The following is a 112332-nucleotide window of genomic DNA, read 5'->3' as shown; positions in this document are numbered from 1 at the left end:
ACCCAGTACGACGAGGACGGCGACGGCGAGAAGGACACCGACGTAACCGCGCTCGCGCCCACGCATTGGAGTACGACCGGCGCGACCAACGGTAGCATCTCGGTGTCGAGCGCGGACCTCGACGTGTCCCCGGCGCTGGAAGTCTCGACCTCCTCGGTCGCCGACGGCGAGACGGTGAACGCGACGTTCGACCTCACGGCGTTCGGCGCGGCGATTACCGACTCGGCGGCCAAGCGGTTCGCCCAGCTCGTGGTCAACACGGTGTCGCTCGACTCGGGCGCGCTGGTCGAGTTCGTGTTCCGGGACTCCGACGGCGACGAGAAGGTCCTGAAAATCGGGTCGTCGCTCGACGCCACGCAGTCGAACGTCGTGGCGACCGCGACGGGCTACGGTCAGACGGCCCAACAGCGGTTCGGCGACCTCTCGACCGTGGCGAACGGCGACGGGTCGTTCGACGGCCTCGCCGAGGTCGAAATTCGCGTTTCGGACGCCAACGCGACCGTTCAAATTCCGGCCTTGAACGCCGAGAAGATGGGTCGCTGGACCTTCGGGACCTACCTCCAGAACGAGGGCACGGACGACGAGGAGCGAACCAAGCGGTACGAACCGAGCGGCGAGGTGACGGCGACCTCGCTCGACACCTTCAGCGAGGCGTTCACCGAGGAGGGAACGACGTTCTACGACCTCTCGTACCCGGTCCGAGTCACGATGGCGGACGCGGACCTCGACTACGAGTACCGGTTCCGAGACGTGACCGACCGCGTGGGGTACGACTCGATACTCGAAACCCGAGGGAAGGTCGTGCTAACCCAAGCGTACGACCTGAACTGGCAGAGTCCGGCGTTTAAGCAGGACGTGACGGTGCCCACCGAACGCTACGAGTCGGTCGAACTGGCGACCGGCATCGAGGACGTGGCGTTCGCGGACGTGGACGACTCCAGTTGGACGGCGTACACCTCCAACTTCGACAGCGAGGGCGCGACGGTCACGATGAAGGACCCCGCGGCCTCGGGCGTCGTCTACGGTGTCCGCGAGTTCCTGCTCCTCCGAGAGTCCGACCGCAAGGAGGTCGAGGACTCGGGCGGCGGCGGGAAGGTGCCCGACGCTCAGTCGTCCGGCGGGTCTCCTCTCGCCGCTATCGCGGCGGTCGCTACGGGCGTGATTGGTTTCCTCACGGCGTGGGCGAAGGGTCTGGTCTAAGTGGAGGGCCGCGACATGACAGAAAGACAAAACTGGGTGAAACACCTGTTCGTCGGCTTGTTCACGACGGTCGTCGTGAGTCTGGCGGTGAAGTTGCTGTTCGGCGACGTGCCGGTTTGGATGCCGGTGATGTCGTTCACCCTCGCCGTGGCTACCGCTCACGTCTCGGACCCGGACACACAGTCGCTACGCCGTCGTCTCGGGGACCAGCGAGCGGAAACCGACGCCGGTCGGACGATGAAAACGGCGGCTGGAATCGTCTCGACGGCGGGCCTCGCTGGTCTCGTCAAAGAGTACGGTATCGGCGGCGTTCTCTACCAGTTGTTCGAGTCGTTCATCGGCGCGATAGACTCGGCCGGGCTGGTGTTTCTCGCGCCCTTCCGAGCGTTCGGGAAAGGACTCGGCGAACTGGTAGACGCGGTGGTCACGTCGCCGATTCAGATAATCGCGGAGTCGGCAGACTACACCGCGTTTAGCATCACTGGCGGCCGATACGGGTTCTTCGGACCGGCGACGTTCGCCGTCGGCGTGCTGGCAGTGATTGCTGGCCTCTGGGTGTTCACCGAGGCAATCAGACGCATGGAACTCTCGCCGCTCCGACTGTTCCGAGGACTCAGGTAACGACCATGCGAGGCTACCCGCAGACGTTCGTAGAGGGGCGACGCATCAAATGGGGCACGCTCGCCAGCGTCGTAGTCGGCGGGCCGGTGTACGCGTGGTACCGCGGATACATCGGGTCGCTGGGCGGGTTCGGGGACTGGATTCAGACGGGCCTCGACGGGATTCGGACGTTCGCGGTCGGACTCCTCGACGGGTTGTTCGCCAGCGGCGCGACGGCGATTTCCCGAGCGTGGTGGTCGTACTGGGCGGCGGCGCGCTCGACGTTCGGACCGTTCTCGTGGATCGTGACGGTCGCGGTGGTCCTCCTCGTCATGTGGCTGTTCGTCGTGGGGGTGCGTCGCCTTGGCTGAGTGCGTTCCACCGGGCGTTCCCGGCTGGGTACCGGACTGGGTGTTCTGTCCGTCGGACCGAATCATCAAGGTCGTCGCGCGCTGGCTGGTCGGCGGGATTCTCGACCTCGGCGAGGAGGTCGTCGGCATCGTCCTCGAGCAGTGGTCGATTGTCCGGTCGGCGTTCGGCGCGGCGGGCGGCGACGTGCTGGGCGCGGGCGCGGCGGCTGGCCAAGCGGTCGAGGACGTGTTCGAGACGCTGAACAGCGGCCTCCTCGACCTCGCAGCGTCGGCGGGACTGGCCGGGCCGCTGGTCTCGGCGCTGTTGTTCGTGGTCTACGCCGCACTGGCGGCGGCACTGGCGCGCGGGACCGTCGCGCTCGCAAGGAGGGTCCGGATATGGGTCGTCTGAAACCGCTCGCGGCGCTGGGCGGGGTCGGGTCGCTGGTCGGCCACTACCTGTTCAACGGCGCGGGCGTGTTCGCGCTCGCGGACTGGGTGATGGTCAACATCGACCTCCTCCTGCCGCTGGCGACGACGCTCCAGCACCGAATCGCGCCGAAGGTCGGCTGGTTGGACCAGTCGCTCCTCAATCAGGTGATTCTGGCGCTGTCGGTCGTGTTCATCCTCGTGACAGTGACGCGACTCGCCCGACGAACGTTCAACTAATCGAACGATTCGATTTTTCAACTATGCTCAAACCAAACGAATCAGAACCGAACGCGGACGACGAGAGGAATCGAGGAGAGGAAACGACTGCTGGCGACGGTCTCGACGGACCGGGCGAAATCGGCCGGGTAGACGAGCCGTCTACCGCGCCTCGTCGAGTCGCGGGGGTCGCGCCATTCACGCTCCTCGCGCTCGGGGAGAATTTCGACCTCATGGTAATCGAGATTCCGTGGTGGTTCACATGGGTCGTTCTCCCGATACTGCTCCTCGCGGGCCTGTGGTGGGCTATCCGCGAGCGGTCAGTGTCGGGCGCGGCCGACCGCGGCGAGCGGAACGTCCGGCGGGCGGTCACGGGTGCCGGGTTCGTCGGCGCGGGCGTCCTCGGGGCGTTCCTCGGGACCGCAGAAGGAATCGAGTCGGTCGGCGTGATGTTCGGGAACGTGCTGTTCTCGCACCACGAGATTCTGGCGAAACTCGGAGCGGTCGCGGGGTCGTGGGCGGTCCTCGACCGCGTAACCGCGCTGGGTCCGAGCGAAATTCTGCTCGTGGTCGGCGTCCTGAGCCTCCTCATCCTCACGTGGAACGACAGATGATGGGGGCACAACGCCGACGCGCCGCGCTCGTGGTGGTCGTTCTCCTCTCGCTCGCGGTGCCAGTCGTCGGGCCGGGCGTGGCGCTCGCCCAAGACGACACCGAAGCGGGCGACCAGTCGGACGCGACCGAGAACGAGACGTGGACCTACGGCGAACTCGCGGACTACGGCACGGTCAAGAGCAACGCACCGAGCAAGGCGATTCGACCGTTCGGCGACGCCGGGTCGTTCTGGATTCGCCACGTTCCGGTCCGGTTCATGGCGTCGCCGGAGGACCGCGAGTACGTCGAGCCGCGCACGGTCGTTCAGCGCGATTCCATCTACGTCGGGTCGTTCCGCGGCTGGGACTCTGAGGAGTTGGACGCGACGTTTCACGTCGTGCTGTGGGAGTTCGAGACGGTCGAGCGAACGACCGAGGACAACGAGACCGTGACCGAGCGCGTCGTGACGAACGCGACGCACACGACGGTTTCGGCGACGCTCGCGGGCGGCGACTACGGGTACGCGGAACTCGACCTCCCGGCGCACTACGGCGACCCGATGCTGGTGACGGTGTGGCTGGAGGGCCACCGCGAGGACGTGAGTTGGCGGTTCCGCTACAGCGTCTCGGAGGCGGCCCAGTCGGTGCCGATGCAGACGGCGGGCGGCATCGCGGGCTACGCCGCGCTGTGGATGTTCGCGCCATGTATGCTCACCTCGGTCGGCGTGGTCGCGCTCGACCGGCGGTTCCTCGACAAGGTGGGCAACGGACCGATGGTCTCGGTGCTGGAGGTCGTGTTCGCGCTCGCCGTGGCGACGTTCCTCGCGGTGTTCGTGTGGTACAACGGACTCTTGGAACTGCTGGCAACCGCGCCGTGGTCGGTCGGTATCGCTGGCGGGGCGCTCCTCGGGGTCGCGGTGCTGTTCGCGTTCAGCGAGGACCCCGAGGAGGTCCTGTTCTTCCAGTTGACCAGCGGCGAGGACAGCGCCAGCATCAACGACGACGGGACTGGTCGGTGGCACGTCCGGACGCGCGCCTACGACGTGGTAGAGACCGCGGACGGCCGGAAGATTCGACGCGAGGGCTGGATTCCGTGGCTGGTCGCGGTGTGGCCCTTCCACGACGCCGCGCCGACGGTGGACGTAGACGAGGCGGCGCTGGGCACGCGACTGGTCGGTCCCGAGGAGGACGACGAGTACGACGAGGTGTTCCTCTCGGACCCGACGGCGGACGCGCCTATCGACTACGAGGGGGCGAGTCTCACGTTCTCGACGCCGGACCTCCTCGACTGGCCGGAGTCGGAGGACGAACTGGTCGCGGGGCGCTGGCCGGTGCCCTCGGTCGCGTGGGGGCCGCTGGTCGGCGCGTTCCTGCTGGTCGGGCTGGCGTGGCACGTCGGCGGCCTGCTGTTCAACGAGGGGTTCGGTATCGCGTTCGGCGTCCTCGCGGCGCTGGCGACCGTGGTCAGACCGACGGTCGGGAAATCCGAACTGAACCTCGCGCCCGCGCAGTACGGCGCGCTGGTCGAGAACCTAATCACGCACGCACGGGAGTTCGAGGACGTTGCGGACCGCGAGTACTGGAAGGGCGAGGCGCTGACCGAGAAAGCGGACAAGCGCGCCGAGCGCGTGCGCCAACAGGAGGAACGCGACCGGACGACCTTCGAGAAGATTACGGACGAACTCGCGCCGCCGGAGTCCGAACGCCAGCCGCGCAACTCGGAGGTGGTCGCGGGTGACGACTGACGCGACTCGACGAGGAGTGGTAGACGACTCGTCTACCGACGCCGTCGACGGCGACGACTCGGGCGACTGGAGAACCGAGATAGACGAACCGTCTACGTCGGCGGGCTCGCAAGCGTCGCGCGCCGAGGAGGGCGACGTGCTGGCGGACCTCGGGTTCGGCGAGGGCGAGGTGCGCGATCTCCTCGACGGCCTTCCCGAGACGCCCCAGCTGCGGCCCGCGCTCCAGAAGTTGACCGGCGACCAGTTGGGCCTCTTGCGCCGGTTCATCGACGGCTTCGAGAACCGGCGGACGTTCCTGCTGTGGTGCCAAGACGCCGCGATTCACACGCTCGGGCGTCTCGACGGCGACTGGATGGTCGAGCGGGCGTTCTCGCGTCTCGACCTCTCGGTCCTCCTCGTGTCCCGGCGTCGGTTTGCGTGGGCGGACACAGACGACGATGGGAACCCGAAAATCCTCGACGCCGAGTCGGCGGCGACCGCGCGTCGCGGGGTCGCGGCCGTGGACCTCCTCCCGGCGTTCGTGGCGTCCCACCGCGGGTTCCGCTGGTCCGCGACCGAGTACGTCGAGGACGACCGGACCGAGACCGACGAGGGGCCGCCGGACCCCGAGGAGCAAGACGCGCCGGGCATGCGGCCCGCGCTGGCGGAACTCGACCAACGCCAAGACTGGGCGCTCCGGCAGGTCCTCGACGGATTCGAGTCGGAGGACCAGATGCTGGCGTGGGTTCAGCAAGTCACCGAGGCGAGCTACGCGGAAGTGCCCGACGACCTCGCCACGCGCTTGTACACGGAGAGTCACACCCGCGAGATGCTTCTGGACCGCGAGGGCGAGCGCGCCCGCTCGTGGTTCTTCCGGGAGTCCTTCGCGGCGAAAGAGATTCTGCCAGCGTTCGCGGTCGCGGCCCGCGAGGTCGCCGACCGCTCGGGCGAGCTGGCGGAACGCGAGAACTCGGAGCTACCTGTTCGGAACCTATGACGTGGAACACAGTAGAGACGCTGACGGACCTCGACCCGCGAGAGAACACCGGGACTTACCTCGGTACCTCGCGGCACACGGACGCACAGTCTATCAGACGCAAGTTCGGCATACCCGAACTCGACGTGGACCAGTTCGACTACCCGTCGGTGATTCCGGGGTGTCTGTGCAAGGCGGCGGACAACAGCGCCTACTCGCCCGGCGGCGGCACGGACGCCCTCATCGAGGGGCCGATGGGCGCGGGGAAATCGACGTTCCTGAAGGCTATCGGCGCGCACCTCATGGACTCGGTTGGACCGTACCCGTCCGAGGCGGTCGTCTGGCGGGCCAGCGAGTCCCGGAGCGAGTGGATTAGCTTCGCGCCGTGGGCAAAGGTCTGTCTTCCGGCGAGTTGCGAGGTCGAGGCGATGGTCGTCTCGACTACCGAGGGCGACGCCTACCGACGAGAAGTTCCGCTGGAGGACGTGGTACGCGAGGTCGTCTACTACGACGACCCGATGGACCTCTGCCAGAACCATCTGGAGTCCGGGAAGTTCCACGTGGTCTACCCGGACCCGCAGATGACCGGGTGTCAGGAACTCTACGAACGCTCGCCGAAGCGCAAGGATGGGTTGGAGTTCACTCCGAACGACCCGGTGAACCACTGGTGGGTCGGGTTCCTCCTCGCGCGCGTCGAACACGGCCCGTACATCTGGACCTCGCTTCTCTCCGACGAGATCGGCGACGTGATTCCCCAGTCGGCGAGCAAGGACAAGTTCGCCAGCTACCAGAAGGTCGAACTCTACCGCGACCTGTTCATCGACTCGCGGAAGTACAAGCTCAGCGTCTACCACGCGGGCCAGAACGCGGAGGACGCCCACGAGAAGGTGAAGCGAAAGCACCGCTGGCGGGTGACGCTGAACGGTCGAGCGAACCCGACGCGCGCCTCGCAGGTTGTCGGCGTCAACCGCGTGCCGATGTACAAGGACCTCACCAGCGACATGCCGACGGGCCGCGGTCTCTTTTGGACCGAGACGAACTTCGCGGCGTTCGCGTGGCCGAACATCCCGAAACCGACCGAGGAGGAACTGCGCGTTCATCTGACGCCGAAAGTGCCCTCGGACCCAGCGGATGCCGGGGAGTCTGCCGACTCGGAGGGGGTGGTCTCGCTATGAGCCGCGCCCGGTCGCGCGAAATTGTCGCGCGAGTGAACGGATACGCACGCGCGTACTTAGAGTCCTATAGGAGCAAACCCCCGAGGGGGTCCATTCGCGGCGTGACTCGACGACTCTCGGTAGACGAATCGTCTACTGCTGGTCGCGGCACGACGCTGGCGCTGGTCGCGCTTCTGCTGGCGTCGGCGGTCGCGCCGTCACTCCTCGCGGGGACCGCGGCGGCGTCGGTCTCCTCGACGCCGGAGATGCCGCCGGGCTTCGTGTCGATACCGGACCAGAACGTCGAACAGGGAACGCCCGCGAGCGAGTCCTTCCCGTACCGCGCGGCGAACATGACCGACGGCGACGTGCTGGCGTCCGCGCACGCGTCTACGACCGAGGTCGTACTGACGACGCCGGAGGACGCCGAGCAGACGCTCGGACCGAACACGACGGTCGCAGACGGTCTCGGGAATCTGGCTATCGTGATTCGTGACGACTCGGTACACGAGGGACGACGAATCGCAATCCGCGCCTCGGAGGTGCGTGACGCGCTCGGTTACTTGCCGAACAGAATCGCGGGCGTTCACGAGGGCGGGTCGCGCTGGAGTGAGCGCGTCACGACGACTTCCGGGTACATCGTGGCCGAGTTGCCGCATTTCTCGGACAACGTGATTACGTTTACTGGCGAAGTCGAGATTCAGGGGAACCCAGCGACCGACGGCACATCCTACCAGTACGATATTAGCGATATGGATTCGGCGCGCGCGCCGAATCTAACACTGACGGGCGCGGAATCGTCCGAATGGGATAACGTTTCGGCGACAGGTCTCGGCGATGGCGAATCACTGGAGGTCTGGCCTGCGGGCCATCGCATCGAGGGTCCGAACGGGTCGGAACCCGAGGTCGTTCTGACGGGCGACCGAAAAACGACTTGGCGAACGCCATCCGGGTCGGTCTCGCCGGGCGGGTCGGCGTCCATCTCGGTTGACGGGAATCTTGCCCCGGCAAGCCCGGAGTTGATAGTTACGGGTCGCGGAACGACGCACACGAACCCGCTTTACGGTAGCGATGACCACTATCTCGGCGTCGCGGGCCAATCGGTCGGAGAGGAGATTTCGGCGGAGGTGCGCTTTGATAACGTCCCGGACCTCGTGAGTGGGATTAAGAGTTATTGGCGTGCAAACGGCGGAACCCATACCTTCGACGTTTACATCGTGGAAGAAACACCGGACCATAACTATGGCGAGGGGACAAAAGTCGCGTCGGACGTGACGATCTCGTCAACCGGAACGCAAACAATCGACATTCAGGACTACGAACCGTCGAATCCGGGCGGGGATGTGACAGTTGAGTTCGTCACAACCAGCACGTCCGGCGACAAGTTGGAACTCAGATACGACGATAGTCCGTCAAAAACGTCTAGCAGTGTGTCGATTTATCAAGGAACCGGAACGAAGGGCGTGGAAATGTCGCTGGTAGAATCGCCGTCAAACGTGACGGTTACCGACGATACCGGTGCGTCGGCGTCGGTCGGCGAACTCCTCCCCGGCGAGATGAAAAGCAAGTCGTTGGATTTGACGACCGACTCCTCGACGCTCGACTTCTCATCGTTCAAGTCGGGGTCGGTGGATTGGCGATTAGAGTTCAGCGAGCTTGCTGAAACGGAGTCTCCCGCGCTCGACCTCGACGGCGACGGGGTGGACGAAGTGTCTCACTCGGGCAAACTCGCGGACGGCGAGACGGTAACATATCAAGCGCCGGGGCTGTCGGTGGACGATGATTTAATGACAGTCTCGACCGCGAGCGGTTCGACGGTGGACGTGTCGGTGAAATTGAAAGAAGTATCAGAGTCGCGGAATATCGGCTTTGAGCTAAACGGGAATTGGCAGAACCAAAGTGCGCTGGCAGACGGCGAGACGGTGAATTACGCGATTCCAGAGTCGTGGCTGGCGAACGGGACAAATCGGATTAACGTCTCAGTCGCGCCGGGTCTTTCAGCGGACGCGCCAGCGCCCAACGTCGGAATCGAGTTCCGCCATTCGGCCCGCGACGACCAGTCAGTCGAGTTTGCTGGCGAATCGTGGTCCGAACGCTACAACGTGACGCGGACGTGGGCGGACGTGAACCAGAACGCGACGCTTGAAATTCCGTTCGCTGGGAATGTCGTTCAGACCCGAAACCTCCGAGTCTACCTGAATGGGACCGAAACCGCGCCTACATGGTCGCGGTTCGACAACACGACGCTGGAGGTCGGTCTCGGCGACCTCGCGCCCGGCACGGAGGCGCGGGTCGTGGCGAACGGAAGCAAGGTCCGGGTCCGAGACGGCGCGGTCCGAGTAACGAACCCGACGACCGAAGGAAACCGTCTGAACACGACGTTCGAAGTGGTCTCGCGCGGGCCGGAGTTCAGAATCGACGTGTCGGGTACGGCGTCGAGCGAGTGGGTCCACTACGTCGCGGACCCGTCGTACACGAACGCGAGCGCGAGCGCCCGAATCGCGGACGGGGGCGCGTCTCAATACGTGCGCTTGCCGAACGCGCCCGAGGGCGGACGCGCGACCGTGCGGACGCTCGACCTACGGGCGAACCCGCAGAACGACGTGGTGGTCTCGGTCGCGGACCCGGACGAACCGAAGTTCCGGATTCGTCCGGGCGAGGTCGCGGGTGACTCGGTGGAACTGGCCTACCACGGCGGGGAGTCCGGCGTCGCCTACGACCTCGTGTCCGAATCGAGCGACCGCGTAGAGGAACCCGGCGTGACGGGTTCGCCGGTCGTGTTCTCGCTCGACTCGGACAAGTCGAACCTTCTCAGAATCTCGGTGTCGGACTCCGGCGGGGCCTCCTCGGGCGGTGGCGGGTCCGACGGCGGTGGCGGAATCCCACCGCTGGCGAGTACGGCGCGCTCCGTGGCCGACGACCCGCTGGCGAACCCGCTCCTCGTGCTGGGCGCGGGCGCGGCCGTGATTCTGGGCGTGGGCGTCCTCGCGCGTCGGCGCGGGGTGCCGATGTGGGCGAGCGGCGGCGTCCTCGGGCTGGTGTTCGTCGTGGCGCTCGAAAGCCTCGCACCGGGCTACCTCTCCGGTGCGCTCGCTCGCGTGGTCGAGGAGTTGGCCGCGGGACTCGGCGGCGTCTCACAGTTCCTGTGGCTGGCGGGCGGTCTCGTCGGACTGTGGGCGCTGTTCCGACTCGTCCAGAAGTTCACCTCACCGGACCGAACGATTCTGAACATCCGAGGAGGGAAGTGAGATGGTCGGGACGGAACTCGGCGTCGGCCTCGACGTTCTCGACCCGGTGGTCCGACTGGTCGAGACGCGGTTCCTCGAAGCGTCGGCGTGGCTGGCGCTGATTCTGGCGGGGCGCTGGCTTCGCCGGACCGAGGCGGTCGCGTCGCTCCTCGGAACGCTGGGTCTGTTCGTCATGCTCCTCGGACTTCTCGCCGCGGTCGGCGCGTTCGACCCGACGGAACTCCTCGACCTCGGGCGCGAGGCGCTGGCGGTCGTGAACCGAGGTGGGCTACCGTGACCTACTCCGACGGCGACCTCGCCGACTGGCTGAACGAGGTGGGCGAGGAGGACGACCGGAGCGACTCGGTAGACGGTGCGTCTACCTCGCCTCGTCGAGTCGAGCGCACGGACGCGCCCGACCTCGCGGACCCGGACGCGCTCGCGGACGAACTGGCAACCGCGGACTCGCGGGCGAACGCGCTCGCGGACGAACTCGCGCTCGCCGAGACGGGCGTGCGAGACGGCGCGAACGCGTCCGAGGACGCGCACGGCGAAGCGGCGGGCGCTGGCGGGCGGGTACGGGCGGCGGGCGTACTCGACCGCGTGCGCGCCGCTGTAGGCGCACAGACGGACGCGGCCGCAGACGGGGGCGCTGGCACGGACGCCCGCGCCGAGGCGAGCGCGGACCCGCTGGCGGACTCGGACGCGGACGCGGACGCACGGACGGACTGGCGCGAGCGCGCCGACGCGCATTATGCGGCGGCCCGCGGGTACGCCCGGACGTGCTGGAGCGCGTGGGTCCGGGCGTGGGCGTTCGTCTGTATGGTCGCGTGGGCGCTCGACCCGCGGACGCGCTTCCCTGCGCCGCCGGACGCGGACCCACCCGACTGGGCGTTCGCGCTCGCGCCCTACGTCCGCGGGTTCGCGGCGTGGGCGCGGGCGGAACTCCGGCCCGAGGCGCTGTTCGCTCGCTGGCTGGGCTGGGTCGAGGACCGCCAGAACCGACTCCTCGCCGCGTCGGGCTTCGCCGGGACCGTCGTCTCGTTGGTCCTCGCGGCGGTCGGACAGTGGCCGCTCGGCGGACTCCTCGGGGCGTTGGTCCTGTGGGTTCTCGTGGTCCTCTACGTGCCCGCGGGCGTCGCGCTCGCGCTCAAGCAGTACCGCGGGGAGTTCGACCGTGGTTGGTTCGACCTTCCCGACCACTCACGGTCGGACCGCTGAACGACCCTCGTAAGCGAATCTGGCAAAGCCCGTTGGCGGGTTCTCACCTTCTGCTACTCCCCCGTGCATTTGATTGTCCGTCCGTGACGCGCCGGTTCGACCAGCGGTCGCGGTGCGGTAGGCGGCGCGCGCTCTGCGCGCCGCCGTAACCCTTCTCTACCCCCTTAGGGGCACTACCCTAAGGCGGTGCGGCAATGTCAGTGCGCTCCCGAAGCGCCCTCGACGGCGTTCTCGGACGCCCACGCGCCGCGTATCGACCGGTTCGACCCCGGCGACGACCCTCCCAGTTCTCGGAAAACTGGGTCGAATCAGACCCGCAGACGCACGATAACACCCGAGTGAAAGTAGAAGAAGGCAGAAGTGAGACACGAACGCAGTGCCCGCGACCAGAAGTAGACGAATCGTATAGCGAAACGGCCGACGCTCGATAGCGTCGCCACTACGAGAAAGAGCGAACCCGGACCGCGACCTCGCTATCGAAGGTCGGGCGGGAGTTCGTCGGCGCGAACGCGCACGTCGCGCTCGCCCAGTTCCGCGCGGTCGCGCAGGAACGCGAGGTCGTGGGCGCTCGCCTCGACGTGCGCGAGGTAGCGGAACCCGAGTTCGGCCTCACCGCTGGCGTCCGGGTCGGCGTCCTCCTCGTCCTCGCCGTCGAGGTCGTCGTCACGGCGTTCTTGGCGCTCGCGGCGTGCCTCGCGTCGGTCGTCGGCGCGGTCCGCGCGGTCCTCCGGCGTGTCGTCCGGATAGACCTCTTCCAGCACGTCGCTGGCTTCCTCGCGGGCCAGCGGCGCGCTGAACGCGACGAGTACCGGGTTCTCCTCGACCTTCACGAACACCTCGGCGTCCTCCAGCCGAGCGACGTGATAGCGAACGGTCGAGCGAGCGAGTCCGGTCTCCTCGACTAACTTGTCGTAGGTCGCGCCGCGGTGTTCCGCGACGACCTTCATCAGGTCGTAGACGGCCGTGGTGTTCGGCTTCAGCGCCTCGCGGTAGACCTCGGTGGCGACCTCCTCGTACCGCTGGCGAAGCATGTGCTTGCGCCCGGTCGGGCGCTCGAACTCGTACTCGGGCGCGAGCGCACCGTCGAAGAACTCGTCTTCCACGAGGTCCGACCGTTCCAGCCCGGCCCAACGAGCGTGCGTGGCGCACATCGTGCGCAGGTGATCCATCACCTCCTCCCACTCCGAGACATGTGGGAGTTCGCCGCGCTCGACGCCAGCGAAGAACGCCTCCAGCTTCGGGTGATACGCCGAGTTCTCCGGACTGAGCGTGTGCCAGTCCTTCCGGCGGTAGACCTTCAGCGCCGAGTTGAACGGTTGGTCGGGGAACCCGAGGAGGTCCCAGCGGTCGGACTCGACCAGCGCCTCCAGATACCCTTGGCGCTGGCGGCGCTGGTGGGCCTCGATTTCGGACTCGCCGCCGTAGGCGACGAGCTGACGCGACTGGTCGAGCGTTTCTACGACGTTGCCCATCTTCTCGTGGGCGAACCGGACGTGCGCCTCGGCCTTGGCGACGCGCCGGGAGTTGGGGTTTCGGTCGTCTACGTCGAACACGTCGCCGTAGACCGCGCGCAGGGCGTCGTAGGCGCGGGTCTCGGCATCCTCGGGCTGTTCGGCCCATGTCGTCCAAATCTCCAGTCGAGTGCCCTCGCCGTGGGGACACTCCAGCGGGTTCCCGTCCTCGTACACGAGGTCGCGGAACTGCGGTTGGACCTCGACGTGAAGCGCCAGCGGCGGCTTTTTCAACTCGTGACCGTTCTTCGTCTCGACCACGCGCCGGAGCATGAGATGGTGTTCGTAGAACTGGCTGTAGTCGTCGCCAGTGCCGTATCCGGCCTTCCATCCCGAGGACTTGAGAACGAGCGCGTAGCGGCCCTCCTCGGGGAGCCAGTCGGCGTCGAAGGGTTCGGCGGCGACGTAGGGTTCGCGTTCGTGGTCCTCGACGTTCTCGCGCCAGTAGTGAACCGCGTGGTCGTAGAGGGTGCCGCGGTCGAGACCGCGCTTCTCCCGGTCGGAGGGCGCGAGGTCGTTCAGCACGTTCTGAATGCTCGCGCCGTGGGCGCGCGGTTCGGGAAAGCGGTCGGTCTCGGCGTCGGTTACGTCCGAGACGTGCTGGTCGGGCGAGACGACGCCCGCGCTCGACGGCGTGTCGAGACTCACGCGGAACCAGCCTCCTCGGACTCGCCGCGAGCGTCGGTAGACACGTCGTCTACCTCGCCTCGACGAATCTCCTTCTCGGGCGTGGCGACGGTCCGAACGAATCCGTCGGCGAACTGTACGCGGACGCCCACCCAACCGGAGTTCACGGCCTCCTCGACCGAGAGGGACCCGACCGGCGTCGGCATAACGACCTCGTAGCCGGGGTGTCGGTCGCACACCCAGCCGTGCGTGACCAACACGTCGCCGATGGCGTCGGCGAGGTCGTCGTCCACGATCTCCGGCCGGGCGACCTCGTGACTCCCGAGGGAGTTCCCGACGGGAGTTCCGCACTCGGGGCAAATGAGGTAGCCCTCGTCGTCCTCGGTGCGTTCTCGGAGAACAGTTTGCGAGGAGACGCCGTAGCGACCGAGACCGCTCCGGTTCATCGGCTTAGCCCTCCGTCCGTGACCTTCGGTCCGCGGAGTTCGACGCCGCCGTTTCGACCGTCGTGTTTCTGCGGGTCGGGGTGGTCTACGTCCTTGCCAGCCGCGGACCCGCGCATAATGCGCGCCCACGAATCGCACTCAGGGCACCGCAGAGCGCGTCTGTCGGCGGTGCCGTAGCTACGACGGAACTCCGGGGTGACGTGGGCGTCGCAGAACTCGCAGGTGCGACAGTCGCCGTCGGCGTCGGGCAACTGGAGCGCCATCACGGACACCTCCGGCTACGGAAATCGCTACCCGGCGCGGTGGTTCATTCGCTATACGACTGAACTCCCCTGAAAAGCCCTCCTACTGGTTGGGGTGAAAACCCGGAAACGGACCGTTTGAGATGGGTACGGACCCGTTTCTCTTTCGACCAATCAACGTGAGGAAAGCGAGTGGGCCAACGCGGATTTGAACCGCGAACCTCCCGGTTATCAGCCGAGCGCTCAACCTGATTGAGCTATTGGCCCGCTGAACGCATTCAATCGTTGCGCCCTTGTATGTTTAAGCGTTTCCTTTCGATTCGGCTTCGACACGCCCTCACGGGGTTTTCCGGAGATATTAGCCGGTTGGGTTTTTCATCGCTACTTCTCCTCGTCGTCTTCGAATTCGATGTCGTAGGAATCGTCGTCCACGCGATAGGTGTCCTCGGAGTTCGACTGGCCGTGCGAGCCGCCAGCGCCACTTGCACCAGCGCCAGCATTCCCTGCACCGCCCGCGCTAGCGCCGGTTCCGCTGGCGCTCACGTCCTCGGCGTTCGGGAAGCCGAAGGTGTAGACGTTGCCGGTGGCGAACCCGCCGGTCTTCTTCTCGACGTAGGGCTTGACGACCCACTTCTGGACGGTCTCGCGGACGAGGATGCGCGAGGGAGGGAAGGCCAGCAGGAAGCCCACGGTGTCGGTGACGAGGCCGGGCGTCAGCAGGAACGCGCCCGCCGCGATGAGGAGCGCGCCGTCGGTCAACTCGTCGGTCGGGACTTCGCCCTTGCCGAGCGCTTCCTGTAACCGCCTGACGGTGTGGCGGCCTTCGGCGCGGACGAACAGCGTCCCGACCAGCGCGGTCAGGACGACGAGCGCGACTGTGAGGACCGGCCCGAGTTGCGTCGCCACGTAGACGAGGAACAGGGCGTCTACGAGGGGAATGATGAGGAGTCCGATTAGTGCGCGTTTGAGCATCGGTACTTGAGTGTGGGTTGTCGTTCACGCCGTAAAACGCTTTAGGTGAATGCGGGTGGGAAATATTGTGATTCGGGGACCCTCAATAAGTCTATTGTATTCGAGCATATATTAATTATATAAAAATAGACTAGAAATACTTAATTCATACCCTTATAATTTCATCCTATGCCTGAGCAATCAAGGCGCGAACTACTGAAAGCTGTATCGGGAATCGGAATCGGTGCTGCAACGAGCAGTGCTTTTACACGTACCGTTTCTGCTACTGAAACGTTGCCGAATGATGTCTGGACATACAACCTCGGTTGTGACCAAGATTCGAATTGTCCGGGTACAGTCACATCTGGTGAATTTGTGATCCGTGATGATAGCGAATTTACAACCGTGGGAAGTTACGGTCTTAATTGGTATGGTACCGCGTACGGCGATGTTTTAGGTTGGGCCCACGGCCTCGGGCTTGGAGGTGGATGTGAGGTAAATAACAATGATAGTTTTGATGGGACATCATCGAACCTTCGAGGTCAGCGATACAGCATCCATGTTCCAGATCCCACAAACCAAGACAGTATCTTGAAAGATACCTCTAACCATCTACACGGAGTTCATCCATCGCCAACTGATGACGACATGAACTGGTCGAAAACCATTTTAGAGGCGAGCGTCATGAGCGCAATGAGTCAGATTGACTTCGGAATTCCCATAAGTACTCTAGTAAACTCAATGGCAGAGTACGACGGGTTTGACTTTAATCAGCATGACGTAGGCTACGGATATCAGCATACTTCGGACTCGTATCCGGTAGAGTTCTGGAATGAATGTGCTCATTCTGATGCGGTGATTTACTCTAGCGGCGATAAGCTACTTGAAACAGTCACGCTAAAACACGGCTACTTAGAACATATCCATTTGACGGGAGCCACGGTCTGGGAGGAAAAAGAGTACACAGTCTCTGGATTCGAATCTAACGTAAGCTCTTCCTCAACCGATCTTACAGCTAGTAGTTCGGATGTCGAGCGACCAGATAGTAGACCGTCTAGTGGCCACCCCGAAGAGATGACACCCGAGGAACGTAGACAGTGGGGTGTGAAATCGGTGAAAGGAAAGGGTCTTACGAGAGAAGTTAACGGACAGGTAGAAGAAATCACACACATTCTAACGAAGAATCCGTTCACAGTCGTTGACGAACGGCGAACATCCGAAAAAGTCGAAATCGAAAACTGAACACCTTTTAGCTCATTCCAAATCTTTCATCAGCTACAGTCAACGTTTGTACTTTGAAGAATAGTCGGCTTGTCAGCTAATTCATATTCGAGGTATATCTCTGGGCAGACTTTCTGTGATGTATAGTCCTGCAATTCTTCACGTAGCGTGTATCCAGCGACAGAGCCATGAATCGCAACAATTTCTTCATTTTTCGGGAGTTCTAACTTAATAGTTTTTTCCGATTTTGACTTTAATTTGTGCGAGGACCACTCTTGACGCCCTTCAGTAGTTTCGAGTGCAAATTTATATGTATATGTTTTCTCTTGCCCATTCACTAGAATAATAGTTAAGCTAGCGATATCCGTTGATGAGCTGTTAAATTGGGCACATCCAGAAAGTAATGGTAACGTGCTACTGGCGAGTAGGATCTCTCGGCGACTGAATGACATAGAAATTCAAGTAGTCTTAGGAGGAATAAAACTTGTGGGAATCAACAGTTGGTAGAAAACGTTCTATTCTGCATAATCTAAGATTAGACTGTGGTTTTGTAGATAGTGTGAACACACCGAGTCGGATCAGACGAATTTCTCTTCCCTTACACATTTTACTTTATTCAATGTTAGCCGTCGCGCGACTGGAGGTGGTTCCACCGAGCGCAAGCACTTGAGCAACGGCCACAGATCGAATAACCACATATCGTTTAAAGACAATAAATAAAGTCTTAAAAATATATTATTCTATCTTAGATCGAAACCGACCTCAACAATGACCGCTGATGAGAATCAGGCTCCGACCGGCAGATAGGCATTAGTTCCCGTGACAATTGCAACCTAGCGACACCCTTCTCCATCCCCGGCACGCTTTTGCCACCCGAAGCGGTCTATCAGCCTATGCGACTGCTGTTCATCCACTCCGACCACCTCGAATTCGAGGCCACCACGGAGGCCGGCGAGGACATCGCCGAGACCGAGGAGGTCCCGATGCAGGGTCGGATGGACGACTGCGTGACCGCGTTCGTCAGCGTCGAGAGCGAGGACGAGGCCGACTTGGACGCCGTGGTCGAGAACGCGGCCGACGAACTACGCGACGTGACTGGCCAGTTGAACACGCGGAGAATCGTCCTCTATCCCTACGCGCACCTGAGCGACGACCTCGCCAACCCCGACAGCGCCAAGACCGTGATGCAGAATCTCGAAACCGCGCTCGAAGGCGAGTACGAGGTCCTGCGGGCACCCTTTGGCTGGTACAAGTCCTTCGAGGTGTCTTGCAAGGGTCACCCGCTCTCGGAACTCTCCCGGCACGTCACCCCAGAGCGCGGCGAGGAGGACGGGGCCGACGCCGCCGAACAAGCGCCGAGCGAGTGGAAACTCGCGTTTCCCGACGGCGAGACCAGAGACGCGCTGGCGGCCAAAGATTCCGACCAAGTGAGCGCCGACATGCGGGCGTTCGTCGAGGACGAAGTAGAGGGCAAAACCGCCAGCAGGGGCGAGCAACCGCCCCACGTCGAACTCATGCGGGAGAAGGAACTGGTGGGCTACGACGAGTTGAGCGACGTGGGCAACCTCCGGTGGTACCCCCGTGGCAAGTTAATCCGGGATTCGCTGATGGAGTACGTCAACGACCTCGTGGTCGAGTACGGCGGCATGCCGGTCGAGACGCCCATCATGTACGACCTCGGGGTGCGGGCGATTCGGGAACACTCCGAGGAGTTCGGCGAGCGCCAGTATCGCTTCGAGTCGGGCGACCGGAAGATGATGCTCCGGTTCGCGGCCTGCTTCGGCCAGTTCTCCATCATGCGGGACATGCACATCTCCGAATCGGACCTGCCCCTGCGAATCCACGAGATGTCCACCTACTCCTTCCGGCGCGAGCAGAAGGGCGAGGTCATGGGTCTCAAACGCCAGCGAGCGTTCACCATGCCCGACATGCACACCGCCACGAGGGACATGGAGCAGGCCAGAGACGAACTGGAGGCCCAAGCCAAACTCTCCCTGCGGACCAGCGAGGACCTCGGTCTGAACTACGAACCGGCGATTCGAGTGACCCGGAACTTCTACGACGACAACGACGAGTGGGTCGAGAATCTCGTGGACGACCTCGAGAAGCCCGCCCTGCTGGAAATACTGCCCGAGCGCCACCACTACTGGTCGGCCAAAATCGACTTCGCGGCAATCGACCGACTCGGCAGGCCCATCGAGAACCCCACGGTCCAAATCGACATCGAGAGCGCCGAGCGATTCGACATCGAGTACAGCACGGGCCAAGAGTCCCACCATCCGCCGATTCTCCACTACTCGCCCTCCGGCGGCATCGAGCGCGTGCTGGCCGCCCTGCTGGAGAAGGCCGCCACGCAGGAGACGCCCCGACTGCCGACGTGGCTCTCGCCCACGCAGGTCCGGTTCGTCCCGGTCGGCGACGAACACACCGATTACTGTGACGCCCTCGCCGACGACCTCGAATCCGCCGGAATCCGGGCCGACGTGGACGAGCGAAACGAGTCGGTCGGCAAGCGCATCGCCAGAGCCGAGACCGACTGGGTACCCTACTACGCAGTCGTCGGCGACCGGGAGGTCGAGAGCGACGAGGACCTCCTCGGGGTCAACGTCCGGGCCGACGAGACCGAGCGCGAGATGACGCCCGAGCAACTCCGCGAGGAGGTCCGCTCCGAGGTGGGCGACCTGCCGAAGAAGAAGCGCTACCTCCCGAAGCACGTCAGCAAGCATCCCCACTTCACCGGTCGGAAGTAGTCAATCTCCTGGCGATTCTCCTCGTCTCTGGGCCGAACTCTTAGCTTTCGGCAGGAATCTCCGATTCTCTGGTTTCAGTCGCTCTCTCGTCGGCTCAGTCGTGGCTACCGGTAGCAAACCGCAATTTGAATATTCTTTATGGGAATAAAAACAAGCCATTTTAATACCTCTAAGTAATACGATGGGGTGTCAATGGCTTCGCTCGACTTCGAACCGCTCACCTACGAAGAACTGTCGCCCGAGCGACGGCCGACGCTGGCCCAAGCGTTGGTGCCCGTCCTCGGCGTAATCGTCTTCCTCGGCGTCGGGTCCGGACTGTTAGGGATGAACCCCCACGCGCCGCTCCTGTGGAGCATCGTCCTGACCGGACTGGTCGGCTACTACTGGATGGGTCTCTCGTGGGACGAGTTGTACGACGGCATCGCCGATAGCCTCCTGATGGGGTTGCAGGCCATCCTCATCCTGTTCACTATCTACGCGCTCATCGCCACGTGGGTCAGTTCCGGGACGATTCCGGGCCTGATGTACTACGGCCTGTCGATTCTCACGCCCGAGGTCTTCCTGCCCGCGACGGCGATTCTGGCGGCCATCGTGGCCTTCTCCATCGGGTCGTCGTGGACCACCGCGGGGACGCTGGGCGTCGCGTTCATCGGCATCGGGTCGGGCCTCGGCATCCCCGAACCCATGACCGCCGGAGCGATTCTGAGCGGTGCCTACGCCGGCGACAAGCAGTCGCCCCTCTCGGACACGACCAACCTCGCGGCCGCAGTCACTAACACCGACCTCTACGACCACATCCGGGCGATGCGGACCGGCACCGCCATCGCGTTCGGCATCGCGCTGGTCCTCTACGCCCTGCTGGGTCTGCGCGCCGGCGGCGCGATTCCTGAGGGCCAAGTCGCCGAGATTCAGGGCGCGCTGGTCGGCACCTACGACCTCTCTGTGTTGGTCTTCCTCCCGCTGGTCGTCACCTTCGGCCTCGCGCTCTACGGCTACCCCGCGCTCCCGTCGCTCGTCGCAGGGGTCTTCGCGGGCGTCTTTACGACCATCGCGGTGCAGGGCGCTGGCTTCACCGCGGCGTGGGACGTGTTCCTCAACGGGACCGCGCCCGAGACCGGCACGACGTTGGTCAACGACCTGCTGGCCGCCGGAGGAGTCTCCGGGTCCGCGTGGACCATCTCGGTCGTGGTCGCCGCGCTCTCGCTCGGCGGCCTGCTGGAAGGGATGGGCGTCCTCGCGGTGCTGGCCCACTACCTCGCCGAGAGAGTTCGGAGCGCGACCGGACTGGTCGTGAGTTCGGGTGCCTCCGCAATCCTCGTCAACGCCTTCAGCGCCCAGCAGTACATGGCCATCGTGGTGCCGGGGATGACCCTCCGGAACCTCTACGACGAGTACGACTTGGAGAGCAGTGACCTCTCGCGCGCCGTCGAGGCCGCCGGAACGCCGACCGGGGCGCTCTTTCCGTGGCACGCCGGCGGCGTCTACATGGCCTCGGTGTTCGGTCTCCAGTCGTCGCTCCAGTACGCGCCCTTCTACTTCTTCGCGTACCTCTCGCCGCTGGTCCTGCTGGTCATGGCACTGACCGGCCGGGCCACCACTCGAAAAGAGACCGCCGACTCGCCGACTGCGGCGTCGGCCGACGACTGAACCCGGTCGATTCTGACGGTTTCTCAGTCGGCCTTCGCCGGACTGTCGTTGTCGTGTTCCACGCCGGGAATGTTACCCACAGCGAAGTCGTCGCCGCCGTCCTCTCCCGCGGCGATACCGCTGGTGATGATGGTCCGAATACCCTCCTCGACGGTCATGTCCACGTCGTAGACTCGGTTCTCGGGGATGTGGGCGAGGTAGCCGCCCATCACGGGGTTCGGCGCGAAGGGGAGGAACATCGCCACGAGGTTCTCCTCCTCGACGGCCTCGTTGATGGCCTCCGGGGCGTCTGCCGTCTCGAAGCCGATGATGTACGACTCCTCGCGGGGGTACTCCACGAGTTTCACGTCCTCGAAGTTCTCGGCCTCGCTCCCGAGCATCGCGTCGCCGACCCGGCGAAAGCTCTGGTAGACCGACCCGATTCCGGGCACGTCGGCGAGCGCCGAGTCGATGGCGACCACGAGTCGCTCGCCGTACCTGACGTGGGCCAGCGACCCGATGGCGACGATGCTGGCCAGTAGCAACACGACCGCGACGAACTCCGGGACGTACTCGAAGACGATGCTGTAGACGCCCAACTGGGCGAAGAACTGGCCGACCCAGAGGTTGCGAAAGAGCGCCACGACGCCGGTCCACTCAAGCACCGCGACGACGGGACCAAACGCCCCGGCCACGAAGTTGATAATCATCGCCAACACCCAGATAGTCACGACGAGCGGGACGATGATAGCGATACCAGTCACGACGACGCTGAGCAGTCCGTCGTAGACCGACTCGCCGGTCTCGCGGGCTGTCTCCGCAGGTGTCTCCCCTTTCCCCATCCGTACCACTACAACTCAGTAGGCGACAATAGGGATTGTGGCAGAATCGAGGAGAAGGCGGTCTTACTCGGGTCGCCCGGAAACGAAGGCGACCTTACTCGGGTCGCCCGGAAACGAAGGCGACCTTATTCGGGTCGTCCGGAAACGAAGACGACCTTATTCGGGTCGCGCGCCGGTCCCGGCCCTGTCGAGGCCCGCGAGGTCGATGTCGCCCTCGGGCATCGGGACGCCGGCGTACTCGTCCTCGGCCAGCAGGAGCGCCCCGTCCAAGTCGGCGTAGTCCAACAGGGGCGCGAGGTGGGCCGCGCCAGCGATGGCGGCGTTCGACTCTATCATGCACCCGAGCATGACTTCCAGACCGTGCGCTCTGGCCGTGTGAATCATTCGCTTGGCCTCGCGGAGGCCGCCGCACTTCATGAGTTTCAGGTTGGCGATGTCGGCCTTGTCGGCGATTCGCGGGATGTCGGCCAGCGTGACGCAGGACTCGTCGGCCGCGATTGGGAGCGCGGACCGATTCCGGACGAACTTCAGGCCCTCGGGGTCGTCGGCCGAGACGGGTTGCTCCACGAATTCGAGGTCGTACTCCGCCAAGTCCTCGATTTTCCGGACGGCCTCGCGGGGCGACCACGCCTCGTTGGCGTCCACTCGGATGGTGGCCTCGGGGGCGTGTTCTCGGACTGTCGAGATGATTTCTTCGTCGCGGTCGGTGCCGACCTTGACCTTCAGCACGTCGTAGCCGCGTTCGACCGCCGTCTCGGTCTTCTCGGCCATCTTCTCGGTCGAGTCGATGCCGATGGTGTAGGAGGACGTGACGGACTCCTCGGCGTCCAGTCCCCAGTAGCGGTAGAGGGGCAGGTCGGCGCGCTTGGCCACCACGTCGTGGAGCGCGATGCTGACCGCGCACCTCGCGGACGGGTTGCGCTCGACGGTCTCGCGCATCCGGCGCTCGATGCGGTCGAGTTGGTGGGGGTCGCCCACCGCTTCCACGACTTCGAGGAGGTCGGGCAGGACCGCTTCCACGGTGTCTGCGGTCTCGCCGTAGTGGCTGGAGGGTGCGGCCGCACCGATGCCCTCGATGCCGTCGTCGTCCTTGATACGGACCACGACGTTCTCGGCGGTCTCTTGGGTCCCGCGAGAGATTGTGAAGGCGTTTTCGAGGGGGAGCGAGACGCGCTCGAACTCGGCGTCGAGGCTCATAGAATCGCCTCCAGCACGGCGTCCATCTCGTCACCGTCACCGAACCGAACCGGGTCGGTCGCCGGGGCGTCGAGTTCCTCGCCGAAGGTCGCCACGGCGTCACGCGCTGAGGCGTCGTCGGCGACGTGCTTGGTGTTGAGCGCCCCGGCCACGATTTCGGTCTCGGCGACCGGTCGGGCGAGGTCCTCGTAGAGGTCCACGTAGTCGGGGACGGGCGGCAGGTCGAACTCCTCGTAGCCGTGGACGACCTCGCGGCCCGCCTCGTGACAGAGGACCAACTTGTCCGCCATCGACCCGTGGAGGATGCCGCAGGTGACCGCGGAGTAGGCCGGGTGGACGATGCTCCCTTGGCCCTCCACGAACAGGTAGTCGTAGTCGTCGCCGCGTTCGAGAATCATCTCCTCGACCGCTCCGGCGGTGAAGTCGCTGACCACGCGGTCGATGGGGTTGCCCCACCCTTCAATCATGATACCGGTCTGCCCGGTGGGGATGAATCCGGCGTCAACGCCGCGTTCGCGGGCTGATTCCAGCAGTTCGAGGGTGGCGGTCATCTTCCCGACCGAGCAGTCGGTGCCGACCGTGAGGACGACCTCGGCGGACACTTGGTCGGCGACTCCCTGCGCGACGGTGAGGTCCTCGGGGGGCTTTCGCACGTCCCAGATGTCCGCGTCGTTCGATTCGGCGAGGCCGGCGAACTCCTCGTCGTCCGCCAAGAAGTAGTGGAGGCCCGAAATCAGGTCGCATCCGCGTTCGAGGGCGGTGGTCACGTCCGAGCGCCACGACTCGTCGAACCCGCCGCCGATGGGCGCGATGCCGATTATCAGCGCGTCTACCTCGGGCGCGTCGGCCATCTCGGCGACGATTGGGGCGTCCTGCACGTCGGACACGTGGTCGGAGACTCGCTCGCCGGCGTGGTCTCGGTCGAGGACGGCCTCGACTTCGTAATCGGCGTAGCGGAGCAGACCGACCGCAGTCTTGGCGCGGTCGGGGAACTTCTCGTGGGCGAGTACGGCAACTCTCATGCGTGGTAGGTGGTCGGACCGGGGCTTAAAACTCGGTGTGGCGGTAAGGGTTCGGTTTCGGAATCACTTGCGCATCTTAGACGCCCATAAATGTTTTTCTAAGCTGGAAATAGGTTTCCCTAAACATCTTATTTCTGTTTGTGGCGTTCGGTGCCGTTTCGCGTTCCGAACCTGCAGGGGTCCCGGCGGTCGGCACGCCGTTCGATGTCACCGCCCACGGTCGGGGAAGCCGTCACCGCACCACGGTCACGGGAACCGGTGACCGGCGCACCACGCGCTCGGCGGTACTCCCGAGGAGTAGCCGCGAGGCCCCGGAACGGCCGTGACTTCCCATGACCACGTGGTCGATGTCGTGGTCCTCGACGTACTCCAGAATCACCCGCGCCGGACGCCCCGTCTCGACGGCGGTCGTCACGTCGCACCCCACGTCGGCCGCGATTTTCGCCGCGTCGGCGCAGGCCCGCTCGGCCGCTTCCGTGGCGCGTTCGTGCCACGTTTCGGCGTCCGCCAGACCGTGGGCCTCGGCCTCGTAGACGACGCCGATGGGGTCTACGACGTGGAGAATCGTCACTGCGGCGTCAGGGTGCTTCTCGGCGACGTACTCGACCGCGCGCTTCGAGAGGAGCGACCCGTCGAACGGGACGAGGAGGTCGTCGGTCATGACCTCAATCACGGCGTCCCGGCGAATAACTCCGACGGCGAGTTACGCTCCGCCGCGCAGAACCAACCACGCGACGAACACCGCCACGCCGCCGAGACCGGTACTCGCCACGGCCTGCGTCCGAAGTCGGTCCAACAGTTCGTGGGCGTCGTCGGTGACTTGAGCGACCTCGTAGACCTCGCCGCCCAACTCGCACTGGGGAAGGAAGTCCATGGCGACGTGGAGGAACACGCCGGCGGCGAACCCGAAGACGAGAGCGTTCACCGGGTCGCTACTCGGGAGCGTGAGGAGCGCGGACGGAATCGCCGTAATCCCGACCCCTGCGGACGGGAGGAGCAGAAACGAGACGGGTTTGTCGGCACGCCGGAGTCGGTCGGCCGCGGCGTAGCCCGCGGGTCCCTTGTGGGAGACGATGGCAAGCCCGAGGAGCAGTCCCAGATTCGGCATGTTGCCGTAGACCAGTCCGATGATGGCCCCCGCCGCCAGCGAGTGGGCCGCCAACTCGATTGCGGTGTGGTCGAACGGGAGGTCCAAGTGCATCGCTCGGTGGCCGAGCGTGTGGGCCGAGAACCCGACCAACACGCCGAACGCGATGCCGAATCCGCCGAACTTCGGATGGTGGCCGATGGCTCCGGGCACGATGAACACCGCCGCGCTGGTTATCATCGCGCCGCTGGCGAGACCGTAGCCCCAGACCAGTCGTCCGGCATTGGTCGTCGCGCCCGCCCGTTCGCCGACGAGTGCTGACCCCGCCATCGCCGCGAACGCGACCCACGAGATGCCGACGACTTTGGTCAGGTTCGCCCAGAGTGCGAACGGAGTGAGTGCCAGAAGTACCACCGGACCGACGAGACCGAGCCGAGAGACACGCATGTTGTTAAACAACTAGCCCGAGTTAATAAGCACGTCGGTCGAGCGTATTTCTGTAAATTTGGCTGACGAGTCGGCCGAGTCTCGCCGCCGGAGGAGACGCCGAGGTAGCCGAGGCGTCCGGGGCGTATTTGCCGTTCGAGGCCGTCCGTGGCGGTATGCGAGACCTCCCTGCGGTATCCCTGACGTGGCGTGACGGCCTGTTCGCCCACTGGCCGGTCGAGGCCTCGCGGGTCCAGTCCCTCGTCCCGGACGAACTCGACGTGGACACCCGACGAGGGTCGGCGTGGGTGTCGGCGCTCCCCTCGCTCGTGGCGGCGAGTCGGCCGTGGCTTCTGCCCGAACCTGCCGGCCTCGACTTTCCGCAGGTCAACCTCCGGACCTACGTCCGCCACGAGACCCGGCCCGGAGTCTACTTCCTGAGCCTCGATGCCGGGACCTCGCTGGGGGTCCGGGTCGCTCGCGCGCTCTGGGGCCTGCCCTACCACCACGCCGAAATCGACTTCGAGACCGACGGCGAGTGGCGGCGCTTCGAGAGCAACCGCCTCCACACCGACGACTCGCCCGCCAGATTCGCGGCGACGTATCGCCCCACCGGCCGACCCTCCCACGCAGAGTGCGACTCGCTGTCGGCCTTCCTCGCCGAGCGGTACCGCCTCTATCTGGTCCGGGACGGGACGGTCTGGTGTTCTCGGGTCGAACACGACCCGTGGCGACTCTGCCCGGCCGAGGCGACGGTCCACGCCGACGGTCTCCTCGAATCGGTCGGTCTCCCGGCGTCCTCGGCGGACCCGATGGTGCGGTACGCGCCGATGGCCAAGTTCACGGTTCGGACGCCCTTCCGGCCGTGACCATTGCCGACCCGGCCGCGACCACCGCCGACCGGGCAGTCCGGCCCGACGGCAGTACCGATTTACGTTTCGCCGTGGTGTGGTGTGTCGTGCCAACGATACCCGACTCTTTCCGCGACCTTTTCGACAAACCGACGTTCGCTCACATCGCCACCCTCCTGCCGGACGGGACGCCCCACTCGGTCCCGGTCTGGATAGACTACGACGCCGACGACAACCTCCTGCTGGTCAACACCGTCAGGGGGTCGCGTAAGGAGCAGAACATAGACGAGAACTGCCACGTCGCCGTCTCGATGACCGACCCCGACGACCCCTACCGGTTCCTCTCGGTCCGGGGCGAGGTGGCCGAACTCACCGAGGACGGCGCGGTCGAACACGTCAACCGACTCGCGCAACGCTACTTGGGCGTCGAGGAGTACCCTCGGGACGACGAGGGCGCGCGAGTCGTGGTCAAAATCCGCCCCAACAGCGTCACCGCCCGCGACGAGAACCCGGACCGAGACTGAAGGGCGTCTGTTACCCTCTAGAAGACTTATGGCGAACTCCCTCGCAGACTGACGTGTGCCAGTGACGACACGACGCTCGCTCCTCGCCGCGGTCGGCGTCTCCCTCGCCTCTGCGGGGTGCGTGACTGACGCCGGAAATGGAACCGGCGAGGACACGACCGACGAGTCCGGAAGCGGGGCGGAGACCGCCTACGTCTCCAAGTCGCCCGACCCGGACCACGCCATCACCCTCCGGAGCGAGGCCGGCGAGTCGGAGGTCAGGGTCCGCGTCGTCCGCGAGGCGACCGGCGAGACGGTCTTCGAGACGACTACCGAAGCCAGTACCGGCGAGAAAGCGGTCTACAACCTCCGGCAGGCCGACCCCGAAGACATCGAGGCCTTCCGAATCTGTGCCGAACTCGTCGGGTCCGGTGAGGGCGAGACCGAATCCATCGACGACAGTCCGCGACGGGACTGTCAAACCATCCGGACCAGCGAGTGCTACGCCGACGCGCACGTCACGGTCGAAGAAGACGGGTCGGTTCAAATCGTCTACGCGGTGTGTTAGTCACGCCGTCGCTCGCTTGAACTCCTTCAGACCCAGCACTTCGCCGTCGAGGTCGTCGGCCGACGCCTCGGTCGCGGCCCAGTGAATCAGGTCCGCGGCGTCCGCGGGGTCTCTGCCCTGTCCGCCGGTCAAGTCGGTAGCGACCGCGCCGGGGTCCACGACGCCGACTGGATACTCGATTTCGGTAGCGAACTGCCGGACGACCGCCTCCGCGCCGGCCTTCGAGACGGCGTAGGAACCGTACCCCGGCTTTGCGTCGCGGGCGATTTTCCCGGAGGGAACCAGCACCCGCGCGTCGTCGGCGAGGTGGGGCAGGGCCTCCTTGACCGCGGTGAAGACGCCGCGAACGTTGGTCTGGAAACTGTCGTCGAACGCCGAGTAGGCGTCGTCCGCGAGGGGCGTCTCGCCGGGACTGCCGTGGAAGACACCGGCGCAGGGAACCACGAAGTCGATGCCGCCGTCGCTCTCGCGGGCCGCGGTCTCCATGAGTCGCTCCACGTCGAACTCGTCGCGCACGTCGGCCCGCATCGCGGTGGCGCTCCCGCCGCCGTCCTCGATGTCGGCTGTCACGGCCTCGATTTCGGCCTTGTCGCGGGCACAGACGACCACGTGTGCGTCCTCGGTAGCGAACCGCCGTGCGACCTCCTCGCCGATTCCCCGACTCGCGCCGGTTACGACCGCTGTCAGTCCGTCCATACCTCCTCTGTGGGACTCCGTGCCCAAACCGGTTTCTCCCTCCCGCGAGCGAACGCCGGGCGTATTCTGTGACGATAGGTAATCGTTTTCCTTCCTTTTAGAAATGAGAACAATTGCTAAAGAAACGCAGAGACACTTCGAGCCGCGGCGGACGCTCGGTGGAACTTTCCACCAGAGCGAACGCTCGGCCGACCAACCGACGGGTGGGATGAAGGGGCCGCCCGGTCGCGTTTACGTGGTCGTCTCCGCGGCCCCTATCCGAGGCGGGCGGTGCTGAGAGCCGAGGATATGCCGCGGAGCGACCGCGACCGGGCGGGGGCTTCAAGAAACGTCCACAGCTCCGATTCCGCAGTTTACGGTCGCAACTAATCAGTATAAAGCGACCTAACCCCTTTTCGCAACAACCGATTTACCCCACGACGTCGTATCCCCGGCGTGCGACCAGCAATCCAACTCTACACGCTCCGCGACCTCGACGTACCACTGCCCGAACTCCTCGAACGAGTCGGCGACACCGCGTTCGAGGCCGTCGAGTTCGCGGGCCTCGGCGATTCCGACCCCGAGGAGATCAGCGATGCGCTCGATTCTGCCGGCCTCGACGCCGCGGCGGCCCACGTCGGTATCGAGGACCTCGAGGCCGACCTCGACTCGGTGGCCGAGACCTACCGCACCCTCGACTGCGACCGAATCGTCGTCCCGTATCTGGACGAAACCCACTTCGCCAGCCAGCAGGCCGTCGCCGACACCGGCCGCCGGTTGCAGGAACTCGACGCCCGACTGAGCGACCACGGCGTCTCGCTCGGGTATCACAATCACGACCACGAGTTCACCGGGCTCGGCGACGCGGACGCCGAATCCGCCTTCGATCAACTGGCCGACGAGACCGGCATCGACCTCGAACTCGACGTTGGGTGGGCGACAGCGGCGGGCCGCGACCCAATCGACTTGCTCGACCACCTGCGCGGTCGGGTCCCGTTGGTCCACCTCAAGGATGTGGCCGACACCACGCCGGTCGAACTCGGCGAGGGGGATTTGGACATCGAGGCCTGCGTCCGGGCCGCCGACGAGGCCGGCACCGAGTGGCTAGTCTACGAACACGACCAACCCGAGGACCCCGAGACATCGCTAAAACACGGCGCTGAGACGCTGGCAGACCTGCTATCCTGAGTCCACGTCCCCGGATTTCCGGCGTAGTCCTCCGGCCTCAGATTGCGGGCCACCAGTCGGACACGCCCCGCGGGCCGGAGGTCGCAGTGCATGTCAAAAGAAAGTAACAGTCTCTCCCTAAACAGTTCCGCTGACGACAGGTATTTCAGTCAGGCCGTTCGATTTTAAAACATCCATGGCCGCGACGCTCATGGACACATCACCATCATCACGCCCCGCCAAGGGGCAGTTCATCACTCATGGACGATACAGCGAAATACGTCATTCACGCCGATATCACCGCGGACGGGGTGGTAGAGCGGAGTGACGTCGTCGGCGCGGTCTTCGGCCAGACCGAAGGCTTGCTCGGCGACGACTTGGACCTCCGCGACCTCCAGCAGTCCTCGAAACTCGGCCGAATCGACGTCGACATAGACAGCGAAAACGGACAGTCGTTCGGTACTATCACCATCGCGTCGAGTCTCGACAAGGTAGAGACCTCTATCCTCGCCGCCGCGCTCGAAACCATCAGCAGGGTCGGTCCCTGCCGGGCCACCGTCTCCATCGCGGGCATCGAAGACGTGCGGGCCGCCAAGCGCCGGAAAGTGGTCGAACGCGCCAAGGAACTCCTCAGCGACTCGTTCGACGAGGACGTGATGACCTCCCGAGAGATTCTCGAGGAGGTCCGCCAGAGCGTCCGCGTCGAGGACATCGTGGAGTTCGAGGGCCTGCCCGCCGGGCCTCGGGTCGAGGACAGCGACGCCATCATCGTGGTCGAAGGGCGCTCGGACGTGCTGAACCTCCTGCGGTACGGCGTCAAGAACGCCATCGCGGTCGAGGGCACCAACGTCCCCGACGCGGTGGCCGACCTGACCCAGAACCGGACCGTCACGGCCTTCCTCGACGGCGACCGGGGTGGCGACCTCATCCGGAAGGAACTTGCACAGGTCGGCGACATCGACTACGTGGCGTTCTCGCCCGCCAACAAGTCGGTCGAGGACCTCGCGCGCCACGAGGTCATGTCGGCGCTCCGGAGCAAGCGCCCCTTCGAGAAGGAGATGGTCGGCGAGGGCGACCGAGAAGCCGACAGCAGTGAGACCGAGGAGACGACCGAATCCGAGTCGGAAGCAGATTCGGCACCTCCGGACGCCGACGCGAAATCGGCCCCCGCAGACGCGGAACCGACGCCCGCGGACGGCGGCACCGAACCCGGCACCGCGGCGACCGACGGGAGCGCCCGCCCGGCACCGGAATCCGACGAGACCGGACCGGACGGACCGTCTGGCGAGGCCCCGGAGACGACCGAGGGGCCGGACCTCCTCAGCGGCGACGAACCGCTGGACGGTCCCGAGACGATAGACGACCCCGAGGCCCTCGCCGGGGACGAGACCGTCGAGGCCGAAACCGACTCCGCCCAGAGCGACGGCGACGGGGCGCAAGCAGACGACCCAGACGCCGACTCGGCGGCCGTCCCGGCGACGCTCCGCGGACACATCGAGGCGGTCGTGGACGCCGAGACCGGGACCGCTCGCCTGCTGAACGAGTCCTTCGGCGTCCTCGCAGAGGTCGCCGCCGAGAACGCCTTCGACGCCGTGGAGGAGGCCGACGAAGTTCCCTACGCCGTGGTCCTCGACGGGACGTGCGACCAGCGCCTGCTGGACGTGTCGGCCCAGCGCGGGGTCGGACAGGTCGTCGCCGCCGAGACCGGCGAGTTCGTCAAGCAACCGGCTGACGTTCGAATCCGGACCGCAGAGCAGTTCTAACAACCTATTTTTCAGAGGTCGCGGGTCATCACGATAGCCTCGCGTCCGTCGTCGTAGTGGTCTTCTTCCCGACCAACGTCCGCGAAGCCAAGCGACTCGTAGAGCGTTCTGGCGGCGTCGTTGTCGGGGTGGACCGCGAGGCGGATGCGCGAGCAACCCGCGTCCCGGAGTCGGTCGAAAGCACCCCCGAGGAGCCTCCGGGCGCGACCCTCTCGGCGGTAGTCGGGAGCCACGACGAGTTCCGCGACGTAGCCAGCCTCGTCGTCGTAGAAGGCGACGAGGTAGCCGACCGGGGTGTCGTCGGGAGCGGTAGTAACGAGGGTCAGGGGCGGCCCCTCGATGGCGTAGTCCAGCAGGGGCGGATTCGGCTCTCGGAGGTGAGTCTGGACCTCTCGCAGGGTTTCTCGGTCGGCCGGTTCGGCGGGGCGAATCACGGCAGGACGACCACCGCGAGGCCAGCGCCGACGAGCGCGCCGGTGAGGGTGGCGAGGAAGTTGACGCTCTGGTTGCCGAGGCGGTCGCCCTCCAGCGTCGCGCCCAGCAGACTGTCCATCGTCATCCCGCCGGCACCCGCCAGCGCGATGACCGCCGCGCCGGTCGGGCCGACCGTCTCGAACAGGAGCGCGGCGATGCCCGCGACGACCCCAGCGCCGGCGATGCCCGCGACTTCGCCCTGCCACGTCACGCCGCCGTCGGTGCCGGGTTCGACGCGTTCGAGGGTGGTGATGAGTCGGGGCTTGTCGAAGACGCCGCCGATTTCCGACGAGAGGGTGTCGCTCATCGCGGTGGCGATGGACCCGGCGAACGCGAACAGGAAGATTTCGCCCGGAATCGGAAGCCGACCGCGGGCCGCGTAGGCCAAGACGGCCGCGAGCGCGACGGCCGCGTTCCCGAGGACGTTGCCGCTCCCTCTCGCGCCCTCGTTGTCCTCGGCGACGCCGCGGGCCTCTTTCTCCTCGTAGCGGAACTTGGTCGAGAGGCTCCCGATGCCGAAGAAGGAGATGAGGACCGCGAACCAGCCGTACCCCCCGAGGACGATGGTGAGCATCGCCAACAGCGCGCCGGTCATCATCCCCGGAATCGAGGCGGTGTCCAGCAACCACGAGACGTAGCCGAACAGCGCGGTCACGGCGATAGCGACCGCGACGGCCTCGACGGTCACGACCACGGTCAGGTCGGCGAACAGCCACAGCAGGAAGGCCACCGACAGCATCACCAGTGGGTCGTCGCGGGCGAACAGCACCGAGCGAAGCAGGCCCGCTAGCACCGCCCCGCTGGCCGCGAGGAAGACGATTTTGGGGAGCGCGGGCGAGAACGCCACGCCGTCGGCGACCAGCGCGACGACCTGCCCGACGACTCCCGCTATCAGTCCGCCGCCGACGAACGCGCCGGTCCGCAGGATGGGTTCGGCGTCGAACTGCCACGCGATTTGCTGGGCGAGGTTGCCGTAGCCCACGACGACGACGCTGGCCACGAGGACGTGGGTCGGCAGGCCAGCGAACGTCGCCAGCAGGGCGATGCCGGTCGCCGCGAAGGCGAACGCCGCGAGGCCGTGGAGTCGGCCCTCTTGGCGGTCGGCGGGCCGGGCGAACCACTCGAACAGCGGCCCGTCGGTCACGGCGAGCGCCCCGATTGCGAGGGCTCCGAACGCGGCGGCCGTCGCCCACCCCAAAACCGGGGCTGTGAGCGAGAGCGTAGAGACCGCGGCGTATGCCGCCGCGCGCCGAACTCTGGTGGTCACGTTAGTCCCCCGTTTTCCCCGACGCCTACTTAATCCTCCCGAAGCGCCCGGAAGCACGGCCGCCGTTCCGGGGTTTCCGTCAGACGAGCGTCTGACTCCGGCGGGTGAGGTCGGTGTCGGCCACGCCGTTCGGACGCGCTCGGTGGAGCAGACCACCGGGATGCGCTCGGACAACCAACCGGCAGGATGCGCTCGGACAACCAACCGACATGGGTGGGATGAAGGGGGCGGGGCTTCGAGAAGTCTTCATCACTTCGATTCTGTTGGTTGCACTCACGGTTACGCCGAGACGAAGCGAGAGGGCACAAAGAAATACACCCCCATATTTAGAAAATATATAAACTATCTAAACACATCTAATTCTGTCTCAAACATACAATTTCGGAGCCACAGCACGAGGAGCGATACTCGTCGTACTCGCGCACCAACTTACATTCGCGGTACCGGCGTCCCACCACGGTCTCACACTCGCCACACCGAAGCACGTACTTCGGGTCCGCGAACGGCGGACAGTTGACCGTCGAGGAGACCGCCTCGGCGCGCTCCCGGAACGCCGGGCCGTGGTCGGTCGCGCCGAACCGCTGGAACTGCTCGACGTGGACGAGTTCGTGGCGGAGGGTGGCGGTCCACTCGCCCACGTCGAAGGCGTCGAACGCCGCCCGCGTCAGCGAGAGCGTGCAGGTCCGGAGGTCCGCAAGCGAGGTTCCGGTGCGCTCGGCCGCCTCGCGCCAGTCGAGTGGCTCGCCCACCTCTGCGCCGGGAATCTTCGGGCGCTTGACCGCGGCGGCCCGACGCTTCGCGCGGGTCGAGACCTCCCACTCGACCGGCGACAAGTCCACGTCGAGACCGTACTCGCGGGTGGCCTCGCGGCAGTAGGCTCTGGAGCCGAGGAGGACCTCCTCGTCGGTCTCGGCGTGAGCGAGGGCGCGGACGGTCGGGGACTCCTCGGGGTCGGTGTCGGGCGAGAGGCGCGACCCGGACGCGGGGCGAGCGTCGGACGGGTTCGGGGGGTCGGACATCTCGGTCGTTGGTGGTCGGTCGGACGCCCGCCTCAAGAGTGTCCCGACTGGTCGAAAACTGGCGCGGTCGAACTGCGCCGAAGACTGGGCCGCCGAAAAAGACGTGAATCGCGGAAATCAGTTACGGACCGTTACTGCCACCGGCAATCTCGTCGTGTTCGGACATTCTCGTTCACCTCCGGCAAAGCATTGACGACATGACTAGTAATATTCTTCTGATTATTTTAAATAACAGACGAAGCAATAAATCTCGTGAGCGTCCCGTCAGTCCATCCCGACTGACGACGAACTCCCGAGACGGGTCGGTCGCGCTACGGGCCGCTCGTCGAGGAGCCGTGGTTGTCGGTCGCAGTCATCGTTTTCACCTCCGTTCTCCTCGTCCGGAGATGCGTCGAAATAACTGTCGAAGTTCCGAGGGGCCGATTCGAAGTCTACGGGCCGGTCACGACAGTCGCCGCGCCGTCAGTCTCGCGCATTCGTTCTCCTCCGGTCGAGGAGTCGGATGCCGTCCGCGAATAGCTGTCGGTTCGGCGAGCGGTTTCGCCGGAACCGACCCCGGAGTCGGTCGCTTACGGGCCGCTGGTCGAGGACGTGTTACTGTCAGTTGCTTCCATCGTTCTCACCTCCGTCGGTGAACTCGGACGCCGACCGGAAATAAGTGTCCGACTTCGGACACGCCGTTCGGCGGTCTCGACCGCTCCGCAGTTACGGACCACCGATGTCGCCGACATTGCTGTCTGTTTCTTCCATTTCTGTCACCTCCATCCCGAAATCCGGAGCGAAGTAAACATAAATTCCGGAACGGTGTTTCCGTAGAGCGTCACCGAGCGCGCTACTCGCCGATTCGCTCGCGGGCCGCCGCCGTCACCAGCGGCAGGGTAATCGTCGCGTCGGCGTACACCGAGGCGTTGCGCGCGGCCTTCTCCAACTTGCCCCACGACCGGGCCTCGTCCAGCGTCGCCCCGGAGAGACCGCCGGTCTGTGGCGGGTCCATCGTCAACTGGACCGCGTAGTCGTAGGCCTCGGGCGAGACCAGCATCGTCTGGAGGACGTAGTTCTTCGGGACGCCCCCACCGACCACCATCGCGCCGGACTTCTCGGCCTCGAAGGCTTGGTCGGTGATGGTCGTCATGTCGGCCAGCGCGTCGAGCGTGAAGTCGGCGGTCTGGGAGTACATCCACGCTTGCAGGCCCAGCACCGAGTCCTGAATCGCCGGGCAGTAGATGGGCACGTCGTTCTCGTAGGCCGCGGCCGCGACTCCCGCTCCCTCCGAAATCTCCTCGCGGTCGTTGACCTCGCTGTTGGCCTTGCCGAGCGCCGCGGTCAGTTCCTGAATACTCACTGCCCCTTCGCCTTCGACTTCGGGGAACACCTCCGAGCGCAGGTGATTTTCGAACAGCGCGAAGTGTTCCTGTGGCAGGTAGACGTTGTAAATCCTATCGACCTGCTCGTCGCGCAGTTGCTCGTCGTGGTCGCGCAGGGTCCGGTCCTCGCCGGGGTCCTCGGTGCCGTGGTGGTGCTTCCCGCCGATAGCCTCGATGGCGTCGTGGGTCAGGTTCGCGCCGGTCGTGACCAGCGCGTCGATGTGGCCGTCCCGGATGAGGTTCGCCACGATTCTGCGCATCCCGGTCGGCACCATCGCGCCCGCCAACCCGAAGAAGTTGGTCACGTCGTCGTCGCCCAACATCTCGGCGTAGATGTCCACGGCCTCGTGGATGTCGGCGGCACCGATGCCCGCGTCGCCGTAGGACTCGGCCAACTCGCCGACGGTCATCCCCGCCCGGACCTCGGCGTGGGCGATTGGGTCGTGGTGGAACTCCTCGCGGTGGGGTTCGTGGTGCCCTTCGTCGTCGTGGCCGCCGTCCTCGTGGTCGTCAGTCATGTGGGTTGCTGGTCGGTCCAGACGCTTGAACGCCGCGATTGCGAGAGCGAAAAACGGAACTCAGTCAGTCGGCCGCCGACGCCGGAGCGTCGGCCGGGTCGGACAGGGCCTCCTCGGTCCGGAGTTGGTCGAGCGCGTCCGCGCCGTTGACCGCCATGGCGACGAACCCGACCTTACTGATGAGGTCCAAGTAGGTCACGACCATGACCTCGGTCCCGGTCTGTAGCAGGCCCACGCCGAGCGGCCCGAGTACCCAGACCACCGGATAGAGCGTCCAGAGGACCACGGTCAGGTTCCGGAGTTTGGCGAACACCGCGTCAACGCGGTCCCCGTGGAGGGTCGCCTGCCGGGGCAGAACCGACAGCAACAGGTAGAGGAGTCCCCCGTAAGCGACACAGCCGACCAGATACGCGACGTAGCTGTACGGCGACGGGAGCAGTCCGGCCACCACGCCAGCGCCGATGACCAGCACGTCCACGCCGACCAGCGCGGCGTAGACCCGACGGTCCGGTTGACACAGCATCCCGAGATACAGCACCAGCAGGGGCGTCGTCACCAGCCAGTCGAGGTAGCGAGGCAGGTAGAGCGCACCACTACCGGCCTCGATTTTTCCGAGGCCGAGCGCCATCGTGAGGTACGCCACCGCCGCGAATCCGGTGACGCCCGCCAGCACCGCGTAGTAGGTCCGGTAGCGCCCCGAAGAGACGAGTCGCCAGAGCGGGACGGCCGTGCCGAGGGCCATCCCGAGCGTGCCGAGCCAGAACCAGACCGGCGTGAGGTCCATCATCGGTCGCTCACCTCCGCGGCCTCGAAGCCGGTCTCGTCCATCGGTCCGGTACCCTTCGTGACCCGGAAGTCGTCGAGCAGGGCCGAGAGTTCCGCCGCGCGCTCGGCCAGTCCCTCGGCGTCGTCGCGGACCTCCGCCAGCGTGGTCGTCTGGGCCTCGGCCGCGTCGGCGACCGACTCGGCCTGTCCGGTGGTCTCCTCGCTGATGGACGCCACTTCGTCCACCATCTCGACCACCGCGGACGACGACTCTGCTTGGTCCTCGGTGGCCTCGTTGATTTCCCGGATTCGAGCGTCGGTCTCCTCGACGTACTCCGCGATTTCCTCCAGCGCGTCGATTGCGCCCTCGACCGTCTCGACGCCGGTCGTGATGCGCTCGCTGGTCTCGTGCATCTCCGCGACCGATTCGGCCGTCTTCGACTGGACGCGCTCGATGCGGCCCTCGATTTCGGTGGCGGACTCTTTGGTCTCCTCGGCGAGGTTCTTCACCTCGTCTGCGACCACCGCGAAACCGTCGCCCTCCGCGCCGGTCCGGGCGGCCTCGATGGAGGCGTTCAGCGCGAGCATGTTGGTCTGCTCGGCTATTTCGGTGATGACCTCGACCACCTCGCCGATGGCGGCCATCTCGTCTTCGAGTTCCTCGATTTGGGCCGCGGTCCGCTCGGTTGCGGTCTCGACCGCATCCATCTCCGCGAGGGCGTCCTCGGCGGCTTCCCGGCCGTTCCGGCCCGCGGCGGCCGCCTGCTCGGAGGTCGCCGCAACTTCGTCCACCGTTGACGCCACCTGTTGGGCGCTGGCCGACAGTGCGTTCATCTCGTCGGCCACGTCGCCGAGGTTCTCGGTCTGTCTGGCCGCGCCCTCCGAAATCTCGCCGACCGACTCGCTGACCTCCTCGCCGGTCGCCATGACCTCCTCGGCGCTCGATTCCACGTCCACGACTGCGTTCGAGACGTGCGAGGAGAACCGCTTGACTTTGGCCACGGTGCGCTCGATGTCGTCTAACATCTCGTTGAGCGACTCGCCGATGGCGACCATCGCCTCGCTCCGGCTTTCGGGGTCCACCCGAACCCCGAGGTCGCCGTCTGCGGCCGCGCTCATCACGTCCTCGTAGTGGTTGGCCTTGGTTTCGAGGTGCGACGAGAGGGCTTCGGCCTCCTCGCGGGCCTCCTCGGCGCTCTCTTTGGCGTCCTCGGCTTCCCGGCGCGCGGACTCGGCGGATTCGCGGGCCTCCTCGGCCTCGCGTATCTGTTGCCGGAGCGAGTCGCGCATCCGGCCGAAGGAGTCGTACAGCGACCCGAACTCGTCGCGGCGCTCGGTCTCCAAGTCAACGTCGAGGTCCCCGCTGGCCATCTCGTCGGCCTTCGCCGAGAGTTGGCGGAGCGAGATGACCGTGTTGCTCCCGACGGTGACGCCGACCAGTGCGAGGCTAACCACCGCCAGCAGGATGAGACCGAGGATGTTCGACGTGACTGCTGACCCGAGCGCGTAGGCCTCGCTCTGTGGCGCGTGGACGACGACCACCCAGTCGGCCGACTCCATCGGCGCGTAGGCCATGAGCATCCCACTGTCCATCTGCATGAATCCGGATTCGCCAGCGACCCCGCGCTCGACTGCGGGACTGTCGTCCCCGCCGCGGTGAATCGCCAGTAGCTTGCTCGCGTTGGGGTGGGCGAGATACCGGCCCTGTCCGTCGAGGACCACCGTCGAACCGCCCTCGACGCCGCCGGTGAGCGACCGGGTTCGCTCGGCGATGTTCACCATGTAGATGACCCGCTTGTTCGGTCGGTCGGGAACCGGCGAGACGACCGCCACGACCGGGAAGTCCACGATTGGGACGCGGAAGGGCGCGGAGACGTACACGTCGTCAGCGCCGTCGTAGTTCGGCGGGTCGGTGGCGAAGGGCGCGCCCTGCTCGCCGGGACTGACTCCCGCGAGTTCGTCGCTCGAACTCGTCACGATGGTTCCCTCCTCGGCGTCGTAGTAGTGGACCGCGACCACGCCGTCGGGGACCGTCCCGTCGGTTACCAGCCCCTTCAAGTGCCCCCGGATGCGGTCGGTGTCGCCGGTCTTGAGGGCTGGATGCTGTGAGGTCAGTTTCGTCTGGGTCTCGACGCTCGACAGCCACGTGTCGAGCGTGTCGGCCCGCGAGTTCGAGAACGCAGTCAACTCGTCTTGCACGTCGGTCCGCAGTCGCTCGCCGGTCTGGACGTGTATCAGCGCCCCGACCACGACGGTCAGCGCCACGACCGACACCAGCGCGACCGCGAGCTTCGATGCGTAGCTCCGTCGTACTCTCTCCACGAATGGCCATTTGTGTCCCATCTTGGTTTTTCTCGAAAATAGATATGTAAGCGCGTGAAATAAGCTTGTATGGATGTATCAACGCTGATAACCACGTGACGACGCCGCTATTCGAAGTGAGACTCTCAAAAGCGGTAGTGCCAACTGCCACGAGGGCCCACGTGACGCCGGTCGGACGCCAGCGGCGGTTCAATTAGCCGTACCCGAAGGTCGGCTATCGGGGCCGGTTGGCCGCGGCCCGTACCCGCCGAGAACCGTCGCGTGACCGTAGCTCCGGCAACCGCGAGGGTTGTTGAAACCCGACGGACACGTGATTCAAGTTGAATTGAAGGGTTTTAATACTACCTATTTCAGAGAATGCGTCCAGCGCGACTCGGCCCTCGGTCTCGCCCGGACCGAGATACCCCACGCGTAGCGTCTGTCGCGTCCTTCTTCGACCAACTGATTGGCGATGTCGCCCCGATAGTCCCAGTTCGGCGGTGGCGGTTTCGACTCGTTCGCCGCGAAGATTAACTCCCCGCGGGCCGAAGCCCCGGCCGTGATAGAGCGTATCTGGCACGGATGGACGACGCCCGAGGAGGCCGACGAGTACGAGCGCCTCCTCCACGACGAGATTTTCCCGCGCTTCGCCGACGAGGACATCGACGGCTATCGCGGGTTTCGCGTCCTCCGGCGCGCGAACAGGGGCGACGAGGAGGTCGAATTCGTCACCGTCATGCGCTTCGACTCGCTGGACGCCGTGAAGGAGTTCGCGGGCGAGGACCACGAGCAGGCCCATATTCCGCCGGAAGCCGAGAAAGTCCTTTCGCGGTACGACGACCGGGCGCGACACTACGAGGTCAGAGCGCGGGGCGACTCCTAATCGAGGACGAGCGTCCCGCCCCGGATTTCGGCCACGGCTACGTACTCCGACTGCGGACGTACCGGTAGACCGCCACCGAGGCGACCATCCCGACGAGCGCGCCGAACGCGACGGGGAGGACGCCGCCCTGCGCGAACGCCACGGCCCCCGCGAGTCCGAGGAGAACGAGCGTGATGGCTCGCCGGACCCACGGGTTGCGAATCGTCGCGCGAAGCGAGTCGGAGTCGGCCATTCGGCTCACAGCCCGGTCGGCGCGTCGATGTAGGTCGTTTCGAGGCCCCAGTCGTCGGCGAGCGTCTGGAGTGACCGGACGCCGAAGGTTTCGGTCGCGTAGTGGCCGGCGAGGACGACGGTGAGTCCGGCCTCGCGGGCCTCGTGGTAGACCTTCTGTTTGCCTTCGCCGGTGATGAGGGCGTCAGCGCCCGCCTCGACCGCTTCGTCGAGCCAATCGACGCCGCTCCCGGTCAGGACAGCCACGTCCTCGATTTCCTCGGGGCCGAAGTCAAGGACCCGCACGCCCTGCCCGAAGTGGTCGAGTTCGGCTTCGAGGGTCTCGCGCAGGTGGTCGGTCGGGATGGGTTCGGGGGCGCGGCCCCGCTGGCCGACGTGTTCCGGTCCCACCTCGCCGAAGGGTTCGCGGTCGTCCAGTCCGAGGAGGTCGGCGATACCGGCGGCGTTGCCGAGTTCGGGGTGGGCGTCCAGCGGCAGGTGCGAGACGTAGAGCGCCACGTCGTTCTCGATGAGGGGCGCGATGCGGTCGTACTGGCGGCCGGTAACGCGGTCGATGCCGCCCCACGAGAGGCCGTGGTGGGTCACGAGGGCGTCCGCTCCTCGGTCGGCCGCTGTCTCGATGGTCTGCTCGGCGGCGTCCACCGCGAACGCGACCGATTCGACCTCGCGGTGGTCGGGGCCGACCTGCAGGCCGTTCTCGCTGGCGTCCACGTCGGCGAAGTCGTCGGTTCGGAGGCGGTCGTCGTATCGGGAGGCGAGTTCGGCGAGGTCCATGTTCTACGCTGGTGTTCTCGCGGGAGGGGCTTGTATCTGTATCTCCGCGCTCCTACTCAGTTGGTACTATTGAAGAAGATACAATAGTAGTCAGATGTCGATTGAACACTCGATACACCTCTGAACCGCCCTCCTTTCCGAACTAAAGTACTATCTCTACGGTAGTCCTCAACACATATCATACATCAATTCCGATTATGTTTTCTATGGTTAGAAAGACATAAATTATATCTATATGACTTAATTTGTGGGTGTCATCAGATAAGTACGAACTGATGGGGCGGCGTCGATTCATGAACACCCTCGCAAATTTAGGCCTTTCAGCGGCTACGATTAATACCCTCTCGCAGGAGAGTATTGCGCAGGTCACCTCCGATCCAAAAAAAGAGGTTCCATACGTGAAAGGATACGAATACAAGCATCCAGATGGGCTGAATAGTCCGCCTGAGGTTGAGACTATTCATTCGACAATTCCCCGCGGACGTTGGGTCCGAATCCAGGCCGCGTATGACGCCGCGGAGAGAGTTTCGAAAGCAATCGAAAAAATAGGTCCGTCTAACTCCATCAACACTGGTGTAAGGTATGATTCGACGTCCCCAGAACAGGTTGAACCCTACGTAGTCGTGTCCTACGACACACTAAAGAAATCTAACGGCAAGGTGATCTCTGAGCCAAGTATCACATTTGAAGAAGTAGAAAATAACACCCCCTCCTACGTGAGTGGAACCGCTGGCGGCTCAGAGAATACAGAAGTTATCGAGAAAATACCTGTTGTCTTCGAAAAGAAGGAGAAAATTCAACAGGAATACTACGATACGGCGTATCGGCCATGTCCTGGCGGTTGTAAAATTGACTTGGGTGGGACGCTCTGCTTTTCGTTCTGGGACTATAGTGTTTCACGTCGCCGGTTCTTGACAGCAGGACACGTATTACAGAACGACGATGGTTCGGTACCCGGTCAGGTTCACCAACCGGAGTGGGATAAGAACCTCGGTTACCCACTTGACAGTTCTATCAGGGTTGACGGCGGTCAAATGGATGCAGGTCTGATAGAATACAAGTACAGCGACGTCGATTATACAAACAAGCTCGCAGAGGATGGGGGAGGGTATACGGATACAGTCAACAAAGTACATGGCTGGGATTGGATTGCGAACGATGGGTACCAATACGAAATCACTCATCAAGGGAAATCTGCAGGAAGGAACTCGGGTACAATTAAGGAAACGGTAGCTAAGAATGGAAAGCGAAACTTCTGGACTACTGCTGACCAAGCTAGAGGTGACTCCGGAGGTCCACACTATCGGTTTGACTCGGGTGATGGTTACTACTGGCTCGTCGGTTTGCATTGCTGGACTAACGACGGTACTGATTCCGGAGCCATTGCGTTAGACAAGATCATGAACGACGAGTACAACCTCGCACTGTAGGTGGGAGAAGTCTTATTCTCTTTTACGGAGTACTAAAAATATGAAGAAGACGCGCCGTGGATTTGTTTCAGTAAGTGTTCTTACGCTCGTAACTGGTTGCTTGAGCGAACAGAGCAATAGTTCCGAGACAAGAGAGACCGCAATTCCGGATATGAGCAAACAAGGCCAAGCCCCAAAAGTCTCCGTCCGAAAGGAAATCCAAAAGAAGGACGTGGAGTACATCGAGGGAAATAATTCGGTGAGATATAAAAGCGGTTATAAAAAGCCTACCTCGAACACTCAAAACAAGACGAGGATGGTACCGACGTATGATGTAATCCCGTTTTCGCAGTGGGCAAAGGCACAATGTGCAGAATTAGCAACTAGTAAAATAAACAAATTGCTGCACGAACGCATTGATGAGGAACTATCAGCAATTTCGGTCGGGATTAACCATACTTCTAAAGAGAAAGAAGTATACGTAGATTATAGCACGACTCTAAATCCAGAGGGAGAAGTAATTAAAGAACCAAGTATACCCTTCGAAAAAGTAGTGGAAGCAACGCCAAAGGTGGTTATTTCAACTATCGGGCTATCTGGCAAAGAGCATAAAGAAAGCTACGAGATACATGTGAAAACTTCGAGTCGGAAACAGCAGTAACGAACCGAGTAGTAATTCACACTTCGACTTCTTACTCCGACAAATCGGCATCCGCGAAGACGAACTCCCGGAGGAGTTTCCCGCCGAGGGCCGCGGACTGGCCGTCGTCGCGGTCGTTGACCTCCACCACGTCGAAGCCCGAAACGTCGGCGGCGTCGGCGACCTCCCGCACCACGTCGCGCATCTCGCGGGGCGTCATGCCGAACGGCTCCATCGTGCCGGTGCCGGGCGCGAAACCGGGGTCCGCGCCGTCGATGTCCACGCTGAGGTAGACTGAATCTTCAGCACCGAAGTCGGGCGACCAGTCGCCGACCTCCTCGGGCGGGACGACGGTCACGTCGTCCTCGCTGGCCCGGTCCCACTCGTCCTCGCTCCCGGTGCGCGCGCCGAGGACAATCGCCTCGTCGGCCACGTCGAGGACGTGGCGGGTCACGGTCGCGTGGCTGAGTTCGTTGCCGTCGTACTCCTCGCGGAGGTCTAAATGGGCATCGAGACAGACGAAGGCGTCGGGTTCGACCGCCCGGACGCCCGCGACCGTGACGGTGTGTTCGCCCCCGAGCAGGAGGGGCAAGGCGTCGTCCCACCGAACGTCGGTCGCCACCCCTTCCAGATACTCCAGATACTCGCTAGCGTCGTCCCACGCCCGAACGTCGCCGTGGTCGTGGACCCCGAGGTCGGAGAAGTGTCGGCCCGACCGGGCGTCGTAGTCGTCGTAGGTGCGCGCGAATCGCCGGATGCGCTCCGGGCCGAATCGCGCGCCGGGTTGAAACGTCGTCGAAACGTCGAGGGGCGCGCCGACGACCACGTAATCGGCCTCGTCGCGGTCGGCGGACGCGCCGGGGAACATCTATTCGAGAATCTTCCGCTGGTCGTCCATTTCGAGGTATTCGAGTTCGTCGTCGGGCGACAGCGAGACATCACCGGGCGTCTTGATGGTGATGGTCTCGTAGGTTTCGAGGTCCATGACCTGCGCCACGTCGTCGCTCTCGACGGAGACGACCTGACCCTGTTTGCGGTTGATGATGGGGACCCAAATCTTGGCGTCCACAGGCTGAGAGAGACTGCGCTTCTTGCCGTCGAAGACGCCTTCGGCCTCGATGCGGGCCTTCGCGCTACCGTGCTTGCCCGGTTTTGCCGTGCTGTAGGAGTTGATTTCACATGCGGCGTCGTCGATCATCACGTAGTTGCCTTCCTGCAGGTCCCGTACTTCCTTCTGCTCTTTTGCCATACGCCGGGATAGCGTCCGGGGTAGTATAAACGGTTTGGAATGGGTTTCCGTCGGTTTGGACGACAGATGGGCGAGAAGCGGGGGAGAGAAGGGAGGGTGGCAGAGAGGGGAACGCGGCAAAGAAGGGCGTGAGCAAAGCGGAGAGTGCGTCGGGAGGACACCGGGAACGTCAGCGGGAATCAGTCGTTGCGGTAGCCGTGTCCGGCGACCAGCGCGACGGCGTGGACTGCCAGCAAGAGGCCGAAGGCGGCGCGTTGCTCGGGGACGCCGCCGCCGACCAGCACGGGCACGTAGAGCGCCGGCAGGACGACTGCCGACCAGAACCCGGCGAACTCGAAGGGTTTGGACGCGGTGTCGAGGGCGGACCGCACAGCGTCCAGCGCGTCGGCGAGTTCGTCGGGCCGTTCGTCGGGGAGGGGCGTATCGAGCGTGGAGGGGGCATTCGACATCGGGGGTCACCTATCTCTCCGTACAACCCCCACCATCATATAAAGGGGCGAGCGTTAGCTGAAATTCGCGCGTTTTAGCCCCGGCGAGTTAGTTTCCCGTCTTTTCACCCCGTCGAACTAACGTTTTACAATACGCTGAGAAGGCTCTAGAAATTTTAAAACTGAATCTGAGCAAGTATCCCCAAATCAGAGAGTCGTGGTAACTTCCACCGCGAGTATCGTCCCCGAGTCCCACGGGATTCGGCGTCGGAATCGGCTCTCAGGCGCGGCGCTCGATGCAGTCGGCCACCCGCGAGAGGCCCTCCTCCAACTCGTCGGTCGGCAGGCCGAACCCGATGCGGAAGTAGTCGTCGTAGCCGAACAACTCGCCCGGTGCGAGGACCACGCCCTCCTCCTCCACGACTTCTCGGCAGAAGTCCACGCTCCCCGAGAATCCCTCCGGGACCGACAGGAAGCCGTTGACGCCCACCGGGTCGTACCACGAGAGGTCGTACTCGGCGACGAACTCCCGGACTCGCTCGCGGTTGTGGGCGGCCAACTCGCGGTTCTCCGCCAGAATGGCGTCCTCGCGCTCGCCGAGGGCCTGCCGGGCGATGTGCTGACCGAAGATGGACGGCGAGATGGTGGTGTAGTCCTTCCATTTCCACGCCTCCTCGATTACCTCCTCGGGGCCGGCAATCCAGCCGAACCGCAGGCCGGCGAGGCCGTAGGCTTTGGTCAGACTGGTCGTGCTGATGCCGTGGTCGCCCATGCTCGCCACGGTCGGCAGGGGGTCGTCGGCGAGGAGCCTGTACACTTCGTCGCAGAGCAGGTAGGCGTCTTCGTCCTCGGCGAGGTCGTAGAGTGCTTGGACCGTCTCCTCGGGGTGGTAGCGCCCGGTCGGGTTGTTCGGGTTGTTGAGGACGACCACCTCGGTTTCGGGCCGAATCGCGTCGGCCACGGCGTCCACGTCGAGTTCCCACTCCGGGGGTTCGAGCGAGACCCTGCTCACGTCGCCGATGGACTCGGGGACAGCGTGGAGCGCCTGATACGTTGGGGTGACAACGACGGCATGACTATCTTCGTCCATCAGCGAGAGGAACGCGAGGAGGTTCGCTTCTTGGGTCCCGCAGGTGAACAGCAGTTCGTCTGCTCCGCGGTCGTACCGACTTCCGACCTCGGCCCTGAGTTCGGGGTCGCCGTTGGTCGGGATGACGTAGCCCAACTTGCCGGGGTTCAGGTCGAACCGGTCGGCCCGGAGGCTCCGAATCCCGCTCTCGGCCAGCATGATGTCGGCCTCGTGTTCGTACTCGGCGAACCAGCGTTCGAGTTCGAAGGGTGCGATGTCCATGCAGGCCCTACGACGCCAGCGAGGTAAAGCCGAGGGAAGCCGGAAAAACGCACCTCAGACGTACATCAGCGGAATCATCGCGCCGACGCCCACCGCGAGGCCCGCCAGCAGTTCCCGGTGGCCCTCGCCCGGCAGTTCCGCGCCGGTCTCCAGCGCCTCGGGGATGAACTCGGTGGCGACTAAATAAATCATCGCGCCCGCGGCGAACCCGAACCCGAAGGGGAGGAAGGCCTCGGCCCACCGGACGAACGCGAAGGCGATGACCGCGCCGATGGGTTGGGGCAGACTCGAAAAGACTGCCGCGCCGACCATCCGCCACTTGCTCACGTCCATCGCTCGCATCGGGATGGAGATGGCCAATCCCTCGGGGACGTTGTGGATTGAGATGGCGACGGTCATGAACACCGCCAGCAGGGGCACCGTGAACCCGAGAATCGGGATGCCGCCCTCGAAGCCCAACTCGGCGAACGAGACCCCGACCGCGACGCCCTCGGGGAAACTGTGGACCGTCAGGATGCCGAGGATGAGGACGAGTTTCCGCAGGTCGCCCTCCGCGAACGCCTCGGCCTCCATCGCGTGTTCGCCGTGGTCGTGACCGCCGCCGCCGTCGGCGTGGACCTCCTCGTCTTCGGAACGAACGCCTTCGTTTTCATGATTGATTTGATTGTCTTCGGAATGCTTCTCGTTGCTTTCGCCGCCCTCGATGTCGATGGCGTCGAGCGCCCAGTCGGCGACTTCCACCAACACGACGCCCGCCAGCAGGCCCCCAATCATCAACACCGGGAGGCCACCCGACGAGTACGCCAGTCCCTCGTTGACCAGTCCGAACAGCGAGGCGGACACCATGATGCCCGACGCGAGGCCCCAGAGCGCGACGTTCCACCGGTCGCTGAAGTCCTCGACCACGAAGAACGGGAGCGCGCCGAGACCCGTCGCTAGCGCGGTCACGAGGCCCGCGACGAACACCAGCACGAGGTTCTGGGCGAAGCTCATACCCCCATCTACTCACTACTGGTCAAAAAGAGTTTCCAAAACACTAACTCGTTTTTGGCTATCCTAAAACAGCGTTCCCTCGGGACGGGACTCGGAGCGCGTGCCCGGTCAAGGTTACTCCCCGCCCCGACGCTGGCGCATCTCGTGGCGAGTGAATTGCGGGGTGACTCGCGTACCCTTCTTGCTCCGGAAGGTCCGGTAGAGGAGGCCCGCGACCCCGACCGAGAAAGCTCCCGCCACCGCCGCCGACTGCACGTCGGCCAGCGCGTAGAGGAAGGCGGTCGAGAACGCGCCCGAGGCCAGCAACATGCCGTAGACGAGTCGCTTGGCCAAGTTCTCGAACACGTCGTTGCCGTCCTCCACGTCGGCCCGGACGTAGAAGTCGTCGCGCTCGATTCGGTCGAGCGTGCTTTCGAGTTTCGGCGGGACGCGGACCGACGACTGAATCGACCGCTGAATCTGGTCGCCGGTCTCGCTGGCGAACTGCTTGATGGACTCCTCTCGATACCCCTGCTCGGTCAGGTAGTCGGTGGCGACCGAGATGAAGTCGAAATCCGGGTCGAGGGTGACGCAGACGCCCTCGACCACCGTGGCGACCCGCAGGACCAGCGCGAGGTTCGGGGGCAGGCGGAGGGGGAAATCGTAGATGGTGTCCTCGACCTGTTCCACGATTTGCTGGACCCGGTAGGTCTCGATGTCCTCGCCGCGGGCGTCCTCGATGGCGAGTTCCATCACCTTCCCCATCGTCGCCCGGTCGGCCTCGGGGCTGAGGGTGCCCATCTCGACCAGCGCGTCCAGAATTCCGTCGATGTCTTGGTTGGCGACGGCGATGTAGAAGTCGATGATTTTGTTCTGGATGAACTCGTCCACCCGGCCCGACATCCCGAAGTCGTAGAAGACGATGGTACCGTCGTCGCACACCGCGAGGTTGCCGGGATGGGGGTCGGCGTGGAACACCCCGTCTTCGAGCAACATCTGGAGGTAGGCCCGCTGGAGGTTGACCGCGAGTTCGTGGCGGTCCACGCCCATCGCGTCGAGTTCCTCCACGTCGTTGATTTTGGTGCCGGTGATGTACTCCATCGTCAGGACGCGCGGCCCGGAATGGGAGTCGATGACCGCCGGAATCGCCACGTCGTCGTTGCCCTCGAAGTTCGAGCGAATCTCCTCAAGCATGGCGGCCTCCCGGTCGTAGTCCATCTCTTGGCGAATCGTGCGAGCGAACTCGTCGGCCAGATTCTCCAGCGAGAAGGCTCTGGCCTGCCCGAGGAACCGCAAGAGGATGGGCAACGACCACCGAATGACGCGCAGGTCGGCGTTGACTAACTCCTCGATGTTGGGTCGCCGAATCTTCACCGCGACCTCCTTCCCGTCGATTTCGGCGGTGTAGACCTGTCCGAGACTCGCCCCGGAGATGGCGTCGGTGTCGAACTCGTCGAATCGCTCCTCGATTGGACCCACCTCGTCTTCGAGGACCGACCGGGCCTCGGCCCACGGCGCTGGCGGCACCTCGTCCTGCAGTTTCGAGAGGACATCGACGTACTCGGGCGGCAGGATGTCGGGGCGAGTCGAGAGGAGTTGCCCGAGTTTGATGAACGTCGGCCCGAGCGTCAGAAGCGACTCCAGCAGGGTGTTGGCGCGTTCGACGCGTGTCTGGCTATCGACACGCCGGGAACTGCCGAACAGCAGGAACCGGCGTCGGTCGCGGGCGTAACTCAGCAGGAGCGGCAGGAAGTGGTACGCGACGACGAAGAACCGCCGGTACGCACGGAGGTTAGCCAGTGTGACCACCCCGCAGGGTCACCGGCTCTCGACGTGGATTTCCTGTTCCGGGGTGGCCTCGCGCTTGGGGAGGCGAAGCTCCAGCACGCCCCGGTCGATGGTCGCCTCGGCGTCGGCCCCGGTGGCGTCCGGCGGCAGGGGCAGGTCGGCGTCGAGGAACAGCGAGCGCTCCTCTTGGAGGTACGAGAAGTCCATCGGCACGTCTTTCTCTCGGCGCGCCTCGATTTCGAGTTTCCCGTCGGAGACGCCGACGTCCACCGTCTTCTCGTTGGCACCCGGCAGGTCGATGACCAGCAGGTAGGCGTCGTCGCTCTCCAGCAAGTCGGCGAACACCGCGTCCGGCAACTCCCGCATGGCCTCACGAAGCGCTGACATACCTGCGTCTTAGGACGGCGGGGCGAAAAAGGGTGTGGTCCCGTCTGCGGGGCTTTCCCACACGTTTTTGCCCGCGGACGGCCGATTTCGACCCATGAGCGAAGACCAACCGGACCGAAAGCAGTCCGGGTTCAAGGACAAGACCCGCGTCGGCGAGGCCCGCGAGCGCCTCCTCGACGCGGTGGTCTCTCACGACCGGACCGAGGAGGTCCCGCTCTCGTCGGCAGACGGCAGACTCCTCGCCGAGGAGGTCGTCGCAGAGCGAAACGTCCCCCACTACCCGCGGGCCGCGATGGACGGCTACGCGGTCCGGGCCGAGGACACCTTCGGCGCGAGCGACCGGTCGCCCGAGGTGCTTCGACAGAGCGAGCAACTGACTCCCGACTCGGCGGTCCGGGTCCACACCGGGAGCGAACTCCCCGACCGGGCGAACGCGGTGGTGATGATAGAGCAGGTAGACGAGTTCGGCGACGAGGTAGAGATTTTCGACGCCGTGGCGGAGGGCGAGAACGTCGCGCCGGTCGGCGAGGACGTAGCGGAGGGCCAGCACCTCTACGACCCCGGCCACCGTCTCCGGCCCTCGGATTTGGGTCTGCTCAAGTCGGTCGGCGTCGAAACGGTGGCGGTCCGCGAGCGCCCCGCGGTCGGGGTGATTCCGACCGGCGAGGAGTTGGTTCAGTCGAATCCCGGTCCCGGCGAGGTGGTCGAGACCAACGGGCTGACGATTTCGCGCTACGTCGAGCGGTGGGGCGGCGACGCGACCTACCGCGACGTGGTGACCGACGACCCCGAGGCCCTCCGGACAGCCATCCAGCGCGACCTGACGAAAGACGTGGTGGTCACGACCGGCGGCTCCTCGGTCGGCGAGCGCGACCTGCTCCCCGAAGTCGTGGCCGACCTCGGGGAAATCCTGTTCCACGGCGTCGCCCTCAAGCCCGGCCATCCCGTCGCGGTGGGCGTCGTGGAGGAGACCCCGGTCGTGATGCTCCCCGGCTACCCCGTCGCCTGCATCATCAACGCGGTCCAGTTCCTCCGGCCCGCGCTGAAGCGAGTCGGTGGGCTTCCCGAGAGCGACTTTCCGACGACCGAGGCCCTCCTCGACCGCAAGATTCGGAGCGAACCCGGTATCCGGACCTTCGCTCGGGTGCAATTGGGAGAAAACGACGAGGGCGCGACGACCGCAACGCCGACCAGAGCGAGTGGGTCGGGCGTCCTCTCCAGCGTGGCGCTCGCCGACGGATGGGTCGAAGTGCCCGAGGGACGCGAGGGAATTCCGGAGGGAGAGACCGTCTCCGTGCAGGACTGGGAGTGGTCGGCGTGAAGCGGGACGAAAATCACGCCCGACGTTCAGACACGCACTTTCAAATGTCTAGAAAATCCACATATTGTCTAAGGAAACAAAAACAATTGTCTGCGGTCGGCGCGCGCTGGCGCGGCGCTCTCGTGCGCCGCGCCCCTTCCGCGCGAGGGATGAGCATCGCAGGCCGGAGCGTAGCGGAGGCCGAGAAGCGCAGTCGGTTGGGGAGGCCCGTGGCCCGCGGTTGCGGTGCGGTCCGGGTGGATGAAGGGGCCGCCCGGTCGCGGGCTTCAGAGGCGTTCATCTCCGAATCTTCTGCTGTCGCCTCTGACCTGTTTCTCCCGCATAGAACCCCGAAGACAGCGACCAACCACCAACAGTTGCACGGAGCTGATACCCAATGACTGACCGAAAAGAGTTCAGAGACCTCTCAGACCCCGAAGACGCCCGCGAAGCAATCGCCAGCCTCGACCTGACCCCCGACCCCGAACAGGTCCCTCTCGAAGACGCCCGAGGCCGAACCCTCGCCGAGCGAATCGACGCTGGCCTCGACGTGCCGGGGTTCGACCGGGCGAGCATGGACGGCTACGCGGTCCGGGCGCGCGACACCTTCGGCGCGGACGAATCCGACCCGGCTACCCTCGAACTCGTCGGAACTGTCCACGCAGGAACGAAACCCGACGTAGAAATCGCCGAGGACCAAGCGGCCGAAATCTCGACCGGCGCGGTGATGCCCGAGGGCGCGGACGCCGTGGTGATGGTCGAGCGAACCGACGAGACCGAGGAGGGCGAGGCGGTCGAAATCCGAACTGCGGTCGCGCCGGGCGACCACGTGATGCTCGCCGGGGCCGACGTGGCGGCGGGCGAGCGAGCCTTGGGTCCCGGAACGCGGCTTACCGCCCGCGAAATCGGTCTCCTGTCGGCGCTCGGCGTCGAGGAGGTCCCGGTCCGGGGCAAACCCACGGTCGGCATCGTCTCGACCGGCGACGAGTTGGTCCGGCCCGGCGACGAGGTAGACAGCGCGGCGGGGCAAATCTACGACGTGAACAGCTACACCATCGCCGCCGCAGTCGCCGAAGCGGGCGGCGAGCCAGAACTCTACCCCCACGCTGGCGACGACTACGACGAGATGGAGCGCATCCTCCGGGAGGCCGCCGACGAGTGCGACCTCGTGCTGTCGTCTGGGTCCACGAGCGCCAGCGCGGTGGACGTAATCTATCAGGTCATCGAGGAGCGCGGCGAACTCCTGCTACACGGCGTGGCGGTCAAGCCCGGCAAGCCGATGCTCGTGGGCCGAGTTGCAGACTCGGCTTACGTCGGTCTCCCCGGCTATCCCGTCTCGGCGCTGACCATCTTCCGAACCTTCGTCGCGCCCGCAATCCGGAACGCCGCCGGGGTCCCGGAACCCGCCACCGCGACGGTCGAGGCCCGGATGGCGACCGAAGAACGCTACTCCGAGGGCCGGATGCGGATGATGCCCGTGGGCCTGACCGAGACGGGCGAGGCGCGAAGCGCCTCGAAAAATGCGAGCGGTGGAACCGCGAGCGACGACCTGCTGGCCTACGTCGTGGACAAGGGGAGCGGCGCGACCACCAGCCTCGTGGAGGCCGACGGCGTGGTCGAGGTCCCCGCCGACACCGCCTACGTCGCCGAGGACGAGACGGTCGCGGTCCAACTGTTCTCGCCGGACGTGCGCCCGCCGACCGTCCTCGGCGTGGGCGAGGACGACCCCGCGCTGGCGAGGCTCCTCGATAGCCTCGAACGCCCGCGCTACCTCTCGGTCGGGTCCCGCGAGGGTCTGCGCCGACTTCGGGACGGCGTGCCGGACTTCGCGGTCACGTCCGCTGGCACCGCCGAGGACCGCGGCGTCGAGGCCACCGAACTGGCCGCCTACCGGCGCGAGTGGGGGCTGGTCGTGCCCGCCGGGAACCCCGAGGAAATCGGGAGTCTCGCGGACCTCGTGGACCGGGACCTGCGGTTCGTCAACCGGGGGAGCGACTCGGGGCTTCGGACCAGCCTCGGCAGGGCAATCGCCGACCTCGCCGACGAACGTGGCTCCTCGCGCCACGACCTCGTGGCGTCCATCGACGGCTTCGAGTTGGCCGCGAAGGCCCACGAGAGTCCCGCCAGAAAGGTGGCCAGCGGACAGGCAGACGCCGGACTCGGACTGCGGGCGACCGCCGAGAAACTCGGCCTCGGCTTCGTGAGTGTCGGGACCGAGGAGGTCCACGTACTGGCGAACCCCGAGCGCGCCGAGAAATCGGGCGTCCGGGAACTCGCCGACGCGCTGGACGACGAACTGGACGAGATACTGGCGGGGCTTTCCGGGTTCGGTCAGTAGAAGCCCACGGCGGGAAGCGTCCTCAGCGCGGGGTCAGCCCGTAAATCAGCGAGCGCCCGAACACCAGAATCGGGATGATTTCGAGTCTGCCGACCCACATGTTGAGGAGGAACATCGCTTCCGCGAGGGGGTTCATGCCCGGTCCGGTGATGCCGGTCGAGAGGCCGACGTTGCCCTGCGCGCTGGCGACTTCGAACAGCGCGTCGGCGTAGCCGAAGTCCGGTCCGGCGACGTTCACCAGCACGATGGAACTGGCGACCAGCAGGACGACCCAGAGCAGACTGACGATGGCGGCCTCGCTGAACTCCCGTTCCATCCCGTTTCTGCCGAGTTTCCGGCCGTTTATCTTGGCGGTGACGACCGCGCTCTCGGGCAGGAACACTCTGGAGAACTGCCAGACGATGCCTCGGCCGATGGTGTAGGCCCGGATGATTTTGATGCCGCCGACGGTCGAACCCGCGGCCCCGCCGATGACCATCCCGACCGAAATCAGGAGCTTTCCGCCCGCTTTCCAGTCGCCGATGCCCGACGACTGGAACCCGGTACACGAGAGGGCGCTCACCCACTGGAACACCGAGTCCCGGACCGCGGTGGTCTGGGCCGCCGAGAGACCGACCGTCTGCAAGCCTGCGTAGTTGGCGGCGTCGAACGCTGAGGTGACGGCGGCCGCGTTCTGAAGCGAGAGGACCACGACGCCGGCCCCGAACAGAACGAACAGCCACCGGGTCTGGAGGTCCTCCCAGAGGGGTTCGGCGTCACGGTTCGAGAGGATGCCGTAGTGAATCGGGAAGGCGATGGCCCCGAGCGCCATGATGGGCAGAAGCACCGTCTCGATGAGCGGCGAGTCGTAGGTGGCGATGGAGTTGTCCGTGACCGAGAATCCGCCCGTCGAGAGACCGGTCATGGCGTGATTGAGCGCCTGCCAGAACACCTGCCACGTCGGCAGTCGAGAGCCGTAGTCCGACAGCGAGATGGCGACGAACATCGCCACGATTGCGAGTGCGGTGTAGAGGACGAAAATCTTCCAGACGGTCCGGACCGTCGAGATGATACTCGGGTGAATCTTCTCCTCGCGGGCCTCGCTCCGGTAGAGAGCGTAGCTCCCGCTTCCGGGCCGGGCCAGAATCGCGGTCGTGAGGACGATGACGCCCACGCCGCCGACCCACTGGATGAACGACCGCCACCACTGGATGGCGCGGGGCAGGGTGGGTTCGTGGACTGCCATCGTCAGTCCCGACCCGGTCCATCCGCTCATGCTCTCGAAGAAGGCGTGGAGCGGGTCTCGGAAGTAGACCAGACTCGACCGGGACTCGACACCCAGCATCGTCACCGCCTCGTAGGTTCCGGCGGGGGCCGACTCGACGTAGGTGGCCATGACCTCGGGCGGGGTCAGGTACGCAGTCAGGAAGAAGGGAATCGCGCCGAACAGCGCGACGCAGAACCATCCCGCGGCGGCGATAATCATCCCGTGTTTCATCCGCGGTTCGGGGGCGTCGGCGAAGTACTGCTTCGCGCCGAGACCGATGCTGGCGGTGAGACCGCCAGCGAGCAGGAAGGCGAGCGCGGGATACCACTCGGCGAAGACCAGCGCAACCCCGACCGTGATGGTCATCAGTCCGGCCTCCATGGCGAGGAGCGACCCCACGTCTCGCGCGATGATGGCGAGGTCCGCCGGAATCCGGCAGACCGTCCGATTTCGGGCCACGTCAGACCTCGCTCGCGTGGTCCTCGAAGTGACCGAACACGTCAGTCACCTCGGGCGTCGCGCCGCGCTCCGAGTAGACAGTCACCACGTCACCGACTCGGATTTCGGTGTTCCCGCGGGGCGTGATGGGTTGGTCGGCCCCGTCGCGTTCGATGGCGACGACGAGCATGTCCTTGGGGAGGAGACCCTCGGTAGCCGCCCGCTGAATCGTCTGCCCGGCGATGTTGGCGTCGGCGTTGACCGTAATCTCGAAGACCTCGGCCTCGTCGCCGACGCGCATGTAGTCGATGATGGAGGGGCGCTTGACCGCCCGGTAGAGGTACTCGGCGATGAGTCGCTGGGGGTTCTGCATCGTGTTCACGCCGATGCGCCGAAACAGGTCCATGTGTTCGGCGTCGTGGACGACCGAGACGATGTTGGGGACTTCGAGTTCCTTTGCGAGTAGACTGACCATGATGTTGGTCGCGTCTTGGTCAGTCGTGGAGATGAGCGCGTCAGCGCGGTCGATGCCCGCGTCCCGGAGCGTGTCTTTGGTGGTCGCGTCGTCGTTGAGGACGAGACAATCGTAGGTCGAGGCCACGTGTTCGGCCTTCTCCTCGTCTTTTTCGATGACGACAACCTCGTTCCCGCCCGCGGTCGCAATCTCGATGAGCGGACTGCCGATATTGCCAGCGCCGACGATAACGATGTACATCTTTCCAGACAGTAGCCTCACACGAGCGTAAAAGCGTAGCGGTATGCGGCCGGCATCAGAAATATATACAATTGCTAAAGAAATTTCTATACGTGTAAAACATAGGGGTGTACAGCCGAAGAAACGAGATATTTGGGACGAGAGCGGCTGAGGGTCTTCTCAATCCGCGTCGGCGGTCACCAGCAGTTCGTCGAAGGTCTCGACTCGGTAGTCGCCCAAGACGCATTGCTCTCTGCGGCTGTGGCCGTGGCGCTCGACGTGAATCGCGTCGAGGCCCGCGTTCCACGCCGCGCCGACGTCGCTCGCGCCGTCGCCCGCGTAAACGCCGTCGTGACTGTTCTGATGTACGCCGATTTGCTCGCGGGCGTGGTGGAGCGGTTCTGGGTCGGGCTTCCACCCTAAGTCCTCGTCACAGCAGATGATGGTGTCAAACCAGTCGCGGATTTCGAGTTCGTCCAGCACGGGATTGGCGAGGAACGGCTGGCAGTGGGTCACCAGCCCGACCGGGCAGTCGAGGTCGCCCACGAACTCGGCATCCTCGTAGAGGTAGGTCTCCTCTGCCCGGCGCTGTGGGTCCTCGATGTCGTGGAACGCAGGCCAGAACTCCTCGGGGTCGATACCCCACTCGCGAAGTTGGTCATTGCGATTGCCGCCGAGACCGTGCCAGAGGATTTCGGCCTCGCGGTCGGTGAACTGCCGACCGAGGCGGTCGCCAACCCTGTCGAACACCGACCGGGGATACGACCAGTCCACGTCGATGAGTGTGCCGTCTAAGTCGAGCAACCAGTAATCGTACTCGCGGGCGACCATAGGGACAATGCTGTAAGCACTCGGGCAATTTAAACGTTTTCCGGTCGCGTGACGCCTGACCACCGGGGATGCGCTCGGTGGAACTCTCCACGAGGATGCACCCGGCCCCAGAAACAGCGGTCTGGGTGGACTGAAAGGGGCCGCCCGGTCGCGGGCCGCAGGCCCGTGGTCGCTTGCTCGGCCACTATCTGCGCCGGGCGGTGCTGAGAGGCGCAGATATGCCGAGCAAGCGACCGCGACCGGGCGGGGGCTTTCTAAACCTTCTTTCCGGTATTCTCAGTGTCTGCTGTCGAGACCGTGAAACGGAATCCAACTTCTCAGTCTTCTTCCTTCTCAACCTCTAGCGAACTCCCGAGATACTTGTTCAGCACCTCCGAGACCGAATCGGCGTTGAACGTCTCCAAGTCCGCCCGAATCTCGTCTTTCAGGGCGTCTAGATACTCCTCGTCGGTCTCCAGCGCGCGATACTCGACCGAGAGGACCGTCTCGCCCAGCGCCTCCTCGGTGAGTCGCCGAAAGTGGCGCTCGTCGTTGATGTCGCCGCGCCAGAGGTTGTCCCGGAAGAACAGCCAACCCTCCTCGCCCGGCGGGTCGGCCTCCCGATAGAGGCGCGTCTCGAACTCGTTCGGTTCGACCGAGACCCCGCCCGCGCTGGGTTCGAGCCGAAACCGGACCGCGAAGACGTATCTGGCCTCCATGGAGTCAGCGCAGGTCGTTGGTCAGTTCCGCCATGTCTATGTCCTCGTCCGTGATGCCGCCCTCCTCGTGGCTGGTGAACCGAATTTCGACCTCCTTGTAACCGATTTCGATGGTCGGGTGGTGGAATTCCTCCTCGGCGAGTTCGCCGACCTCGCTGGCGAACGCGACGCCTTCGAGGTAGTCATCGAACTCGTAGCTTCGGACGATTTCGTCACCTTTGCGCTCCCAACCGTCAGGGAGTTGGGACTCGATTTCGTCGTCGGAAAGTAGCTCTGCCATACCGGGACTTCGGTACTATTGTAAATAAATTCCTGTGACGGGAGCGTGTCCGAACCTTGGAGTGTAACGCTTCAATCGAAATTTACATATCGAAACGAAAAGATATATTTATCCAGAATAGTCTCATACGACTACAAGGTTTGCAGGCTCTGTATGGTTGGTGAAAAGTCGTTTCAAGAATACGATTGGAAGATTATTTTTGGAGTCGGTACGCTGGTCGGTACCCTTTTAACGGTACTCAGTATCTTGCTAATCTCGCCGCAAGGAGTCGGGAATGTACCCGCAGATATCTCCGGTTCGGACCCCGCATACGCACTCCGTCTGATTCAAGCCATCGGAATTCTGCTCCCGCTTTTCACTGGGCTATTGCGACTTACGACGAGTGAATATGCGGAAGTTGGACAGGACATCAACAAGTACCTCTTTATCGGTATTCTTCTTCTCGTGGTCGGTGGAAGCATCGCTGTCGCCGGAGGACTGACGGCAGATATGGCTGGAGTCTTACGGACTGCATTGGTTTTCGTCCTGCTCACGTTCGTCATGATTGCCATCGTTGCAGGACTGATGTTCAGGAAGATGCCTACCGAAGAAGGGTCTCCCGAAGAAACAAGCGGAGAAACGGGCAACGATGAAAACTGCCAGACGCCGGATAATAACGGAACACAGAACGAATCTAAGGGACAAACGCCAGAGAAGGATGGAACCGAACCGGCGCAAGCAGAGACAAAAGCCGAAGATGCAGCAACCGATTCAGAACAGGCCGATGATACGGATAGCGAGCAGTTAGGAGACGGAAGTGAACAGTTATGAGGAGGGAAATCAAACTTCGAAAAGAGCGCAAGCGGAGACAGGACCAGAACAATGGCAACTAAACAGGAACTCAACGAGATCGTTGATTACATCCTGAAGTCGCTCGGGGTGTTCGCCACACTCACTGTTACGTGGGTCGTCTTAGATTCGCTTGCAACTATCACCGACGCCGGATTCATCGGTTTTCTGGCTGCGCTTGTCTTTACCTCGGCGTTAGGTGCGATGATGGCCGTTGTCGCCTTCGCTGGCTATCTCTTGATCAAATAGCTGTTGCAACCGCCGATTTCGAGTCAGTAGCGTGTGTTCAGACACGGTTCGCCTGCCACAATAGCTGTGAATTACGAGAGTCTGAAAACGGCAAAAACCGATACGGCTTCAGTCGTCGTCGCCGACGGCCGCCACAATCTCGTCGGGTATCTGATCGGCCATCTCGTCCGGGATTTTGTCGGGCATCTCGCTGCCTTGCTCGCGGACGAACTCCGGGGGCGCGCCCTCCTCGCCGAAATCCGGGTCGAAGAGTTGGAGTGCGGTGTTGATGGTCCCCCAGTCGTCCTCTGCCGCGGCGTCCCGCAGGCTCTTGGTCGGCGGCGCGAGGAGTTGCGAGACGAGCGCGTCGGCCATCGAGGACACGATGTCGCGCTGGTCGTCGGACAGGTCGCCGTGGGCCTCCAACTTCGAGAGAGCCTCGGAGAGTTCTCGCTCCTTGACGCGCTCGGCGCTCTCGTACATCGCCGAGATAACCTCGTCGGCGCGCTTGCGTTTGTAGCCCTCCAGCAGGTGGTCGAACTCCCGGTCAATCATGGCCGAGACCGACTCGGCGGCCCGCTGGCGTCTGCGCTCGGTCTCGTCGGTGACCGACTCCAGCGCCTCCATGCCGTAGAGCGTGACGCCCTCTACCGCGTCGGCGGCGGGCGAGACGTCCCGAGGACGGGCGATGTCCACGGCCAGCACCTCGCCGGCGTCGTGGAAGTCGCCCGCGTCGAGAACGTGGTCGTCGCTTCCGGTCGCCGTGACCACTACGTCTGCTGTGTCGAGCGCCGACGAGAGACCGTCGAGCGTAGTGGTGTGAGTCTCGTCGTGGGCGACGTCCTCGGCGAGTTCGGTCGCGCTGTCGAGCGAGCGGTTGGCGACGTACAGCGACTCGACGCCGGCGTCGGCCAGCGCGTGGGCCGCGATGGTGCCCATCTCGCCCGCGCCGACGACCAATCCGGTGGCGTCGCCGAGGTCGGTGTGTTCGGCCAACAGCGTCACCGCCGCGCTCCCGACCGAGACTGCGCCGTCGTTGATAGCGGTCTCGGTCCGGGCGCGCTCCCCGACGTGGATGGCCTTCGTCACCGCGTCGTCGAGCATCGGGCCGATAGCGCCGACCTCGCGGGCCGACTCGTAGGCGTCCCGCACCTGCCCGAGAATCTGGTCCTCGCCCAAGACGAGCGATTCGAGTCCGGCCGCGACTCGCAGGAGGTGGCGAAGGCTCTCCTCGTGGCCCATCTCCACGACCGAGTGGCCGCCCACATCGGGCGAAAAGTCAGACAGCACTGCTCGGCCGGTCGCCGCCGAATCGGTGACGACGTAGGCCTCGAAGCGGTTGCAGGTCTGCATGACGAACGCTTCGTCGACGCCCGGCACGTCGAGCAGTCGCTCCAGTACCATCTGCTCGTCGGCGTGACAGGCCGCCTCAACGTCGTCTAAACTCGCCTTGTCGTGGCTGACCCGAACGCCGGAGACGACACCCGTCGCCACCGTCACGGGTACCGCCTCCCGACTCGCGTGCCAGCGGGAGAGGTTCTGAAAGTCATGGATATACCCTTCGAGAGCTTGCCGAACCGTCTTATCGGGAGCTTAGTCCGGACCCTACGTAAACCCTTCCAAACGCGACACATCGTGGCACGTTCCCACAATCGACACGCCCGAAACCGGCCAATCCCCAATCGGTTCGGTCGCCGAATCGCTACTCTCCTTCGACCCCGGTCACGTCGAAGCCGAGGTCCCGAACGTCTTCGAGGATGGCGTCTTGGTCGGCGCTGGCCTCGTAGTAGAACACCACGTCGAAGGTGCCCTCGCGCAGAAGCTGTTGGCACTCCCAGACGAACGACTCGTCGTCCAGCGTCAGGCCCTGATGCTGGTTCGACGCGAAGTCGGTGTCGTCGGTGCCCGAGTAGACGAAGGTGTCCTTCGGGTCGAAACCGGCGTGTTCGGCGATGATTTCGCCCACGTCCACGGTGGCTTGGTGCATCTCGGTCTCGTCGTCGCTCCCGAGGTCGGTGTGGACGACGGCCCCGTTGAGTTGGATTTCGCCGGGTTCGAGCAGTTGCTTGGTCCTTCGATAGAGGTCCTCGTCGAGTGCGTCTTCCATGTCCGAAAGAAGCCGACCGGCCGTTAAACGCCCTACGGTTCCGAGGAGACCGGCCGCTATCCGGGCGAATCGTCGGCGTTCGATTGCGCAGTCGCTATCCGATCTGCGTCAATAAAAACTCAGTTCGACTGTTACGCGTTACAGACGTTCGAGGTTCTTCGCGCGCGGACCCTTGTCCGCCTGCTCTATCTCGAACTCGACTTCCTGCCCCTCTTCGAGGTCGGGACCGCCGATGTCTTCCATGTGGAAGAACACGTCTTCGTCAGCGTCCTCAGTGTCGATGAAACCGTAACCGCCAGTGTCGTTGAAGAAATCAACCGTACCTTTCGCCATTGCATTCTGTCTCAAGTCGCTCCACGCTTAAAAAGGTATGCAACTAGCTGGAGCTATTCGGCCGACAGGTCGGTCGGTGGAGAGTTCGGGGTCAAAAGGCTAATTGCGCTCGGAAGTGTCGGTGCCACCAACGGATGTTCCAGTGGGCACAGCGGCGAGTTCAGGCCGCCTACGAGAGACTCCTGCGACGCGAAATATCGGGCGCACCGGCCCACGTCGCCGTCATTCAGGACGGGAACCGACGCTACGCCAGCAAGCAGGGCGGGGAGGCCCCGGACGGCCACCGGGCGGGGGCACAGACCACCGAGCGCGTGATGAACTGGTGTCAGGACATGGGGGTCGAGGAGCTAACGCTGTACGCCTTCTCGACCGAGAACTTCGACCGGCCCGACCACGAGCGCGAGGCCCTATTCGACCTGCTGGAGGAGAAACTCTACCAGTTCGGCGACGACGAGCGGGTCCACGACGGGGAGGTCTGCATCCGCGCTATCGGCGAGGTTGACCAGCTCCCCGAGCGCGTCCGAGAGGCCGTCGCGTACGCCGAGGGTCGGACCGAGCAGTACGACTCGTTCACCCTCAACGTCGCGCTGGCCTACGGCGGTCGCAACGAACTCCTCGGGGCGGCCCGCGAGGTTGCCGGGGCCGTCGAGGACGGCGAACTCGACCCCGAGGACATCGACGTGGCCGAAATCGAGAATCGCATCTACGACCGGCCGGTTCGGGACGTGGACCTCATCATCCGGACCGGGGGCGACGAGCGGACCTCGAACTTCCTGCCGTGGCACGCTAACGGCAACGAGGCCGCCGTGTTCTTCTGTACCCCCTACTGGCCCGAGTTCTCCAAGGTCGATTTCCTCCGGGGCATCCGGACCTACGAGTCCCGCGAGGAGTCGTGGCGGCGCGCGAAGGCCAAGCGGGCGCTGGCGCTGGTCCGGGAACTCGGCGGCGTCGAGTTGGCCGAGGCCCGCAGAATCGTGAGTCGATTCCGCGGAAACCTGCCCGACGAGTCGGCGGTCGAGGAGTTGGGCGTCGAGGAGTTAGAACTCGAGAGCGAGTCGTCGTCGGTGGACTGACCCTGCCCGATTCGTCAGACTTCCGCTGTCTCGGAGTCTTCGGCGCTATCCTCTCCGAGCGGTAACTCGACGTTGATTTCGTCGTACCAGACTCGGGGGCGCTTCGCTTGGTCGGTCTCATCGAAGTCGAGCAGTCCCAGTCCTTCGAGTTCCTCCAGATTCCGGTGGACTTGCCGCACGTCTCGTCCGACCAATCGGGCGGTTTCGCGGATGCTGGCGGGACGCTCCCGGACGATAGTTCGGAGCAGTTCCAGATTCTTGGGCCGCGTGATTCGGTGGAGTTCGTCGGGGTCGTGATAGACGCGCTCGACGTAGGGGTCGGGCGTCTCGCCCCTGTCGAGTGCGTCGAGGGTCTCCTCGATGCGCTCCGAGTCGCCCGCTCGGAAGTGGATGTGTAGCACTCGGTCGTCGTCCGGTCGTTCGTCGTCGGGTGTGTCAGGGCCAGTTTTCGCCATGATTGCTGTGGTGGTTCGGAGTGCCGGGGTGGTCGGGGAAGTTGTCGTAGCGGACGATGGCGTGACAGGGTTCGGTTGTGGTCGGCCTCAGAGATACCCGTGGACCGCCCGCAGGAGGTAGCCGAGGACGACGCCGGTCATCAACACGAAGGGTCCCTCGGAAATCTCGCCCCGGTAGACGAGATACCCCATGCCGACGAACAGGAGCGCGACGAGTAGGGTCGCCAGAACCAACACCGTCGTTCGCCACGCCGTCGCGCCCGCTTTCCGGAGCCTGTCGGAACGTGATGTTTCGTCCATACCGGACTTCTGCGTAGAAATCAGTTAAACGTGGGTGATAGCGCCGTATTCGGAGCCGCCAGTGGATAATATATTCTAAAGCAATAAGAATGATTTTCTAAGCATCAAAATTGTTTCTTTGGCTACCGACCGAACCGCCGCTGGCGGTTCTTGTAATCGAGGAGCGCCCGCAGGTACTCCCGCTTGCGGAAGTCCCGCCAGTTCACGTCGGTGAAGTAGAGTTCGGAGTAGACCGACTGCCAAATCATGAAGTCCGAGAGCCGTTCCGCGCCGGTCTTGAGGACCAAATCGGGGTTCGCGGGGAAGACCAGATGCTCCTCGACCTCGCTTTCGTCTACCTCCTCGGCAGATAACTCGCCGCTTTGTACGTCCTCGGCGATTTTTTCGACGACGCCGGCGAACTCGTGTTTGCCGCCCAGTCCGATGGAGACCTGAATCGGCGCGTCGGCGCGCTGGGTGTCGTCCGGGCCGCGGACTGCAAGCGGTTCGGGTGCCGACACTTGGTCGAGTTCGCGCCGCAACGTCGGGGCGGCCTCGGGGTCGAGGACGCTGACGTAGACGGTCACGCGCTCGGCGTCGTACTCGAAGGCCCACTCGAAGAAGGCCTCCAGCGTCCCGTAGGCCCCCTGTTCGAGGAGGTCACGCTCGGTGATGATGACGGCGACGTGGCTGGGCGGGTCTGCGCCGTGTCTCCGGAGGCGGGCGGCGAGATAGCGGTCGTAGACTCCCACGGCCGGGGGTTCGCCGGGCACTGCCCTAAACGTCACGGAGTCGGCCATCCGGAAGGCAAAGGTCTTTTCGACGGAGTGAGTACCACCGCGTGGCCGATGACGAAGCACGCGCTCCGAACTGGTCTCGGCAACCAGTCGTGACGAGCCCTATGAGTGCCGAGGCCGTTTTGCACCCTCACTAGACGCTTCTGCAGAACGACGGATGCCGTCGAAGTTTCGAACGTGTCACCAACGACCACACCGAACCGCCGAGTCGCGCGCCGACGTGTTTTCCCGCAGGAGAATGAGTCACAAAGTAACGCATGAGACGCTGATTCGCCGTCTTATCTTAAATGACCGCTCTGTTTTGCATTGTTTTCACCTAGTTTTTCTCTGTTATAGTAAGTAGTAAAATAATACGACGGAAATGGAATTTGCGGCGTTATTGACGGTTCTACTGAACGTTTAAACCGTTGAAAGTATCGGGACGGCAACCAGCCTTGATATATCACCCAGAAACCAGAGTCGACTGCGCTATGAGCGAACGCAACGCGACACGACGACGGTTCCTGAAGTTGAGTGGCACAACTGTTGCGGCCTCCACGCTCGGCGCGGGGTCGGTTTCCGCGGAGTCTGCTTCGTGGCAGTTGGTCACGAGTCCGGTGGGCGTGACGCTCTACGACGTCGAACAGACCGCGCGCAACAACTTCGCGGTCGGCGGCTCTGGCGTCGTCCTCGAACGGACCGACAAAGGGTGGAAAGCGGTCGTACAGGACGGCCCGACCAGCAACGGGAACAGCCTCTACGGTGCAGACGTGACCGACGACGGCAAGCGCCTCTGGTTCGTGGGGTCGTCGGGTGCTATCGGCGAGTACGACGTCGAAACTGGCGACCTCGTGGACCACTCCGCGCCCAACGACGCGACGAACAACTTCAAGGACGTTGCCGTGACGGGCAAGGAAGGCGAGGCCAACGTCTACGTCGCAGGCGCATCCGGCAACGTCTTCTACTCGTTCCAGAACGGAGCGAGCGGTTCGTGGAACTACGTTTCGCCCGGTCAGGGCGCGGCCATCAAGTCCATCGACTTCTACGACACGAAGAAGGGCCACCTCCTCAACGGCAACGGCAAGGTGTTCCACACTATCGACGGCACGACGTGGAACAAAACCGGTATCGCCGACACCGACATATCGCTTCACGGAATCGACTCGGACGGCAAGGAGAACGTCTGGGTCGCCGGTGGAAGCGGCACGGTCTACCACTACAAGCCCGACGCCGAAGGCACGCCCAAATGGTTCAAGAACAAAATCGGCACGGTCGGTCTCCGCGACATCGAAGTCGAGAGCGGTGACGGCTACGCCGTCGGCAACTCGGGTGCCGTCTTCGACCGCGCCGACGGTTCGTGGTCGGAGGACACCACTCCGAACTCCCAAGGGCTGAAGGCGGTCGTCGACCAGTCCAACAACGACATCGCGGTCGGCGCGTCCGGCACCATCTTCGAGACCAACCCCGACGCCTCAGCCGACGACCCCTCGTCGGGCGGAAGTCAGGACGGTGACGCCGGACGAATGGCCCGCTCCTCGACCCAGACCTCCGGGTCGAAAAGTCTGACCTTCACGCTCGAAAACATCGGCGACCAGTCGGTCACTATCGACCAGTTCGCCCTCGAAACCGACGTTTCGGTCAGCACCATCAAGCAGACCGGTGACGAAGTGACCCTGAACGGAGATACGGTCGGCACCGCCGACAGCACCGACGGTTTCGCGGTGGACGGCAACCTCAAGTCACTCGACACCAGCGCGGTCTACGACGCCGGTACCTCGGGACAGGCCGACTTCGGCCTCTACGACGGCGGCAACGTCGCGCTGACGGTTGACCCGGTGCAGGACAAGCCCAACAGTAACTACATCGGCGCGACGCTGGTCTACGGCGACGGCACGCAGGAGACCTTCTGGTTCAAAGTCACCAACGTCAACTCGTAGAACGGCCGCCCACCACGTCCCCCGACGCTCGGGGAGTACAGTCTATCACTTTTTTCGCCCGCAGAACGAACCGCTTTTGCCACCCATCTACCCAACACACGGCATGGACCGGCTTCACGAGTCCCTACACGACGCGCCGATTATCGACAAAGACGGCTACCAGTACCTCGTTCACCCCATCAGCAACGGGGTGCCGATGCTGGAACCCGAACTGCTCCGCGAGGTCGTTGTGGGCGTCTCGCAGGCCGCGGACCTCGACGTGGACAAAATCGTCGCGCCCGAGGCCATGGGCATCCACATCGCCACCGCGCTCTCGCTCCAGACCGACATCCCGCTGGTGGTCATCCGGAAGCGCGAGTACGGTCTGGACGGTGAGGTCCCGCTCCACCAGACCACCGGCTACTCCGAGTCGGAGATGTACATCAACGACGTCGAGGAGGGCGACCGAGTTCTCATCGTGGACGACCTCCTCTCGACCGGCGGCACCCTCGCGTCCATCTGCGACGCGCTGGACGACATCGGCGCGGAAATCGCCGACATCGTGGTCGTCATTCGGAAAGTCGGCGAGACGGCGCTGGACGAGACCGACTACGAAGCCACGAGTCTGGTGGACATCTCGGTCGAGGACTACGAAGTCACGATTCACTAGACGAGAGTGCTTCTTCTGGCGATTGGCTCGCTTCGCTAGCCACGAACGTAGCGGTCTCCTCAGACCACATATAGGAGTTACTAACGTGTATTTTTGATTCTTTTACGTTCATATTGGTTGCTTTGGGGGAGACCGCTCCGTACCGCTACCGCGAACCTCACACCTCCCCAACCTCCTCACTCGTTCGCTTCGCTCTCTCGTTCGTCCCTCGCACGAGTCTCCCTCACTTTGTTCGGTCGCTCCCGCGCGCCGAAGTGGAGAGAAATCACGACGCAATTTTCCTAGGACGGTCAAACCGACTTCATGGGCACGAACTTGTATAATATGGTAATTTCAGGAGTGAAAATGCGCTCGAACGCGAAACTATTATGAAACCCGGCCGGTACGTCCGGGGTATAGCATGACCCAAACCGACGGGGAAATCGAACTCGAATACGAACTTGACGACAAGCCGCCGTGGTTGAAGTCGCTCCTGCTGGGCATCCAGCACGTCGCGGTGATGATTGTCCCGGCGACGGCGGTGGCCTACATCGTCGCGGGCGCAGTCGGCCTCAGCGCGGCAGACACCGCCTACATCGTCCAGATGGTACTGTTGTTCTCGGGGCTGGCGACGGTCGTGCAGGCCTACACCGTCGGCCCGGTCGGCGCGCGACTCCCAATCGTGATGGGCACGAGTTTCACCTTCGTCGGCGCGGCGACCTCTATCGGCGCTGACGCCGGACTAGCGGTCGTCTTCGGGTCGATACTCGTCGCCGGATTCGCGGTCGAGGGTCTCATCGGGTGGCAGTTCAAGCGAATCAAATCCTTCTTCCCGCCGCTCGTGACCGGTCTCGTCGTCGTCATCATCGGTCTCTACCTCGTCCCGGTCGCCATCGACTACTCGGCCGGAGGAGTCGGCGTCGAGGACTACGGCGCGCTCCACAACATCGGCCTCGCGGCGCTCGTGCTGGGCGTCTCGGTCGCCCTCAACCTGTTCTCGTCGGGCGTCACCCGCCTGCTGAGTACCCTCGTCGGCATCACCGTCGGCTACGCGACAGCAGTCGCGTTCGGCCTCGTGAACTTCGCGCCGGTCGCCGACGCCTCGTGGCTGGCGGTCCCGAAACCCGGCGCGTTCGGCGTCGCTTTCGAACCAGTTCCCATCGTCACGTTCGCCTTCCTGTTTCTGGTGTCGGCGATGGAGACGGTCGGCGACATGTCGTCGGTCACGGCCGCCGAGGGACGGACCCCGACCGACGACGAGTTCCGCGGCGGCCTGTTCACCGACGGCTTGCTGAGTTCGCTCGGTGCCGTCTTCGGAGCCTTCCCCGTCACCTCCTTCTCGCAGAACGCGGGCATCGTCAACTTCACGGGCGTCATGAGTCGCCACGTCGTCGGCGTCGCGGGCGTCCTGCTGGCGATTCTCGGATTTAGCCCGAAGGTCGGTGCCGCGGTCACGACTATCCCGAGCGCGGTGTTCGGCGGCGCGGTCCTGCTGATGGCCGGGATGGTCTCTGCGAGCGGGACCCGGCTTATCTTCCTCCACACCGACCTGAACCGCCGGAACATGGTCATCGTCGGCGTCTCGCTCGGTCTCGGTCTCGGCGTCGCTACCCGGCCCGAGGCCCTGCAAGGCCTACCGAGCGCCGCCGAGACGTTCTTCGGCCAACCCGTCATCATGACCGCACTGACCGCGCTGGTCCTCAACACGCTGACGCCGGGCGAGCAGAGTCCGCTGTTCGACGCGCCGCCCGAGCGGACCGGCGAAACCCCCGGCGAGCGTTCGTCGGACACCCAGACCCCCGCGGCCTCGGGCGAGGACTAACCCCGCGTTCGGAGTTCCATCGGGGGTACAACTTCGCCCCGGAGCAACCCCGACCGAGCGCGATTCAGCCACCGAGTCCGATTACCGGACGAGGCCCCGAATCGCTGACGCGACCCGGTAGAGAAGCGTCTGGTCCTCGTAGTGTCGCCATCCGCGAAATCCGCCCGAGAGGGTCACCGCGTCGTAGCCCTCCTGCGCCAATCGACTCGTCGCTTTCTTGGCCACCACCCCGGCCTTGCAGACAGTCACCACGTCCGCGTCCTCGGGAATCGAGTCGAGGTGGTCGTCGAGCGCGGCGGTGTCGCCCCGACGCAGGTCGCCGTAGACCGGCGCGTTGTAACTGCCGTCGATGTGGCGGCGCTGGTAGTTCTCCCGCGGTCGAACGTCGAGGACGAACACGTCGCCGTCTCCCAGTCGCTCGCCGAGTTCCGAGGGCCGAATCTTGCTCATGTTCCCCAATACTCTCTCGGCGCGTATAGGCACCGCGTTTTCGGCGATAGCGCCGGGCGACCGACGACGAGTACCGGCGACCGACGAAGAACACGGGTCGGTCGGGCTACACGTCCCACATTTCGGCGGCGACGAGCGCGACGGTCCCGACCAGCGCGACCCCGACCAGCGCCAGATACGGCGTCCTCGGCGGCGGGTCGAAGGGTGCCCACCCGGCCAGCACGCCGACAACCGGTATCAGGGTGAACGCGAGCGCGACGACGACGAACGAGACCCGGAGGAGAGTCGCGGCAGTGTCGAGTTTATCCAGTACCGACGACGAGTCGGTCTCGTCGCTCGCGGTCGGTTCGGATTCGGCCACCGCTGTTTCGGACGAGGAGTCGGCATTCGAGACTGAAGACATGGGAGACCTGTCGCCCCGGAGGTAAATCGGTCTGTCGGCTCCGGTCGGGTCAGACTCCCGTTTCGTCCGCTCGTCAGTCTTCTCGGCGCGCTCGGCCGTGGTCGGTACAGAGGACCTCACCGGTCTCGGTGTCGAAGAAGAACTCGTCGCCCGCCTCGATTCGCTCGCCGCCGACGCCGCACCCCTCGTCGTGGTTCAGGAAGTACTTGCCCTCCGGGCGACCGGTTTCGAGGCGGTCGGCCGCTCGGGCGAACTTGACGAGGCCCTCGCCGATTTGGGTGCGCTCGGGGGAGTCGGCCTCCTCGAAGTGGATGATGGGCATGAGCGTCTGGGGAGTACCACTCCGAGACCGAAAAGTATCGGCCCAAACCCTCAATTCGGACCGAGGCGTACTGTGGATAGGATTTTACCGCCCATGGACATCGAAGCCTACGAACTCCGCGAGCGAGTCGAGCGCGTCGAGGACGCCGAAGCGACCGAGAACGACCTCGTGACGCTGGCGATTCCGCCCGACACGCCGGTCGGCGAGGCCTTGGAGCGCGTCGAGGAGGACCGGGCCGAGGCCGAGTACATCGACGAGCAGGGCGAGGACGCCGCGTATCTGGAGGCGCTGGAAGCTCTCAGGCGGGTTCTCCAGCACCGGGATTCGACGCCTGACAACGGCCTCGTCGTCTACGCCGGCGTCGTGGACGGCGAGACGGTCGAGTACGTCTTCGACGACCTGCCGTCCCCCGTCTCGGAGTTCGTCTACGAGCGCGACAACGAGTTCGACACTGACCCGCTGGAGACGTGCCGCACCACGAGTCAGACCTTCGGCCTGCTGGTGGTCGAGCGCGGCGGGGCCGCGCTGGGCCTCTCGGAGGGCGACGACGTGGAGAAAATCGAGACGTTCGACAGCGACGTGATGGGCAAGACCAAGGCGGGCGGCCAGTCGGCCCAGCGATTCGAGCGCGACCGGGAGCGCCAGAAAGACGAGTTCTTCGAGACGGTCGCCGACGAGGCCAAACGCGAGTTCCTCGGCGACCACGGCGAGGAGTCCGACGGCGCGGACGAGGGCATCGACGGCCTGCTCGTCGGCGGCACCGAGATTACGGTCGAGGACTTCCGGGACGGCGACCACCTCGACCACCGCCTCGAAGACGCCCTGTTGGGCACGTTTGCGGTCGAGTACGCCACCGAGCAGGGCCTGCGTCAACTCGCGGAGAAGGCCAGCGACCAGATTCGGGACGCCGAGCGCGACGAGATGCGCGAGGTCCTCGACCGCTTTTTCGACGCGCTCCACGTCGGTTCCGCCGATGGAGACAGCGCGCCAGATGCCGACGAGACCGAGGTCGTCTACGGCCGCGAGGAGGTCGAAGAAGCCTTGAGCTACGATGCGGTCGAGACGGTGCTGGTCTCGGCGGACCTCCCGGCCGAGACGGTTCGAGAGATTCGGGAGCGCGCCGACGACGAGGGCGGCGACTGCGTGGTCGTCTCGACCGACTTCGCCCGCGGCGAGCAGTTCCGCGAGGGGTTCGACGGCGTGGCCGCGATTCTGCGGTTCGCCATCGAATAAGAATCCCGAATAATTCTTTCAGAAACAAGTACGTATATCTAAAACAGATTTTCGTTTGCTTCCGGACACTCATCGCCGGCCTAGCCTTCATAACGGATGACGGATAACTATCGATTGTCGTGAGCAAGTCCGTGCAGGTCTCCGAGGAGGTCGCTGGTATCATCTCGTCGGAGACGGCCGCGAAGATGCGCGAGCGAATCGAGAGCGGTGCCGAGCGGGACGCACAGGCGAGAAAAGAGATACGGGAGCGGTTCGAGTAGGTTCAGTACGTCTGATAGCTCGCCGACCCCACGTCCACCCGGACCAGCACGTTCTCGGGGTACTCGTCGGGTTCCGCGCCGTACTTGGTGTTGATTCGCTCGGCGGCCACCCGGCGTTCGTCGTCGTCCTCGACCACCGTGGCGGTCCCGCGGAGCGTCACCATCCACTGGGCCGTTCCCGCGTCGTCTTTCTGGACCGAAATGGCGACGCGGGGGTTCGCCCGGACGTTGGCGAGTTTCCGACCGGTGGTCAGGACCTCGACGGCCCCCTCGTCGTAGTGGTACCAGACCGGCGCGACGTGCGGTCGCTCGTCGGTGCAGGTGGCGAAATGGGCCATCAGGGGTTGGCTGGTCAGTAACTCCTCGGCCGCCTCCGGGACGGGATTGGCCATAGGACCTGTTCGGGCCGAAGCGAGAAAAAGCGTTCCGACGGGGGTCAGAGCAGAAGCCACGCCAGCAGGGCCACGATAATCAGTTTCTTGACGACGATGACGGCGATGACCAACTGCTTGGTCGTCATGGTGCGCGAGACCCGGACCAGTCGCCGGAGGACCTTCGGGGACCGGGCCAACTCGCGCCCGAGGAGTCGCAACTCCGTCACGAAGGTCTGGCCCGCCGACCCCTCGCCCTCGACGTACTCGACGTGGGCCTTGGGGACCCACTCGTCGCCGGTGTAGACGACCGAGATGTCCTCGCCCTCCAGAAACGACACCTGTTCGAAGTCGAACCCGTTCGACTCCGCGAGGTCTTCGAGTTTCAGCACGTCCCGGTCGCTGTCGAGGTCGTAGGCCGACCGCTCGGTGTCGGTGGTCCAGTCGAACCCCAGCGTCAGCACGACCCGGCGCTCGCCGACGAACACGTCCCGGATTTCTGCCCGCTCGGCGTTGCCCCGCCGCTCTTTCTTCTTGGTTCGGAGGCGCTCGTACTCGGTCTGCGAGGCCGACCGGTCGGCCTCGCCGACTGTCTCGCTGGCCTCCGCGGCCGATTCGTCGGTCGTCGTCTCGGGGTCGCTGGCGGTCGGTTCTCCCGTACTCGCGGCCCCGTCGCTGGCGGTTCGACTCATCGGTACTCGTTCGGAAGTAGTCGCCCTACTGCCATAAGTGTGTCTCGGCGAACCACGACAAGTGGTGGCTCGGCGTGACCCGGAGCGCAGTGACTCGTCGCGCGCAGAACTACGCGCGCCGAGTCGTCGGCATCCCTCCTCGGCCCGAACGCATTCGGTGGCGGAAACCGAATCTCGTGGCATGGCAGATTACTCGGACGACCAACTCGACAAGCGGGTCGTGGCCCAGAGCGGCGTGGAAATCGGCTTCGTCGAGGAGGTCCGGGACGGCGACCTGTACGTCGCGGTCGAACCCGACGCCGACGACGCGGTGTCGCAGTTGGGGTGGGACGGGATGGTGAACCAAGACGTGCATCACCTCGAAGACCGGTACGTCTCGAACGTCACCGACGCGACGATTCGGCTTCGAGTGTGACGGGTCGCGTCTCTCAGCGGCGCGGAACTCGGCGTTCCGGGGCCAGCGGTTTTTCGTGGCCGACCGTCGTAACGAGGGTTCGATGAACTGGCCGAAGACGGAACTCCGCATCGGCCTGCCCGAACTCGGCGACGACCAAGGGCCGTTCGACTGGTTGATACTGAACGGCGACCGGTTGGTGGTGGCCGGAGTCCTACTGGCCGTGGTGTTCGCGCTCCTCGTGGCGGTCGAACTCGTGGTCCTGCGGGCGGTCCGCTGGTCGGTCCCGCTGTTGTACGTCTACAGCGCGCAGGTCGGCGGAAACCTGACGCTCATCACGCTGGTGCTGTCCATCAACCAGTTGGTCCTCTCGCGCCAGTTGAGTTCGCCGGGGGAACTCCGAGAGCAGATACGGGAGGTCACGCGCTACCGCCAAGAGGTCCAGACCGCCTCGGGCGGTGAAATCGCGCCAGTCACGCCCTCGGACTTCCTCGCGCAGTTGCTGGAGAACACCGACGAGCAGGTCAAGCAACTCCACGACATCAAGGGCAACGGTGCCGACCTCGACGGGGAGTTAGACGACCTCGCCACGTCGCTGGAGAACCACATGGAGGGCGTGAGTCGGCTACTGACCGACTCGGACGTGGGGACGTTCAACGCGCTGTCGGCGACGCTGAACACCAACTACGGCGAGCAGATTCGGGAGGTCCAACTTCTCGCCCAACGTCACCGCGAGGCCTTCACCGAGGACGAGCGCGCGGAGCTGTCGGAACTCGTGAGTCGTCTTCGGCAGATAGACGTGGCCCGCCAGTATTTCAAGACGCTGTTCATGCAGAGCGAGTTGGCGTCGCTGTCCAGAATCCTGCTCTACGTCGGCGTGCCCGCCGAAATCGTCTCGACGGTGATGCTGGTGGCGGCGGCGGGACCCTCCGCCCAGTCGTTCTACACCAATGTTCCGCCGCTACTGCTCGCCGGGACGGTGGCAGTCGGATTCGCGCCGCTGGCAGTGCTGTTCGCGTTCGTCCTGCGCATCGCCACGGTGGCCCAGCGGACCGCCGCGATTACGCCGTTCACGACGCACGAACAGCAACCGTAGAAATAAAAACACGTCTTTTACAACTATTCTCCGTTACTTAGAACACGTATTTCTTGCTGAAGGCTCACTCAGAGCGCGTCGGCGGTTCCCGCGAGGGGGACGCCGTCGGCCGTGCGTCCGGCGAGGCGGCCGGGCGACCCGTCGGCAGTCGGGGCCGCGCGGCGGAACTGGACGAGGAGGTCCCCGTCTCGCTCGTCGGTCTCGACCGGAGACGACCCGCTTCCCATCGCCAGCGCGGTCGGTGCGCCGAATCGCAGGGAGTCAACCGCAACCGACCCGGCGGGGTCGAAGTCCGAGTCGCCGCGGATGGCGACGGTGACGTACTCGTCCTCGCAGTCCTCGTCGCAGACCTCGACGGTGGCCTCGCGGTAGACCGTTAAGGTCTCGTGGACCGTCTCGATGCGGCCGTTGGCGTGGGTGACGGTCAGCGTAATCGACTGTTTGCCGGCGCTGTCGAAGATGTTGCTCGCGCTCTTGCCGGTTGCGGTCGCACCGTCGCCGAACTCCCACTGGTACTCGACGTCCGAGTCCTCGGCGGAATAGTCGGCCTCGCACAGAATCGGACTGTCTACGACCGGCGCTGTCGGGCCGTATTTGACGGTTACGCTCGGTCGAGAAGGGGTGTCTTCGACGGCAGTGTTTGAACTGTCAAGGTGGATACCGGTGTTGGCCATATCGTTCCAGAGAGATGATAAGAAAATAAAGGTTCGGATTTCCGCGTATAAGGCTTGTGGCCGATTCGACACCGACTCGCCCCGGTCGCGGTCGGTCTATTCGTCGGCGTCGAAGTCCAGCGCGGCCGAATTGATGCAGTAACGCTTGCCAGTCGGTTCCGGGCCGTCGTCGAAGACGTGGCCGAGGTGGCCGCCGCAGTTGCCGCACAGCACTTCGATGCGGTCCATCCCCTTGCTGGTGTCCCGGCGGGTCTCGATGCGGTCGTCGTCGGTGTCGTAGAAACTCGGCCACCCGCACCCCGAGTCGTACTTGGTCTCCGAATCGAACAGTTCCGCGCCGCACCCGGCGCAGGCGTAGGTCCCGTCGTCTTTGCGGTCCACGTGTTCGCCCGAGAAGGGTCGCTCGGTCCCGGCCTCCCGGAGGACCTCGTACTCCTCGTCTGAAAGTCGCTCGCGCCACTCGTCTTCGGTCTCGGGCAGGTCGCCGGCGTCTCGGGAAGTCTCCTCGCTCATGGTCCGACTTGGGCCTCGGGAGGGTTAGGGGTTGCGCGAGTCGGACCCGCCCCGCGCCCGAGGTCAGTCGGTCCGCCGCCCGGTCACTTCCGCTATCTCCATCTCGTAGACGGCGGCGTCCACGTCCTCGATGCGCTCGCCGAACAGCCGAAACGGTTCGAACTGCTCGTTTACCTCCCGGTCCGATTCGGGCGGGAGTTCCCTGAGCGTCCCCCGGACGAGGACGCTCCACGACGACTGCTCGTCGTCCTTCTCGTAGACGACCAGCGTGGCGGTGTCGGTCGAATCCAGATACGCCATCTTGGTGCTGTCGTCGCGCTCGCCGAGTCGGACCAGCAGGCGCTGGCCGTCGTAGTGGTACCCCACCGGGACCGCGTAGGCGTCCCCGCCGTCCGCCAGCGAGAGGACGCCCACCTCGTTCTCGCGGAGGTATTCGTCTACCTCCTCGTCGGTCATGCCGAAGGTGTAGACGTATTCGACGTGTTCCATGCGAAACGCAACGGTTCCGAGTGTGATAATCGCTTCTAGAGTCTTACCCGAGCACGATGTCGAGATACAACATCACCGCGACACCGAGCATCGTCCCGAGGGTTGCGATTCGCTCGTGACCCCGAGCGTGGGTCTCGGGCACAATTTCGTCGCTGATGACGAACAGCATCCCGCCCGCCGCGAACCCCATCGCGTAGGGGAGAATCGGCGCGGCGATTCCTACCGCGAGCGCGCCGAACACCGCCAGCGGAATCTCCACGAGGCCGGCCCGGACTCCTGCCAGCGTGGCGTAGAACAGCGACCCGAATCCGGCGTTGGCGGCGGCGACCGAAACCGCGAGGCCCTCGGGGATGTTCTGGATGCCGATGGCGAGCATCAGCGCCAGCGCGTCGCCGAGGTTGCCCGACCCGAACCCGACCCCGACCGCCAACCCCTCGGGCATGTTGTGGAGGGTAATGGCGACGATAAACAGCAAGACCGAGGCGGTCCGGTCGTCGTCGGGGTCGATTCGGGTCCGGCCGGTCGCCGTGTCCTCCTCGATTCGAGGGTCGCCGTCCGCTCTCTCCTCCTTCGAACGTTCTCCGCCCCGACCGGTGATGACGACGTGGATATGAGGGACCCACTGGTCGGCCCGGTCGAGCAGGACGACCCCGAGTGCGAACCCGGCCAGCACCGGCCAGATGCCCCCGATTTCGATTCCGGGAAGGATGAGACTCGTGAAACTCGCCGACAGCATCACCCCCGCCGCGAATCCCAGCGCGCCGTCGAGCGCCCGGTCGGAGGGGTTCGGCCAGACGACCACCAGCGCCGCCCCGAGAGTGTTCAGCGCGGCGATGACGATGCCGCCGGCTAAGCCCTGCATCACGGGGTCGCGCCCCACCACGCGGACGAACCACTCGGTTATCCCGGCCATGAAGCCAACAATCGGCCGACGAGAGCAAAAATCCGCCGCCGGGAACCGCGTTCGCGCGAGTCGGGAGCGTCGGGAGTCGCGCGAGTCTGAGGACCGGCGTCACCCGACTCGGACGCCTGCCCGAGAGATTGAAACCTCCACGTATCTAACACGAACCATGCGAGTCTGTGACATCTGCGAGGACCGCAAGCCGGAGGGGACCCGGTTGGTCTCTCGCAACGGGGGCGACCTCTGGGTCTGCCACGGGTGCATGATGCGGGCGGTCACCAACAAGGCCGACGAACTGTCCTATCGGGATTGGTGAGAACCACCAGCACCGGTCGCTGAGCGTCGTCGCTAGCCCCGAGCAAACGCCCCGACCGCATCGCGTTTGTTTCGATGCTATCGTTCTCAATGAATCTGCCTAGATTTATAATGCGTGTGTGATACCATCTCACAAGACAATGAGTCATGCTCCGAACGAGTCGAACCGAGAACCGACCTCGAACGACCCCGAAAGCGACGCCCCCGCCGAACGCGGTTCGGCGGGACGCTCGCTCGACGCGATTTTCGAGCTACTCGCTGTCGAGCGCCGCCGAAACGCGCTGTACGTGCTGTATCGCCACTCCGACCCGATTGGGCTGACCGACCTCGCCGAGGAGGTGTCGTCTCTCGAAGGCGTCCCCACCGAGCAGGTCGTGGCCGACCTTTACCACGTCCACCTCCCTCGACTCGCCGAAGAGGGCGTCGCCGAGTACGACGCCGACGAAGGTGTCGTCTGCCGCACAGCTTCGTCCGGCCGGTTTCGAGCGTATTTGGCTCGCGCCGCGGAGGACGAAGGCCGCCCGCTCCGTCGGGCCTCGGAGAGCGCCACGCTCTCGGAGTTCTGAGTCCCGGCTACTTCGTCCCGAGTCGCCAGTCGTCCTCGGTCCGCTTGATGCCGGCCACCGCCGACCGCGCCGGTGGTTTCTCCAAAAGCTATCTGTAGCTTAACTAGATACCACCCCGCGCGAGGAGTTCGAGGCCGAGATACCCCGCCGCGCCGGTGGCGAAGACCCCGACGACGAACAGCGCGTAGTTCCACGCCGCGCTGTCGGCGGTCGTCACCGACAGCGAGTAGCGCCGGTCGGTGACAGGCCAGAGGAGTGGCACCCCCATCGGCGTCAGCAGGTCGGCGGAGAGGTGTGCGAGGACGGACAGCGCGACGACGCTGGCGGCGAACGCCCGGAGCGACAGCGGGCCGATTGCTGGCGCGCCGAACCCGAGCGCGAGACTGGCGAGATTCGTCCCACTCGCGCTCCCCCCGAGGCCCGCCATGGCTACGCCGACCGCGACCCACGCGCCGACGCCGAGGAGGCCGGCGAACGCGAGGGTGTGAGTCGGCCCGCGGTGGGAGACGAACGAGACCCGGTGGTCCCAGTCGGGGAGCATCGTCAGCCAGACGGCCCCCGCGCCGCCGACCACCGCGGCTCCGGGGTGGCCGAGCGAGAGAAGCCACGCGCCGAACGGGGCGTAGACCGCGAGCGCCGCGCCGTAATGACCGGTTCGGAACATGGGCGTCGGTGGACAGCGCGGCGACTTGATTATGACGGAGTGGAGCGAGGACGCCTTTCGGATTTCACATCTGTTTGGCTCGCCGAGCGAAGCACGCGGGGAACGGCGTTGTCTGACCACCGGTCGCTTCGGACCTAGATTCAAGGTCGCGTCTCCCGTCTCTGTGGCCACTTCATGCGCGTCCTCATCGTCCCCGAACTCTACCGGCCCGACGACGCGACCGCAAACGGCACGCTCAACGACGCGGTGGTCTGGGTCGAGACGTGGTTGGACATCGACCCGGACCTCCACGTCTACTGGTTGCTCGCGCCGCCAGAGACGGCGAACTACGACCCCGAGTACGTCCACGCCGACCGGGAGCGCGTCACCCTCGTCGAGGCCGACCCCTTCATGCACGGCCATCGCCATCAGGGCGCGTTCACCGAATCGGGCTACAGCGAAGGCCAGTTGGAAGCCCTCGCGGAAGCGACCTACGACCAGTTGGGCTACGTGGACGTGGTGGTGGACCAACTCCGGCGCGGCCGGGCCGACCTCGCCAAGTGGCTGTTCGCACTCGACGGCCACCGGGTCGGCCACCCGTGGCCCGTCGAAATCATCACCAACGTTCACGACCTCCAACTCCCGTTCAAGTACGCCGGGACGGGGTGGCGAAACGGGTTCCAGCGCGACACCGAACTCACCGAGTCGATTCTCTCAGACGGGATGTGGTTCAAGGCGACGGTCGATTGGGAGGGAATGGCCGAGTACGGCAGTGAACTGCTACAGGAGTCGGTCGTGGACAGCGCCCTCGACGCCGCCATCCAGACCGGCAGTCCCATCGACTTCTCGCAGTTCGAGGACGAGTACGCCGAGCGACCCGAGTACCTCCACGTCGCGGGGTCAATCTGGGACAAGAAGCAGGTCGGGACCGTGATGAACCTCGCCGAACTCCTCTACGAGAAGTTCGGGATTCGGACCGTGATGACCAGCATGAGCCGGATTCCGGCCGAGTACGCCGACCTGCCGTGGGTCGAGGCCTATCCCAAGGCGTCCCGCGACGAGTTCGAGTCCGCGCTGAGGAAGGGCGACCTCTGTATCTCGGCGACCGAGTACGAGACGCTGGCCCGGACGTGGTTCGAGCAGGCCGGGAGCGGGCAGGTCCTCATCGCCCGCAACCAACCGTGGATTTACGACGCCATCCCGCGGGACTACGGCCTCGCCGGAACCATCGACGAGTTGCCCGAGTTGGCGGTCTGGGCGGTCGAGAACTGGGACGAAGCAGTCGCCGAGAGCAAGCGCATGCTGGAGTACACCAAGAAAATCCGCGACCCGGTGCAGTCCGGCCAGCGAACCTACGACGACATGGCCGACCGCACCGCCGAGAAAGTCGCGGAGTACGCCCCCGACGAGAACGACGCGACAATCGGGGACGCCCTCGAAGCACTCGGCGACGAGTTCGCGCTGGACGAGTTGAACCGGAAAACCGCGGAGTTCACCGGCGACGGCGAGCCGATTCTGTCCGGCGAGTGCGCCCTGAGCGAGGTGGTTTACGCCCTCAGGCGTCGGGGGTACGCCGACACTGGGAATCCGGGAACGCCGACGTTCGAGAAACGAGAGAAGCGCGAATAATTCAGCGTTCGTCCGACCCGCCGTCGGGGGTCCGCTCGCGGCGGGTCAGCGCCCGGACCGGAGCGCGGCCCGGAACCCGGCGACGCGATGGCGGCGATTCGGTCCTCGCGTCGGATTCAGTCGTCCGGTTCTCGACCGCGAACTCGTCGCGTTCGACCAGTTCCGGCACGATGACGCGGACGAAGTGGACGACCAGCACGAGCAGGAGCGGGCCGAGAAACAGGCCGTACCACCCGAACAGCACCGGACCGAGGACGTAGGCCAGCATCACCAGTCCAGTGTGGAGGTCCCGGCCCGAGACGTAGGGCCGCAGGACGAGTTCGGGAATCGTGTCCACGACCACGAACGTCACCAGCAGGAAGACGACGGGGAACCAGAGCGTGGTCGGGTCGTTCACGCCCGCCACGACCGCCAGCACGATGCCCAGTGGGATGTAGACCAACTTCATCCCGACCACCGGAATCAGGCTGGCGAGCCCCGTGAGCAGGCCCAACAGGGTCGGCGAGGGCACCGAGACGAGGACGGGAGCCACGAGGTCGAGGAGGTTGAAGATGACCGCCGACAGGATGCCGATGACGAACGCGGTCAGGATGTTGCCGAAGTAGACGGTTTCGAGGTCGCTGTCCACCGCGCTGGCGAACGCCACGGTGGGACTGTCCTCGCCGGCGACCTCCTCGCGGAACCACGCCGCGAGTCGGTGGTCGTCCCGCAGGAGGTAGAACGCCACGACGAGGGTGATGACGATGCCGAGCGCGGTGCTGGCGAGAACCCCGAGAACCGCCACGAGCGAGGCCAGCAGGTCGCGGACGGCCTCTGCGCCGCGGTCCGAGACGAGTTCCTGTAACTGCTGGGGGTTCGCCTGCGCCATGCCGACGAGTTGTGCGGGGTCGAGCAGAAGCGAGGTGTCCACGTAGGGACCGAGGACGCCCTCGAACTCGGTGAGGCCGACCCCCGCCAGCGAACTCAACTCTCGGACGCTGACGAGTACGGTGTAGCCCAACAGCAGGAGTCCGGGAAGCGCCAGTCCGAACAGCGCCGTGGCGGCGGTCAGCGTCCGCTGGTGTATCCGGCCCAACAGCCGGCGGTACATCGGTCGCGTGGCGTAGTAGACGAACAGTCCCAACAGGAACGTCCCGAGGAAGGACGTGACGACGTAGCCGACGGCGACGGCCAAGACGACGGCGACCAGCCACCACGCCAACCGTTCCCGGTCGAAGGAGAACTCTCGTACCCAGCCCATGCCAGAGCGTTCGGCGCGGAGACGTAAGTTCCTCTAGGCGTCGATTCCTTCCGTGGTACCGGGCGTCTACCTGTGAGTCGGTCGCCCGATTCGCAGTCTCGGACAACTAATTATTTCCTATAAAAACAATCAGAGTTGGGAAAGAAACAGAAAAGAGTGTCAGAACAGGGGTTCACCCATCGTCTCTCTGCCGAAGACCAGCACCACCAGACCGCCGAGGAGGAACGCCACCGCAAGCGGCGCGAGCGCCACCAGATACCCCGTCTCGACCAGCGCACCGGCCAGAATCGGGCCGAGGACCGCGCCGATTTTGCCGACGCCGCCCGCGAACCCGTTGCCGGTGCCCCGGACCTCGGTGGGGAACAGTTCCGGCGTGTAGGCGTAGATAGCACCCCACGCGCCGAGGGTGAAGAAACTCGCCGCGAGCAGGCCGCCGAAGAACGGCCAGAAGCCCGATAGGCCAGCGCCGAACAGCGAGACGTTCGGCATCGACGCCGCGAAGACGAAGGTGAAGACGCCCGAGAGGGCGAGATAGCTCCCGAGCGTCGGCTTGCGGCCGATTTTCTCCACGAGGTAGGCCGCGCTGAAGTAGCCGGGGAACTGGACGAGTGCGATGAGGAGGAAGTAGACGTAGATACCTTCGAGGGTCACGCCGCCGACCGAGATGCTCTCGACCACGCCCGCCGCGCCGACCGTCTGGGGAAGCCAGATGAACACGCCGTAGTAGCCGAAGTTGATGGCGAACCACGCCGTCGCAATCATCGCGGTCCGCGCCCGGAGGTCGGTCTCGAACAGCCGCGAATAGCCCGCCGACTCGGTGGTTTCGACCGACTCGGCAGTGATGGGCGTGAACTCCTCGCCGTTCTCCTCGGCGATGGCCCGGATGCGCTCGTTTGCGCCGTCGATGTCTCCTCGGCGCGCGAGGTAGTAGGGCGTCTCCCGGAGTTGGGACCGAATCACGAACACCAGCAGAGCCGGGAAGGCCGCGCTGGCGAACAGGAGTCGCCACCCCGCGACAGCGCCGAGGACCGGCACGGTGACAGTCCCCGCAGGCCCGGTCAGTACCGAGAGGAACAGCCACGCCAGTACGACCGCCAACACGTTTCCGAGCGGCCAGAAGGCGTCCAAGTAGACCAGATAGCGTCCTCGGCGGTCGGTCGGCAGGTGTTCGGAGAGGTAGGAGGTATCCACCGCCAAGGCCCCGCCCAGACCGACGCCGGTCAAAAACCGGAGCGCGAATCCCGAGTAGAACCCGGTGGCGAAGGCGGTCAGCCCCGCGAACACCGAGTAGACCAGCACGGTCCACTGGAAGGCGTCGATTCGGCCGCGCTTGTCGGCGTACCAGCCCCACACCCAGTTGCCGGCTATCATGCCGACGAGACTCGCGCTCCCGAGCAGTCCCGCCGAGAGGCCCGACAGTCCCCACGCCGAGATGAGGACCGGGAGGGTGAAGCTGATGATGATGACCTCCATGCCGTCGAAGGCCCACGCGCTCCCGCAAATCGCCAGCAGGCGGCGGTGGAACGCACCGACGGGAATCCGGTCCATCACTTCCGAGACGGTGACGCGCTCGTCGGTGGTGACTCCGTTTGGCATCGTTCTCGTGGCGAGACTGGGTTTCGGACGCACTTAAGGATGAGGATTCAGCAACGATTCCCAGTTTCGAAGACAAAAAGTCTTCAAAATGGCACACCGATCCATTCTGTTCTTCTTCGCCGACGCCCCGCGCGGACTCGGCCCGACGCGAAAGGTTGGATATAAGTACGCCCGTGGCCGATTTTTCGGGTATGAAAGACCAAGGACGTTCCACGCGCTCCCGAACCGGCGGCCGACGCCGCCCGCACGACAAGAAGAAAAAGCACCAGTTGGGCCGTGAACCGACCGAAACCACGGTCGGCGAGACGCGCCTCCGAGCCATCGACGCCCGCGGTAATACCGAGAAGGTCCGCGCGCTCTCGACCGACGTGGCCAGCGTCGCCAAGGGCGGCGAGACCGTCGAGGCCGACATCGAGGACGTCGTGGAGAACGACGCCAACCCGAACTACGTCCGACGGAACATCGTCACCAAGGGCGCGGTCATCCAGACCAGCGAGGGCAAGGCCCGCGTCACCTCCCGACCCGGCCAGTCCGGCAACGTGAACGCGGTCCTCGTCGAATAGTCGTCCCTTCTCACCGAACTCGTACTTTTTCCCGGATTCGGTAGCCGCGGCTATCGGTCGTCGTCGGGTCGCTATCGGGTCGCCGTCGGACGCTCGAAGAAAGAAAACTGGCTCTTAGACGCTGACGCCGTCCTCGACGCCTTCGAGTCCCTCGTCGGTAATCCGGAACTGGACCTTCTCGCCCGCGGCCTTGGCGCGGTGCTTTTCGAGGGTCGCGCGCCGATTGCCGCCCCGGAACCGCTCGACGCGGACGACCGTACCGGTCCAGTGTTCGAGGGTGTGACCACCGAGTGGTCTGGTGCGGTCGCTGTCCGGGTCGGTGTAGACTTGGTTGGTCAGGACCACCGCCAAGTCGTGTTTCCGGGCCAGCGAGAGGAGATGGGTGACTTGGCTGGCGACCTCTCGAAGGGCCTCGCCGCCCTCCTCGTCCTCGGCGCGTTCGAGTCGGTAGAACCCGGTCGCGCTGTCGAGCACCACGAGGTCGGCGCGCTCGGCGAGTTCGGCGGTGTCGCGGACGGCCTCCTCCTGTTCCGCGAAGTCGTAGGCCTCCTTGACGATGATGCGGGAGGTCAGGTCCTCCACGTCGTCCGCGCCGACCTCCTCGGCGCGGGCCTCCGCAACCTGCTCGAATCGGGATAGCGAAAGTCCCTCGGTGTCGATGTAGACCGCGGTGCCGCCCTCGGCGGCGACCTCGACCGCCGCGCCCAGCGCGACGTTGGTCTTGCCGGCGGCGGGCGGGCCGTAGACCTGCGTGACGGTTCCGACTTCGAAGCCGCCACCGAGGAGACCGTCGAGGGGACCGCATCCGGTCGGGATGGACTCGTGATTCACGCCAGTCGCTTGGTCCTACCCGGTCAAAAGGCTCCGGATTCGCTGTCAGCGTTCGATTTTGTGGTACCTGCTGTCACGGCAAGCGCCGGGAGTCCGCTCGTCGGCGCGCGGTTCTGCGCGCGGACGAGTACTCTCGCAACTATCCATCAGTCGAGATTAGTAAACGAGATAGATAGTATCGAATCGCTTATGTCCGTGAGTGATGTTATCATATCTAGTATGATGGTCGCAACCGTCTTGGAGTGCCCTCAATGCGTCGAGGAGAATCAGGCGGAGTTCACGGGCGAACTCGTGGACGGCGACGGCATCTGGCGGATGCGGTGTTGCGGGACGCTCGCCGACGGGCCGCACCCGGAAGGCGCGTGAGTCGGCGCGAGGGCGGCGTCCGCCCGTCGTCACGGGACGCGCTCGACCGAACGACCGCCGAGGTAGTTGAACTTTTTACACCCGACGCCGAAGGCTCGACTCGTGATAGTCGTCGCCACAGCGGACTTCGAGGTGTATCACGGCGTGGTCAACGAACTGCGCGACCGGGGCGTGACCTTCACCACGGTTGAACCCGGCGACGCGCTTCCGGACGGTGCGACCGTCCTGATTCGGGCCGAGGACGACGACGCCTTCGACGCCGACGAGACCGGCCAGACCGTCGAAACCGTCGTCGCGGACCCCGAGGACCCCCGGCGCGCCGTGGACGAGGCCCTCGCTCGCCTCCGGGGCGGTGAGGGCCGGACCATCGTCGGCGTGGACCCCGGCACCCGGCCCGGCATCGCCGTGCTGTCGGGTGACATGGTAGTCGCGGCCTTCCACGTCCCGCTCTCGGACGTGGCCGAGACGGTCCGCAGAGAGGTCGCGGACGCGGTGGACCCCGTGGTTCGCATCGGCGACGGCGCGCGCTTGCAAGGCGGCCAACTCGTCCGCGAGTTAGAGGAGGTCCCTGTCGAACTCGTGGACGAGACCGGGACGACGCCCTACCTCGGCACCGGCGCGCGGGGGATGGGCGACGTGCTGGCCGCGGTCAACATCGCTCGCTTGTCGGGCGAACGAGTCGAAGGCCGGGACGTGGAACCCACCGCCGGGGAACTGCAGGTCATCCAGAACAAGTCCCGCCAGCGGGCCGACGACAACCGGGAGATAGACGAGGAGTTAGCGAGGCGCGTGGCGGCCGGGGACCTCACTCTGGAAGAAGCGATGGACGAACATCGGAACGCCGACGAGTGAAAGCAACGTTCTCCGTTTCTTCAGTAATAAGGCTCGTTCTTTCGGAATGCTCTACAATTCTCTGGCCGCGTCCTCGGCGCGGCGCATGACCTCGCGCACGGCCACGCCCGCTTCCGTCGCCACGTCAGCGCAGTCGTCGTACTCGGCGCTCACGTCGTAGACCTCGCCCGCGTCGTCGCTGGCGATTTTCACGTCAACCTCGTAGCGTTCGCCGTCGAGCGAGACCACGACCGTCTCGAATTTTCGGTTGGCTATCCAGCGGTGGGTCGCGCCAGTCTGGCGAATGCCGAGGGTGCCGGTCTCCTCGGCGAGTCTGCGCGCGACCGATTCGGCGTCCTCGGGTTTGCAGATGACCTTCACGAGGTGGCCGGGCCGGGACTTCTTCATCGTCAGCGGGACGATGGACACGTCTCGCGCGCCGACCGCCGCGAGCGAGTCCTGCAGGCCGCCCAGAATCTCGGGCGGGGCGTCGTCCAGATTGGTTTCGAGGACCGCCACGTCGTCGGAGACGAGATTCCCGGAACCCCCCGATTCGCCGACCATCGCTCTGAGGACGTTCGGATGCTCGGGGAAGTCGTACCCGCCAGCGCCGTAGCCCGAGGCTTCGACCCGGAGCGACGGCAGAGACTCGACACCCTCCGCGAAGTGGGCCAGAATCGCCGCGCCGGTCGGCGTGAGGAGTTCGGCCTCGACCGGACCACCCCGGAGCGACCAGTCGGCGCGTTCTGCGAGTTCGACCACTGCCGGGGTCGGCACGGGGTAGACGCCGTGGCTCATCTCCACCTCGCCGCCGCCCGTGGCGAGGGGCGTCGTCACGACGCGCTCGGGGGCCAAGTCGTCCAGCAGGAGCGCCGCGCCCACCACGTCGGCGATGGCGTCGTCCGCGCCGACCTCGTGGAAGTGCGTCGAGTCGAGGTCGGTCCCGTGGACGCTCGATTCGGCCTCGCCGAGGAGTTCGAAGATTGCGAGGGCGTCGGCCTCGACGCTCTCGGGCAAGCCCATCCCTTCCACAAGTTCGACCACCTCGGGGTAGGTCCGAAGCGCACCGGAGCCTTCGGCGTGGGTGTGGTCGTGCGAGTGGTCGTGGCCAGCGTGGTCGCCGTGGGTGTGTTCCTCGTCGTGCGAGTGGTCGTGAGAATGGTCGTGGCTGTGGCCGGTGTCGTCGGCCTCCTCGTCGTCGGACTCGGCGTCTTCGTCCTCCAGCAGGACCGAGACGGTCGTCGCCGAAATTCCGTTTTTCTGGGTCTCGCCGACCTCGTAGCGAATCGGGAGGGCCTCCTCGACGGGGGCGAGGGCATCGCGGTCCGCCCCCGCTGAAAGGAGGGCCGCGAGGAGCATATCGCCACTCGCGCCCATTCGGCCGTCGAATGCGAGCGTCTTCATGGTGGGAGGTAGACGCTCTCGGCGAAAAAGGCGGTGATTGTTTGTCTCCCGGAGACCACCGCCGCGACTGCCCCGCACAGCACCGCAGACCGCGCCCCGAACCTCCCCGCCGCACCCGCGCAGAACTGCGCGGGTGCGGCGCGTCCCGTGGTCTGTGACGCCGAGCGAATCGGTTGGGTACCCACCGAGCGCACCCGCAGTCTGCCACAAACTACACCAGTACACCAAACTGCTTTGTAGCGCGAACACGTATGCAAAATCATAGCATGCGCCCGGACGTGACGACCGCGTTGGCCGGTTTAGTGGACGAATACCCCGGTAGCAAAGGACTTATCCTTCGCGGGCGCACATCGACAAACAATCCCCGTATTACTAAATCATGAATGAAGTCCAACTAGAGGTGGCAAAGGCGTACCCGAACGATTCGGGACGCGGTATCGCCCGTCTCGACCCGGATACGCTCCTGCATCTGAAGCTGAGTCCGGGCGACATCATCGAAATCGAAGGCGGTGACACGACCGCGGCGAAGGTCTGGCGCGCGGACCGACAGGACTGGAACACCGACACCGTGCGCATCGACGGGTTCACGCGGCAGAACGCCGACGTGGGCATCGGCGAGCGCGTCGAGATTCGGAAGGCCGAGGCCGAGAAGGCCGACAAACTCGTCCTCGCGCCGCCCGAGGAGGCCAGCGTCCAGTTCGGTTCGGACGCGGCCGGGATGGTCAAGCGCCAGATTCTCAAGCGCCCGGTGGTCGAGCGCGACATCGTGCCCGTGATGTCCTCGACAAACCACCCGTTCATGCGGTCGCCCGGACAGGCGATTCCGCTCATCGCGGTCGAGACGGAGCCTGAAGGCGTCTGTCTCATCACCGAGGACACCGATGTCGAACTCCGCGAGGAGCCGATTTCGGGCTTCGAGAAGACTGGCGGCGGCATCACCTACGAGGACATCGGTGGCCTCGAAAACGAGATTCAGCGCGTCCGGGAGATGGTCGAACTCCCGATGAAGCACCCCCAGATTTTCAAGAAACTGGGCATCGAACCGCCCCAAGGCGTCCTGCTTCACGGCCCGCCCGGTACGGGGAAGACCTTGCTGGCCAAGGCGGTGGCCAACGAGACCTCCGCGAGTTTCTTCTCCATCGCGGGGCCGGAGATTATCTCGAAGTACTACGGCGAGTCCGAGCAACAGCTCAGAGAGATTTTCGAGGACGCCACCGAGGAGTCGCCCTCCATCATCTTCATCGACGAGTTGGACTCCATCGCGCCCAAACGCGAGGACGTGACCGGCGAGGTCGAGCGCCGGGTCGTCGCCCAACTGCTGACCATGATGGACGGTCTGGAATCCCGCGGGCAGGTCATCGTCATTGCGGCGACCAACCGCGTGGACTCGGTTGACCCGGCGCTCCGGCGTCCCGGCCGGTTCGACCGCGAAATCGAAATCGGCGTTCCGGACGAGACCGGCAGAGAGGAAATCCTGCAGATTCACACCCGCGGGATGCCCCTGTCGGACGACGTGAACCTCGGCAGTCTGGCCAACGACACCCACGGTTTCGTCGGCGCGGACATCGAGAGCCTGACGAAAGAGGCCGCGATGAAGGCCCTGCGGCGCTACCTCCCCGAAATCGACTTGGACGAGGAGGACATCCCGCCGAGCCTCATCGACCGGATGATAGTCAAGCGACAGGACTTCAACGGCGCGCTCAACGAGGTCGAACCCTCCGCGATGCGCGAAGTCCTCGTGGAACTGCCCAAGATTTCGTGGGACGACGTGGGCGGTCTGGAGGAGGCCCAGCAACAGGTCAAAGAGAGCGTCGAGTGGCCCCTCTCGTCGCCCGAGAAGTTCCAGCGGTTGGGTATTAGCCCGCCGAGCGGGGTCCTGCTCTACGGCCCGCCCGGCACCGGTAAGACCCTGATGGCGAAGGCGGTGGCCAACGAGACCAACGCCAACTTCATCTCGGTCCGCGGGCCGCAGTTACTGTCGAAGTGGGTCGGCGAATCGGAGAAGGCCATCCGCCAGACCTTCCGGAAGGCCCGGCAGGTCTCGCCGACGGTCATCTTCTTCGACGAGTTGGACAGCCTCGCGCCCTCTCGCAGTCAGGAGATGGGAAGCAACGTCTCCGAGCGCGTGGTCAACCAACTCCTGACCGAACTCGACGGACTGGAGGAGAAGGGCGACGTGATGGTCATCGGCGCGACCAACCGCCCGGACATGATAGACCCCGCGCTGATTCGGTCGGGCCGGTTCGACCGCCTCGTCATGATTGGCCAACCCGACGAGGAGGGCCGCGAGCAGATTCTCAAGATTCACACCGACGACACGCCGCTGTCGGCCGACGTGAGCCTCCGGGAACTCGCGGAAATCACCGACGGCTACGTGGGTAGCGACCTCGAATCCATCGCCCGCGAGGCCGCCATCGAGGCGCTCCGCGAGGACGACGAGGCCACCGAGGTCGGCATGAGCCACTTCCGGCAAGCGATGGAGAACGTCCGGCCGACCATCACCGAGGACCTGCTGGACTACTACGAGCAGATGAAAGACGAGTTCAAGGGCGGGTCCTCGAGTCCGACCCAAGAGCGCCGGAACGACCGCATCGGGTTCCAATAAAACGTTACGACCTTTTTATTGCGAGCGCAGTCGCCAGCGGCGACTGCGCTCGATAAAAAAAGCTCGACCAAAAACACGGCGTCACCCCCTCAAGCGCGCCGGTAGGCGCGCTTTCGAGGGATTCCTTGGTCCGCTCGCTTCGCTCGCGGGAGAACTGCTAGCCCGACAACGGAGTTGCTGGCCCGTGACCGCAGGCGGATGGGTTCGTCAGGAGATAGCAAGGAAATGAAAATGTTGCTTAAAGAGTTGTAATTATTTCTTTAGATATGCTCTACAATTGAGCGTGCGGTCTGAGAGAAATCGCGGGGGAGCCGCGATTTCGACCGCAAGAAAAGTCTCAGTAGATTAATTCGTCGTCGTTCTCGACCATGTAGAGGGTCCGGGCGGCGATGTTGACCGCGTGGTCGCCGACGCGCTCCAAGTCCCGAACCGTGAGGAGAAGCCGCGACACGTCCTGAAGCAGTTGCTCGACTTCCTCCTCGGTGTTGTTCTCCAGTTCGGTCTCGATGAGGTCGCGGACGACGATTTCGCTGGCGCGTTCGCAGAGTTCGTCCAAGTCGTCGTCGCGCTCGGCGATGCCGTAACAGCCGTCGGTGTCCTCGTCGGCGTAGGCCGTCATCGCGTCGTCTATCATATCGACGGTGAACGCGCCGAGTTCCTGAATGTCAACCTCGGGGAACACGTCGTGGTTGGCCTCGTGAGTGTACTCGCCGAGGTTGGTGGCGAGGTCACCGATGCGTTCGAGGTCGGTGATAATCTTGAACGACGCCGCGATGAACCGCAGGTCGCCGGCCACCGGCTGTTGGAGGGCCAACAGGTCGATGCAGTCCTGTTCGAGTTCGAGGTAGAGTTGGTTGACCTCCTCGTCGCCGTCAATGACCTCCCACGCCAAGTCGTCGTCTTTCTGTTCGAGGGCGTCCAGTCCCATCCGAAGGCGCTCCATCACGACCTCGCTCATGTAGAGGACGTTCTCGCGGAGGTCGATGAGCTTCTGCTGATAGTCCTCTCGGGGCATATCTACGAATGCGCGTGTCCCGGTGTTGTACCTTTCGCCCGCAGTATCTGACGGGCGTCCGCCACTACTCGATGAGTCGGTCGTCGCTCTCGACCATGTAGAGGGTCCGGGCGGCGACGTTGACCGCGTGGTCGCCGACACGCTCTAAGTCCCGAATCGTCAGCAGAACCCGCGACACGTCCTGTAGCAGGAACTCGACCTGCTCGTCGTCGGCGTCCTCGCCGAGTTCGGTCCGGATGAGGTCCCGGACCACGAGTTCGCTGGCGCGCTCGCAGGTCGCGTCGAGGTCGGCGTCCCGGTCGGCCAGCGAGACGCACGCCACGGTGTCCTCGTCGGCGTAGGCCGTCAAGGCAGATTCGACCATCTCGACTGCGCGCTCGCCGAGGCCCCGCAGGTCCACCTCGCCGAACACCTGCCGGTCGGCGTAGAGGGCGTACTCGCCGAGGTTGACCGCCAAGTCGCCGACCCGTTCGAGGTCGGTGATGATTTTGAACGACGCCGCGACGAACCGCAGGTCGCCCGCAACCGGTTGCTGAAGCGCCAGCAGGTCGATGCACTCCTGTTCAAGTTCGAGGTAGAGTTGGTTGACCTCCTCGTCGCCATCGATGACCGCCCACGCGAGTTCGTGGTCCTGCCGGTCGAGGGCCTCCAACCCCTGCCGGAGGCGCGAGACGACGAGGTCGCCCATCTCGCAGACGGCCTCGCGGAGCGATTCGAGCCGATTCTGGAACTCAGTTCGTGCCATGACGTGTGTGTTCGTGTCGATTGGTCGGGTACGCGATTGACGCCGTTACGCGATTGGCGTGGCGATGCGTCGGGCGACGACTCCGGCGCAGACGACCAGTCCCGGTCGGTCGAACCTCCCACAGTCCCGCAATCTTTCCATTCCACCGCAGAACAACGAAAACGACCGCGAGCGACGACCGCAGGGAGGAGCGAGCGGACCAAGGGAGGACGAGAGCGAACGAAGTGAGCGGCGGGACGACCGCCGTGTTTTTGGTCGAGCTTTTGCAAGGGAGGAGATTCGACGCTAGCGAATCTCCGACCGCTGGAAAAGGTCGTAACGTTTCATCCGAACTTCCCAGTGATGTAGTCCTCGACGCGCTGGCTGTTGGGATTCTCGAAGATTTGGTCGGTCTCGCCGTACTCGACCAGTTCGCCGCCGGTCAGGAAGACCGCGGTCTGGTCGGAGATGCGGGCCGCCTGTTGCATGTTGTGGGTGACGACGACCACCGTGTAGTCCTCCGAAAGCTCCTCGATGAGGTCCTCGATTTTGGCGGTGGCGATGGGGTCGAGCGCCGAGGCCGGTTCGTCCATCAGGATGACCTCGGGGTCCACCGCGAGACAGCGCCCGATGCAGAGGCGCTGTTGTTGGCCACCCGAGAGACCCAGCGCGTTGTCGTCGAGTCGGTCCTTCACTTCGTCCCAGATTGCGGCCTGCTTGAGCGAGCGCTCGACGATTTCGTCCTCTTTTTCGGGTTCGGCGCGTCCCAAAAGCTTGTCGAGGAGTCCGTCGTTGATGTCGCCGTGCTTTCGCGGGCCGTAGGCGATGTTGTCTCGAATCGACTTCGGGAAGGGGTTGGGGGCTTGGAACACCATGCCGACGCGCTTGCGGAGTTCCACGAGGTTCACGCCGTCTTGGTAAATCTCCTCGCCGTCGATTTCGACCGAGCCGTCGACCTGCGCCGAGTTGATACGGTCGTTCATCCGGTTGAGACATCGCAGGAAGGTGGACTTCCCGCACCCGGAGGGGCCGATGAGCGCGGTGACGCTGTTCTCGGGGATGTCCATCGAAACCGACTGGATGGCGTGGTCGTCGCCGTAGAACACGTCCAAGTCCTCGACCGAAATCTTGGGAGCGCCGTCGAACTGGTAGTCGGTCCACTCGTCTTTGAGTTGCTCTTGGCTCTCCCCGCTGACCGTCATGGACTGACTCGCGGACTGTTCGCCGGTCTCCTGTTCGCTCGCTTGCTCGCTCTGTTTGAATTCTGCGTTGCTCATTGTTCGAGTTTCCTCCGGAAGTAGATTCGAGAGACGATACCGACCGCGTAGAACGACAGCACCACGATGAGGAGCACCAGCGCGGTGGCCCATCCGAACGCGGGGTCGGAACTCACGACGCCCGCGGTGATGGTCGCGTAGAGCTTGTAGGGCAGGGCGCTGATGCTGTCCAGCAGGGCCGGGTTCGCCACGAAGGGCGGACTCGACGTGAACTGGAAGTTGGTCAGCACCTGCGGTCCCTGACTGGCCTGCAAGTTACCGGTCGCCACCAGCAGGATGGGTGCCGTCTCGCCCGCAATCCGACCGACGCCGAGGATGACGCCCGTGATGACGCCCGGCATCGCGGCCGGCAAGACCACGCTCTTGATGGTCTCCCACTGGCTGACACCGAGCGCCGCGCTGGCGTCCCGGTACTCCTTGGGTACCGTCTTGATGGCTTCCCGACTGGTGATGAGGACCAGCGGGAGGAGCATGAAGCCAAGCACCAACTGGCCCGCCATCAGCGAGGTCGTGTTACCGAGTCGCGGCACGAGGAAGGCGTAGCCGAACAGGCCGTAGACGATGCTCGGCGTACTCCACAGGCCGTTGGTCGCAATCTCGACGGCGCGAGTGAACCCGCCCTGTTCGGCGTACTCGGTGAGGAACACCGCCGCGCCGACGCCGAGCGGGACCGCGAACAGGACTGCGCCGATGACCAGCCAGACCGTCCCGACGATAGACGGCAGGACGCCGTTCATCACGTCGCTCGACAGCGAATAGCCGTTCATCGTGAACGGCCAGTAGAACCAGACGCCCGGAATCTCGAAGACGAGGTACTGGTCGAATCCGGGAATCTGGAACCAGAAGGCTGGTTCGCTGAACAGGCCGAACTTGAGGTCCTCGACCATCCGCGACCAGCCCTTTCCGGCGACGAACAGGATGAGCAGGAGCAGAACTCCCAGCATCCCGAAGGCGTTCAGGCCGACCAGCAGGTACGCGCCGGCCTGTCGTCCGCGGGTTCCGAAGCCCTCGTGGGCCTTCGCCGCGGCCCACGCACAGACGAGGCCGGCGAAGATGGTCAGTACCGGACCGATAACCGGACCGGTGAAGGCGGCCGAGAAGCCCTCGGGTTCCCACTCCCACTCGGTCGTGATGACGTTCAGGAGGAACAGCGCGCCGACGGTAATCGACAGCGCGCCCGCGGGGAGCGTCGAACCGATGTCCTCGCGGGGGAGGACGGTTATCGCAGTGAAGCCAGCGCCGAACAGCAGGGAGACTGCGAGCCACCCGACGAGGCCGAAGCCGAGCGTCTGGGAGGCGAACAGGGCACCGGTCACGACGCCGACGAGACCGAACAGGCCGCCGGTCAGGAGGCCGGCGCTCCGGTCGGGCGTCGTGTCCACGAGGCCGGCCCGCGAGGCGACGCCGAGCGCGATGACCGCGAGACCGGTCGCGCCGAGGGTCAGGCCGTAGAGGTTGAACAGGCTGACGCCGAAGAAGTCGGCCTCAACCTCGGTCCACTGGAAGATGGCCGCGAAGCCGAGTATCACCGAGACGACGTTGAGACCGACGATGGCCGCCGCGACGCGCTCTGACAGCGACGACTCGTCGGTCACGAGGTCGCTCGTCTCGTAGCTCATTGGCTACCACCCAGTTTGCGCTCCATGTGGGCCTCGATGAGTTGGGACCCGATGCTGAGTCCGAGGACGGTCACGAACAGCACCACGCCCGCCGCGAACAGCGCCGACATCTGGTCGCCGCTGGCGATGCCGTACTGGCCCGCGATGAGGCTGGTGAGCGTCTCGGTCCCCGAGAACACGTCGTAGATGGGGTCCGGAAGCACCTGCTGGTGGGGAAGCATCACGGTCACGGCCATCGTCTCGCCGACAGCGCGGCCGACGCCCAGTAGGACCGCGGCCGAGACGCCCGAGAACGACGCCGGGATGGTGACGTTCTTGATGGTCTGCCAGTCGGTCGCGCCGAGCGCCAGCGACCCGCTTTTCATCGACTCGGGCACGCTGTCGATTGCGTCCTCGGCGACCGAGACCACGGTCGGCAGGGACATCACGCCGATGACCAGCGCGGCCGCGAACAGGCTTCCGAAGTTGGCGAGGTTGAACTCCTCCATCATGTACGTGTTGATGATGGTGTAGCCGATGAACCCGTAGACGATGGAGGGAACGCCGGCCAGAATCTCGATGCCGGGCTTGATGACCTCTCGCGCCCAACTCGGCGCGATTTCGCTGATGAACAGCGCGCCGGCCACGCCCAGCGGCGCGGCGATGGCCATCGCCAGTACGGTCGTTACCAACGTCCCCCACATCATCGGAACCAGCGAGTAGATGCCTTCGCTGGTACTCCAGAGCGGTTCGCTGGTCCTGAATATCAGGTCGAGACCCATCGCCTGAAAGATGGGGAGCGCCCGGAGGACCAGATACACCGTGATGAGACCGAGGATGACGATGGTCGAAGCCGTCATCAGGAACATTAGCAGTTTCGCCGTGTTGGCCTGATGGGCCTTCCACCCGTAGACAGCGGCCCCGAAGAACGCGAGGAGCGGGAAGACGGTGTAGGCAGGCGCGACGAGGAAAGCCAACAGCGCGCCGAGGACCGACGCGACGGCCACGCCGTCCACGAACTGCGCCCCGCGGTCCATGTCCTCGACGGTCGCTCGGGCGGACCGAACGCGGGTGTCGATGCTTCCTATCATTTGGTGTCGGGAAGCTTTTCGAGTTGGTTCTTCCGGCGTTTCTCGGTCAGCATCGAGTACCCCGACGGTTTGACGAAGTTCTCCTGCCCGAACTCGTTGATGAGCATCCGGAGGTAGGCGGCCTCCATCTCGGAGGTTCCGTCGTAGGTGTAACAGTGGAGGTCACGCGAGAGCGGATACCCCTTCTCGGAGAGGTTCTTGCCGCGCTCGTAGACCTTCCCGTCGAACGAGAGTTTGACGGTCGGCGTCTCGGACGTGAGGAAGGCCAGCGCCATGTACGCGATAGCGTTGTTCGACTGGGCAACGATGGTCTTGACCTGCTGGTTCTGGCCTTTCCGCACGTCCACGCCGGACATCGGGGCGTCGGGGTCGCCCAGCATGTTCGCCCGGAAGGCGGTGTCGGTGCCCGACCCTTCGGCGCGGCCGATTGCCTGAATTTCCTTGTCGTCGCCGGTGTAGGCGTCTATCTCGGACCAGTTCTCTATCTCCCCCTGATAGATTTTCCGGACCTGTTCGGCGGTCAGTTTCTCGACGCCCGCCTCGTAGATTTCCTTGCTGACGACGATTGGCTGAGCGTCCACGCCCACGACGTGGTTCTCGAACTTGTCGAGTTCCTCGTCGCTCAGGTCGGGCAGTTCGGCGTCTACCGGCGCGCTGGCGTTGCCGATGTCGATGAGGCCGTTCTTGAGTTTCTCCAGTCCCGTGCCGGAGTGGCTCAGACCGACCGTCACCTTGAACGGCGGCGACGAGCCTTCGGCGTCGAAACTCTCGTACTTGCTCGCCCAGTAATTAGCCAGTCGTTCGTCCGTGTCGATGCCGTACTTGCTCGGTCCCCAGTACTCCTCGTCGTCGGCCGGTGGGTTGGAGTTCCACACCGACGCGGCTTTGCTCGTTATCGGGTACACCGTCGAGGAGCCACCCGCCTTCAGTTGGGTCGAAGACGAGTCATCTGACTCCTCGCTCGTCGTCGTCGCTTCCCCACGACTGCCCGGCGGCGTCTTGCTCGTACTGACGCACCCGGCTAGCGACGCGATGGCGGTGCCCCCTCCGAGGAGAATTGTTCGACGGTCTACAGAGGGTCTTTCCCGCATTGGGATGGATTTGCCGAAGACGAAGTAAATACCCTTCTATTATTTCTATATAGACGTATTTACTCATGCGTATGCAGGTCTCCGAAAGTCGGCTGAATGACGTAAACCGTGGTTAGGTGGAACATGGAAGGCGATACGGGTGAGTATCCGGGACGACTCCCGCGGTACGTGCCAATACCCAATCACGAGTCTCCGCGTATTCCGGTGCGTTTCGAGATTCGTATATAGATTGGGATAGATTTATTGTTCCCCACACCCGCGTTTCTCACATGGAAACGCGGAAGGTCCAAGTCACGGGCGGCTCGACGTTCACCGTCTCGATTCCGAAGGATTGGGCGACCGAGAACGGAATCGAAGCGGGCGACCGCGTCGAATTTCATCCCGAAGGCGACTCGCTTTTGCTCTCTCCTCGGACGACCGAAGACACGGTTGAAGGGACCGTGGACATCTCCGACCTCGAAGGCGCGCAACTCATGCGCACGGTGTTCACGCTGTACGTCAGCGGCTTCGACATCATCAACCTCGAATCGACCCGCGTGACGCCCGACCAGCGCCGGACGGTCCGGGACGCCACGCAGGGCCTCGTCGGTCTGGAGGTCATCGAGGAGACCGGCGACCGGGTGGTCCTGCAGGACCTGCTGGACTCGTCGGAACTCTCGATTCACAACGCCATCACCCGGATGCGACTCGTCTCGGCGACGATGCTTCAGGACGCCGTGACCGCGCTGGTCGAGAACGACGATAGCCTCGCCACCGACGTTATCGAGCGCGACGACGACGTGGACCGCCTCTGGTTCATGGTCTCGCGCGTGTTCCGGTCGGCGCTCCGCAACCCCAGCACCGCGGCCGACATCGGCCTGCCCCGCGAGACGTGTTTCGACTACCATTCGAGCGCCCGCCAGTTGGAGCGTATCGCGGACCACGCCGCCAAAATCGGCCAACTCGGTCTCAACCTCGGCGAGATTCCCGACGACGTTGCCGAGGCCCTCGAAGAACTCCACGCCGAGTCCGCCGACATCGTGGAGATGGCGATGGACGCCCTCCTCGAAGACGACGGTACCGAAGCGACTCGTCTCGGTAACGAGGCCCGCGAGCGCGTCCGGGGAATCGACGAACACACCCGCCACGTGGACGACCTCATCCGCAAGATGGACGCCCAGCGCGCCCAGCAACTCAGTCTGGTCGTGGACTCGCTGTCCCGGACCGCCGACTACGGCGGCAACATCGCCGAGACCGCACTCCAGAAGGCCGCGCCCCGCCCCGAGAACTGACCGCTCCGTCGCTGTCCGTTTCCGAGCCTCGCCGCCCCGGCATTCTTTGGCTTTCTCTAAAATAGCAAACTGTTTCTTTTAGCCATCTACAGCACTTCGGGACCGACGAGTGGCCAAAAAGCGTCGTCGGACGGTTCGACCGCGACGACCGGCGCTCAGAGTTCGCCGAGTTTCCGCAGGAGCTGTCCCTCGTACTCCCGGTCGCTCTCGACGCCCTTCATCTCCAGCACGTTGCGCTCTAGTTTGTCGCGCGCGACGCCGAACGCCTGTTCGGCACCGTAGCCCTCGCCCGACCCCGCGGCCTGCCCGCGGTTTGTCCGGAGGCGAATCTTACACTGGATGAGCGGCGTGCCCCGAAGCTTCTCCTTGTGTTCGTGGAACCGGACGTGGGCGTGGCGGACCCGCATGTCCTGATACTTGTCCGAAATCTCGGTGATGGACTCCCGAATCGACTCTCGGGTGAGGGTGTCCAGCAGGTTGACGTTCGTGACCTGCACGTCCATCACGTCCTCCTCGGTGTAGGAGAGCGCGCGAAGCACGTCGGTCTTGGTGACGACGCCGCCGACCACCCGGTCGTCGTCCTCGGGCGTGACGACGAGTCCCGAGTAATCCTTCTCGAACATGCGTTCGACCGCGTTCTTGACGCTCTCGCTCAGGGTGGTCGTCGCGGCCGGACTCGACATCACGTCGTAGACCGGCAGGTCCAGCAGGCGCTCGCCCTCGCCCGACCGGTCTCCTCGGGTCGTCTTCTGGACGTTCCGGGTTGCGAAGTTCACCACGTCGTGGGTCGTGACGACGCCGGTGAGGAAGCCGTCCTCGTCCACCACCGGAAGCCGCGAGACGCCGTGTTCGCGCAGGCGGTTGATTGCCTGTCCGAGGGTGGCGTCCTCGGCAATGGTGATGACGTTCTCGGTGTAAATCTGCTCGACCGTGAGCGAGTCGAGATTCTCCAGCACGGCCTCGAGGATGAGGTCTTGGCTGATGACGCCCCAGAGATTGCCCGATTCGAAGACTGGCGCGACCTTGGTGCCGCCCTCGACCAGCGTTCGGGCCACGTCACGGACGTTGGCGGTTCGCTCGACCTTCGGTGCGGATTTAGTCAGCGTCTCGATTTTGGTGTGGTCCTCGATGTGCGAGCGCAGGAGTTGCTTCTGCGTGATGACGCCCTCGTACTCCCCGGCGCGCGTCACGATGATGCCCTTCGGGTTCTCGTCCTCGAAGACGGACCGGGCCTTCCCGACGTTCGATTCAGCCTCTAGCTCCGTGTAGTCCGCCGTAGCAATATCAGCGATGTCCATCGGTACCTGAAGATACTCCTCGGATGGTCTTGAAAGTTATCGCGCGTCGAACGAAGTGACAACCGGCGATAGGATTATATTCTTGCGAGTAGAAGGGCCGGGAATGATACCCGACATCGGTGCGGTGTTCGGCGAGTACACCTACCTCGCCACCGAAGTCGTGTGGGGGGCAGTCGCGGTAGGACTTCTTTATCGGGCCAATGCGCTGGTTCAAGCCGGGCGGACCATCGCCGTCCTGTACCCTATCGCCTACGTCTGGGACTGGTACACGCTCCATATCGGCGTGTTCAGCATCCCCCTTCGGACCGGTATCGAACTCCTCGGAATCCCAATCGAGGAACACATCTTCATGCTGGTAGTTCCCGGATTAGTGCTAGGGATTCACGAGAACCTCGTGGACCGGGACCGCGAGGACCCTCCGAACTGAGACCGCCGAAAACGGCCGGTAAGGGGTGATTACCGGCAGACGGCGGGCGGATGAAACAGACGTGCAACTGTTCGTAAGCAATGGTTTCCGGTGGGTAAATGGTGAATAACAAAGGCTAATCCGAGCGATGTGTTCTATCCATGCTGGGTTACGAGCAAGGGGTGGCATATTAATGAGCACCATTGGTGACTCATCCGGAACCGGAAGTACCGAACCGGAGGAGACTCCGGACCAGCAGGACACGGCTGTAGCGGCCGAGGAAGTCTCTGACATCGTCGAGTCCGAGGACGACGAGGACCCCGAAGAAAAACTCTCCAGAGACCTCGTTTTCGACGTTCTCAAAAATCGACGGCGACCTCTGGACGACCGACCCCGTGAGTCCCGACGACCTGACCGGCCTCGGGATGCGGTTCTCCGACGCGATTCGACACGTCGAGGCCGGGTCGGGGTGGGTCGTCATCGACGCCCTCGGGGTCCTGTTGATGTACGCCGAGGACTCGCGGGTCTGTCGGTTCTTCCAGACGCTCTCGAACCGGGTGCGGGCGAAGGAGGTCCACGGCGTCTACTTCGCTAATCACGACGCGGTGGCCCACGAGACCTACGAGCAACTCCGGGCGATGTGCGACGCCGAGTACCGAGTCGAGTAGCGGCGAATCGCTCGTCGGCGGTCGGACGGCGTTTCGCCGGCGGACATCCGAGCGACGAACTGCGGAATGCGGTTGTCGTGGCTGGGTTTTCGGACCCTGACTGGGTATCAGGGAGTGCCTGAGTGGTCCTCAGGCGGGCTTTTCTGCGACGCTAGACGGGTCGGTGGTGCAACAAAGCGGGTCGAACAGCCGACCAGTTCCCGTGAGCGAAACTTCGCTTCGCGGAATCCGGACAGTTAACAGGACTCCAAAGCCACTGACTTCGGAGTTCTGAAGCGCAGTAAAATTCGTCCGCGGAGAATGACAGTGGGTTTGGGCAGATTTGAACTGCCGGCCTCCTCCATGTCAAGGAGGTGTCATAACCAACTAGACCACAAACCCATGTTGGTGCGACCTCCTTCGGACGCATTTCTTCGTTTGTCCGGGGGATAATTGAACCTTTCGGATTCCAACGCGGTCCGGCGATTTACCATGAAGGTTCGGCCGAACGGTGGCTGTCCGGGCAACGGTGGCGGTAGTTTCAGTCGGAGGAGACCGCAGAGTTGCCCCGTCAGCGATGGTAATTCTTTGCCCAAAGTGTATTTCTAACTATTTAAAACAATTATATGTGGCTTAGAGAAATATTCCGTTTTCTACTCCCCGAAGCCAGATTCGAGCAGGAACCGGTTTCCAGCGAGCGCCACCGACCCCTTCGAATCCGACCTCGTTCCCCGACACCTTTAAGTCGATGTACGATTGTGTTCATCGTAAGACGAAGACGTACATTGGTGATTTCAAATGCAGGACTACATCGAACGCGTCACCGACGGCGAGAATCTCACGTTAGAGGAGGCCCGCGAGGCGGCGACGGCCGTCTTCGAGGACGCCACCGAGGCCCAAATCGGCGCGCTCCTCTCGGCGCTCCGCGCCAAGGGCGAGACCGAGACCGAAATCGCCGGGTTCGCGCAGGGGATGCGCGACGCGGCGCGGACCATCGACCCCGACCGAGCGCCGCTGGTAGACACCTGCGGCACCGGCGGCGACGACTACGATACGATTAACGTCTCGACCACGAGCGCCATCGTCGCCAGCGGCGCGGGCGTCCCCGTCGCCAAGCATGGTAATTACTCGGTGTCGTCCTCCTCCGGGAGCGCGGACGTACTCGAGGAGGTCGGCGTCGAAGTCGAGGCCGAACCGCCCGCCGTCGAGGACGCCATCGAGGCTGACGGCATCGGGTTCATGCTCGCGCCGGTCTTCCACCCCGCGATGAAGGCCGTCATCGGCCCGCGGAAGGAACTCGGCATGCGCACGGTCTTCAACGTCCTCGGTCCGCTGACCAACCCCGCCGGCGCTGACGCCCAAATCGTCGGCGTCTACGACCCGGACCTCGTGCCGGTCCTCGCCCGGTCGCTCGCCAAGATGGACGTGGAGCGCGCGCTGGTCGTCCACGGGTCCGGCATGGACGAAATCGCGGTCCACGACGAGACCACCGCCGCAGAGGTCCGCGGCGACGAAATCGAGGAGTACACCGTCACGCCCGAGGACATCGGTCTCTCTCGCCACCCCATCGAGGACGTGGCCGGTGGCTCCCCCGAGGAGAACGCCGAGGACATGCGGGGCATCGTGGAGGGCGACGTGACCGGCGCGAAGCGCGACATCATCCTCGCCAACGCCGGGGCCGCCCTCTACGTCGCGGGCGAGGCCGACTCGCTCGAAGGCGGCGCGCAACTCGCCGCGGAGGCCATCGACGACGGCGAGGCCGCCGACCAACTGGAACAGCTCTGTTCGAGCGTGCCAGCATGACTCGCGTCAAAATCTGCGGTCTCACCTCCCGCGAGGACCTGCGAGTCGCGGTCGAAGCGGGTGCGGACGCTATCGGCCTGCTGGTGGACGTGCCGGTCGATTCCCCGCGGGAAATCGACGCCCAGCGAGCAGTCGAACTCGCCGACGCGGCCCCGCCGTTCGTGACCACCGTGCTGGTGACGATGCCTGACTCGCCGGAGCGCGCCGTCGAACTCGCCCGCGCCATCGACCCCGACGCGGTGCAGATTCACGGGGACCTCGGCGTCGGCGACATCGCCTACCTGACTTCCAGCGTGAACGCACAGCTCCTCAAGGTCGTGGACGCCGCCGAACCCGAGAACGCCCGGCGCTACGACGACGTGGCCGATGCGCTACTGGTCGATTCCGTGGACGACGTGGGCGCTGGCGGCACCGGCGAGACCCACGACTGGGAGCGCACCACCGAGTTCGCCGCGGGCCTCGACTCGCCGGTCGTCCTCGCTGGCGGTCTGACTCCCGAAAACGTCGCCGACGCCGTTCGCTCGGTCGAACCGTTCGCCGTGGACGTGGCCAGCGGCGTCGAGCGAAGCGACGATACGCCAGACTCGTCGGAGGCGGCGTCTCCGAACGCTGGGCGCAAGGACCCGAACGCCGTCGCCGACTTCGTGGCGAACGCGAAACGCGCGTATCCGACCCCGACACCATGAAACCGGAACGCGCGCAGTTCGTTGACCTCGCCGGACGTGACGACCTCTCCGTCGTCCGACTCGAAGCCGAACTCGACGCCGAGACCACGCCGCTGTCGGCCTACGCGGCGCTGACCGGGCGCTCGACTGGTGCCGACGCCTCGGAGTACGCCTTCCTCCTCGAAAGCGCCGAGAAGACCGCATCCAGCGACCCCGATGGCGCGTTCTCCGCCGAGCAGTCGGGCGACCGCCACGCCCGGTTCTCCTACGTGGGTTACGACCCCGAAGCGGTCGTGACGGTTGACCCCGACGAGACTACCGTCGAATCGCTCGGCGGTCGGGCCGCCAAGTTCGTCGCCGGCGACCACTCCGGCGATGCGCTCGACGCCCTGCGGTCGGCCATGCCCGACGCCCGACAGCGCGGCTTCCCCGAGGGCGACCGCCAGCACTTCGAGGGCGGTCTGGTCGGCTTTCTGGCCTACGACGCAGTGTACGACTTCTGGCTGGACGAGCGTGGCGTCGAGCGCCCCGAATCCAGATTTCCCGACGCCCAGTTCGTCCTCAACACCAAGACGGTCGCGTTCGACCACCGCGCCGGAACCGTCTCGTTGGTGTTCACGCCACTGGTCGGCCCGGACGACGACCCCGCCGAAATCTACGACGACTTGCAGGCCGAGGCCGAGCGTGTGGCCGACCTCCTCGAATCGGCCGACGCACCTGAGACCGGCGGCTTCGTCCGCGAGTCGGCGACCGCCGGGCCGCGCGAGGAGTACGAGGACGCCGTCCGAACCGCGAAGGAGCACGTCCTCGACGGCGACATCTATCAGGGCGTCGTCTCCCGGAAGCGCGAACTCCGGGGCGACGTGGACCCGCTCGGGTTCTACGACGCCCTCCGGGAGGTCAATCCCTCGCCGTACATGTATCTCCTCGGCTACGACGACCGAACCGTGGTGGGCGCGAGTCCCGAGACGCTGGTGTCGGTCCGCGGCCGTGAAGTCATGGCCAATCCCATCGCCGGAACCTGCTCGCGGGGGTCGAGTCCGGTCGAGGACCGCCGTCTCGCGGGCGAGATGCTCGCCGACGAGAAAGAACAGGCCGAACACACCATGCTGGTGGACCTCGCCCGAAACGACGTGCGCCGGGTCAGCGAACCCGGAAGCGTGCAGGTCGAGGAGTTCATGAACGTCCTCAAGTATAGCCACGTCCAGCACATCGAGAGCACCGTGACTGGCCGACTCGCTGTGGACTCGGACGCCTTCGATGCCACCAGAGCGGCGTTCCCCGCGGGCACCCTCTCCGGCGCGCCCAAGATTCGGGCGATGGAGATTCTCGACGACCTCGAACGCTCGGCCCGCGGCCTCTACGGCGGCGGCGTGGGCTACTACTCGTGGTCTGGCGACGCCGACTTTGCCATCGTCATCCGGACCGCGACCATCGAATCGGACGAAGACGTCACTCCTGCCGACCGCATCACGGTGCAGGCCGGCGCAGGTATCGTGGCCGACAGCGACCCCACGGCCGAGTACGAGGAGACCGAGAAGAAGATGGACGGCGTGCTGACCGCCCTCGACCGCATCGAGGAGTCGCGGTCGTCCGGCCCCGACGACGAGGCGGAAGCCCCGGAGGTGGGTCGATGACTGCGAGCGTCGAGAGCGACCCCAAGCGGTCGCCTGACGACGAATTGGACGTCCTCTTCGTGGATAACTTCGACTCGTTCACCTACAACCTCGTGGAGTACACCAGCGAACACGCCGACACCGAAGTCGTCCGCAATACGGCCTCGCTGGCCGACGTTCGAGAGGCCGACCCGGACGCCATCGTCGTCTCGCCGGGACCGGGCCATCCCGAAAACGAGCGCGACGTGGGCGTGACGCCCGACGTGTTCCGCGAGGTCAGCACCGAAGTCCCGACGCTCGGGGTGTGTCTGGGGTTAGAGGCCGCCATCTACGCCTACGGCGGGTCGGTCGGCCGCGCGCCCGAACCGGTTCACGGCAAGGCCTTCCCGGTGGACCACGACGGTCAAGGAGTTTACGCGGGGCTGGACCAGCGGTTCCGCGCCGGTCGGTACCACTCGCTGGTCGCAACCGAGGTCCCCGACTGTTTCGAGGTGACGGCGACGACCGACCACGAAGGCGAGGAACTGGTGATGGGCGTGCGCCACCGCGAGTATCCCATCGAGTGTGTCCAGTTCCACCCCGAGAGCGTGCTGACCGCCGTCGGTCACGACGTGATTCGGAACTTCGTCCGGAAAGTCGCGTAGCTCTGTGTAGTAGTCGGGTGCTTGGCTCCGTCCTTTCGGATTAGTCGGACTGGCGGCGTGCGAGGTATGGGCGTCTTCTGCCCTGCGGCCGTGCTGACTGACTCGCCAGCTACCTGCTCGCAACCGCGAAGACGACTCGCGTCTTCCACGGCCACGCTTTCGCGTGACCGAGCGAAACGTCCGGTCGGGGTTGGTCCCGTTCTCGGACATAAACCTTCGTGGCGGTTACTCGCAACGATAGAGATAAGAAAATATTTTCTAAGGAAATATTATTCTATGCTAAAGAGTCGTATTTGTTTTCTCCCCTCGGCGCACGCGCCGAGAGCGGTTCCGACGACGCGCTCGACTACAGCAACACGCCTGCCGTGTAGAGCGCCCCGACGACCACGATGGCTGCCAGAAGCAACTTCCACGCGACGCTCAGCACGATTCGACCGACCAGTACGACGGCCGCGAGGGCGACGAGGCCCACGAGCAGTTTTCCGAGCGGCGTCGCTAGCAGTCCCGCCGCGAGAGCGATGTCCATGATAAAATCAAGGCTCCCCGACCACCGTAAACGTATCGACCACTTAATACTCTGCCATGTCTCGAAATCGGTGGTGGGCGGCCGGATAGGTCAGGCTTACTCAAGTACTTCTCCGGTTGGTTGACTACTTTCGCCGCGGTCTGCATACTCTTATTAGGGTCCGGATGCTACCTCTGATCGACCACTCATAGCCGTGAATCCGCCTTTTATACGACCGGATTCCGGCGCGATTAATTTCGACCAGAGGCATCAAAGTGCAAATTAATTTGGAGTAGTCCAACTGGGACAGCAAAGGTTAAACCGGAGGATTCAGAATGAAATCGCCGTCACGAATGATCCGAACTACACCACTCGCGGGAGCGGAATTCGACGGACAGAGACCCGAGGTGACCGGCGTATGAGCGGTGCGGGCGAACTGACGGCCGACGAACTCACTCTGCCCATCAAGCGAACCGAAGGTGAGACGCTTGAGGACCGCCTCACTGGCAACGCCTACCACAACATCCTCCCGGCGCGCTACCTCCGGAAGAACGCCGACGGGAATCTCATCGAGGAGCAAGAGGACCTCTTTCCGCGCGTCGCCGAGAACATCGCGCTGGCCGAGGCCGTCTACGAGGCCGAGAAGCGCGACGAGGAGATTGCGGTCACGCCGGACCAACTCAAGCCCGACCATCCCCGGCGCGACGAACTCGCCGCGGAGGTATTCGGCGCTGGCACGACTGCCGACGACGACGCCGAGACCACGCTCTCCGTCTACAACGTAAACAAATTCTCTTACGAAACCATTGTCCCGGAACTCCCCGACGAGATTCAGAGCCACGTCGAGGAGGTCCGCGACGAGTTCCAGACGCTGATGGAGGACCTCTCGTTCATGCCGAACTCGCCCACCCTGATGAACGCGGGCGACGAACTCCAGCAGTTGTCGGCCTGCTTCGTGGACTCGCCGGCCGACGACATCGACGACATCCACCAGACCGCCAAGGAGGCCGCGCAAGTCTTCCAGTCGGGCGGCGGCATGGGCTACGCATTCTGGAAGCTCCGACCCTACGGCGACGCGGTGGGTAGCACGGGCGGCATCGCGTCCGGTCCCATCACCTTCATGCGGACCTACGACCAGATGTGCGAGACCATCGCGCAGGGCGGTGCCCGGCGCGGTGCCCAGATGGGCGTCATGCGCGTCTCCCACCCCGACGTCATCCAGTTCATCCACGCCAAGAACAAGGACGTGAGCCTCGCCGAGACGCTCCGTCTGAACGACCCCGACGACTACACTCACAACTCTTTCAAGGACGCACTCGGCGAGGCCCGCGAACTCATCGACGACGAGGGCCGCGTCCCCAAGCACCTCCGGAACGCCGCCGAGGGCCACCTCTCGAACTTCAACATCTCGGTCGGCATCACCGACGACTTCATGGAAGCGGTCCAGAACGGCGAGGAGTTCACCTTCACGAACCCCCGAACCGAGGAGCCGCACGTCGCCACCGAACACACCAAGGAACTCTACGAGATGTTCGGCCTCGGCGAACACGTCGAGGTCGGCGAGGAACTCTCCATCCCCGCCGAACTCATCTGGAACCGCATCGTGGACGGTGCCCACGAGAACGGCGAACCCGGCGTCATCTACCTCGAGCGCGTCAACAAGGAACACTCCTTCGACGTCGAGGAGCATCCCGACCACCGGATTCTGGCGACCAACCCCTGCGGCGAGCAGCCACTCGAAGAGTACGAGGCCTGCAACCTCGGCCACATCAACCTCTCGACGCTGGCCGACACGGACGCCCCCGACTGGCGTGTCTGGCACGACGAACACGGCGACGAGTACGAGAGCTTCGAGGAGGCCGTAGACGCCTTCCTCGCCGACGCGATGGCGTGGGACGACTTCGACCACCGCATCGAGTACGGCACCCGCTTCCTCGAAAACGTCGTCACCATGTCGGACTTCCCGGTGGACAAAATCGAGCAGAAGGTCCGGGAGATGCGCAAAATCGGTCTCGGCGTCATGGGACTGGCCCAACTCTACATCCAGTTGGGCGTCGAGTACGGGAGCGAGGCCGGCAACGAAATCGCCCGCCAGTTGATGCGCTACATCAACAACGAGTCCAAGTGGGCGTCCCACGAACTCGCCGAGGAGCGCGGGTCCTTCGACGAGTGGGACAAATCGAAGTACGCTAATCCCACCGAGTACCGCGAGTGGTTCGAGAAGCAGACCGGTCTCGACGCCGACAACTGGGAGGACGGCTTCGCGGTCCGGAACCACAACACGACCACCATCGCGCCGACTGGCACCACCTCGATGGTCGGCAACACCACGGGCGGGTGCGAACCAATCTACAACGTCGCCTACTACAAGAACGTCTCTGACGACGTGCAGGGCGACGAGATGCTCGTGGAGTTCGACGACTACTTCCTCCGGACGCTGGAGGACAACGACATCGACGTAGAGGAGGTCAAGCAGGAGGCCCAAGACCAGATGGCCGAAAACGTTTTCGACGGCGTGGAAGGTCTGGAAACCGTCCCGGACGCCATCGGCGAACTGTTCGTCGTGACTTCGGACCTCACCGGTAAGGAACACGCCGCGGTCCAGTGCGCCTGTCAGGAGGGCGTTGACTCGGCCATCTCGAAGACGTGCAACTTCCCCAACTCCGCGAGTAAGGGAGACATGCGGGAGGTCTTCGAGTACATCTACGAGAACGGCGGCAAGGGCGTGACCGTCTACCGCGACGGGACTCGCTCCAAGCAGGTCCTCACGACTCGCGCCGACAACAAGGAGTTCGCCGACGAGTCCGAGGCGGCCGAGCAGTTGGTCGAGCAGATTCAGGAGGTCTTCGGCGGCATCGAGGGCTTCCTCGACAACGAGGAGGTCCAGACTGCGCTCGACCGAGAAATCGAGTCCCTCCTTGAAGTCGCCGACGGCGAGGACGCCGAGGGTCCCTACGCCAGCAAGCGTCCTCGGCCTGACGTGCTTCACGGCATCACTCAGCGCATCGACACCGGGTACGGAAAGCTCTACGTCAACATCAACGAGGACGACCAAGGCCGACCCTTTGAGTTGTTCGCCAACATCGGCAACTCCGGCGGCTTCACGGCCTCCTTCACCGAGGCGCTGGCCAAGACCATCTCGACGGCGCTCCGGTCGGGCGTGGACCCCGAGGAGATAGCCGACGAGCTACAGGGCATCCGGAGTCCGAAGGTCGCGTGGGACAAGGGCGAGCAGATTAACTCCATCCCCGACGCCATCGGCACCGCGATGCGGCGCTACCTCGATGGCGAAGTCGAGAAGGCCTACCCCCAACAGCAGAACCTCACCGAGGTCGAGGAGGAAGTCGAGGGCGAGGCCGCGACGAACACGCAGGCTGACACTGGTCCGGAAACCGATGGCGGCGCAGTCGCCGCCAGCAAGGAGGGCGACCAGCAGGACATCATCGACGCGGGCGGAAATCCCGAGTGTCCGAACTGTAGTTCCATGTCGCTAATTTACTCCGAAGGGTGCCAGAAGTGTACCAACTGCGACTGGTCGAAGTGCTGAATAGCTGAAATCCGGATTTCGTCTTTTCTCCCGGTTCTCCTCTCTCCGCGTTTCACAGTCGGTAGAAAGGAGTAAGTCGCTGGCTCGGCGAGTGTTGAACGTGAGCGACGACGTGACTTCGGCAGGTGACGACAATGCAACCGACGAGCGAGGAGGTCGCCCGTGTCCAATCTGCGAGGAACCGCTGTACTCTCGCCACTGCAAGTACGTCTGCCCGCAACACGGCGTGGTCTACGACTGTTCAGACACCTTCTACTAACTACACGATTCTCCAGACAATACTTTTATTTCCTTTAAACCACTATTTATTGCTCTAGCAATTATATTGGTTCTTTGAGCGTTTTCGTCCGGTCGTCGCGTACCGTTGCCGACTCGGGGAGAACCGAGGCCGTGAACACTTCTCGAAGTCCCCGCCCGCTCGCGTGACCGCGAGCGGTCGGCCCCTTCATCCCACCCTGTGAATCGGTCGGCCAAGCGTTCGCTCGTGGTCTGTTCCACCGAGCGCACCCGAGCGAAGCGAAAATCGAGCGAGGCCACCGATTCGCCTACTGCATCGTGACCCACGTCAGGAAGGCCACCGCGACCAGTTGAAGTCCGCGGAGGACCAACACGGCCTGCTGGACCGTCGGGTCGCCCGAGTAGAGCATCTTCATGCTGAAGAAGAAGTAGATGGCGACCACGTTCTCGGCGAGCATCACCGCGCCGAACGCGACGAGGCCCAGCAGGAGCGGCGTCCGGAACTTCCGGTAGTTGCGGACCCAGACGGTCGTGAGAAGACCGAGGAGCAGGATGTTCACGACTGCGATACCGCTTGCGATTTGTATCGTACTCATGCTAGGGTCCTCTCATTCGATGTGTTCCATGATTTCCTCGAAGGCCTCGCGGTGCTGTTCGAACTGGTCGGTGAGAAAGTAGAGTTTGCCGTACTCGTTGTCGCCGGGTTCGACCACGCCGTGGTCTTCGAGCATGTCGAGGTGGTGGCGAATCGTCTTGTACCGCACGTCCATCGACTCGGCGAGTTGGTTGGCGTTGCGTGGGCGCTCCGAGAGGTGGCGGATGATGCGCGCGCGGTTCTCGCCGCCCCGCGTCGCCGTGAGGAGGTACCAGAGCGCCTTGTCCATCGCGCTGTCCCTCGATTGTCAGCCACGGGACTTATACCTACGGCTCGACCCGCTTCGAGACCCACCCGGTCGGCCCGCTGGGGAAGGGCTTGCGCTCTTTTTCCGGTTGGAGGTCCCCCTCGCCGTCGGTCGCCCGGACCACCACCTCGTGGGGCGACGAGGCCTCGTAGGTGTACTCCCACTGCCGCCATGCGTCCTCGGCAGTCCCCTGTCCGTCCGCGGCCCCCTGTTCGCCGGGCGAACCGGGAAGTGGCTCGGAGAGGGTGGCCTCGTTCCACGACTCGCCGCCGTCCGTCGAGACTTCGACCTGTTGAATCCCTCGGGTTCCGGCGTAGGCGTGGCCGCCGACCTGCATCTCGGTCCCACCCGACTCGCCCTCGCCGAGGCGGTTCACGGCGTGGAGTTTGGCGACGGTGTTCACCGGCCCGGTCCCGTGCCACCCCCGGCGCTCCCAGTAACCCTTGGCCTCCTCGTCCAAGACCTCGATTTCGGTGAGCCACTTGACGTTGATTTCGCCCCAGTGGCCCGGAATCAGCGCCCGAACCGGGTGGCCGTGGCCGCGGGGCAGGGGTTCGCCGTTCATCTCGAAGGCCAGAAACCCGTCTTCGAGCGCCGACAGCGGGAACTCCTCGAAGAAGTCGTCCTCCGCGCGGAGCATGACACAGCAGTTGTCGCCCGCCTCGACGCCGGCCGATTCCAGCAGGTCCGTCACGGGCACGCCGGTCCAGAGCGCGGTGTCCATCTTCTTGCCGTTCAACCCCTCGCCGACGCACCGCAAGGTGACGAACCGGTGTTCGACCGACCCGGAACTGGTCAGGTCGTCGAAGTCGAATTCGGCGTCCTCCTCGACTGCACCGGTCACGCTCAGGGTCCACTCCTCGCGGTCCACGGTGGGGTCCACGCTGTTGATGTCCACCTGATAGAAGTTCTCGCTCACGAGCGGTTCGATGCCCGCCACGTCGAGAGACCGCTCATCGGCCGCCCCGAGGAGGTCCTCGACGCCGGCCGAAATCTCGCCGTCGGCCTCGGGGACTTGCCCGCCCTTCCGGGACCCGAGGACCGCGCCCACGCTCCCGACAGCGAAGGCTCCCGCGACGGCTTGGAGGACGCGCCGACGTGCCGCGGAGGTCGAGGCCGCGGTCGATTCGCTCCCGGTCCGCAGGCCGGCGAGGCCGACCACGATGCCCGCGCCGGCACCGGCTGTGAGCGTCGAGACTGCCGACCCGGTGAGCGCGAGACCGACCGCCACGCAGGCCACTCCCGCGACGGGTGCGCCGGGGACCGCGAAGCGCCGGGCGAGGACGACACCGGCCCCGACTGCGAGTGCGAACAACCCTGCCGTCAGCGCGAGTGCCAGCAGGAAGCCGAGTTGGCCGCCGAGACTGCCGAGGGTCTGAATCGACCACGTAATCACGGCGTCGGGAGTCGAAGCGACCACGAAGTCGCTGACCGGTGCGGCGACGAACGCCGGCGTGAGGCCGGCCACGGCGTAGGACCCGGCGAGGGCCGCGATTCCGGCCGCAACCGCAACGACCGCACTTTCGAGTACGTTTCTCATGCTCAGACGAGGCATCGCCACGGTAAAAGGGGTTTTTCGAACTCTCACCCACTTGGCTCCGACTCCGTTCCAAATCCGTTCCAAATTCGGCGTGAGTTCTCACCGCCGGGCGCTCACGGCCCGGTAGGCCGGTCCCGCGAGGAGCGCCACGGCGACGGCGGCGGCCACAGCGACGAGTTGCAAGCCAATCGCGTCCAACCCTGCGGTCGAGAGCGTGTCGAGCGAACTCCCGGCCAGCACCGCTGTGACGGTCCACGGGATTTCCCCGATTGCGGTCCCGGCGACGAACGCGCCGGTCGAGACGCCCGAGAGGCCCGCGGCGGCCGAAACCGGGTCGGAGGGCGCAGGCGCGAGGCGGGAGGCCACCATCCCTCGGAGGTCGCCCGCGGTAGCGAAGAATCGCTCACCGGAGTCGCCGAGGCGTGCGACCAGTCTCAACCCCCACCCGGTTCGCTCTGCCGACCCTGTACCGAGGTAGCGCGCGACGAGGAAGGGCAGGAGGGCGCTCCCGGTCGTCCCGGCCAGCGCGATGGGGAAGCCCCAGACGGGACCGTAGGCGTAGCCTGCGAGGACGGCGACCAGCGTGGTCGGCCACGCGAACAGCGGGCGGACGAGGTAGACCCCGACGAGGAGGACGCCGAACAGCGCGGGCCGGTCGGCGAGGTCCCGAGCGACCCCGAGGAGTTTCTCGGGACCGGCGAGCAGACTCGCCACTGCGACGACCGCGAGGAGGGCGAGTCCGGCGACCTGTCGGCGCGCGACGGTGGCCATCGGAGCGTGGGTTTCTGCTCGGCGGGTATCTTCTTTTTGGGTCGCTCCGCGGTAGTGTTCGGAGTAGCAGACGAAACCGGAACTGCGGTCTCGAAAGCCCTCGCGCGGTTCGCGGTCAAGGGGTGGCGGCGCTCCGCGCCGCGACTGGTGAGCGGTGGAACCGCGAGCGAAGCGAACGCAGACGCCAAGGAGGGTGAATGTTTCACCGAGCGAAGCGGACAGTAACCAATTCAAAGATGCTTAGATAAACAGTTTCGTTTTCTTCAGCTATCTCTGCCGTTCCGAGTCGCCAGCAAGAGACCGGCGAGGGCGAGACCCGCGAGCGCCGAAATCACCGAGAAGCCGGGGATTCCCACGCCGTCGTCTTGGAGGTCGGACTTGGACTGGACCGACGGGTCGTCGGGCGCGTAGTCCACGTCGTCGGGCACGCCGTCGCCGTCGGAGTCGGGGCGCTCGGTGGTCTCGGAGTCATCCGAGGCGGCCGTCGTCGCCTCACCGGTTCCGCCGCCGGCCGCGGCCGTGGTCGAATCGTCCGCGAGCGCCTTCGAGTCGGAGCCACCGGCCACGTCGAATTCGAGCGTGAGGCCGTCCTCCTCTCTGGCCATGTCGCGGTGGCCGACCGGGAAGTAGGTGATTGACGCCTGTACCGTCTTCTTGCCGGGGTCGTCGCTGTACACGTCGGCGCTTATCTCCCGGACCTCGCCGGGTTGGACCACGAACGTCGAGGTGGTCAGGCCGCCACCGCCGCTCTGGATGTTCTGCCCGCCGCCGACCCGGACGCCGTTGGGCAGTTGGAGCGTGATTTGGACCTTGACCGGGCAGTTGTTCGTGATGTCGCTGGCAATCGCGCCGGAGATGTGGCCGGGGTCGTCCGCCGAGATTCGGGTCTCTTGGGTGTGCAGTTGGACCGCCTGCATGCTCGGCTCCTCGGCCGAGGGCTGGCAGACCTGCGTCGTCGTGGTGGTCGTGGTGGTCGTCGTCCCCTGCGTCGTCGCCGTCGTCGTCGTCGTCCTCTGGGTCGTCGTGGTCGTCGCAGTCGTGGTCGGTGTCGCCGTCGGTGTTGCGGTGGTCGTGGTCGTCGCTGGCGCGTTCGTCCGCTCGTCGCCGACCGTCACCGACGGTTCCGAATCGACGTCGTAGCGAATCCTGATGTAGTCCCACTCCGCGCCGGGATTGCCGCCGTGGTCCCGCATCGCAACCTGCGAGTAGCGGTAGGTCTCGTCGGTGGCGTACACCTTGCTCCCCGTCTCGCCGTTGGCCTCGTTCTCCGCGAAGGCGTCGAGGTCGCCGTTCGGCCGGACGAGGACCTCCTCGGTAATGTAGTCGCCCACCGAGAACTGGCCCGCGGTCAGCAGTTTCTGGCTGTCGGGCGAGTTCCACCCGATGTTGACGCCCACGCCGTCGTCGCTGTTCTGGTAGGTCCGCAGGAAGAACAGGCGATTGCCCTCGCCCTCGTCGTTCAAAAGCCACGCCCGGCGCTGGTCGCTCCCGCCGCCGGTCGAACGCGAGACCACTCGCGTCTCCCAGCGAATCGGCATGTCGGACTGCACGAGCGGTTGGGTCAGGTTCCGGTGGATGCGCACGCCGTCGCCGCTGGGCTTGAGCGTCCCGCCGGATTCGGTCCAGTCGCCCGACTCGACCACCCAGTTGGGGTGGAGCGTCCCGTCGTCGAAGTCGTCGTAGAAGTTGTACCGGACCTGATTCCACGGACTCGCCACCGACGAGGCGTCGGGGTTCCCGTAGTAGACCGCGAGGTCCGAGCGCGTCTGGCCCGCGCCAACCGCGAGTTGGACCGCGATGCGGTAGCCCCCGCCGGACTCGCTGACGCCGAAGTCGAGGACCTCGCCGGTCGATTCGTCCACGACCCGAATCGAGGAGGGCGACGCCGACCCGATGTCGATGGTCGGGGTCACCACCGGGTAGTCGTGGAGGTCGGTGGCGGACTCCTCGGTCACGGTTATCGGTCGCTTGTACTGCCAGTCGGCGTCCCACCACGTCGCCGCGGTGGTGGCCGTCTC

At 64.5% G+C, this 112332-nt stretch carries 115 protein-coding genes, 2 tRNA genes and 1 pseudogene (2 of these 118 cut by a window edge); 52 read left to right on the top strand and 66 right to left on the bottom strand.

The annotated features are described in order from the left end of the window. The 12 genes from P2T57_RS08740 to P2T57_RS08685 form a co-directional block, all read left to right on the top strand. Positions 1 to 1200: the 3' portion of a hypothetical protein gene (locus P2T57_RS08740; RefSeq protein ID WP_276298807.1), read on the top strand. It extends 528 nt beyond the left edge of the window; 1200 of the gene's 1728 nt are visible here — the last part of the coding sequence; the start codon falls outside the window, past its left edge; its stop codon occupies positions 1198 to 1200. 15 nt (positions 1201 to 1215) lie between these two features. After that, a complete protein-coding gene (locus P2T57_RS08735; RefSeq protein ID WP_276298806.1) occupies positions 1216 to 1821 on the top strand; it encodes a hypothetical protein in 606 nt (201 codons plus the stop codon). Positions 1822 to 1826: 5 nt separating this feature from the next. Further along, on the top strand, positions 1827 to 2171 hold the full coding sequence (locus tag P2T57_RS08730) for a hypothetical protein (RefSeq protein WP_276298805.1): 345 nt from the start codon (positions 1827 to 1829) through the stop codon (positions 2169 to 2171). After that, a complete protein-coding gene (locus tag P2T57_RS08725; protein ID WP_276298804.1) occupies positions 2164 to 2562 on the top strand; it encodes a hypothetical protein in 399 nt (132 codons plus the stop codon). Before P2T57_RS08730 ends, P2T57_RS08725 begins: the two co-directional genes overlap by 8 nt. Next, positions 2550 to 2819: a hypothetical protein gene (locus P2T57_RS08720; protein WP_276298803.1), complete on the top strand. Its 270-nt coding sequence runs from the start codon at positions 2550 to 2552 to the stop codon at positions 2817 to 2819. Before P2T57_RS08725 ends, P2T57_RS08720 begins: the two co-directional genes overlap by 13 nt. A 23-nt stretch (positions 2820 to 2842) precedes the next feature. Beyond that, a complete protein-coding gene (locus tag P2T57_RS08715) occupies positions 2843 to 3412 on the top strand; it encodes a hypothetical protein (protein ID WP_276298802.1) in 570 nt (189 codons plus the stop codon). After that, a complete protein-coding gene (locus tag P2T57_RS08710; RefSeq protein WP_276298801.1) occupies positions 3409 to 5136 on the top strand; it encodes a hypothetical protein in 1728 nt (575 codons plus the stop codon). The genes P2T57_RS08715 and P2T57_RS08710 overlap by 4 nt, the downstream gene beginning before the upstream one ends. After that, the gene (locus tag P2T57_RS08705; protein WP_276298800.1) at positions 5126 to 6112 is read left to right on the top strand and encodes a hypothetical protein; all 987 of its coding nucleotides are present in this window, start codon (positions 5126 to 5128) and stop codon (positions 6110 to 6112) included. The genes P2T57_RS08710 and P2T57_RS08705 overlap by 11 nt, the downstream gene beginning before the upstream one ends. Continuing rightward, positions 6109 to 7266 carry a nucleoside/nucleotide kinase family protein gene (locus P2T57_RS08700; RefSeq protein WP_276298799.1) on the top strand — a complete coding sequence of 386 codons (1158 nt, stop codon included), beginning with the start codon at positions 6109 to 6111 and terminating at the stop codon, positions 7264 to 7266. The genes P2T57_RS08705 and P2T57_RS08700 overlap by 4 nt, the downstream gene beginning before the upstream one ends. Positions 7267 to 7367: 101 nt before the next feature. Next, complete coding sequence (locus P2T57_RS08695) at positions 7368 to 10493, top strand: hypothetical protein (protein WP_276298798.1); 3126 nt, start codon at positions 7368 to 7370, stop codon at positions 10491 to 10493. A 1-nt stretch (position 10494) separates the two neighbouring features. Continuing rightward, positions 10495 to 10770, top strand: coding sequence for a hypothetical protein (locus tag P2T57_RS08690; RefSeq protein ID WP_276298797.1), 276 nt, complete (start codon positions 10495 to 10497; stop codon positions 10768 to 10770). Continuing rightward, entirely contained in the window at positions 10767 to 11693 is a 927-nt protein-coding gene (locus P2T57_RS08685; protein WP_276298796.1) for a hypothetical protein, read from the top strand. Before P2T57_RS08690 ends, P2T57_RS08685 begins: the two co-directional genes overlap by 4 nt. A gap of 473 nt (positions 11694 to 12166) precedes the next feature. Here P2T57_RS08685 and P2T57_RS08680 read toward each other — a convergent pair whose 3' ends face one another. The 5 genes from P2T57_RS08680 to P2T57_RS08660 form a co-directional block, all read right to left on the bottom strand. After that, positions 12167 to 13852 (bottom strand): winged helix-turn-helix domain-containing protein, encoded by a 1686-nt coding sequence (locus P2T57_RS08680; protein WP_276298795.1) that lies wholly within the window; start codon positions 13850 to 13852, stop codon positions 12167 to 12169. After that, positions 13849 to 14277 (bottom strand): hypothetical protein, encoded by a 429-nt coding sequence (locus P2T57_RS08675; RefSeq protein ID WP_276298794.1) that lies wholly within the window; start codon positions 14275 to 14277, stop codon positions 13849 to 13851. Before P2T57_RS08675 ends, P2T57_RS08680 begins: the two co-directional genes overlap by 4 nt. After that, positions 14274 to 14540, bottom strand: coding sequence for a DUF7563 family protein (locus P2T57_RS08670; RefSeq protein WP_276298793.1), 267 nt, complete (start codon positions 14538 to 14540; stop codon positions 14274 to 14276). Before P2T57_RS08670 ends, P2T57_RS08675 begins: the two co-directional genes overlap by 4 nt. A gap of 172 nt (positions 14541 to 14712) precedes the next feature. Then, positions 14713 to 14786: transfer RNA gene (locus P2T57_RS08665), tRNA-Ile, on the bottom strand. 114 nt (positions 14787 to 14900) lie between these two features. Continuing rightward, entirely contained in the window at positions 14901 to 15491 is a 591-nt protein-coding gene (locus tag P2T57_RS08660; RefSeq protein WP_276298792.1) for an FxsA family protein, read from the bottom strand. A gap of 168 nt (positions 15492 to 15659) precedes the next feature. Here P2T57_RS08660 and P2T57_RS08655 point away from each other — a divergent pair, with 168 nt between their 5' ends. Further along, on the top strand, positions 15660 to 16712 hold the full coding sequence (locus tag P2T57_RS08655) for a hypothetical protein (protein WP_276298791.1): 1053 nt from the start codon (positions 15660 to 15662) through the stop codon (positions 16710 to 16712). 29 nt (positions 16713 to 16741) lie between these two features. On the opposite strand, the gene P2T57_RS08650 is transcribed toward P2T57_RS08655, so the two are convergent. Further along, a complete protein-coding gene (locus P2T57_RS08650) occupies positions 16742 to 17143 on the bottom strand; it encodes a hypothetical protein (protein ID WP_276298790.1) in 402 nt (133 codons plus the stop codon). A gap of 441 nt (positions 17144 to 17584) precedes the next feature. On the opposite strand from P2T57_RS08650, the gene P2T57_RS08645 reads away from it, so the two are divergent. Continuing rightward, positions 17585 to 19441: a threonine--tRNA ligase gene (locus P2T57_RS08645; protein WP_276298789.1), complete on the top strand. Its 1857-nt coding sequence runs from the start codon at positions 17585 to 17587 to the stop codon at positions 19439 to 19441. A gap of 192 nt (positions 19442 to 19633) precedes the next feature. Beyond that, positions 19634 to 21088, top strand: coding sequence for an arginine/ornithine antiporter ArcD (gene arcD / locus P2T57_RS08640; RefSeq protein ID WP_276298788.1), 1455 nt, complete (start codon positions 19634 to 19636; stop codon positions 21086 to 21088). A 23-nt stretch (positions 21089 to 21111) separates the two neighbouring features. Here the strand turns inward: arcD and P2T57_RS08635 are convergent, their stop codons facing one another. The 5 genes from P2T57_RS08635 to P2T57_RS08615 form a co-directional block, all read right to left on the bottom strand. Further along, entirely contained in the window at positions 21112 to 21909 is a 798-nt protein-coding gene (locus P2T57_RS08635; protein WP_276298787.1) for a DUF502 domain-containing protein, read from the bottom strand. A 156-nt stretch (positions 21910 to 22065) separates the two neighbouring features. Then, complete coding sequence (locus tag P2T57_RS08630; RefSeq protein WP_276298786.1) at positions 22066 to 23106, bottom strand: dipeptide epimerase; 1041 nt, start codon at positions 23104 to 23106, stop codon at positions 22066 to 22068. Continuing rightward, the gene (locus P2T57_RS08625; RefSeq protein WP_276298785.1) at positions 23103 to 24128 is read right to left on the bottom strand and encodes an N-acetyltransferase DgcN family protein; all 1026 of its coding nucleotides are present in this window, start codon (positions 24126 to 24128) and stop codon (positions 23103 to 23105) included. Before P2T57_RS08625 ends, P2T57_RS08630 begins: the two co-directional genes overlap by 4 nt. Positions 24129 to 24360: 232 nt before the next feature. Then, positions 24361 to 24789 carry a universal stress protein gene (locus P2T57_RS08620; protein WP_276298784.1) on the bottom strand — a complete coding sequence of 143 codons (429 nt, stop codon included), beginning with the start codon at positions 24787 to 24789 and terminating at the stop codon, positions 24361 to 24363. A 42-nt stretch (positions 24790 to 24831) separates the two neighbouring features. Next, positions 24832 to 25662: a ZIP family metal transporter gene (locus P2T57_RS08615; RefSeq protein WP_276298783.1), complete on the bottom strand. Its 831-nt coding sequence runs from the start codon at positions 25660 to 25662 to the stop codon at positions 24832 to 24834. A gap of 155 nt (positions 25663 to 25817) precedes the next feature. Here P2T57_RS08615 and P2T57_RS08610 point away from each other — a divergent pair, with 155 nt between their 5' ends. The 3 genes from P2T57_RS08610 (at position 25818) to P2T57_RS08600 (ending at position 27563) form a co-directional block, all read left to right on the top strand. Further along, positions 25818 to 26510, top strand: coding sequence for a YqjF family protein (locus P2T57_RS08610; protein WP_276298782.1), 693 nt, complete (start codon positions 25818 to 25820; stop codon positions 26508 to 26510). Between the two features lie 89 nt (positions 26511 to 26599). Further along, positions 26600 to 27016 (top strand): pyridoxamine 5'-phosphate oxidase family protein, encoded by a 417-nt coding sequence (locus P2T57_RS08605; RefSeq protein WP_276302097.1) that lies wholly within the window; start codon positions 26600 to 26602, stop codon positions 27014 to 27016. 55 nt (positions 27017 to 27071) lie between these two features. Next, the gene (locus P2T57_RS08600) at positions 27072 to 27563 is read left to right on the top strand and encodes a hypothetical protein (protein WP_276298781.1); all 492 of its coding nucleotides are present in this window, start codon (positions 27072 to 27074) and stop codon (positions 27561 to 27563) included. On the opposite strand, the gene P2T57_RS08595 is transcribed toward P2T57_RS08600, so the two are convergent. Then, the gene (locus tag P2T57_RS08595; RefSeq protein ID WP_276298780.1) at positions 27564 to 28259 is read right to left on the bottom strand and encodes an SDR family NAD(P)-dependent oxidoreductase; all 696 of its coding nucleotides are present in this window, start codon (positions 28257 to 28259) and stop codon (positions 27564 to 27566) included. 435 nt (positions 28260 to 28694) lie between these two features. Between P2T57_RS08595 and P2T57_RS08590 the strand changes: the two genes are divergently transcribed. Together P2T57_RS08590 and dnaG are read left to right on the top strand one after the other, a co-directional pair. Then, positions 28695 to 29426: a sugar phosphate isomerase/epimerase family protein gene (locus P2T57_RS08590; protein ID WP_276298779.1), complete on the top strand. Its 732-nt coding sequence runs from the start codon at positions 28695 to 28697 to the stop codon at positions 29424 to 29426. A 239-nt stretch (positions 29427 to 29665) separates the two neighbouring features. Further along, complete coding sequence (gene dnaG / locus P2T57_RS08585; RefSeq protein ID WP_276302067.1) at positions 29666 to 31168, top strand: DNA primase DnaG; 1503 nt, start codon at positions 29666 to 29668, stop codon at positions 31166 to 31168. Positions 31169 to 31179: 11 nt separating this feature from the next. Here dnaG and P2T57_RS08580 read toward each other — a convergent pair whose 3' ends face one another. The 6 genes from P2T57_RS08580 to P2T57_RS08555 all read right to left on the bottom strand — a co-directional run bounded on the left by P2T57_RS08580 (position 31180) and on the right by P2T57_RS08555 (position 38897). Beyond that, a complete protein-coding gene (locus tag P2T57_RS08580) occupies positions 31180 to 31602 on the bottom strand; it encodes a GNAT family N-acetyltransferase (RefSeq protein ID WP_276302066.1) in 423 nt (140 codons plus the stop codon). Then, a complete protein-coding gene (locus P2T57_RS08575; RefSeq protein ID WP_276302065.1) occupies positions 31599 to 32909 on the bottom strand; it encodes a DUF92 domain-containing protein in 1311 nt (436 codons plus the stop codon). The genes P2T57_RS08580 and P2T57_RS08575 overlap by 4 nt, the downstream gene beginning before the upstream one ends. A gap of 356 nt (positions 32910 to 33265) precedes the next feature. Then, positions 33266 to 33928, bottom strand: a complete 663-nt coding sequence (locus P2T57_RS08570) for a SprT-like domain-containing protein (RefSeq protein WP_276302064.1) — start codon at positions 33926 to 33928, stop codon at positions 33266 to 33268. 832 nt (positions 33929 to 34760) lie between these two features. After that, complete coding sequence (locus P2T57_RS08565; RefSeq protein ID WP_276302063.1) at positions 34761 to 35810, bottom strand: deoxyhypusine synthase; 1050 nt, start codon at positions 35808 to 35810, stop codon at positions 34761 to 34763. A gap of 64 nt (positions 35811 to 35874) precedes the next feature. Further along, positions 35875 to 36597, bottom strand: coding sequence for a bacteriorhodopsin (locus tag P2T57_RS08560; protein WP_276302062.1), 723 nt, complete (start codon positions 36595 to 36597; stop codon positions 35875 to 35877). Continuing rightward, complete coding sequence (locus tag P2T57_RS08555; RefSeq protein ID WP_276302061.1) at positions 36594 to 38897, bottom strand: methyl-accepting chemotaxis protein; 2304 nt, start codon at positions 38895 to 38897, stop codon at positions 36594 to 36596. The genes P2T57_RS08560 and P2T57_RS08555 overlap by 4 nt, the downstream gene beginning before the upstream one ends. Positions 38898 to 39435: 538 nt before the next feature. On the opposite strand from P2T57_RS08555, the gene P2T57_RS08550 reads away from it, so the two are divergent. Further along, positions 39436 to 39759, top strand: a complete 324-nt coding sequence (locus P2T57_RS08550; RefSeq protein ID WP_276302060.1) for an antibiotic biosynthesis monooxygenase family protein — start codon at positions 39436 to 39438, stop codon at positions 39757 to 39759. 37 nt (positions 39760 to 39796) lie between these two features. On the opposite strand, the gene P2T57_RS08545 is transcribed toward P2T57_RS08550, so the two are convergent. Further along, a complete protein-coding gene (locus P2T57_RS08545) occupies positions 39797 to 39991 on the bottom strand; it encodes a hypothetical protein (RefSeq protein ID WP_276302059.1) in 195 nt (64 codons plus the stop codon). A 5-nt stretch (positions 39992 to 39996) separates the two neighbouring features. Next, entirely contained in the window at positions 39997 to 40764 is a 768-nt protein-coding gene (locus tag P2T57_RS08540; RefSeq protein ID WP_276302058.1) for a Nif3-like dinuclear metal center hexameric protein, read from the bottom strand. 293 nt (positions 40765 to 41057) lie between these two features. Between P2T57_RS08540 and P2T57_RS08535 the strand changes: the two genes are divergently transcribed. Together P2T57_RS08535 and P2T57_RS08530 are read left to right on the top strand one after the other, a co-directional pair. Beyond that, positions 41058 to 42194, top strand: a complete 1137-nt coding sequence (locus P2T57_RS08535; protein ID WP_276302057.1) for a trypsin-like serine peptidase — start codon at positions 41058 to 41060, stop codon at positions 42192 to 42194. 40 nt (positions 42195 to 42234) lie between these two features. Next, a complete protein-coding gene (locus P2T57_RS08530; protein ID WP_135824120.1) occupies positions 42235 to 42834 on the top strand; it encodes a hypothetical protein in 600 nt (199 codons plus the stop codon). Between the two features lie 31 nt (positions 42835 to 42865). Here P2T57_RS08530 and speB read toward each other — a convergent pair whose 3' ends face one another. The 7 genes from speB to P2T57_RS08495 form a co-directional block, all read right to left on the bottom strand. Beyond that, on the bottom strand, positions 42866 to 43681 hold the full coding sequence (gene speB, locus P2T57_RS08525; protein WP_276302056.1) for an agmatinase: 816 nt from the start codon (positions 43679 to 43681) through the stop codon (positions 42866 to 42868). After that, complete coding sequence (locus tag P2T57_RS08520; RefSeq protein ID WP_276302055.1) at positions 43682 to 44062, bottom strand: translation initiation factor IF-5A; 381 nt, start codon at positions 44060 to 44062, stop codon at positions 43682 to 43684. 179 nt (positions 44063 to 44241) lie between these two features. Then, on the bottom strand, positions 44242 to 44511 hold the full coding sequence (locus tag P2T57_RS08515; RefSeq protein ID WP_276302054.1) for a DUF8028 family protein: 270 nt from the start codon (positions 44509 to 44511) through the stop codon (positions 44242 to 44244). Positions 44512 to 44770: 259 nt separating this feature from the next. Further along, positions 44771 to 45841 (bottom strand): aminotransferase class I/II-fold pyridoxal phosphate-dependent enzyme, encoded by a 1071-nt coding sequence (locus P2T57_RS08510; RefSeq protein WP_276302053.1) that lies wholly within the window; start codon positions 45839 to 45841, stop codon positions 44771 to 44773. Between the two features lie 54 nt (positions 45842 to 45895). Beyond that, complete coding sequence (locus P2T57_RS08505) at positions 45896 to 46834, bottom strand: ZIP family metal transporter (protein WP_276302052.1); 939 nt, start codon at positions 46832 to 46834, stop codon at positions 45896 to 45898. Positions 46835 to 46948: 114 nt separating this feature from the next. Beyond that, positions 46949 to 48622 (bottom strand): ABC1 kinase family protein, encoded by a 1674-nt coding sequence (locus P2T57_RS08500; protein WP_276302051.1) that lies wholly within the window; start codon positions 48620 to 48622, stop codon positions 46949 to 46951. 9 nt (positions 48623 to 48631) lie between these two features. After that, positions 48632 to 48988 (bottom strand): Hsp20/alpha crystallin family protein, encoded by a 357-nt coding sequence (locus P2T57_RS08495; RefSeq protein WP_276302050.1) that lies wholly within the window; start codon positions 48986 to 48988, stop codon positions 48632 to 48634. A gap of 94 nt (positions 48989 to 49082) precedes the next feature. Between P2T57_RS08495 and P2T57_RS08490 the strand changes: the two genes are divergently transcribed. Both P2T57_RS08490 and P2T57_RS08485 read left to right on the top strand, forming a co-directional pair. Continuing rightward, a complete protein-coding gene (locus tag P2T57_RS08490) occupies positions 49083 to 50309 on the top strand; it encodes a molybdopterin molybdotransferase MoeA (protein ID WP_276302049.1) in 1227 nt (408 codons plus the stop codon). A gap of 376 nt (positions 50310 to 50685) precedes the next feature. Beyond that, positions 50686 to 52626 carry a molybdopterin biosynthesis protein gene (locus tag P2T57_RS08485; protein WP_276302048.1) on the top strand — a complete coding sequence of 647 codons (1941 nt, stop codon included), beginning with the start codon at positions 50686 to 50688 and terminating at the stop codon, positions 52624 to 52626. 22 nt (positions 52627 to 52648) lie between these two features. Here the strand turns inward: P2T57_RS08485 and P2T57_RS08480 are convergent, their stop codons facing one another. From P2T57_RS08480 to P2T57_RS08460, 5 genes are all read right to left on the bottom strand, one after another. Then, complete coding sequence (locus P2T57_RS08480; RefSeq protein WP_420028518.1) at positions 52649 to 54331, bottom strand: TrkH family potassium uptake protein; 1683 nt, start codon at positions 54329 to 54331, stop codon at positions 52649 to 52651. Position 54332: 1 nt separating this feature from the next. After that, complete coding sequence (locus P2T57_RS08475) at positions 54333 to 55025, bottom strand: potassium channel family protein (RefSeq protein ID WP_276302047.1); 693 nt, start codon at positions 55023 to 55025, stop codon at positions 54333 to 54335. A gap of 159 nt (positions 55026 to 55184) precedes the next feature. Then, positions 55185 to 55835 carry an HAD family hydrolase gene (locus P2T57_RS08470; protein ID WP_276302046.1) on the bottom strand — a complete coding sequence of 217 codons (651 nt, stop codon included), beginning with the start codon at positions 55833 to 55835 and terminating at the stop codon, positions 55185 to 55187. Positions 55836 to 56152: 317 nt separating this feature from the next. Beyond that, the gene (gene lwrS, locus P2T57_RS08465; RefSeq protein ID WP_276302045.1) at positions 56153 to 56533 is read right to left on the bottom strand and encodes an LWR-salt protein; all 381 of its coding nucleotides are present in this window, start codon (positions 56531 to 56533) and stop codon (positions 56153 to 56155) included. A gap of 4 nt (positions 56534 to 56537) precedes the next feature. Next, complete coding sequence (locus P2T57_RS08460; RefSeq protein WP_276302044.1) at positions 56538 to 56813, bottom strand: 4a-hydroxytetrahydrobiopterin dehydratase; 276 nt, start codon at positions 56811 to 56813, stop codon at positions 56538 to 56540. Positions 56814 to 56966: 153 nt separating this feature from the next. On the opposite strand from P2T57_RS08460, the gene P2T57_RS08455 reads away from it, so the two are divergent. Both P2T57_RS08455 and P2T57_RS08450 read left to right on the top strand, forming a co-directional pair. Continuing rightward, positions 56967 to 57623, top strand: coding sequence for a hypothetical protein (locus P2T57_RS08455; RefSeq protein ID WP_276302043.1), 657 nt, complete (start codon positions 56967 to 56969; stop codon positions 57621 to 57623). 51 nt (positions 57624 to 57674) lie between these two features. Next, positions 57675 to 57890, top strand: a complete 216-nt coding sequence (locus P2T57_RS08450) for a hypothetical protein (protein ID WP_276302042.1) — start codon at positions 57675 to 57677, stop codon at positions 57888 to 57890. 108 nt (positions 57891 to 57998) lie between these two features. On the opposite strand, the gene hemA is transcribed toward P2T57_RS08450, so the two are convergent. The 3 genes from hemA to P2T57_RS08435 all read right to left on the bottom strand — a co-directional run bounded on the left by hemA (position 57999) and on the right by P2T57_RS08435 (position 60309). Next, entirely contained in the window at positions 57999 to 59363 is a 1365-nt protein-coding gene (gene hemA / locus P2T57_RS08445) for a glutamyl-tRNA reductase (protein ID WP_420028537.1), read from the bottom strand. 208 nt (positions 59364 to 59571) lie between these two features. After that, positions 59572 to 59976: a DUF5778 family protein gene (locus P2T57_RS08440; RefSeq protein WP_276302040.1), complete on the bottom strand. Its 405-nt coding sequence runs from the start codon at positions 59974 to 59976 to the stop codon at positions 59572 to 59574. A 138-nt stretch (positions 59977 to 60114) separates the two neighbouring features. Next, positions 60115 to 60309 carry a cold-shock protein gene (locus P2T57_RS08435; protein ID WP_128476257.1) on the bottom strand — a complete coding sequence of 65 codons (195 nt, stop codon included), beginning with the start codon at positions 60307 to 60309 and terminating at the stop codon, positions 60115 to 60117. Positions 60310 to 60443: 134 nt separating this feature from the next. On the opposite strand from P2T57_RS08435, the gene uppS reads away from it, so the two are divergent. Continuing rightward, a complete protein-coding gene (gene uppS, locus P2T57_RS08430) occupies positions 60444 to 61382 on the top strand; it encodes a polyprenyl diphosphate synthase (RefSeq protein WP_276302039.1) in 939 nt (312 codons plus the stop codon). Between the two features lie 14 nt (positions 61383 to 61396). Here uppS and P2T57_RS08425 read toward each other — a convergent pair whose 3' ends face one another. From P2T57_RS08425 to P2T57_RS08415, 3 genes are all read right to left on the bottom strand, one after another. Further along, complete coding sequence (locus P2T57_RS08425; RefSeq protein WP_276302038.1) at positions 61397 to 61837, bottom strand: HVO_A0114 family putative DNA-binding protein; 441 nt, start codon at positions 61835 to 61837, stop codon at positions 61397 to 61399. Positions 61838 to 61924: 87 nt separating this feature from the next. Beyond that, entirely contained in the window at positions 61925 to 62137 is a 213-nt protein-coding gene (locus P2T57_RS08420; RefSeq protein WP_276302037.1) for a hypothetical protein, read from the bottom strand. A gap of 122 nt (positions 62138 to 62259) precedes the next feature. Then, positions 62260 to 62868 carry an undecaprenyl diphosphate synthase family protein gene (locus P2T57_RS08415; protein WP_276302036.1) on the bottom strand — a complete coding sequence of 203 codons (609 nt, stop codon included), beginning with the start codon at positions 62866 to 62868 and terminating at the stop codon, positions 62260 to 62262. 515 nt (positions 62869 to 63383) lie between these two features. Here P2T57_RS08415 and P2T57_RS08410 point away from each other — a divergent pair. From P2T57_RS08410 to P2T57_RS08400, 3 genes and pseudogenes are all read left to right on the top strand, one after another. Next, a pseudogene (locus P2T57_RS08410) lies at positions 63384 to 64349 on the top strand (WD40/YVTN/BNR-like repeat-containing protein); the annotation flags it as partial. A 583-nt stretch (positions 64350 to 64932) separates the two neighbouring features. Then, positions 64933 to 65478: a hypoxanthine/guanine phosphoribosyltransferase gene (hpt, locus tag P2T57_RS08405; RefSeq protein WP_276302034.1), complete on the top strand. Its 546-nt coding sequence runs from the start codon at positions 64933 to 64935 to the stop codon at positions 65476 to 65478. A 400-nt stretch (positions 65479 to 65878) separates the two neighbouring features. Then, the gene (locus P2T57_RS08400; protein ID WP_276302033.1) at positions 65879 to 67279 is read left to right on the top strand and encodes a uracil-xanthine permease family protein; all 1401 of its coding nucleotides are present in this window, start codon (positions 65879 to 65881) and stop codon (positions 67277 to 67279) included. 81 nt (positions 67280 to 67360) lie between these two features. Here P2T57_RS08400 and P2T57_RS08395 read toward each other — a convergent pair whose 3' ends face one another. From P2T57_RS08395 to P2T57_RS08385, 3 genes are all read right to left on the bottom strand, one after another. Beyond that, the gene (locus tag P2T57_RS08395; RefSeq protein ID WP_276302032.1) at positions 67361 to 67729 is read right to left on the bottom strand and encodes a rhodanese-like domain-containing protein; all 369 of its coding nucleotides are present in this window, start codon (positions 67727 to 67729) and stop codon (positions 67361 to 67363) included. A 106-nt stretch (positions 67730 to 67835) separates the two neighbouring features. Further along, positions 67836 to 68132 carry a hypothetical protein gene (locus P2T57_RS08390; protein WP_276302031.1) on the bottom strand — a complete coding sequence of 99 codons (297 nt, stop codon included), beginning with the start codon at positions 68130 to 68132 and terminating at the stop codon, positions 67836 to 67838. Between the two features lie 73 nt (positions 68133 to 68205). Further along, the gene (locus tag P2T57_RS08385; RefSeq protein ID WP_276302030.1) at positions 68206 to 68454 is read right to left on the bottom strand and encodes a DUF8075 family protein; all 249 of its coding nucleotides are present in this window, start codon (positions 68452 to 68454) and stop codon (positions 68206 to 68208) included. A gap of 93 nt (positions 68455 to 68547) precedes the next feature. Between P2T57_RS08385 and P2T57_RS08380 the strand changes: the two genes are divergently transcribed. Further along, a complete protein-coding gene (locus P2T57_RS08380) occupies positions 68548 to 69687 on the top strand; it encodes a Vms1/Ankzf1 family peptidyl-tRNA hydrolase (RefSeq protein ID WP_276302029.1) in 1140 nt (379 codons plus the stop codon). A gap of 119 nt (positions 69688 to 69806) precedes the next feature. After that, on the top strand, positions 69807 to 69947 hold the full coding sequence (locus P2T57_RS08375; RefSeq protein WP_276302028.1) for a hypothetical protein: 141 nt from the start codon (positions 69807 to 69809) through the stop codon (positions 69945 to 69947). Between the two features lie 2 nt (positions 69948 to 69949). Here the strand turns inward: P2T57_RS08375 and P2T57_RS08370 are convergent, their stop codons facing one another. After that, positions 69950 to 70339 (bottom strand): pyridoxamine 5'-phosphate oxidase family protein, encoded by a 390-nt coding sequence (locus tag P2T57_RS08370; RefSeq protein ID WP_276302027.1) that lies wholly within the window; start codon positions 70337 to 70339, stop codon positions 69950 to 69952. Positions 70340 to 70383: 44 nt separating this feature from the next. Beyond that, entirely contained in the window at positions 70384 to 71010 is a 627-nt protein-coding gene (locus P2T57_RS08365) for a hypothetical protein (protein ID WP_276302026.1), read from the bottom strand. Positions 71011 to 71191: 181 nt separating this feature from the next. Here P2T57_RS08365 and P2T57_RS08360 point away from each other — a divergent pair, with 181 nt between their 5' ends. Together P2T57_RS08360 and P2T57_RS08355 are read left to right on the top strand one after the other, a co-directional pair. Continuing rightward, positions 71192 to 71425 carry a hypothetical protein gene (locus P2T57_RS08360; protein WP_276302025.1) on the top strand — a complete coding sequence of 78 codons (234 nt, stop codon included), beginning with the start codon at positions 71192 to 71194 and terminating at the stop codon, positions 71423 to 71425. An 82-nt stretch (positions 71426 to 71507) separates the two neighbouring features. Further along, on the top strand, positions 71508 to 72500 hold the full coding sequence (locus P2T57_RS08355; RefSeq protein ID WP_276302024.1) for a DUF7972 family membrane protein: 993 nt from the start codon (positions 71508 to 71510) through the stop codon (positions 72498 to 72500). A gap of 68 nt (positions 72501 to 72568) precedes the next feature. Here the strand turns inward: P2T57_RS08355 and P2T57_RS08350 are convergent, their stop codons facing one another. The 4 genes from P2T57_RS08350 to P2T57_RS08335 form a co-directional block, all read right to left on the bottom strand. Continuing rightward, positions 72569 to 73174, bottom strand: a complete 606-nt coding sequence (locus P2T57_RS08350; RefSeq protein WP_276302023.1) for a PKD domain-containing protein — start codon at positions 73172 to 73174, stop codon at positions 72569 to 72571. Between the two features lie 96 nt (positions 73175 to 73270). Further along, the gene (msrB, locus tag P2T57_RS08345; protein WP_276302022.1) at positions 73271 to 73687 is read right to left on the bottom strand and encodes a peptide-methionine (R)-S-oxide reductase MsrB; all 417 of its coding nucleotides are present in this window, start codon (positions 73685 to 73687) and stop codon (positions 73271 to 73273) included. A 63-nt stretch (positions 73688 to 73750) separates the two neighbouring features. Beyond that, positions 73751 to 74176: a pyridoxamine 5'-phosphate oxidase family protein gene (locus P2T57_RS08340; RefSeq protein ID WP_276302021.1), complete on the bottom strand. Its 426-nt coding sequence runs from the start codon at positions 74174 to 74176 to the stop codon at positions 73751 to 73753. A 43-nt stretch (positions 74177 to 74219) separates the two neighbouring features. Beyond that, positions 74220 to 75089, bottom strand: coding sequence for a ZIP family metal transporter (locus P2T57_RS08335; RefSeq protein ID WP_276302020.1), 870 nt, complete (start codon positions 75087 to 75089; stop codon positions 74220 to 74222). Between the two features lie 157 nt (positions 75090 to 75246). Between P2T57_RS08335 and P2T57_RS08330 the strand changes: the two genes are divergently transcribed. Together P2T57_RS08330 and P2T57_RS08325 are read left to right on the top strand one after the other, a co-directional pair. Next, complete coding sequence (locus P2T57_RS08330; RefSeq protein WP_276302019.1) at positions 75247 to 75393, top strand: hypothetical protein; 147 nt, start codon at positions 75247 to 75249, stop codon at positions 75391 to 75393. Positions 75394 to 75532: 139 nt separating this feature from the next. Further along, positions 75533 to 75958, top strand: a complete 426-nt coding sequence (locus tag P2T57_RS08325) for a DUF7344 domain-containing protein (protein ID WP_276302018.1) — start codon at positions 75533 to 75535, stop codon at positions 75956 to 75958. Positions 75959 to 76061: 103 nt separating this feature from the next. Here the strand turns inward: P2T57_RS08325 and P2T57_RS08320 are convergent, their stop codons facing one another. Then, positions 76062 to 76622, bottom strand: a complete 561-nt coding sequence (locus tag P2T57_RS08320) for a metal-dependent hydrolase (protein WP_276302017.1) — start codon at positions 76620 to 76622, stop codon at positions 76062 to 76064. Between the two features lie 174 nt (positions 76623 to 76796). On the opposite strand from P2T57_RS08320, the gene P2T57_RS08315 reads away from it, so the two are divergent. Further along, positions 76797 to 78230, top strand: a complete 1434-nt coding sequence (locus tag P2T57_RS08315; RefSeq protein ID WP_276302016.1) for a hypothetical protein — start codon at positions 76797 to 76799, stop codon at positions 78228 to 78230. A gap of 1 nt (position 78231) precedes the next feature. On the opposite strand, the gene P2T57_RS08310 is transcribed toward P2T57_RS08315, so the two are convergent. Further along, positions 78232 to 79470 (bottom strand): AI-2E family transporter, encoded by a 1239-nt coding sequence (locus tag P2T57_RS08310; RefSeq protein ID WP_276302015.1) that lies wholly within the window; start codon positions 79468 to 79470, stop codon positions 78232 to 78234. A gap of 159 nt (positions 79471 to 79629) precedes the next feature. Beyond that, positions 79630 to 81066, bottom strand: coding sequence for an MFS transporter (locus P2T57_RS08305; protein ID WP_276302014.1), 1437 nt, complete (start codon positions 81064 to 81066; stop codon positions 79630 to 79632). 191 nt (positions 81067 to 81257) lie between these two features. Here P2T57_RS08305 and P2T57_RS08300 point away from each other — a divergent pair, with 191 nt between their 5' ends. Then, positions 81258 to 81629, top strand: a complete 372-nt coding sequence (locus tag P2T57_RS08300; protein ID WP_276302013.1) for a 30S ribosomal protein S8e — start codon at positions 81258 to 81260, stop codon at positions 81627 to 81629. A 114-nt stretch (positions 81630 to 81743) separates the two neighbouring features. Here the strand turns inward: P2T57_RS08300 and radB are convergent, their stop codons facing one another. Continuing rightward, complete coding sequence (gene radB, locus P2T57_RS08295; protein WP_276302012.1) at positions 81744 to 82460, bottom strand: DNA repair and recombination protein RadB; 717 nt, start codon at positions 82458 to 82460, stop codon at positions 81744 to 81746. A gap of 219 nt (positions 82461 to 82679) precedes the next feature. Between radB and P2T57_RS08290 the strand changes: the two genes are divergently transcribed. Together P2T57_RS08290 and P2T57_RS08285 are read left to right on the top strand one after the other, a co-directional pair. After that, complete coding sequence (locus tag P2T57_RS08290) at positions 82680 to 82826, top strand: hypothetical protein (protein ID WP_276302011.1); 147 nt, start codon at positions 82680 to 82682, stop codon at positions 82824 to 82826. Positions 82827 to 82928: 102 nt separating this feature from the next. Further along, positions 82929 to 83678, top strand: a complete 750-nt coding sequence (locus tag P2T57_RS08285) for a hypothetical protein (RefSeq protein WP_276302010.1) — start codon at positions 82929 to 82931, stop codon at positions 83676 to 83678. Positions 83679 to 83729: 51 nt separating this feature from the next. On the opposite strand, the gene larC is transcribed toward P2T57_RS08285, so the two are convergent. Then, entirely contained in the window at positions 83730 to 85061 is a 1332-nt protein-coding gene (gene larC, locus P2T57_RS08280; RefSeq protein ID WP_276302009.1) for a nickel pincer cofactor biosynthesis protein LarC, read from the bottom strand. A 379-nt stretch (positions 85062 to 85440) separates the two neighbouring features. Here larC and P2T57_RS08275 point away from each other — a divergent pair, with 379 nt between their 5' ends. Next, entirely contained in the window at positions 85441 to 87666 is a 2226-nt protein-coding gene (locus P2T57_RS08275; RefSeq protein WP_276302008.1) for a CDC48 family AAA ATPase, read from the top strand. 337 nt (positions 87667 to 88003) lie between these two features. Here P2T57_RS08275 and phoU (P2T57_RS08270) read toward each other — a convergent pair whose 3' ends face one another. The 6 genes from phoU (P2T57_RS08270) to P2T57_RS08245 form a co-directional block, all read right to left on the bottom strand. Continuing rightward, positions 88004 to 88681, bottom strand: a complete 678-nt coding sequence (phoU, locus tag P2T57_RS08270) for a phosphate signaling complex protein PhoU (protein WP_276302007.1) — start codon at positions 88679 to 88681, stop codon at positions 88004 to 88006. Between the two features lie 64 nt (positions 88682 to 88745). Then, positions 88746 to 89426 (bottom strand): phosphate signaling complex protein PhoU, encoded by a 681-nt coding sequence (gene phoU, locus P2T57_RS08265; protein ID WP_276302006.1) that lies wholly within the window; start codon positions 89424 to 89426, stop codon positions 88746 to 88748. A gap of 323 nt (positions 89427 to 89749) precedes the next feature. Continuing rightward, complete coding sequence (gene pstB / locus P2T57_RS08260) at positions 89750 to 90607, bottom strand: phosphate ABC transporter ATP-binding protein PstB (protein WP_420028536.1); 858 nt, start codon at positions 90605 to 90607, stop codon at positions 89750 to 89752. A gap of 71 nt (positions 90608 to 90678) precedes the next feature. Further along, positions 90679 to 92301: a phosphate ABC transporter permease PstA gene (gene pstA / locus P2T57_RS08255; RefSeq protein ID WP_276302004.1), complete on the bottom strand. Its 1623-nt coding sequence runs from the start codon at positions 92299 to 92301 to the stop codon at positions 90679 to 90681. Next, on the bottom strand, positions 92298 to 93371 hold the full coding sequence (gene pstC, locus P2T57_RS08250; RefSeq protein WP_420028517.1) for a phosphate ABC transporter permease subunit PstC: 1074 nt from the start codon (positions 93369 to 93371) through the stop codon (positions 92298 to 92300). The genes pstA and pstC overlap by 4 nt, the downstream gene beginning before the upstream one ends. Next, on the bottom strand, positions 93368 to 94462 hold the full coding sequence (locus P2T57_RS08245; RefSeq protein ID WP_276302003.1) for a PstS family phosphate ABC transporter substrate-binding protein: 1095 nt from the start codon (positions 94460 to 94462) through the stop codon (positions 93368 to 93370). The genes pstC and P2T57_RS08245 overlap by 4 nt, the downstream gene beginning before the upstream one ends. Positions 94463 to 94731: 269 nt before the next feature. Here P2T57_RS08245 and P2T57_RS08240 point away from each other — a divergent pair, with 269 nt between their 5' ends. Beyond that, on the top strand, positions 94732 to 95733 hold the full coding sequence (locus P2T57_RS08240) for a phosphate uptake regulator PhoU (RefSeq protein ID WP_276302002.1): 1002 nt from the start codon (positions 94732 to 94734) through the stop codon (positions 95731 to 95733). 155 nt (positions 95734 to 95888) lie between these two features. On the opposite strand, the gene P2T57_RS08235 is transcribed toward P2T57_RS08240, so the two are convergent. Then, positions 95889 to 97031 (bottom strand): CBS domain-containing protein, encoded by a 1143-nt coding sequence (locus P2T57_RS08235; protein WP_276302001.1) that lies wholly within the window; start codon positions 97029 to 97031, stop codon positions 95889 to 95891. A 103-nt stretch (positions 97032 to 97134) separates the two neighbouring features. Here P2T57_RS08235 and P2T57_RS08230 point away from each other — a divergent pair, with 103 nt between their 5' ends. Together P2T57_RS08230 and P2T57_RS08225 are read left to right on the top strand one after the other, a co-directional pair. After that, on the top strand, positions 97135 to 97458 hold the full coding sequence (locus tag P2T57_RS08230; RefSeq protein WP_276302000.1) for a lycopene cyclase domain-containing protein: 324 nt from the start codon (positions 97135 to 97137) through the stop codon (positions 97456 to 97458). Between the two features lie 266 nt (positions 97459 to 97724). After that, a complete protein-coding gene (locus P2T57_RS08225; RefSeq protein WP_420028535.1) occupies positions 97725 to 98105 on the top strand; it encodes a DUF7504 family protein in 381 nt (126 codons plus the stop codon). A gap of 307 nt (positions 98106 to 98412) precedes the next feature. Here P2T57_RS08225 and P2T57_RS08220 read toward each other — a convergent pair. After that, positions 98413 to 98486, bottom strand: a tRNA-Val gene (locus tag P2T57_RS08220). Positions 98487 to 98882: 396 nt separating this feature from the next. Between P2T57_RS08220 and trpD the strand changes: the two genes are divergently transcribed. Genes trpD through trpG form a run of 4 tightly spaced genes read left to right on the top strand, consistent with a single transcriptional unit; the run spans position 98883 to position 102812 of the window. Continuing rightward, positions 98883 to 99887 (top strand): anthranilate phosphoribosyltransferase, encoded by a 1005-nt coding sequence (gene trpD / locus P2T57_RS08215; protein ID WP_276301998.1) that lies wholly within the window; start codon positions 98883 to 98885, stop codon positions 99885 to 99887. Further along, complete coding sequence (locus P2T57_RS08210) at positions 99884 to 100573, top strand: phosphoribosylanthranilate isomerase (RefSeq protein ID WP_276301997.1); 690 nt, start codon at positions 99884 to 99886, stop codon at positions 100571 to 100573. The genes trpD and P2T57_RS08210 overlap by 4 nt, the downstream gene beginning before the upstream one ends. Continuing rightward, the gene (trpE, locus tag P2T57_RS08205) at positions 100570 to 102189 is read left to right on the top strand and encodes an anthranilate synthase component I (protein WP_276301996.1); all 1620 of its coding nucleotides are present in this window, start codon (positions 100570 to 100572) and stop codon (positions 102187 to 102189) included. Before P2T57_RS08210 ends, trpE begins: the two co-directional genes overlap by 4 nt. After that, the gene (gene trpG, locus P2T57_RS08200; protein WP_276301995.1) at positions 102186 to 102812 is read left to right on the top strand and encodes an anthranilate synthase component II; all 627 of its coding nucleotides are present in this window, start codon (positions 102186 to 102188) and stop codon (positions 102810 to 102812) included. The genes trpE and trpG overlap by 4 nt, the downstream gene beginning before the upstream one ends. A 346-nt stretch (positions 102813 to 103158) precedes the next feature. On the opposite strand, the gene P2T57_RS08195 is transcribed toward trpG, so the two are convergent. Continuing rightward, on the bottom strand, positions 103159 to 103338 hold the full coding sequence (locus tag P2T57_RS08195) for a DUF8029 family protein (protein ID WP_276301994.1): 180 nt from the start codon (positions 103336 to 103338) through the stop codon (positions 103159 to 103161). A gap of 397 nt (positions 103339 to 103735) precedes the next feature. On the opposite strand from P2T57_RS08195, the gene P2T57_RS08190 reads away from it, so the two are divergent. Both P2T57_RS08190 and P2T57_RS08185 read left to right on the top strand, forming a co-directional pair. Then, positions 103736 to 106864: an adenosylcobalamin-dependent ribonucleoside-diphosphate reductase gene (locus tag P2T57_RS08190; RefSeq protein ID WP_276301993.1), complete on the top strand. Its 3129-nt coding sequence runs from the start codon at positions 103736 to 103738 to the stop codon at positions 106862 to 106864. Positions 106865 to 106976: 112 nt separating this feature from the next. Further along, positions 106977 to 107123 carry an HVO_2523 family zinc finger protein gene (locus tag P2T57_RS08185; protein WP_303657550.1) on the top strand — a complete coding sequence of 49 codons (147 nt, stop codon included), beginning with the start codon at positions 106977 to 106979 and terminating at the stop codon, positions 107121 to 107123. 286 nt (positions 107124 to 107409) lie between these two features. Here P2T57_RS08185 and P2T57_RS08180 read toward each other — a convergent pair whose 3' ends face one another. The 4 genes from P2T57_RS08180 to P2T57_RS08165 all read right to left on the bottom strand — a co-directional run bounded on the left by P2T57_RS08180 (position 107410) and on the right by P2T57_RS08165 (position 110314). Then, the gene (locus P2T57_RS08180; protein WP_276301992.1) at positions 107410 to 107697 is read right to left on the bottom strand and encodes a DUF8036 family membrane protein; all 288 of its coding nucleotides are present in this window, start codon (positions 107695 to 107697) and stop codon (positions 107410 to 107412) included. A gap of 12 nt (positions 107698 to 107709) precedes the next feature. Next, positions 107710 to 107985: an ArsR/SmtB family transcription factor gene (locus P2T57_RS08175; RefSeq protein WP_276301991.1), complete on the bottom strand. Its 276-nt coding sequence runs from the start codon at positions 107983 to 107985 to the stop codon at positions 107710 to 107712. A 37-nt stretch (positions 107986 to 108022) separates the two neighbouring features. Beyond that, the gene (locus tag P2T57_RS08170) at positions 108023 to 109543 is read right to left on the bottom strand and encodes a molybdopterin-dependent oxidoreductase (RefSeq protein ID WP_276301990.1); all 1521 of its coding nucleotides are present in this window, start codon (positions 109541 to 109543) and stop codon (positions 108023 to 108025) included. Positions 109544 to 109642: 99 nt separating this feature from the next. After that, positions 109643 to 110314, bottom strand: a complete 672-nt coding sequence (locus P2T57_RS08165; protein WP_276301989.1) for a TVP38/TMEM64 family protein — start codon at positions 110312 to 110314, stop codon at positions 109643 to 109645. A gap of 54 nt (positions 110315 to 110368) precedes the next feature. Here P2T57_RS08165 and P2T57_RS08160 point away from each other — a divergent pair, with 54 nt between their 5' ends. Further along, positions 110369 to 110539: a hypothetical protein gene (locus P2T57_RS08160; RefSeq protein ID WP_276301988.1), complete on the top strand. Its 171-nt coding sequence runs from the start codon at positions 110369 to 110371 to the stop codon at positions 110537 to 110539. 38 nt (positions 110540 to 110577) lie between these two features. Here the strand turns inward: P2T57_RS08160 and P2T57_RS08155 are convergent, their stop codons facing one another. Next, positions 110578 to 112332 carry the 3' portion of a hypothetical protein gene (locus tag P2T57_RS08155; RefSeq protein WP_276301987.1) on the bottom strand. Its footprint extends 138 nt past the window's final position, so only the last 1755 of its 1893 coding nucleotides appear in the window; its start codon lies off the right edge, out of view — the gene reads right to left on this strand; it ends in the stop codon at positions 110578 to 110580.

The organism is Halorussus lipolyticus, from assembly GCF_029338375.1.
Taxonomy (GTDB): Archaea; Halobacteriota; Halobacteria; order Halobacteriales; family Haladaptataceae; genus Halorussus; species Halorussus lipolyticus.
The sequence above is the reverse complement of the archived record's forward strand: the minus strand, read 5'-3'. Positions and strand labels throughout refer to the sequence as shown.

Coding starts and splice junctions, on each gene's coding strand:
- P2T57_RS08735 (WP_276298806.1), top strand. CDS start 1,216: ATGACAGAAAGACAAAACTGGGTGAAACACCTGTTCGTCGGCTTGTTC.
- P2T57_RS08730 (WP_276298805.1), top strand. CDS start 1,827: ATGCGAGGCTACCCGCAGACGTTCGTAGAGGGGCGACGCATCAAATGG.
- P2T57_RS08720 (WP_276298803.1), top strand. CDS start 2,550: ATGGGTCGTCTGAAACCGCTCGCGGCGCTGGGCGGGGTCGGGTCGCTG.
- P2T57_RS08715 (WP_276298802.1), top strand. CDS start 2,843: ATGCTCAAACCAAACGAATCAGAACCGAACGCGGACGACGAGAGGAAT.
- P2T57_RS08710 (WP_276298801.1), top strand. CDS start 3,409: ATGATGGGGGCACAACGCCGACGCGCCGCGCTCGTGGTGGTCGTTCTC.
- P2T57_RS08700 (WP_276298799.1), top strand. CDS start 6,109: ATGACGTGGAACACAGTAGAGACGCTGACGGACCTCGACCCGCGAGAG.
- P2T57_RS08690 (WP_276298797.1), top strand. CDS start 10,495: ATGGTCGGGACGGAACTCGGCGTCGGCCTCGACGTTCTCGACCCGGTG.
- P2T57_RS08675 (WP_276298794.1), bottom strand. CDS start 14,277: ATGAACCGGAGCGGTCTCGGTCGCTACGGCGTCTCCTCGCAAACTGTT.
- P2T57_RS08670 (WP_276298793.1), bottom strand. CDS start 14,540: ATGGCGCTCCAGTTGCCCGACGCCGACGGCGACTGTCGCACCTGCGAG.
- P2T57_RS08660 (WP_276298792.1), bottom strand. CDS start 15,491: ATGCTCAAACGCGCACTAATCGGACTCCTCATCATTCCCCTCGTAGAC.
- P2T57_RS08655 (WP_276298791.1), top strand. CDS start 15,660: ATGCCTGAGCAATCAAGGCGCGAACTACTGAAAGCTGTATCGGGAATC.
- P2T57_RS08650 (WP_276298790.1), bottom strand. CDS start 17,143: ATGTCATTCAGTCGCCGAGAGATCCTACTCGCCAGTAGCACGTTACCA.
- P2T57_RS08645 (WP_276298789.1), top strand. CDS start 17,585: ATGCGACTGCTGTTCATCCACTCCGACCACCTCGAATTCGAGGCCACC.
- arcD (WP_276298788.1), top strand. CDS start 19,634: ATGGCTTCGCTCGACTTCGAACCGCTCACCTACGAAGAACTGTCGCCC.
- P2T57_RS08635 (WP_276298787.1), bottom strand. CDS start 21,909: ATGGGGAAAGGGGAGACACCTGCGGAGACAGCCCGCGAGACCGGCGAG.
- P2T57_RS08630 (WP_276298786.1), bottom strand. CDS start 23,106: ATGAGCCTCGACGCCGAGTTCGAGCGCGTCTCGCTCCCCCTCGAAAAC.
- P2T57_RS08625 (WP_276298785.1), bottom strand. CDS start 24,128: ATGAGAGTTGCCGTACTCGCCCACGAGAAGTTCCCCGACCGCGCCAAG.
- P2T57_RS08620 (WP_276298784.1), bottom strand. CDS start 24,789: ATGACCGACGACCTCCTCGTCCCGTTCGACGGGTCGCTCCTCTCGAAG.
- P2T57_RS08615 (WP_276298783.1), bottom strand. CDS start 25,662: ATGCGTGTCTCTCGGCTCGGTCTCGTCGGTCCGGTGGTACTTCTGGCA.
- P2T57_RS08610 (WP_276298782.1), top strand. CDS start 25,818: ATGCGAGACCTCCCTGCGGTATCCCTGACGTGGCGTGACGGCCTGTTC.
- P2T57_RS08595 (WP_276298780.1), bottom strand. CDS start 28,259: ATGGACGGACTGACAGCGGTCGTAACCGGCGCGAGTCGGGGAATCGGC.
- dnaG (WP_276302067.1), top strand. CDS start 29,666: ATGGACGATACAGCGAAATACGTCATTCACGCCGATATCACCGCGGAC.
- P2T57_RS08570 (WP_276302064.1), bottom strand. CDS start 33,928: ATGTCCGACCCCCCGAACCCGTCCGACGCTCGCCCCGCGTCCGGGTCG.
- P2T57_RS08565 (WP_276302063.1), bottom strand. CDS start 35,810: ATGACTGACGACCACGAGGACGGCGGCCACGACGACGAAGGGCACCAC.
- P2T57_RS08560 (WP_276302062.1), bottom strand. CDS start 36,597: ATGATGGACCTCACGCCGGTCTGGTTCTGGCTCGGCACGCTCGGGATG.
- P2T57_RS08545 (WP_276302059.1), bottom strand. CDS start 39,991: ATGGCCGACTCCGACTCGCTTCGCGCGACGATTCGCAACCCGTGGGTC.
- P2T57_RS08540 (WP_276302058.1), bottom strand. CDS start 40,764: ATGGACCTCGCCGAACTCGCCTCCCGATACGACGACCGCCTCCGAACC.
- P2T57_RS08535 (WP_276302057.1), top strand. CDS start 41,058: ATGAACACCCTCGCAAATTTAGGCCTTTCAGCGGCTACGATTAATACC.
- P2T57_RS08530 (WP_135824120.1), top strand. CDS start 42,235: ATGAAGAAGACGCGCCGTGGATTTGTTTCAGTAAGTGTTCTTACGCTC.
- speB (WP_276302056.1), bottom strand. CDS start 43,681: ATGTTCCCCGGCGCGTCCGCCGACCGCGACGAGGCCGATTACGTGGTC.
- P2T57_RS08520 (WP_276302055.1), bottom strand. CDS start 44,062: ATGGCAAAAGAGCAGAAGGAAGTACGGGACCTGCAGGAAGGCAACTAC.
- P2T57_RS08515 (WP_276302054.1), bottom strand. CDS start 44,511: ATGTCGAATGCCCCCTCCACGCTCGATACGCCCCTCCCCGACGAACGG.
- P2T57_RS08510 (WP_276302053.1), bottom strand. CDS start 45,841: ATGGACATCGCACCCTTCGAACTCGAACGCTGGTTCGCCGAGTACGAA.
- P2T57_RS08505 (WP_276302052.1), bottom strand. CDS start 46,834: ATGAGCTTCGCCCAGAACCTCGTGCTGGTGTTCGTCGCGGGCCTCGTG.
- P2T57_RS08495 (WP_276302050.1), bottom strand. CDS start 48,988: ATGTCAGCGCTTCGTGAGGCCATGCGGGAGTTGCCGGACGCGGTGTTC.
- P2T57_RS08490 (WP_276302049.1), top strand. CDS start 49,083: ATGAGCGAAGACCAACCGGACCGAAAGCAGTCCGGGTTCAAGGACAAG.
- P2T57_RS08485 (WP_276302048.1), top strand. CDS start 50,686: ATGACTGACCGAAAAGAGTTCAGAGACCTCTCAGACCCCGAAGACGCC.
- P2T57_RS08475 (WP_276302047.1), bottom strand. CDS start 55,025: ATGTACATCGTTATCGTCGGCGCTGGCAATATCGGCAGTCCGCTCATC.
- P2T57_RS08470 (WP_276302046.1), bottom strand. CDS start 55,835: ATGGTCGCCCGCGAGTACGATTACTGGTTGCTCGACTTAGACGGCACA.
- lwrS (WP_276302045.1), bottom strand. CDS start 56,533: ATGGAGGCCAGATACGTCTTCGCGGTCCGGTTTCGGCTCGAACCCAGC.
- P2T57_RS08460 (WP_276302044.1), bottom strand. CDS start 56,813: ATGGCAGAGCTACTTTCCGACGACGAAATCGAGTCCCAACTCCCTGAC.
- P2T57_RS08455 (WP_276302043.1), top strand. CDS start 56,967: ATGGTTGGTGAAAAGTCGTTTCAAGAATACGATTGGAAGATTATTTTT.
- P2T57_RS08450 (WP_276302042.1), top strand. CDS start 57,675: ATGGCAACTAAACAGGAACTCAACGAGATCGTTGATTACATCCTGAAG.
- P2T57_RS08440 (WP_276302040.1), bottom strand. CDS start 59,976: ATGGAAGACGCACTCGACGAGGACCTCTATCGAAGGACCAAGCAACTG.
- P2T57_RS08435 (WP_128476257.1), bottom strand. CDS start 60,309: ATGGCGAAAGGTACGGTTGATTTCTTCAACGACACTGGCGGTTACGGT.
- uppS (WP_276302039.1), top strand. CDS start 60,444: ATGTTCCAGTGGGCACAGCGGCGAGTTCAGGCCGCCTACGAGAGACTC.
- P2T57_RS08425 (WP_276302038.1), bottom strand. CDS start 61,837: ATGGCGAAAACTGGCCCTGACACACCCGACGACGAACGACCGGACGAC.
- P2T57_RS08420 (WP_276302037.1), bottom strand. CDS start 62,137: ATGGACGAAACATCACGTTCCGACAGGCTCCGGAAAGCGGGCGCGACG.
- hpt (WP_276302034.1), top strand. CDS start 64,933: ATGGACCGGCTTCACGAGTCCCTACACGACGCGCCGATTATCGACAAA.
- P2T57_RS08400 (WP_276302033.1), top strand. CDS start 65,879: ATGACCCAAACCGACGGGGAAATCGAACTCGAATACGAACTTGACGAC.
- P2T57_RS08395 (WP_276302032.1), bottom strand. CDS start 67,729: ATGAGCAAGATTCGGCCCTCGGAACTCGGCGAGCGACTGGGAGACGGC.
- P2T57_RS08390 (WP_276302031.1), bottom strand. CDS start 68,132: ATGTCTTCAGTCTCGAATGCCGACTCCTCGTCCGAAACAGCGGTGGCC.
- P2T57_RS08385 (WP_276302030.1), bottom strand. CDS start 68,454: ATGCCCATCATCCACTTCGAGGAGGCCGACTCCCCCGAGCGCACCCAA.
- P2T57_RS08380 (WP_276302029.1), top strand. CDS start 68,548: ATGGACATCGAAGCCTACGAACTCCGCGAGCGAGTCGAGCGCGTCGAG.
- P2T57_RS08370 (WP_276302027.1), bottom strand. CDS start 70,339: ATGGCCAATCCCGTCCCGGAGGCGGCCGAGGAGTTACTGACCAGCCAA.
- P2T57_RS08365 (WP_276302026.1), bottom strand. CDS start 71,010: ATGAGTCGAACCGCCAGCGACGGGGCCGCGAGTACGGGAGAACCGACC.
- P2T57_RS08360 (WP_276302025.1), top strand. CDS start 71,192: ATGGCAGATTACTCGGACGACCAACTCGACAAGCGGGTCGTGGCCCAG.
- P2T57_RS08355 (WP_276302024.1), top strand. CDS start 71,508: ATGAACTGGCCGAAGACGGAACTCCGCATCGGCCTGCCCGAACTCGGC.
- P2T57_RS08350 (WP_276302023.1), bottom strand. CDS start 73,174: ATGGCCAACACCGGTATCCACCTTGACAGTTCAAACACTGCCGTCGAA.
- msrB (WP_276302022.1), bottom strand. CDS start 73,687: ATGAGCGAGGAGACTTCCCGAGACGCCGGCGACCTGCCCGAGACCGAA.
- P2T57_RS08340 (WP_276302021.1), bottom strand. CDS start 74,176: ATGGAACACGTCGAATACGTCTACACCTTCGGCATGACCGACGAGGAG.
- P2T57_RS08335 (WP_276302020.1), bottom strand. CDS start 75,089: ATGGCCGGGATAACCGAGTGGTTCGTCCGCGTGGTGGGGCGCGACCCC.
- P2T57_RS08330 (WP_276302019.1), top strand. CDS start 75,247: ATGCGAGTCTGTGACATCTGCGAGGACCGCAAGCCGGAGGGGACCCGG.
- P2T57_RS08325 (WP_276302018.1), top strand. CDS start 75,533: ATGAGTCATGCTCCGAACGAGTCGAACCGAGAACCGACCTCGAACGAC.
- P2T57_RS08320 (WP_276302017.1), bottom strand. CDS start 76,622: ATGTTCCGAACCGGTCATTACGGCGCGGCGCTCGCGGTCTACGCCCCG.
- P2T57_RS08315 (WP_276302016.1), top strand. CDS start 76,797: ATGCGCGTCCTCATCGTCCCCGAACTCTACCGGCCCGACGACGCGACC.
- P2T57_RS08310 (WP_276302015.1), bottom strand. CDS start 79,470: ATGGGCTGGGTACGAGAGTTCTCCTTCGACCGGGAACGGTTGGCGTGG.
- P2T57_RS08305 (WP_276302014.1), bottom strand. CDS start 81,066: ATGCCAAACGGAGTCACCACCGACGAGCGCGTCACCGTCTCGGAAGTG.
- P2T57_RS08300 (WP_276302013.1), top strand. CDS start 81,258: ATGAAAGACCAAGGACGTTCCACGCGCTCCCGAACCGGCGGCCGACGC.
- P2T57_RS08290 (WP_276302011.1), top strand. CDS start 82,680: ATGATGGTCGCAACCGTCTTGGAGTGCCCTCAATGCGTCGAGGAGAAT.
- larC (WP_276302009.1), bottom strand. CDS start 85,061: ATGAAGACGCTCGCATTCGACGGCCGAATGGGCGCGAGTGGCGATATG.
- P2T57_RS08275 (WP_276302008.1), top strand. CDS start 85,441: ATGAATGAAGTCCAACTAGAGGTGGCAAAGGCGTACCCGAACGATTCG.
- phoU (WP_276302007.1), bottom strand. CDS start 88,681: ATGCCCCGAGAGGACTATCAGCAGAAGCTCATCGACCTCCGCGAGAAC.
- phoU (WP_276302006.1), bottom strand. CDS start 89,426: ATGGCACGAACTGAGTTCCAGAATCGGCTCGAATCGCTCCGCGAGGCC.
- pstB (WP_420028536.1), bottom strand. CDS start 90,607: ATGACGGTCAGCGGGGAGAGCCAAGAGCAACTCAAAGACGAGTGGACC.
- pstA (WP_276302004.1), bottom strand. CDS start 92,301: ATGAGCTACGAGACGAGCGACCTCGTGACCGACGAGTCGTCGCTGTCA.
- pstC (WP_420028517.1), bottom strand. CDS start 93,371: ATGATAGGAAGCATCGACACCCGCGTTCGGTCCGCCCGAGCGACCGTC.
- P2T57_RS08245 (WP_276302003.1), bottom strand. CDS start 94,462: ATGCGGGAAAGACCCTCTGTAGACCGTCGAACAATTCTCCTCGGAGGG.
- P2T57_RS08240 (WP_276302002.1), top strand. CDS start 94,732: ATGGAAACGCGGAAGGTCCAAGTCACGGGCGGCTCGACGTTCACCGTC.
- P2T57_RS08235 (WP_276302001.1), bottom strand. CDS start 97,031: ATGGACATCGCTGATATTGCTACGGCGGACTACACGGAGCTAGAGGCT.
- P2T57_RS08230 (WP_276302000.1), top strand. CDS start 97,135: ATGATACCCGACATCGGTGCGGTGTTCGGCGAGTACACCTACCTCGCC.
- trpD (WP_276301998.1), top strand. CDS start 98,883: ATGCAGGACTACATCGAACGCGTCACCGACGGCGAGAATCTCACGTTA.
- P2T57_RS08210 (WP_276301997.1), top strand. CDS start 99,884: ATGACTCGCGTCAAAATCTGCGGTCTCACCTCCCGCGAGGACCTGCGA.
- trpE (WP_276301996.1), top strand. CDS start 100,570: ATGAAACCGGAACGCGCGCAGTTCGTTGACCTCGCCGGACGTGACGAC.
- trpG (WP_276301995.1), top strand. CDS start 102,186: ATGACTGCGAGCGTCGAGAGCGACCCCAAGCGGTCGCCTGACGACGAA.
- P2T57_RS08195 (WP_276301994.1), bottom strand. CDS start 103,338: ATGGACATCGCTCTCGCGGCGGGACTGCTAGCGACGCCGCTCGGAAAA.
- P2T57_RS08190 (WP_276301993.1), top strand. CDS start 103,736: ATGAGCGGTGCGGGCGAACTGACGGCCGACGAACTCACTCTGCCCATC.
- P2T57_RS08180 (WP_276301992.1), bottom strand. CDS start 107,697: ATGAGTACGATACAAATCGCAAGCGGTATCGCAGTCGTGAACATCCTG.
- P2T57_RS08175 (WP_276301991.1), bottom strand. CDS start 107,985: ATGGACAAGGCGCTCTGGTACCTCCTCACGGCGACGCGGGGCGGCGAG.
- P2T57_RS08170 (WP_276301990.1), bottom strand. CDS start 109,543: ATGAGAAACGTACTCGAAAGTGCGGTCGTTGCGGTTGCGGCCGGAATC.
- P2T57_RS08165 (WP_276301989.1), bottom strand. CDS start 110,314: ATGGCCACCGTCGCGCGCCGACAGGTCGCCGGACTCGCCCTCCTCGCG.